The organism is Achromobacter aegrifaciens, from assembly GCF_902859965.1.
Classification (GTDB): Bacteria; Pseudomonadota; Gammaproteobacteria; order Burkholderiales; family Burkholderiaceae_B; genus Achromobacter; species Achromobacter aegrifaciens.
Window position 1 is genome coordinate 1,245,444 of sequence record NZ_CADIKO010000001.1, and the last position, 115,343, is coordinate 1,360,786.

The following is a 115,343-nucleotide window of genomic DNA, read 5'->3' on the forward strand; positions in this document are numbered from 1 at the left end:
GCGGCAGCGTTGCCTCGGGACCGATCCATTCGATACGGTTCTCGCGCGTGACGATGGCGGCCCGTTCGATCACGGAGTATTTGCCTTGCGCCATCGTGGCTGCGTGGCAATTGCGCCAGACCTGTTTCATGCGTAGGCTCCTGTTGCGCGCCGGCGTTAAAGACTGGGCAACAGGCCCGCCGGCACCAGCGCCGTCAGACCCTGGCCCGCGATGAGCAGACTCGCCGCCTCGATGTCGGGTGCGAAGAAGCGGTCCCGCTCATAATGCGCCACTTTCTCGCGCAACAGGCCGCGCGCACGCTCCAGCTTGGGCGCGGTCTTCAGGCCCTGGCGGAAATCCAGGCCCTGGCAGGCGCCGAGCCATTCGATCGCGAGGATGTCGCGCACGTTCTCGGCCATGGGCCAGAGCCGCTTGCCCGCATTCGGCGCCATGGACACGTGGTCCTCCTGGTTGGCCGAAGTCGGCAGGCTGTCCACGCTGGCCGGGTGCGCCAGCGCCTTGTTGTCGCTGGCCAGCGCCGCCGCGGTCACCTGGGCAATCATGAAGCCGGAGTTCACGCCGCCGTTGCTCACCAGGAACGGCGGCAGCTGCGACATGTGCTTGTCCATCATCAGCGAAATACGGCGCTCGGACAGCGCGCCGATCTCTGCCAGCGCCAACGCCAGGTTGTCCGCCGCCATGGCCACGGGCTCGGCATGGAAGTTGCCGCCCGACACCACGTCGCCCTGCTCGGCAAACACCAGCGGATTGTCCGAGACCGCGTTGGACTCGATCTCCAGCACCTGGGCCGCATGGCGTATCTGCGTCAGGCAGGCGCCCATGACCTGCGGCTGGCAGCGCAGCGAATAGGGGTCTTGCACCTTGTCGCAGTTTGCGTGTGAATGCCCGACCTCGCTGTCCTCGGTCAGCAGATCGCGGTACACGGCCGCCACGTCGATCTGGCCAGGCTGACCACGCGCGGCGTGGATGCGGGGATCGAACGGTGCGCGCGATGCCAGCATGGCTTCCACGCTGAGACTGCCGCAGACCAGCGCGGCAGCCAGCAGATCCTCGGCCTCGAACAGGCCGCGCAGCGCATAGGCCGTCGAAACCTGCGTACCGTTCAAGAGCGCCAGGCCTTCCTTGGCCGCCAGCGTCAGGGGTTCCAGCCCCGCCTGGGCCAGCGCTTCGCGCGCGGGCAGCCAGGCGCCGCGATGGCGCGCCTTGCTCTCGCCCAGCAGCAGCAGGGACATGTGCGCCAGCGGCGCAAGGTCGCCCGACGCGCCCACCGATCCCTTCAGCGGAATATGCGGATAGACCTCGGCGTTCACCAGCGCGATCAACGCGTCGATGACCTTGCGGCGGATGCCCGAATAACCCCGCGCCAGGCTGTTGATCTTCAACACCATGATCAGCCGCACCATCGCGTCGTCCAGCGCCTCGCCCACTCCGGCCGCGTGCGACAGCACCAGCGAACTCTGCAGGGCTTCCAGGTCCTCGCGCGCGATCCGCGTCGTGGCGAGCAGCCCGAATCCGGTGTTGATGCCGTAGGCCGTGCGGCCTTCATCGATGATGCGTTCGACGCAGGCCACGCTGGCCTCGATCGGCCCGGCGGCAGCCGGGTCCAGCGTCACGCGCGCCGGCTGCTGATAGACGCGCCGCAGGTCCGCCAAGGTCATGTGGCCGGGTGTCAGATGCAATTCCATTGTTGTTCTCCTAGGCGAGTGCCGGCGTCAAAGCGTATGGGTGGCGCGGGCGGCGCCACGATGTTGCGGTACGGCATCCCGGCGCGCGAACAGGTAATACAGGATGCTGGGCACGACCAGGCCGATGATCCACGAGATATCCACCCCGCCCAGGCGCTCGACCATCGGACCCGTGTAGAGCTTGGTCGAAATGAAGGGCATCTGCACCAGCACCCCGAACAGATATATCAGGATCCCTGGCCAGTTCCAACGGCCATAGCGCCCATTCGGATCCGACAGCGCTTCCACGTCGTATTGCTCGCGGCTCACGAAGTAGTAGTCGACCAGATTAACCGCGCTCCACGGCACGAAAAACGCCAGCAGGAACAGGATGAAGGACTTGAACGCGTTCAGGAAGGAATGCTGCCCGATCAGCGCCACCGCCGTGGCCGCTGCGACGATCACCAGCACCAGCAGCGCGCGCTGCCGGCGGGAAATCTCCACATGTCCGCGAAAGCCGCTGGCGATGGTCGCGATGCACATGAAGCTGCCGTAGGAGTTCAGCGTCGAAATCGTGACCTTGCCGAACGCGATGGTGAAGTACAGCAGCGCGGCCATGGCTCCCGTGCCGCCCAGCCCGACGATGTAGGCGACCTCGCGCCCGGCAAACTGGCCGGCCGCCATGGCCGCGGCCAGCACGCCCAGCACCATTGCAATCTGCGCGCCCAGCACCGAACCCAGCCCTACCGCCAGGAAGGTCTTGAACGACGAGGTCCGGCTCGGCAGATAGCGCGAGTAGTCCGCGACGTAAGGCCCATAGGCGATCTGCCACGATGCCGCCAGCGACACCGACAGCAGGAAGGAACTCCACGTGAAGTGGCGGATCTGCAGCAACTGGCCCACGTCGCCCAGCGCGATCACGCGGCTGAACAGGTAGAAGAAGGCAATGATGCCCAGCACCGTCGCGATCCGCCCGATGATGTGGATCATGCGGTAGCCGAACAACGTCACCCCGGCGATCACGGCGGCGAATATCAGGATGCCGGCCGTATCGCTCACGCCGAACAACTGGCCCAGGGCCTGCCCCGACAGCACCGTGCCCGTGGCCGTGAATCCCAGGTACATCAGGCACACCAGCACGATGGGGATCGCCGCGCCATAGACGCCGAACTGCACCCGGCTGGAGATCATTTGGGGCAATCCCAGCTTGGGTCCCTGGGCAGCATGCAGCGCCATCACCGCGCCGCCAAAAACCTGGCCGACGAACAGCCCGATCAGCGACCAGAAAACGTCTCCGCCCAGCACCACCGCCAAGGCTCCGGTGATGATGGCGGTGATCTGCAGATTGGCGCCCATCCACAGCGTGAACTGGCTGTAGAGCTTGCCGTGGCGCTCCGTTTCGGGAATGAAATCGATCGAGCGCCGCTCGATGAGCGGCCCCCTTGCTGCCTGGCTGTCCTGAGTCATTGCGTAGTCTCGGTCATGGCGTATGGACGGGCGCGGTCGCGGCCCGCAGGTATGGGCGGCGCGGTATCAGCGCTTGCCCGCAAGCATGGGCAGATTCAGGCCCTGCTCCTGCGCGCATTCAATGGCGGCTGCGTAGCCCGCGTCGGCATGCCGCATGACGCCCGTGCCCGGATCGTTGGTCAGCACGCGGGCGATGCGCTCGGCCGCCTCGTCCGTGCCGTCGCAGACGATGACCATGCCGGCATGCTGCGAAAAGCCCATGCCCACGCCGCCGCCATGGTGCAGCGACACCCAGGTCGCGCCGCTGGCCGTGTTCAGCAGTGCGTTCAGCAGCGGCCAATCGGATACCGCGTCCGAACCGTCGCGCATCGATTCCGTTTCACGGTTGGGGCTGGCGACAGAGCCGGAATCCAGATGGTCGCGGCCGATGACGATGGGCGCCGACAGCTCGCCCGTGCGGACCATTTCATTGAACGCCAGGCCCAGCTTGGCGCGCTGGCCCAGGCCCACCCAGCAGATGCGCGCCGGCAGGCCCTGGAAGCTGATGCGTTCGCGCGCCATGTCCAGCCAGCGGTGCAGGTGTGCGTCGTCCGGGATCAGTTCCTTGACCTTGGCGTCGGTCTTGTAGATGTCTTGCGGATCGCCCGACAGCGCGGCCCAGCGGAACGGGCCCACGCCGCGGCAGAACAATGGCCGGATGTAGGCGGGCACGAAACCCGGAAAATCGAACGCGTCCGCCACGCCTTCTTCCTTGGCCATCTGGCGGATGTTGTTGCCATAATCGAAGGTCGGAACGCCCTGGCGCTGGAAGGCCAGCATGGCCTGCACGTGCACCGCCATGGACTGCTTGGCCGCCTTGATGACCGCGGCCGGTTCGCGCTTGGCGCGCGCGCGATAGTCCTGCCAGGTCCAGCCGGCCGGCAGATAGCCGTTCAGCGGATCGTGCGCGCTGGTCTGGTCCGTCACCATGTCCGGGCGCACGCCGCGGCGCACCAGTTCCGGCAGGATCTCGGCGGCGTTGCCGCACAGGGCGATGGAAACGGCGCGGCCTTCCTGCGTGTACTTGGCGATGCGCGCCAACGCGTCATCCAGGTCGCGCGCCTGTTCGTCCACATAGCGGGTGCGCAGGCGGAAATCGATGCTGGTCTGCTGGCATTCGATGTTCAGCGAGCAGGCGCCAGCCAGCGTGGCCGCCAGCGGTTGCGCGCCGCCCATGCCGCCCAGGCCGGCGGTCAGCACCCAGCGCCCTTTGAGGTTGCCGCCATAGTGCTGGCGGCCCGCCTCGACGAAGGTCTCGTACGTACCCTGCACGATGCCCTGGCTGCCGATGTAGATCCAGCTGCCCGCCGTCATCTGACCGTACATGGCCAGGCCCTTGGCATCCAGTTCGTTGAAGTGTTCCCAGGTGGCCCAGTGCGGCACCAGGTTGGAGTTGGCGATCAGCACGCGCGGCGCGTTGGCATGGGTCTTGAAAACGCCTACCGGCTTGCCGGATTGCACCAGCAGGGTTTCGTCTTCGTTCAGGTTCTTGAGCGATTCGACGATCTTGTCATAGCAATCCCAGTCCCGGGCGGCGCGGCCGATGCCGCCGTAAACCACCAGTTCCTTCGGGTTCTCGGCCACGTCGGGATCCAGGTTGTTCATCAGCATGCGCAAGGGGGCTTCGGTCAGCCAGCTCTTGGCGTTCAGTTGCTTGCCGCGCGGTGCGCGGATGACCACGTCGCGGTATCGGTTCGAGTTGTCCAAGAGGCTCTCCTTGATCGGTTCGGTTGCGCGCCTGCGTGGCGCTGCGCTTGTCTGGATCATAGGATGCCTATGCTTGTATATACAAGTCAATATGAGTCGATTTTTCTCAGGGATTACCCGAATAAAAAAGCCGAGGCGACAGCACCCCGGCTTTCATCGGCAACAACGGAATACGGCCGCTCCAGGCGGCCGCGCAATCAGACGCTACGCGGCAACAGTTCGATCACGCAGGCGTCCAGCGGCGCCTCGGCCTCCAGCCGGTACTCGGCCAGGCAGTCCATGGACTCGGCATGCAGGCAGTCGTAACGCGACGGCAGCACTTGCGGCTTGCCGTCGATGCGCACCGTAAGCGGGCCGCCCGCCGTCAGCACCAGCACATCGCGCGCGGCGCTGTGGAATGTCCATGGCCCTGCGCCCGCCACCCACTGCAGCCGGGCATGCCAGCGCGCCGGCGCGTAGATCAGGTTGAAGTCGCGTATCGGCCCATCCAGCAGACGGCACTGCACTTGGGCCTCGCCTGCGAAGGCATAGGCCTGGCGCGGCGTGAGCGGCGTCTGCAGGCTGCCGTCCACCGTCAGCTGGATGCCCGAGCCCTCCAGTACCGTGATGATGCGCTGATAGCCCGTGAACGCGGAAAAGCCGCCGTCCTGTGCCACATCGGCGATGGACAGGCGCCAGTCGAACCCGGCCGCGCTGCCGCCGGGATTGCAGACGACTTCCTGCGTGGTGCCGCCGCCGTTGCGCCAGGGCATGCGCGGATAGTCGGCGGCGCGATACAGATGGACTTCGGGTTGCTTCATGAGGTGAACTTGCCTTCCAGGCGGTGCCGGGAACCAGGGTGAATCAAACGGGCCAGGGTGACGGCGCGATCGCCCGACCAGGTGCGGCGGCTGATCAACAGACAGGGCTCGTCGCGCTCGATCTGCAACAGCTGGCATTCGCGCGGCTTGGCGAGGATGGCCTCGACCACGTGCTCGCCTTCGCTCAGCGGCGCGACGCGCGTCAGGTATTCGTACGGCGTGCTATGCGTGAAGTCCTGCTTCAGGTAGTCCGGCGCCAGGCCCACATTGACGTAGCGGTCCTCCAGCTGGATCGGCAGGTCGTCTTCGTAGTGCACGATGATCGAGTGGTACACCGGCTGCCCGGCGCGGATATCCAGCGCCAGCGCCTGTTCGGCGCCTGCAGGCTCTTCGGCCAGACGCACCACGCGGCTGTGGTGGCGATGATTGCGCGCCGCGATCTCGTCGGCGATGTTATTGACGGCGAACAGCGCCGAGCGCGCCTTGGGCTGGGCCACGAAGGTGCCCACGCCCTGCATGCGCACCAGCAGTCCCTCGGCCGTCAACTCGCGCAAGGCGCGATTGATGGTCATGCGGCTGAACCCGAGCTCATCGACCAGTTCGCTTTCCGACGGCACCCGGTAGTGTTCCGGCCAAGCGCCGCTGCGGATCTGCTGCGCGATCATTTGCTTGACCTGCGCATAGAGTGGCGCAGGCGGCGCATTGGCCTGGATGGGCAATTTGGGGGGATTGGAAGCCATGGGAGATCCTGTAATGCGGCGCCAGGCGACGGATGGCGGTCAGCGCCTAGTATAGACAGGTACAGACGGCTCGCGGATCCGCAGACCCCGCGCGGCCCCGGCTTGTCGCCCGCGCCGCGCCTAGGCATGGTCCCCGGCGCGGGAGTACCGTAGTGGACGTGGGCAGCCAGATTTTCTATACTCCCCCCCTGTATTCATCGGAGCCTGCCGTGCCGCACTCCCCGGAAGAGAAAAAACGCGTCGTCACCCGCTTGCGCCGCATCCAGGGCCAGGCGCTGGCGCTGGAGCGGGCCGTGAACGAAGGCACGGAATGCGGCGCGCTGCTGCAGCAGCTGGCCGCCTTGCGCGGCGCCGCCACCGGCCTGATGGCCGAGGTGCTGGAAAGCCATCTGCGCGAAACCTTCCTCCAAACCGCCCAGGGCGGCCGCCAGGACGCCACGATCGAACCCGAAGCCGAGATCGATCTCTTGATGCGCCTGGTCCGTTCCTATCTGAAATAACGCCATCTGACATACGTGGAGCCCTAACTATGAAATCACGCGCAGCAGTCGCATTCGGACCCGGCAAGCCGCTGGAAATCGTTGAAATCGACGTCGCCCCGCCGCAGCACGGCGAAGTGCTGGTGAAGATCACCCACACCGGCGTCTGCCACACCGACGCCTTCACCCTCAGCGGCGACGATCCGGAAGGCCTGTTCCCCGCCGTGCTGGGCCACGAAGGCGCGGGCGTGGTGGTCGAAGTCGGCGAAGGCGTGACTTCGCTGAAGCCCGGCGACCACGTCATCCCGCTCTACACGGCCGAATGCCGCGAATGCAAGTTCTGCCTGTCCGGCAAGACCAACCTGTGCCAGAAAGTGCGCGCCACGCAGGGCAAGGGCGTCATGCCCGACGGCACCTCGCGCTTCAGCTATGAAGGCAAGCCGCTCTACCACTACATGGGCTGCTCGACCTTCAGCGAATACACCGTGGTCAACGAGATCTCGCTGGCCAAGATCAATCCTGCCGCTCCGCATGAAAAGGTCTGCCTGCTGGGTTGCGGCGTCACCACCGGCCTGGGCGCCGTGCACAACACCGCCAAGGTCAAGGAAGGCGACACCGTCGCCGTGTTCGGCCTGGGCGGCATCGGCCTGGCCGTGATCCAGGGCGCGGTGCAGGCCAAGGCCGGCCGCATCATCGCCGTGGACACCAACCCCAACAAGTTCGTGCTGGCCAGCGCCATGGGCGCCACCGACTGCGTCAACCCCAAGGACCACGACAAGCCTATCCAGGACGTGATCGTCGAAATGACCGACGGCGGCGTAGACTTCTCGTTCGAGTGCATCGGCAACGTTCACGTCATGCGCGCCGCGCTGGAATGCTGCCACAAGGGCTGGGGCGAGAGCATCATCATCGGCGTGGCTGGCGCCGGCCAGGAAATCAGCACGCGCCCGTTCCAGCTGGTCACGGGCCGCGTCTGGCGCGGTTCGGCCTTCGGCGGCGTCAAGGGCCGCACACAGCTGCCGGGCATGGTGGAAGACGCCATGAGCGGCAAGATCGACCTGGACCCGTTCGTGACCCACACGCTGCCGCTGGAACGCATCAACGAAGCCTTCGACCTGATGCATGAAGGCAAGTCGATCCGCACGGTGATCCACTACTAAACCCGCGTCTTGCGGCAACGACGGGCCCGGCGCGACATGCGCCGGGCCCGTTGCTTTTGCATGACAGGCTTGCGACATGTCGTCGCGCAACATGACAGCACTGTCATTCATTTCGGCGTCATCTTGACCCGCGACCATTCGCCCTCCGATGACAGAGGGGTACACGCGAATGAACACGTGGAAGAGGAACGCAGGCGCGGCCATGCTGAGCGCACTGGCGCTGCTGGCCGGCTGCGGCGGCGATGACGATGACGACAAGCCCGTCGAACAACCCGAGCAGCCGGCTCCCGGCCGGCCGATGGAACTGACGATCCTGCACATCAACGATCATCATTCCAACCTGGATAGCAAGAAGAAGGACCTCAAGCTCAAGAACGCTGCCGGCGCGCGCGTCGCCGTGAACGCCGATACGGGCGGCTTTCCGCGAGTGACGGGCGCGATCAACGCCCTGGCTGCGCAATCCGCCAACGTGCTCAAGCTGCACGCGGGCGACGCCACCACCGGCACGCTGTACTTCAACCGAGCGGGCGAACCGGGCGAGGCCGACGCGGCCATGATGAACACCGTCTGCTTCGACGCCATGACCCTGGGCAACCATGAGTTCGACAAGGGCGACAGCGGCCTGAAGCGCTTCATCGAACTGCTGCACGCGGGCGCCTGCCAGACGCCCGTGCTGAGCGCCAACGTCACGTTCGCCGCCGGCTCGGCGCTGAATCCCTCGCGCGCCCCCGGCATGGTCAAGCCCGCCGTGGTCCTCAAGCGCGACGGCCAGGATATCGGCCTGGTGGGCCTGACCATCGCCGCCAAGACCCAGCAGTCCTCCAGCCCGGACGCCGGCACCGTGTTCTCGGACGAGACCATCGCCGCGCAGCAGCAGATCGACGCGCTGCGCGCGCAGGGCGTCAACAAGATCGTGGTGATGAGCCACATCGGCTACAGCTATGACAAGCAGGTGATCGCGCAGCTGAGCGGCGTGGACGTGGTGGTGGGCGGCGACTCGCACACGTTGCTGGGTCCCGCCTCCATGGCGGACTATGGCGTGGGCTCGCCCGCGGGCGCCTATCCCACCGTGCTCCAGGACAAGGACGGCAAGCGCGTCTGCCTGGTGCAAGCGTGGGAATACTCGCAGGTGGTCGGCGAGCTGAAGGTGAGCTTCGACGCCAACGGCGACGTCACCGCCTGCGCCGGCACGCCGCATGTGCTGATGGACGGTCCGCTGAAGGTCGCCGGCGCCGCACCCTCGGCAGCCGACGAGGCGGCGATCCAGACCGACATCCAGGCCAGTGGCTTCCTGCGCATGCAGACGCCGGACGCGCAGGCCGCGGGCGTGCTGCAGCCGTTCAAGGCCAAGGTCGACCAGTTCAGCCGCAGCCTCGTCGCTTCGGTGCCGCAGGAACTATGCTCGCGGCGCGTGCCGGGCGGCCCCGGTTCGCGCGACTACAGCCGCTCCAGCGCCGCCTGCAACACGCTGGGCAGCGTCAGCCTGCGCGGCGGCGACATCCAGCAGCTGGTGGCCCAAGCCTACCTGGACGTGGCCAACGCCAGCTATGGCGGCGCCGACATCTCGCTGCAAAGCGGCGGCGGCGTGCGCGTGCCGCTACTGGGCAACGTAACGGCGGCCAACGTGATCGAAGTGGTGCCTTTCGGCAATATGCTCTGGCGCCTGGATGTGACCGGCGCCGAGGTCAAGAGCATGCTGGAAGACGGCATGCAGGCAGTCTACGGCGCGGGCGGCTCCACCGGCCCCTATCCTTATGCCGGTGGCCTGCGCTGGGACGTGAATGCGGCCCAGGCCCAGGGCAGCCGCGTGTCCAACATCGAAGTCCGGGATCAGGCCAGCGGCAACTGGCTGCCGCTGGACGCGGGCCGCAGCTACAAGCTGTTCGTGCTGAGCTTCAACGCCACCGGCGGCGACGGCTACAAGACCCTGGCCAACGTGCCGGCCTCGCGCCGGCAGGACATCGGCGTGCTGGATGCCGACGTGCTGCAGGCCTACATCGACAAGCAGGCCAAGGACCCGGTCAGCGGCCTGCCGGTGCTGAATCTGCTGCCCGTGAGCCTGTACAGCACCAAGACGTACAGCGAGTAGCGGCAGGCGCCGGGCGCGGCCATCAGGCCGGCTGCGCCCGGCTTTCGCGGTAGACGCGCTCGGTATTGCCGACGAACGTCGTCAACGAGAACTCCCGCAGCGCGGTGCTGCGGGCCTCGGCGCCCATCACGCCCAGGACCTCGCGGTTTTCCAGGATCTTCGACAGCGCTTCGACGATGCTGTCCACCGAGGCCGGCGGCACCACCCAGCCATCGCGGCCATCGGTGACGTTCTCGGGCAGCCCGCCCACGGCGCTGACGATCACGGGCTTGCCTGCGGCCATCATCTCGCGGCAGGCAAAGGAAATCGTCTCCAGCTTGGACGACAGCACAAAGCCCACGTCCAGCGCCGACAGGAAGGGGCTGACGTCCTCCATCAAGCCCGTAAACACCACCTGCTCCGACATGCCCAGTTCGGCCACGCGGCGCATCTGCTCCGCGTCGGGCAGCTTGCCCGCAATCAGCACCACCACCTGCCGCCGCTTGTTGTCGGGCAGCATGGACACGGCGGTCACCATGTCCAGCCAGTTCTTGTAGACCGCGGTGCCGGCATTGCTGCCGATGACCAGCCGACCCTGCATGCCGTCGGGCAACAGGCTGCCGCGCGCCTGCGCCGCCTCCCGGCGCGAGGCCGGACTGCACTTTTCCGTATCCACCCCGTTGTGCACCACCCGCAGGTCCTCGTTGCGGAAGACCGACTGCTTCATGCGGCGAAACGTATGGGTGCACACGCAGATGACGCGGTTGGTGCCCCATTTGGCGCGCACCCGCGCACCCAGGCTGTTGGCGCTGCGGTCGGTGTGCTGCGTGTAGACCATGAAGGGACGCCGCGCCCCCATGCCCACGGTCGCCAGCATGCACAGGCGGTGGTCGGCCGAGCCGTTGACGTGGACCACGTCGAACTGTTCGTCGCGCAGCAGGGCGCGCAGACGGCGCAGCGCGCGCAGCTGCTGCAGCGGACGGCCCTTGAATTCCAGGGCCAGCGTGCGCACGCCGGGCAGGGCCGCGGCCTCGGCCAGCAGGCGGCTGCTGGCGGGCGCGGCCACGGTCACCTGCGACTTCTCGCACAGGATGCGCGCCAGCGACATCACGTAGGTGGTGTGGCCGCCGCCATCGCCTTGGTGGAAATTGGTGTACAGAATCTTCATGGGGTCATACTCGAAAACGGCTGCTCGGGCAGCAGGCAGCTCCAGTCGCGCTTCTCGAACACGTCATCCCCCAGCCGGCTGGCGGGCGACAGGTTGTAGACCTTGATGCCGCGTTCGCCGAGCAGCCGGCTGGCTTGCCGGAAGGCGGGTTCGATGTGTCCGGAGAATTGCCGGTCCAGCGCGGTGGACAGCTGCGTTGCCGCGCTTTCATAGAATCGGGGTCCCGCCGCAGCCGTCAGGTCCAGGCCGTGCAGGTATATGGTTTTCGCGCCCAGCCACGCCAGCAGCTGCAAGCCCGTATAGGCCACGGTGCCGCCGCCGAACAGGCCGCGCGGCGGGTCCAGGCTGAAGCCGTGCGCATGCACCGGGTTGCGCGCGTCGAACAGCACCAGTCCGGGGTCGTCGGCCAAGCGCGCTTCCAGCTGCTCGGGGCGCGCGCGCGGCTGCAGCGCGCGCTGGTGCACTTCTTCGAACAGCGCGATGCGGCAGCGCACGTCCTTGCGGTCGAACAGGAAGCCTATCCAACGGTAGACCTCGGGCGTGACGAACAACGTTAGATCCTGCGCCAGCACTTGCGCCACCAGATCGCGCCTGCGGTTGACGAAACCGGCATCGAGCATGGCGTAGTAGTCAAAGCGCAGGGTAGGGTGCTGACGCCGCAGCGCGATCGAGCCGTTGACGCCCATCGTCACATCCAGCCGGCAACGCGCGTAGTCGATCTGAGCCACCGAGGGGCCGCTCAATATCAGATGGGCGTCGGCTGCGATGTCGCGCGGCAGTTGATCCAGCGGGGTGGTGGCAGGGCCTTGCACGCCGCGCAGTTCACATCCTGTCAGCCGCTCCTGCCCACCGCGCTGAACCGTCACAAAGGGCCACAAGGTTTCGTTGTGCCGGTATGCGGCGGGCCGGGTGTGGCGATAGAAGTAACGCAGGCCCTTGGTCAGCGGACGCGAACACAGCAAACGTGGAATGAGCCCGGGACTAGGCATGAGCAATGTTGCGCGGAAGCCGCGAAATAACCTTGTAAGCGGCGAATTCTACGCAGGCAGACCTGTCGAAAAAGCGAGTGAACCCTTGAAGATGTAACGCTTTTATGGAAACTCCAAAACGTCCCTAAATTTGTTGCCGACGCTTTCCACAGAGCACGGCATCGCGGCGCCCCAAAACTTTCGATTACGTTTTGCCGCAAAGATTAGCCTGCTGGGCACAGCCATGCGCTAGCTGCGGGGCCGCGCCTGCGGCCTTCCGCTACGATGCGGGTATCGCAATGTCCCGATTCAAGCAATCAACCCTGGATAGGAAGAATTTCGATGTCTACGACCGCCACCCTGAACACGGCTGCCGCCCACGCACCCCGCCTGAGCGTGCCCGCGTTCCGCGCGCGCAAGCACCAGGAGCCGCTGGTGATGCTGACGGCCTACACGGCGCGCATGGCCGAACTGCTGGACCCGCATTGCGACGCCCTGCTGGTGGGCGACAGCCTGGCCCAGACGATCTACGGACTGCCTTCCACCGTGCCCGTCACGCTGGACATGATGATTGCGCACGGCGCCGCCGTGGTGCGCGGCTCGCGCCGGGCGCTGATCGTCGTCGACATGCCTTTCGGCAGTTATGAGGAAAGCCCCGAGCAGGCCTTCCGCTCCGCCGCGCGCATCATGAAGGAAACCGGCGCGGGCGCGGTCAAGCTCGAAGGCGGCCAGAGCATGGCGCCGACCGTCGCCTATCTGTCCGCGCGCGGCATCCCGGTCATGGGCCATGTCGGCCTGACGCCGCAAGCCGTGAATATCCTGGGCGGCTACGGCGCGCGCGGCCGCGGCGAAGCCGAATACGCCCGCATCGCCGCCGACGCCGCCGCCGTCGCGGACGCCGGCGCCTTCTCGCTGGTGATCGAAGGCGTGGTCGAGCCGCTGGCGGCGTCGATCACCGAGGCCGTCGCCTGCCCGACCATCGGCATAGGCGCATCCGCGCGCTGCGACGGCCAGGTGCTGGTGGTGGACGACATGCTGGGCATGTTCGAGCGCACCGCGCGCTTCGTGAAGCGCTACGACGACCTGGCCGGCCGCATTCAGCAGGCGGCGCAGACCTATGCCACCGAAGTCCGCGCGCGGACCTTCCCCGAATCGGCCCATCTCTACGGCGTGGCGGGCCGCGCCTGATGGCGGCGCGCGTTTCTCGCTAGAATCTTCCCCATGCCTTTCTACGCACACACCTCATGAGCACGCCCCGCATGGACACGCCCCAATTGCAGGACGCCATCGCGGACGCCATCAGCACCGCCACGCGCGGTGCCGGGCGCGTGAACATCCTGGTCGCGGGCAAGACCGGCGTGGGCAAGAGCACGCTGATCAATGCCGTATTCCGCGGCGACCTGGCCAAGACCGGCGCGGGCAAGCCCGTCACCCAGTCGACCCAGGAATTCACCCGGGCCGGCCATCCGCTCACCATCATCGACACGCGCGGCCTGGAGGTCGGCGACTACGAGCGCTCGCGCCAGCAGCTGGCGGACCTGATCCAGGAACGCTCCGCCGCCGACGATCAGGACCGGCACCTGCACGTGGCCTGGCTCTGCATCCAGGACAGCAGCCACCGCGTCGAAGACGCGGAAATCGAACTGTGCAACATGCTGTCCGATGCCGGCATCCCCGTCATGGCGGTGCTGACCAAGGCGCGCAAGAACAGCCCCTTCGTCGACGAAGCGCGCAAGCTGCTGCCGCGCGCCAAGCAGGTGGTGGCGGTGCGCGCGCTGCCGGAATGGATCGAGGAGCTGGACGCGGAACTGCCGCCCATGGGCCTGGACAACCTGATCGAGGCCACCGCCCTGCACATCCCCGAGGCGCAGCAGCGGGCCTATGCCAACGCGCTGTCCACCCGCAACAAGAAGGCCCTGGAAGTAAAAAAAAAGCGGGCTGAGATAGAGGTCAACGTGGCCGCGGGGCTGGCCGCATCGGCCGCCGCCGCGCCCATCCCGTTCTCGGACGCCGTTGCGCTGGTGCCCATCCAGGTCGGCATGATCGCCAAGATCGGCATCACTTTCGGCATGGAACTGAATACCGCCGCCATCACCACGCTGGTCACCTCCACGCTGGGCGCGTCCGCAGCCACCCTGATCGGGCGCTCGGTGGTCTCCGGGCTGCTGAAATTCATCCCCGGCGCGGGCAGCGCAGTGGGCGGCACCATTGCCGCCACCACCGCCGGCGCCATCACCAAGCTGCTGGGCAATGCCTACGTGGCCGTGCTGTATGACTTCTGCCTGAAGCATCCGGGCAAGGACATCGACATCGCGATGATCGCCCAGGCCTTGAAGCAGCGCGTCAGCTTCTGAAGCCCGCTGCGGCCGCACTGGTATCCGTGCACTAGTGTGAAGCGGCACCTGGCGAATTGCGCCGCAGCTGTAGCGCCAGATCTATACTTTCCAGACCGCCCCCGCCGCTGCGACGCGCCAGCGGCCCGGACGTCCCGCGCCGCGCGCCGGATGCTCTTGCGCAGGCCCAGGCAGCCTGCGCGCAGGGAGACGTTCATGACTCGCAAATACATCGATTGCCGCGAATACCCCAGCGCAATGAACTGCACGGTGGCGCTGGCGGCGGATTCCGAAGGCGAATTGCTGGAAGCCGCCGTGCAGCATGCAACCACGGTGCACAAGCATGCCGACACCCCCGAGTTGCGTACGCAGCTGAAATCGCTGTTCCACGACGGCACGCCGCCAGTTGAAATACCCAGCCGCACATGAGGCGGCCGCCATTGGCGCCGGCGCGGTTCGCCACGCCGGCGCTTGCGCCCATCAAAGCGTCACGGAAGCGTCCCGGTTTGCGCGGACGGCTCCGCGCGCGCCGGCATCAGGCCCGGGCCGCAACAGGTTGAGCGGCCCGCACCGCTTCGAACAGATTCTTCGGATCGGGCAGTTGCGGCGCAACCTCGATGCGGGCGCCCACGCCATGGCGCACGGCGGCGTCGCGCAGCCAGCGCAAGGCCGAGAAGTCTTCCAGCGCAAAGCCCACCGAATCGAAGATGGTCACGTCGGCTGCGTTCTTGCGTCCGGCGGATTGGCCCGTCAGCACCCGCCACAATTCCGTCACCGCGAAGTCGGCAGGCATCTGCTGCAGGTCGCCCTCGATGCGTGTCTGCGGCTCGTATTCCACGAACACCGGGCCCGCGCGCAGCACGTCCGCATGCAGTTCCGTCTTGCCCGGGCAGTCGCCGCCGACAGCGTTGATGTGCATGCCAGGCTCGACCATGTCCGCGGTCAGGATGGTGGCGTAGGCCTTGTCCGCCGTCACCGTGGTGACGATGTCCGTGCCCTTGACCGCCTCTGCCGCACTATCGAAGCGCACCACGCGCAAGCCGGGCACTGAAGCCAGATTGCTTTCAAGCTTGCGTGTGGCGCCTGCGTCCACGTCATAGACGTGCAGCGTGTCGACGCCGAGGATGTAGTGGAAGGCCAATGCCTGGAACTCGCTCTGCGCGCCGTTGCCGATCAGCGCCATCCTGCGCGAGTCCGGCCGGGCCAGCGCGCGCGCCGCCAAGGCGGAGGTCACGGCCGTGCGCAGCGCGGTGGTCAAGGTCAGCTCGCTGATCAGCAGCGGCTCGCCCGTGCTGACCTGCGCCAGCGCGCCGAATGCCATCACGGTGGACAGGCCGGCCTGCGGATTGCCCGGGTGGCCGTTCACGTATTTGAAGGTGTAGTACTCGCTGTCGGCGGTGGGCATCAGTTCGATCACGCCGGTTGCCGAATGGCTGGCCACCCGCGCGCTCTTGTCGAATTCCTGCCATCGAAGAAAGTCCGACAGCAGGTAGTCCAGCAGACCGGAAAAGACCTGTTGCGGGCCTTGCAGGGCCACGATTTTGGCCACGTCGGAAGTTGAAAGCAGCGTCGTCAATTTGTTCTCCCCGAGTTATGGAACAGAAATTCTGGGGGATGGGCAAACCAATTAATAGTGACAACAATCAACACAAAACGCTAAGATTCTGCCACTCTGATAGCAATAATTAGCACTTTTCACAATGGACACGCTAGATCAGAACCTGCTCGGCCTGCTGCGCGCCGATGCCCGCATGTCGGTCGCCACGCTGGCGAAGAAGCTGGACGTCTCGCGCGGCACCATCGACAACCGCATCCGCAAGCTGGAAGAGCGCGGCATCATCCGCGGCTACACCGTGCGCCTGCGGCCAGAGGTTGAAACCGAAGACATCGTCGCCTGGATGAGCATTGCCGTCGAAGGCCACGAAACCCGCAAGATCGTGAGCCTGCTGATGGGCGAACCCGCCGTGGCGGGCCTGCACGACACCAACGGCCGCTGGGATCTGCTGGCCGAGCTGCGCGTGCCCACCATCGACCAGCTGTCCGAAGTGCTGGACCGCCTGCGCACGCTCAAGGGCATCGCCGCCACCGAAACCAGCATCCACCTCAAGACCTTCAAGGCGCTTTGAGCGCCGGCATACGGGGAAACCCGATATAAAAGTTTGCATGGGCCCCATGACGCCGCGTTATGCATAAGGTCGCGGCGGCTTGTGTCCGCCCGACCGAATTCCCCGCCAGATCATCGTCTTAGCGTAGCGCCCGGCGTAATTTCCCTGGCTCGCCGCCAGTCGCCACAGCGGTTCCGGATTTCCGCCCGTGCATGCATGCTTGCGCCTTCAGCCTGGAGATCCACATCGTGAGTAATGCATACCCCGCCCGCAAGATGGGCCTGGCGGTCGCCCAGATGGGCGCTGTGAACCTTGCCGATTCCCGCGCGGCCGTGGTCCACCGCCTGGTCGAAATGATGCGCGAGGCCGCCGCCCGCCGCGCGGAGTTTGTCGTTTTTCCCGAGCTGGCGCTGACCACGTTCTTTCCGCGCTACTGGATGGAAGACGCCGAGGCCGTCGAGCGCTACTTTGAAAAAAGCATGCCCAACGCCGACGTGCAGCCGCTGTTCGACACCGCGCGCGAGCTGGGCATAGGCTTCTACCTGGGCTACGCCGAACTGACGCCCGAAGGCCGCCAGTTCAACACCGCCATCCTGGTGGACCGCAGCGCCAGAATCATCGGCAAGTACCGCAAGATCCACCTGCCGGGCCACTCCGACCACAAGATCGGCGCGCCGTTCCAGCACCTGGAGAAGAAATTCTTCGAAGTCGGCGACCTGGGCTTCGGCGTCTGGGAAACCAACGACGTGAAGATCGGCATGTGCCTGTGCAACGACCGCCGCTGGCCCGAAACCTATCGCGTCATGTCGCTGCAAAGCGCCGAGCTGATCGTGCTGGGCTACAACACGCCGTCCCTCAACATCCACTGGAACGAGCCCGCGCACCTGCGCACCACCACGCATGAGATCGTGCTGCAGGCCAGCGCCTACCAGAACGCGGTGTGGGTCGGCGCGGCCGCCAAATGCGGCCATGAAGACGGCCACCACATGATAGGCAGCTCCATGATCGTTGCGCCTTCCGGCGAGATCGTGGCGCGTTCCAGCGGCGAAGAAGATGAGGTGATCACCGCCCGCATCGACCTGGCCATGGGCCAGGCCTTCCGCGACCATGTGTTCAACTTCGCCAAGCACCGCAATCCGCAGCATTACAAGCTGATCGTCGAGCGCACCGGCGCGGGCGATCCGCTGCCCACGGCGGCCATCGACTGAAGGCGACGCCTGCCCGCGGCGCGGGCGGGCGCCCTCCGCGCTGCTAGACTGCCTGCTGGCCCACAGACCGACCCGCAGCAGGCAACAACCATGCGCCTCATCGACACCGAACAAACCCGCAACGCCCTGTCCTTCGACGCCGTCATTCCCGCCTTGCGGGAGGCCTTCCGCGGCAGCGCCACCGTGCCGCCGCGGCATGTCCACGCCATCCAGTCGGGCAATGCGCACGGCACCTCGCTGATCATGCCCGCCTGGAGCGACCGCGGCTATTTCGGCGTGAAGATCATCAACATCTTCCCCGAGAACACCCACCAGGGCCTGCCCGGCCTGCACGCCACCTACAACCTGTACAGCGCCACCACCGGCGTGCCAATAGCCCAGGTCGACGGCGACATCGTCACCGTGTACCGCACGGCGGGCGCGGCCGCGTTGGGCGCGGATTACCTGGCGCGCGCCGACGCCAGCACGTTGCTCATCGTGGGCTCCGGCCGCATCGCCGGCCTGGTGGCGCAGGCCATGCGCACCGTGCGCCCGATCCAGCGCGTGCTGGTGTGGAACGTGCGTGCGGCCGGCGCCGAGAAGCTGGCGGGCGAGCTGCGCGCGCAGGGCTTCGATGCCGCGGCCGCCGCCGACCTGGAAAGCGCCGCACGCCAGGCCGACATCATCAGCTGCGCCACGCTGTCCACCGTACCGCTGATCCACGGCGCCTGGCTGCGTCCCGGCGTGCACCTGGACCTGATCGGCAGCTTCAAGCCCGAAATGCGCGAGACGGACGCGGCCTGCTTCGACGGCACCTCGGTCTACGTGGACACCGGCGAAGCGCCCACCAAGTCCGGCGACCTGCTGGCCGCCTTCGAGGCCGGCGCGCTCAAGCGCGAGGACATCCGCGGCGACCTGCACCAACTGGCTGCCGGTGAGCTGCCAGGCCGCCGCGACGACCAGGAAATCACCGTGTTCAAGGCCGTGGGCAGCGCGCTGGAAGACCTGACGCTGGCGACACTGGTGTACGAATCGGTCAGCGGCGAACGCGCCTGAACGCGGAGCGTCCGCGCCCCTATTCGAAGCCGCGCGGGCCCAGCGCCTGGACCATGTAGTCGATGAAGGATTTGATGCGCGAAGAGATCGCGGTGTTGCGGTAGTACACCGCGTTGATCGGCTGGCGCACGTCCTGCGTCTGCTTCACCAGCAGCTGCTGCAAGGCGCCGCTGGCGCGGTCTCCGCGCGTCATGAAATCCGACAGGCAGACGACGCCGCCGTCGTTCAAGGCCAGTTGCCGCAGGGTTTCGCCGCTGAACGCGCGCACGTGCGGCTTGATGTGCAGGGCCTGGCCGTCGGCCTCCAGCAGGGGCCATTCGTTCAGCGCTTCCAGCTGGCTGAAGCCCAGCAAAATGTGCGAAGCCAGATCGGCCACGCGCCGCGGCGTGCCATGCGCGTCCAGATAACCGGGACTGGCCAGCACGCGCACGCGGCTGTGGCCCAGTGGCACCGCATGCAGCGATGAATCCTTCAGGCGTCCGATGCGGATGGCCAGGTCGGTGCGGCGCTCCAGCAGGTCGATGTTGCCTTCGTTGCTGTTCAGTTCCAGCTCCACCTGCGGATAGCGCTTGCGATAGCCCGGAACCAGCGGCGCGATCACATGCAGCATGAATGGCGAGGCTGCGTCCACCCGCAAGCGCCCGGCCGGCTGGTTGCGGCGCAGGCTCATCAGTTCCTCGCTTTCTTCCACCGCGGCCACGATCTTGCGCGCCTGCTCCAGATAGGCGCGGCCTTCCTCGGTCAATTCCAGCCGCCGCGTGGTCCGGCGCATCAGCGTGGTCTGCAACTTCTCTTCCAGCCGGCTCATGGTCCGGCTGGCGGCGGAAACGGTCTGTCCCAGCACGTCTGCGGCAGCGGTGATGGAGCCGCTGTCCACGATGGCGATAAAGACCTGCATTTCATCGAGGGTCGTCTTCATTCTTGCATTTATATCAAAAGTCTTTCGTGCATACCGGACTTTTTCCGCAAGTATCCGACGGGCACACTGCAGGCATTCCCGGGTATCTGCGCCCGGATCCGCGAACCCATCAGGAGTTACCCATGAACATTCCCGCCTTTGGCGTCGGCACCTTCCGCTTGCAAGGTCAAGCCGTCATCGATTCCGTGCGCAACGCGCTGGATCTTGGCTACCGCGCCATCGACACCGCGCAAATCTACGAAAACGAAGCCGAGGTCGGCCAGGCCATCGCCGAATCCGGCGTGCCGCGCGAGGCACTATTCGTCACGACCAAGATCTGGGTGCCCAACTACGCCCGCGACAAGCTCATCCCCAGCCTGAAGGACAGCCTGGCCAAGCTGCGCAGCGACTACGCGGACCTGACCCTGATCCATTGGCCCGCGCCTGGCAACGGCGTGTCCATCGAGGAATTCATGAGCGCGCTGGCCGAGGCCAAGACGCAAGGGCTGACCCGCCAGATCGGCATCTCCAACTTCCCCATCGCCGAAACCCGCGCCGCCATCGCCGCCGTGGGCCGCGAGCAGATTGCCACCAACCAGATCGAACTCAGCCCCTACCTGCAAAACCGCAAGCTCGCCGCCTTCCTGCAGGAACAAGGCATCCCGGTCACGTCGTACATGACGCTGGCCTATGGCAAGGTGCTGAAGGATCCGGTCATCGGCCAGATCGCCCAGCGCCACGACGCGACGACCGCGCAGGTCGCGCTGGCCTGGGCGCTGCAATTGGGCTATGCCGTCATTCCTTCGTCGACCAAGCGCGAGAACCTGGCCAGCAACCTGCTCGCCCAGGACCTGCGGCTGACGGACGAGGAGATGGCGCAAATCGCGGCGCTGGAGCGCAATGGGCGCGAAGTCAGTCCCGAGGGCCTGGCGGCGCGGTGGGATTAAGCCGCAACTAGTGAAAATGCACCATTGCAAATCCAGGGACTAATACTTTCAGATACTAGCGAACCGGCTTAGGCGCGCCTATATATCGCACCTACGGGCGCAATCTTCACTGTCGTCATGTCGTCTTGCCTCAAAACGCCGCCCTCGCGCTGAAAGCCTGTCTCCACTGGAGTACGCCATGGCTGCAAAGAAGCAAGCGGGGCGCGCCGCCCCGGCACGCAAGACGGCGGACAAAAAACGGCAGGCCGCCACAGTCAGCACGGCGGCGGCCAAGACGCCCCGGCCCGCAGCGAAGCGCAAAAGCCGCAAGCCGCCGCCAGCGCTGCCGTTTCGCCGCACCGCCAAGCCCGACGCCTTCGACGTCCGCGACCTGCCGTTCCGCCCCAACATCTCGGTCACGCCCAAGACCGAGATGATTCCCGCAATGGGGTTGACGGTGAAGCACCAGGAAGACACCTCGGCCTGCACCGGCTTCGCCTTGTCCACCGTGGTCGAATACCTGCTGCGCAAGTCGGAGCGCGAACCGCGCCCGGCCATTTCGCCATTCATGCTGTACTCCATGGCCAGGCGCTATGACGAGTTCCCGGGTTCGGTCGACGATACGGGATCGAGCCTGCGCGGCGCACTCAAGGGCTGGTTCAAGCACGGCGCGTGTTCCCAGGAATTGTTTCCGGCCCTGGCCATGCCAGCGGCGGCCAACGAGACCGCCGACGACTGGTGGCTGGACGCCGTCAAGCGCCCGCTGGGCGCCTACTACCGCATTGACACCCGCAACATCGTCGAAATGCACGCGGCGCTCAACGAGGTCGGCATCCTGTACGCCAGCGCGGGCTGCCACGCCGGCTGGGACGATGGCCATGGCGTCACCCCGCAGAAGGCGCCGTCCACGCCGGGAACCCAGCCGTTCTGGATCATCCCGCCCGACAAGCAGGACGCCGCCACCGACGGCCATGCCTTCGTCATTGTTGGCTATACCCAGGACGGCTTCCTGATCCAGAACTCCTGGGGCGAGGAATGGGGAACCCATGGCATGGCGGTGCTGACCTACGACGACTGGATGCGCAACGCCATGGATTGCTGGGTGGTGCAACTGGGCGTGGTCACGCACGAGCACACCAAGATATCGAACAGCATCACGCTGCGCACCGACGGCAAGAAGGTCACGCTGGCGGCGGGAACCGTGTTGCGCAACCGCGAGATCTCGCCCTTCATCGTCAACGTGGGCAACAACGGCAAGCTCAGCAACAGCGGCACGTTCCGCACCACACCCGACGATCTGCGCGCCATTGTCGACGTCCATATGAACGCCGCGCGCGAGAAGTGGGGCTTGAAGGACAGGCCCATGGACGTCTGCGTCTATGCGCATGGCGGCCTGGTGGGTGAAGAAGATGCGGCGGAAGCCGCCGCCGAATGGATACCGCTGCTTTACGAGAAGCAGATTTTTCCAGTCTTCCTGATGTGGGAAACGGACTTCATCACCACCGTGAAGAACATCATCCAGGACGCCGCCCACAGCGTGCCGCGCACCACGGGCGGCCTGGGCGAGCGGCTGGAGCGCTGGTGGAACCAGCGCCTGGAACGCTGGCTGGCCAGGCCTGGCACCGTGATCTGGGGCGAGATGAAGCAGAATGCCCAGGCCATGAGCGAACCGGCGCCCAAGGGCATGACGCAGGAAGAAGCCGCGATGACCATGCTGTACAAGCACTTCAAATCGCATGTCAGCGAGGGCCGTGTGCGCCTGCACATCGTCGGCCATTCGGCCGGCGCCATCGTCGCCAGCCACTTCGTGCACCGCTTGACGGCGGACGGCGGCAAACTGGAGTCGCTCAACCTGATGGCCCCGGCAGTCACGCTGGACACCTTCCAGAAACTGGTCGTGCCGCACCTGAAGACGCGGGTAAAGCGCTATCAGCAGTTCCATCTTTCCGACCGTGCCGAGGAAGACGATCCCACCTGCGGCCCGTACCGCCGTTCGCTGCTCTATCTGGTGAGCGAATCCTTCGAAGGCGGCACCACCACGCCGCTGCTGGGCATGGAGCGTTATTTCAGCAATGCCGGCATTCCTTGCGACGCCGTGCATATATCACCCGCGGGCAGCCCCGCGCCCGGCTCGGCCAATCCGCCCGTGGCGGCCAGCACGCACGGGGGCTTTGACAATGACAAGGGCACTCAGCAGCAGATCATTGCGTTCATCAAGCGTTGAGGGCAGGGACCAGCCGGTCGCTATCTCAACTCCAGCGTCGCACCTATGACCTTCATCGTCGGCATCAGCTGGCGCCACGCATCCTTGGACATGGACGATGGCCGTCTGAGTTCGGCCGCGGCGGGATCGTCCAGCAGGTCGCCCTTACAGGCGAACACGATGCTGTTGGTCATGTCGTCATCCACCACCTCGAACATGGACGAACCGAACGAGGCCCGCACCCGGTCCATGTAGTCATGATGGTCCGGGTGATTGACGTGGAAATTGATCACCAGGATGCCGTCCTCGCGCAAAGCGCGGAAACAATCGGCGTAGAACTCCGCCGAGCACAGCGGGCCCGGAATCCCGCCGATGCCGAACCCGTCCAGCAGGATCACGTCGGCATGGTCCGACAGGCCGCGCATATGGTCGGCCGCGTCGGCCTGCAGCACGCGGAAGCGGTCGTCGTCGCGCGGCACCATGAAGGCTTCGCGCAGGGCAATGACTGCCGGATCGATTTCCACCACGTCGATAGCGCTGTCCGCCAGATAGCGATGGCAGAACTTGGGCAGCGAGCCGCCGCCCAGCCCCACCATCAGGATGCGGGCGGGAGCCGGATTGAAAAGCACGAAGCCCATCATCATCCGCGTGTACTCCAGTTCGAGCGCATCGGGGTTGAGGGTGGACATGCTGCTCTGGATTTCCTGCTGCGTGAAATGCAGGGTGCGGCGGGTGCCCGAGTTCTGGATAAAGGGCCGGGGAGCGGCCGCTTGCGGCTCTGCAGGCGGGAAATCTGAGGAGGTTTGGGCGTCGTCGGGCATGAAACGGAGTGGCGTGCAGGAAAATGGGAAAAGATACCACTGCGCCGCGCACCCACCCAGCGATGTAGTCTCTTTGGCTGATACCGACGTCCATGATTGCAGCGTAAGCTCGCCGTGCAGGAAGCTGAGCGCCCGGCTTCGGAACGCGGACCCATGGCAATGGCTGGCATACATACCCATTACGACACGCTCCAAGTTTCGGAAAATGCCAGCGATGAAGTCATCCGCGGCGCATACCGCTATCTCTCGCAGAAATGGCATCCGGACAAGAATCCTGACAATCCCGAGGAAGCCAAGCGCGTCATGGCGCGCCTGAACGAGGCCTACGCGGTGCTTTCCGATCCGAAACGCCGCCAAGAGCATGACGCGTGGATCGCCGAGCAACGCGCCGCCGGCGCGCCCGGCGGCAACGGTGGCGGGACGAACGGGAAAGCGCCGCCGGATTCCGGATCCACCGATACGCTGCGCGACTATTACGCCACCGAAATCGCCAAGGGACGCAATTTCTGGATATGGCCGCTGGCCTTCATCGGTTGCGCCATGGCGTTGGGCCTGGCCGCCAACCTCGTTCCATCGCTGGCCAGCCTGCTGATGAAATACCGCTACCTCACCCTGCTGCTGCTGCTGGCCGGGGCATCCGCGGTGACGACCTCGGCCAGGAAAAAACACCGCGATCAACTGCTGCAACAGCACGAGACCCGGATTCTGGAGCAACGGTACACGGAACACATGCGGCAAAAGACCGTACGGCAGGTGGTCATCGGCGTCTCGGCCGTATTGGCAATCGGCGGCCTGCTAGCCTATTACGGCATGGGCTGGAATGAACGGCAAGACCAGCTCCAGGCCGCCAAGCCGGACAGCAAGAAGCCTGCGCCGGCCAAGCCTGCGTCCCTCCAGATCGAGAACGCCTGCGGCCGGGACTTGAGATTCGCAGTGCACTATCTGCCCGACGGAGGCGAATGGCGCACCGAAGGCTGGTGGAACGTGGAAGCCAACAGTTCCACCGGCCTGCGCGGCGACCTGGGATTGATCGAATCCACCAACGCCATCTTCTACTACTACGCCGAATCGCTGGATCGGAAAATAGTCTGGCAAGGCCGCGACGACGACGAGACTGACGCGACCTATGCGTTCAAGGGGCGCAACTATCGCTTCGACCGGGTTCGCCTGGCCCGCGACGCCGATGGCAGCTATCAGCTCAAGCTCACCTGCTAGCGCATCAGCCGCGGACGTTCAGATCAGCAGCACCGGACAAGGCGCGTGGGCAATGACCCGCGAACACACCGACCCCAACAATGCGTCCAGGAACGGCGCCCGATGGTGCGACCCCATCACGATGGCCGTGGCCCCCACCTTGACCGCATGCGCCACGATCTTGTCCGGCGTGTGGCCCGTAAGCTCGTGGCACTCGAAGCCGACCTGGCCCGCGCGCAGGATCTCGACCACGGACTTCATTGCCTTGTCGCTCTCTTCGTGGTGCCAGGCGTCGATGTCGGCCTGGCCGATGAAGGCTTTGACGTCGCCCGTCACGTCGGGCTCGCAATGCAGTACATGCACCGTGAATTCCCGGTTCAGCAAAGGGCCGTCAACCAGATAGCGCGCCGCGGCATCGCTGTGGCTGGACCCATCGGTGGCAAGAATGATCGTGTTCATGACAGATCTCCGGTTCGTGGGACTCATCCCTTATGGCGCGCAGCCCTGGCCGCGGCCCGTCTGGGCAGGATCAGGCTGGCGCCCACGGATGCCAGCAGGATAAGGCCTACCGCCCCTAGCGACCACTGCACCGGCACATGGAACCATGGCGCGGCCAGCATCTTGCCGCCGATGATGATGAGCACCGCGGCAAGTCCATGCTTGAGGTAGCGGAAACGTTCGCGCATGTCGGCCAGCAGGAAGTACAGCGCCCGCAGGCCCATGATGGCGAAGATGTTGGAAGTAAAGACCAGGAACGGGTCGGTGGTGACGGCGAAGATGGCGGGAATGCTGTCGACCGCGAACACCACGTCGCTCGCCTCTATCATCAGCAGCACGACGAACATGGGCGTGGCATGCCGCAGGCCGCCGATGCGCACAAAGAACGACTCGCCGTGATAATCCTTGGTGATGCGCATCGACGAGCGCAACAGGCGCACCAGCGGATTGCGGGCAATGTCAGGCTGATGGTCCGCCCGGGCCAGCATCTTCGCTCCCGTCGCCACCAGCAGCACGCCGAACACATAGAACAGCCAGTCGAATTTCGACAGCAGCCAGACGCCCGCCAGGATCATGCCGACCCGCATCACGATGGCGCCCAGCACGCCGTACAGCAGTACCCGGCGCTGCAATTCCAGCGGCACCACGAAATAGCCGAAGATCAGCGAGAACACGAACATGTTGTCCACGGACAGGGACAGTTCGATCAGGTAGCCGGTATAGAACTCCAGCGTTTTCCGGTGCGCAATGTCGCGCCCCAGGGTGGCATCCAGATACCACCACATCAGGGCGCCGAACAACGCGGCCAGCGCCATCCATACGCCCACCCAGAACAACGCTTCGCGGGGCCGCACGCGGTGCGCATGGCGGCCTCCGAGCACGTAGAGATCCAGCGCCAGCACGACCAGCACAAAGCCTACGAACCCCGCCCACATCGGCAGGGTGGCAAAGGTCTCGACCCGATTCATCAGGACCTCCCGCCGTCGCTGCAAAACCGCTATGCGACAGCCAGCGGTACACAATGCATGTACGAATCCAGTCTAGAACTTCGGGAGGCGTCGAACAATTCGCCTGGATCGAACTGACGCTCAGGTTTTTCGGAACCTTCGCGGCACGCGGGGCGCCGACATCGGCAACTCAGCCCAGGTATTCCACGTTGCCGCAGACGGAAATGCTTTGGCCGCTGATGATGGCGCCTTCGTCTGAACACAGATACGCCACCTGATTGGCCACGTCCCGCGGGCTGGTCATGCGGCGCAACGACACCTTGTCCACAAGCTGCTCGCGCATGGCGTCATTGCTCACGCCGCCGGCCGCGGCGCGGGCCGCGATGACCCGCTCAACCCGGTCGCCCGACACCACGCCCGGCAGCACGGAATTGACGCGGATGTTCGACGGCCCCAGCTCCATGGCCCAGGTCTGCGTCAGGCCAGCCAACCCGAACTTGCTGGCGCTATAAGGCGTGCGCAGCGAAAAGCCCAGGCGGCCCGCGACGGACGAGATGTTGACGATGGACCCGCCGCCTGCCGCCCGCAGCAGCGGCACGGCGCTGCGCGCGCACAGGAAGGTTCCGGTCAGGTTGACATCCAGCGTGCGCTGCCACGCGTCCAGCGCGGTTTCCTCCAGCCGGTTGGTCGGGCCGGCCACGCCAGCATTGTTGACCAAGGCATCGAGCTTGCCCCATTTCCGGGCCAGTTCGCCGAACATGGCTTGGACCTGCGCTTCGCTGGATACGTCCGTCACGCTGACGCCCAGGCTTGGATGCGCTGCGGCAGCGGCCTTGCAAGCCGCTTCGTCCACGTCGCAGACGTGCACCTCGGCGCCCGCCTCCAGAAACTTGCGTGCGATCGCCAAGCCTATGCCTTGCGCGCCTGCAGTGATGAGGACACGCTTTCCTTGCAGTGAATTGCTCATGGCTTTTCCTGGTCAGAGCGCGAACTCGGGCCGGATTCCGCTCTTGAGCGGCAGTCCCAGGATCTCGCGCGCTTCGGCTGGCGTGGCGGGTTCCATGTCCATTTCACGGATGATGCGCACGATGCGCTCGGTCAATTGGACGTTGGTGGCCAGTTCGCCGTGGCGGTAGTACAGGTTGTCTTCCAGGCCGACCCGCGCGTGGCCGCCCAGCAGCAGGGCGGCCATGTTGGCCTCCAGCTGCGCGGGGCCGATGCCGCTGACGCAGAAGATGCTGTTCCTGGGTAGCAGATCCACCATCATCTGCAAATGCCGCACCGAGAACGGCATGGCGTTCTGGAAGTTGCGGTGCACGTTCATGACCAGGTTGATGAAGTGCGGCCCTTCGTCCAGTCCCTCTTCGATCAGCGTTGTGGCGTCCTGCAGGATATGCGTGGGGCTGAAGACTTCCCATTCGGGCTTGATCCCGCGCGCCTGCATGCCGGCGGCCAGTTCGCGGGCCTTGGTGAGCGGCGTGTTCATCAGGTATTCGCGGTCGCCGAACGCAAGGTTCAAGGTCGTGGCGTCCAGCGTGCACATCTCGGCGCCGGCGTCCATGCCCTTGAGCCGCTCTTCCCACAGGATCTCCCACGTGCCCGGAGAGGTTTCCCTGACCATGTCGCCATGCACGCCGCCGCCGGTGGAGTTGTTCAGCACGATGTCGCAGCGGTCGCGGATGAGCCGGTTCATTTCCCGGTACACCGAAGCGTCGCAGGTCGCCTGGTCGTCGGGACGGCGCGCATGCAGCGCCACCACGCTGGCGCCCGCGTTATAGCAGCGGTACACGTCCTCCGCGATTTCCAGCGGCTGCGTGGGCAGGTGCGGATTCTGGCTTTTGAATGCCATGCCCCCGGTCGGGGCGATGGTCACGATGACTTTACGTTTGCTCATGAGGGTCACTTCCAGAGCGCGCAGCGGCTCTCTTCCTTGGTGGTGAATGCCTGGTTGCCGTCGATGGTCTGCACGACGTTGAAGTAGTCCCAGGGCTCCTTGGACTGTTCCGGCGTCTTGACCTGCAGCAGGTACATGTCGTGCACGACGCGACCATCCGGCCGCACCACGCCGTTCTTGATGTAAACGTCGTTCAGCTTGTTTTCGCGCAGATAGGCCAGCACGCGGTCGGCATCATCCGTACCCGTGGCCTTGACCGCGCGCAGGTATTGCAGCGCCGCCGAGTAGTCGGCCGCCTGCAACGAGGAGGGCATGGCCTTGCGCTTTTCAAAGAAGGCGCGCGCCCAGGCGCGGGTCTCGTCCGACGCATTCCAGTACCAGCTATCGGTCAGGTACATGCCTTGCGAGGCGGGCAGCCCCATGGCGTGGATATCGTTGATGAACATGATCAGGCCGGCCAGGCGCATGGTCTTGGTGATGCCGAATTCGTTGGCGGCCTTGATCGAGTTGGTCGCATCCGCGCCGGCGTTCGCCAGGGCCAGGATCTCCGCCTTGCTGCTTTGCGCCTGCAGCAGGAACGAAGAAAAGTCGCTGGCCGACAGCGGATGCTTGACCGATCCCACCACCGTGCCGCCGCCGGCCTGGACCACCTTGATCGTGTCCGCCTGCAATGCGTGGCCAAAGGCGTAATCGGCAGTCAGGAAGTACCAGCTCTTGCCGCCTGCCTTGACCACGGCCGCGCCCGTACCGCGCGCCTGCGCCACGGTGTCGTAGGCGTAGTTCAGCGTGTAGGGCGTGCATTGTTCATTGGTCAGCGCCGGCGCGCCCGCGCCCACCACGATGATGGGCCGCTTCTTGTCAGCGGCGACCTTGGACATGGCCAGCGCCGTACTGGAATTGGTGCCGCCGATCAGCATGTCCAGACCTGCCTGGTCAAACCATTCACGCGCCTTGGCTGAGGCGATGTCCGCCTTGTTCTGATGGTCGGCCGTCAGCAGCTCGATCTTCTTGCCGTTGATCTCGCCGCCCATCTCCTGGATCGCCATCTTGATGGCCTCGGCGCCGCCGGGGCCATCCGGCCCCGAGTACACGCCCGACATGTCGGTGATGAAGCCGATTCGAATAACATCGTCTGAAATCTGCGCCTGGACCGCAGGGGCGTGCAGCAGCGTCACGGCCAGGCCGCAGGCCAGGGCGCTGCGGGACATCATGCCTTGCATGGGCAACATGCTTGTCTCCTCTTGTGGGTTTTGGCGTCTGGCACCTCGGCTATTCTGGTGCCGGCCCCAGACCGCGGACAGTCATCATGGTGACAAAGCGCCCTAGGGTTTACCTGAGCGGCGCCACAACGGCTACGAAGGAGGCACACATGGGCGAACGGCTTGCCGACGCCGGCGACGAACCCTTGAGCGCACGGCGGCGGCGCGCGCAAGGCGCGGTGGACAAGATGCTCGACGTCGTCCCTTGGTACAAGGGCCTGCCGGAACTCGAACGCGACCTGATCCGCGCCGAATTGCGCGTGGTGACCCTGGCCGCTGGCGAGTTCCTGTTCCGCGCGGGCAGCCGTTCGCCAGGATGGTACGGCGTGGTGCAAGGCCTGGTGAAATGGTCCTCGCCCGGCGCGGACGGCAAGTCCCTGTCCCTGGCCGGCTTCAGCACCGGCAGCTGGTTCGGCGAAGCCACCATGATCCGTCGCGAGCGGTTCGAGTACGAGGTGGTTGCGCTGCGGCCCAGCCAGATCGTGATATTGCCGCGCGAGACCTGTGAACGGCTCTGGAACAACAACATCGAATTCACCAAGGCGCTGATGATGCATCTAGCGCAGCGCGTGGACTGGCTGATGAGCAGCTTCACGTCCAACGTGCTGCTCGACGTCGACACGACGGTGGCGCGCGCAGTCGCCGCGCAGTTCAACGCGGAAAGACATTCCGGCACGAATGGACGACTGAAGGTCTCCCAGGAAGAAATCGCCGGCTTGTGCGGCATTTCGCGGCAACGCTGCAATGCAGCGCTTGCGCGACTCGCCCGCGCGGGCGTGCTGGAAACCTACTATGGCGGGCTGGCCATCCTTGATGTGGACGAGTTGCACCGGCTTGCCAATGTCAAGAAGAGCGCCTAGGAAGCTGGCGTCGACGGTACAAGAAAAGATGCCAGTCAGAACAGAAATTCTGTCTTTGCGCCTGTTGGGGACAACTCTATAGTTGCCGCGGAAAAAAACCAACCGCTTATCCGCACTTGAGGAGTTCCCATGAAAGCCCCGTCCGCGCCCTCTGTTTCGCTCCTGGAGCCCTATGCCGGCGCAGAGGACCTGCCCCTGTACACGACCACCGTCTCCGTAACCGGCGGCGCCTCCGGACACGGCAGATCGTCCGGCAGAGCGGTCTCCAACGACGGCGAACTGGAACTCGAACTCAGGCTACCCAAGGAGTTGGGCGGCAATGGCGGCGGCACCAATCCCGAGCAATTATTCGCAGCCGGCTTTGCCGCATGCTTTCATGGCGCCATGAAGCTGGTCGCCACGAAGAACCGCGTCCCGCTGCCGGCGGATTTCGCCATCCACTGCACCACGACTTTCGCGCGCGAAGCCTTCGACGGCCTGTTCTGCATCAAGGCCAGGCTGGAGATTTCCTTGCCCGGGCTGCCCAAGGACGTCGCCCTGGCGCTGGTCCACGAGACGGAATCGATCTGCCCGTACTCGAAGATGGCGGACCAGGGGATCGCGTCGTCGGTGCATCTCAGCTGAAAGCCAGGCACCCTCGCTCGAACGGGACCGGATGCATCAATGGCAGCGGTCCTGTCACCGACCTTCGACTTGCCGCGTCTTCGTCACATACGCGATCGCTGCAAGCGCCGCACACCCGCCCAGCAACACATCCAGCCTTTGCCCTCGTCCGGCAAGGACCAGCCCAACTCCAAGCAGGTTGTAATAGACCAGGCTCAGGATCGCGCCAGCAGTCCCCGCGACATGCACATAGGCGCATAGTGCATGCGCCAAGACGTTGGGAATCGCGATCGCGTAGGCCGCCGCGATCAAGGCCATTCCGATGAGAAACGCGGAACTCCCGATAAGCGCGGCGACCAGCGCCGCACCTAGCGCCATCAGACCGATACCCAGCAGGACGAGGCGTTCGGACGCTACCCCCCGCCGCAGCAACGCCGTGTTGAGGGCTGCGCCGCACAGCGATGCCGCGGCCAGCGCCAGGCCGCTTTCACCGAAACCCAACCAGGCCTCCTGCGAGCGGGCGAAAAGAAAAGGACCCAGCTGGTAATAGCCGAAGATCGCCAGGTTGAAAATGGCGATCAGCGTCGCGCTGCGCCAGATCGCCCGGTCTTGCAGCATGGCGCGCAGCGTCGGCCAGAAGGGCGCCGCCGTGTGCGGCAGAGGCCGAGTTTCCGGCCAGCGCAACGCGCTGGCCCCCAGCAGCGCCACCGCGAGCAGGACAAGCGCGAGGAAAACGCCCTGGACCCCGCCGGCCGCCGCGATCTCTTGACCGGCATACATGCCGACGGCAGGGCTCGCGGCCAACGCCATTCCCAGAATCGAGAAGACGCGGGCCAACGCCGGACCCTGATAGCTATCCCGCAGCGCCGTCTGCGTTACGATTGAGCCCGCGGCCGCGCCGAAGGCGCAGATCAATCTGGCCGCGAGCAACTGCGTGAAATCACCCGCCGCCATGGCCCAGCCCGCACCCAGCGCGTATAGCGCCAGTCCTGCCAGCAGCGCCGGTCGGCGGCCCCGGAAATCGCACAGACGCCCCCAGACCACCACGCCAAAGGCAAAGGCCACGAACCACAGCGACAGCGTCTGCGCCGCGTCCTCGGGCGTGGCTTGATAGGTGGCGGCGATCAGCGGCAAGGCGGGGCTGTACATCGTCTCGACGATCTGCGGAAAACTCAGCAGCAGGATAACGAGCACAAGAGGCGGACGGCGGAACATGGCGGTATCGGTAAACGTAGAGCCCGTTTTTTAGCCGGGCGCTGCCGTCGCCGTTGTAGCCAGGAAGACAAAAAACATCGGAACCCGGACAAATGGCCAGGCTTGCACCCACCGACGCATTCAACCCCGACGCCATGGCCCAGCCGGTGACGGGCATCGCGTCGCGCCTGATACGGCACGATTCCGGCCCGCATAGCCACGGCCGGGGCCAGCTGCTGTTTGCCCATGCGGGCTCCATACGCCTCGCAATGCCGGGGTTGATCGCGGTGTTGCCTCCCATCCGCGTGGCGTGGATACCGCCAGGAACCGAGCACCGCGTCCTGATCCGCGGCGAAGTCGAGTACCGCTCGATCTATCTGGACCTGGCGCGTGTCGCGGCGCCGGCGGCCGCCGCCGCCATACTCTCGATGACGCCGCTATTGCGCGAGGTCTTCGAGCGCATCAGCCTGGAACCCTTCGACACCGACTGGTCCCAGGGCGCGCCGCGCAACCTGCTGGCCGTCTGCATGGACGAATTGCGCGCGGCAAGACGGGAACCCATGCTGCTGCCCGTACCCACGGACCGCCGCCTGGCCGGTCTGGACCTGGAGGAACTGCCGCCCGAACTGGAAGCCCTGTCGCAACGCGTCGGCGCGAGCGCGCGCACCATTACACGCATCTTCCAGCGCGAGACCGGCATGAGCTATCAGGCCTGGCGGCAGCTCTGGCGCCTGCTGCGCGCGGTGGATCTGCTGGTTGCGGGCCAGAGCGTGACCGCAGTGGCGTTCGATCTGGGCTTTTCCAGCGACAGCGCCTTCATCGCGTACTTCCGCCAGATGACGGGGGAAACGCCGGGGCGGTATGTACTCAACGAGCGATGAATTGCAGTAGCCGCTACGCACGCGGCAAAGCTACGCGGCGAGCCTGTCCGCCGCCGCCTGCAAGCCGCCGAGTATGCCGTCTGCCACCGCCTGCGGAAATCCGGGCGGCAATCTGGCGCGGACCATGCGCACCGCCTCGGGCGTGCGCGCGATCAGATCGTCCACGACGAACTGGACTCCCTGGCCGTCCGGCGTCACGACGCCATGTCGCGCGCCCACCGTCAGCCAGTGGCGCCGCTGGATGTCGCGCATGCGCCAATGCGGGTTCTTCGAACGCACCGCCATCGCCATCTTGGCGCGGACGGGCGACAGTTTGCCTGGCCCTTCGCCCAGGATCGGATAAGCGGACAGCACGTCGTATAGCGGGGTAAGTTCATATGCCCCGCCGGGCCGCAAGAACAGGCTGAAGTTCTTCGCGTGGCCGTCCGTTGCGCACAGCATCCAGAACAGGACCTGGGCCTGGAAAAACGTCCGCCGGTCTTGCTCTGCGTGGCGCGAGGTTTCGAGCAGACTCATGATGCGATCGATGCCGGGTCCGCCGTCCGCCTCGTACTTCAGGTGCGGCGGGGTGCCGGTGGCCTGGCACATGTCTTCCTGCGGCAGGCGGATGAGACTACGCTTTCCGTTTTCGGCGTCCTGCCAGCGGCGGTCGAAACGTTCGACGGCGAGCACCTTCACGTCTTCGAAGCTGAGTACTTCCGTGCGCGCCACGGGCATGCCGTAGGCAGCCAGGATCTCCGAGCACAGCCATTCGTTTTCCACCGATTCGCTCAGGTCGAACTTCATATTGCCGACCAGCCCCAACGGCAACTTGAGGATGTGAGTCGTCGGCGTGGCGCCTTGGGGCAAGCACCATTGCCCGTCCATCCGCAGCAAGGCGGTCTTCTCTTGCGCACCTGCGATGGAAATGCGGAAATCATCCTCAGCGATGGCCAGGCCGCCGAGAGGCGCCGGCGCCAGAACGCTGCGCAACAGCTGCGCAACCTGGGCATCGTTCAAGGGCGAGGCTTGCACCGACGTCACGTCGGCAGGCGCTGTTCCCGCAGGCAGGATCTGCAAGGCGCCCGCGCAATCGCGGCCGATCTCGGCAAGCAGGCGAACGCGTCGGTCGAGCCTGCCCGAAACCGGCGCGCAACCCGTTCGCGGATTTCCTTGCTGTCGGGCAGCAGGTTTTCGAAGTATGCGCGGACGACGTCGCCCCGATGCGGGCCATTGCCCGGCGTGAAGGGCAGGGACAGCGACAAGGGCCTGCCCGGCGCGGAGGCGACCCAGTCCTTGTCGTACTGCAGGACCTCGCCGGCGTGGGGTCGATTGCTCCACTCTCCGACATAGGTGCCATTCATCCATAGGCCCAGGACCTGCGTGTGTGAGCGTCGCCCCATGGCTTTACCAGCTGGGTTCGGATGTTGTTTCGGGTCCCGGCTGCGCCCCTTGCTGGCGCAATACCATTTCGACCCCCAGGATGCTCAACAGCTGCAGCAGCCGGTCTGCGCTTACCTTGTCGGCATTGCGCTCCAGGGCGGACAAGGTCTGTTGTGTGACCCCAAGGCGCAAGGCCGTGGCCGCCTGGGTCAAGCCGGCCTCTTTGCGGAACCCCTGGAGCAGGGCCGGCAATTGTGTCGCGGTGCGTACGGTGAAATCCATAATACAAATCCCAAGCTGTATTTCAGATATACAAAGTCTAGGCTGTAAACCTGAAATACACAATGTGATTTGTGGTTCTTTTACAGCCTATGATTTGTATTTCTTAAAAACAAATCATAGGCTGTATTTCACCGATAACGCCAGGCTTCAACTCGCATGGTCCGGCTCCGCTTCTGCGAACCGTGCGACTACCGGCCTGCAGATCCCCCGCAACCCGTCCCGATCCTGGACACCGGCAACGGCGTATCGCCGCCCGTATTCCCCGCGTACTTGCGGATCTTCTCCGCCAGCTCCGTCGTAGGCTTTTCGTAGCCGTAGCAATAGGGCGGCGTCGGCGCAGCCTCGGGCCTGTAGTCCTGCAACACCGGCTTCGCATCGCCCAGGTACAGATTGTCCTTCAGGCGCAGGAAGGCCTTGTAGTCCCGCGTATAGCCGTGTTCGTCCTTCCGCGTTTCATAGGCTCCGCGGTCCGATTCGCCGTTTTCCAGCGCGCTGCGCTTGGCGGCGATGGGAATGTAGTGGCAGTAGTTCACGTTGATGCCTTCCACCGTCGGGAAGAACTCGGGCTCCACGCATTTGCGTTGCGTGGAGTTCTTGAAGATGTTGCCTTCGACCAGCGCCTTGGCCTCCAGGCTGAAACTCATGCCGTAGAAATCCCAGTCTTCCAACAGATTGTTGAAGAGATGGAAGGTGCCGAATTGCCCGCGCGGATTACGCTGCACGGTGTTGAGGAAGTAGTTATGGTGCAGCGTCACGCGCGCGATCGAATCGCGGTCGTAGTTTGCGTAAAGGTTCTTCGAGGTGATGTTGTTGAGCAACATGACCTTGTTGGAATTGTGGAACTTGGTCCATGAGATCGTCACATCAGTCGAACCGTTCTTCACGTTCAGCAGCCGGTCCGACATCCGCGACAGATCCATGTGGTCCACCCATACGTCGCGGCTGTTGTTGGCCACGTTCACGGCTTGCGTCAGCCGCGACAAGCGTCCGTCTATGGTCAGGTGCGTGAGGATGACGTTCTTGCTGCCATATACGCCCAATCCGTCGTCGATCAGGGTCACGCGCTTGCCGCGCCCGTCGATGGTCGTGTTGGACGGCACGCGCAGCTGCTTATCCAGGACGATGGTCATGTCGGAGGCGAAGCGTATCCAGGTGGGTCCCTTCTTTGCCTGCGCGAGCGCGGCGCGCAGCGTTCCGGGACCCGAGTCCTGATCGGACGTAACGTCGATGAACTTTCCGCCCAGGCCGCCCGTGGCCTGGGCGCCGTAGCCCTCGCGCTGCTGCAGCAGCGCGGCGACGGACGGACAATGCTCGTCCGGACTTTTGCATGCGTCGGCGGCGGCCGCAGCCCCGCCGTACGACATGGCCAGGACAAGCAGCCAGCGCGCGGTCTTGATTGCAGCCTTCATCGGCATTCGCTCCTATTGCTGCGCGGACTTGTCCGCGGCCGTGACGTGGCGCCAGATGCCGCCGCTCAGGCGCAGGTTTTCCGGAGGACCGGCAAGATGCTCCCTGAGCCGTTCGAAATAGGCCTGCTGCCAACGCAGGGAATACGCCTCGGCGTCCTCGCCAGGCTTGGGCGCGGGCAACATCTCCAGCGTATAGGCGACGCGACCGTTCTCCCAGCGCGGTGCGTAGAACACCGAGGGCACGCCCATGCGATGCGCGAGGTGGGCCGCGAAGCCGGAGTACGTCACGTCCTGTCCTTCGAAGGTGGTCCGTGGCGCCGCCGGATTGGCCGCCCCGTCTATCGCCAGGCATAGCACATAGCCCGAAGTCAACGCGCGCATGCAGGCCTTGGCGACCTGCGCCTCGGTCTGGTCGGCAGTGGAGATCAGGGCTGCGGAGTAGCTGCTCTGCGCGATGCTGGGCGCGGTCGCCAGCCAACGCGACGGAATGCCCACCAGTTCCAGCGCCATCAACCCGGCGTACATGGGACCGACGTGCGCGGTGGCGACCACCACGCCCTTGCCCCCCGCCAGCAGCGGCGCAAAGAAGCGCTCGCCGGTATCCAGCTCTCCCAACACCTGCATGGCTTCTTCGACGCTCTCCTCGCGGCATTCGAGCCAGTCGAACAGCAGATGGTCCACCAGGTGGCCCCAGCGCGCTCGGCGCTCCCATTGCGCGCGGTCGATACTGGTGTCGCCGCGCATCGACCAGGCCCAGTCCAGGCGCGCCTGCGGGATCGGGGCGGTGTGCAGCCGTTCCTCCAGCTGCGCCATGGCCTCGTCGAAGGTCGCCGGCAGCCGCTGGCCGCGTTGCGCCACGTACTGTCCAAAGAGCGCCTCGGCCTCCTGCTTGCGCCCCGCCTGCGACAGCGCGCTGATGGCCGCACGCTGCCAAAGCTGCTTTTCGGGCGACTTCTCCAGCAGATGCATCATCTGGTCGGCCGCCGCGTCGTACTGCAGCGTGTAGCGCAGCGCGCGTGCGTAGAAAGCCCGCGTCTGTTCCAGGTCTGGCGCCAGGTCGATGGCCTGCTTCAACGGCGTCAGGGCTTCCTTGTAGCGTCCGGCGCGCAGCAGGGTCTCGCCATGCAACGTCAGCAGCCTGACATCCGCGGGCGCCGCGCTCAGGCCGGCCTCGAAGTGCGCCAGCGCATGCACCTTGCGGTCATTCTCGTTGCCGCGCCGCAGATGCGCCAGGCCCAGGGACGAGCGCAGGACCGCGCAGTCGTGGCCCGCGTCCAGGGCTGCGCCGCCAAAGCGGATCGCCGCCTCCACCCTGCCGTCATCCAGCAAGGCGCGCACCGCCATCGTCGCCACGCGCTCGTTGGGCAGTTCTCGCGGGTCCAAGGCGGCAGCCATGCCGGCCGCCTCGACCGTATCGCCGTTGCGCACGAAAGCCATCAGCCAAGGGTAGGCTTCGCCGGGTTCGTTTTCCGCCAGGTTCCGGGTCGCGCGTGCGACCTCGGCAGCCTCGGCCACACGGCCGGCCTGCACCCGCAACTGGATGCGCGCCGCATGCAGCGCCGCCGCGCCGGGTTCGATGCCGGCGGCGGCGTCCGCCTCGGCGATGGCGCGGTCCCATTGCTCGGTGCGTCCGAACAGGCTGGCGAGCAGGCGGCGCTCGTCGGCGCGCGCGGGATAGACCGCGACCATGATCTCCAGCGCGGCGATCGCGGCGCCTAGCTTGCCTTCCCGCACCAGGGGCGAAACCAGCAAGCGGCGGGCGTCGCGCCAACCGTCCGCGGCCTCGCGCAGCGCCGGCTCCAGCATGGGCATATCGTTCAGCGGCTCGGCCGCGGAATGAATCTGCTTGATCACGTCACGCAAGCGTGCCGTGGCATCAGTGCCGGCGGGACGATCCGCAATTGCCGTATCAACCATGACGCAATCCCCTCAACAACGCCAACGCCACCCGAGCGATGAACATCAGCACAAAGCCCAGCGCCAGCGCCTGCAGCAGCAGGATTCCGGTACGCGGACTGCTCGGGCGGTCCGTGGGTACTGGCTGCGCGATGATGGACAGGTAGCGTTGCAGCCGCAGCGTGTCCGTCATGGCCTGCTGGTAGGTCTGCTGCGCCAGGGTCAGGTTCGAATCCGCGAACGCCTGGGCGTTGCGCAGCGCTTCATAGGACTTGAGCTGCTTCGCTTCCGTGTTGCCCGCGCCGCTCAGGCGCTGGCGCACGGCCGCGATCCGCTTCTTCAGAGAAGCCACCTGCATCTCGGCGGGCCGCAGCATGAAATGGTCCTTGTTGCCCAACGCGCGGATCTTGTCGAGATTGATCTGCGCGGTGTTGAGCTCCCCTTCGAGCTGGCTGGACAGGTTCAGCAGCATCGTCACCGTGGCGGTGGGATCGATATTGCCGTGCGTGGTCCGCCACGCTGTCAGCGTTTCCCGGGCGGCCAGCGCCTTCTGCTCCGCGAGCTTGACCGCCTCCTCGCTCACTTTCAGCTTGTCGGCGACGCCTTTCTCGTTCATCGAGCTGACGAAGCTCTCGGCCAGCTCGATCAACGCCCGGGACAGCAGCGCGGCATCCTCCGAGGAAAACGCGCTCACGCGCAGCACGTCGATCTGTTCCAGCGCGTTGAAGGAGACCTTTACCGAGGCCTGGTAGGCGCGATAGAGATCGTCCTCGCTTGAGTCCTCTGCAAGATGATTCACAGGGTCCATGCCCGCGCGGATCAGGTACTGGCGCAGGCCGACCTTCTTGTCGAGCTGCTGCATGGCATCGCGCGACTTGAGGAAATCGGCGACCGCCCAGCCATCCACGAAGCCGCCGAGCATGCCGCCCGCGTTGCCCGTGGTCAGCAGGCTGGCCGCAGCCCCCCCGCCGCCTTGCTGCCCGGAGGCCGACTGCACGAAAAAGCGCGATTCCGCCTCGTAGCGGGGCGTGGCGAAGAGCAGCAGATACGCCAGGGCGCACGCGACCGGCGCCAGCACGATGAGCGTGTTGATCCAGCGGTGACGGCGCCGCTCTCGCAGCGCCGATTGCCGCTCGCGGCGGCGGCGTTCGATTTCGGACCTGCCCTCAGAGGCCGATTCCGCCCTCATCGAAGCCGCCTCCGAGGACGTCGTCGCCTGTGCCGGATTCGCTCCTTGATCGTCGCGGGGGGAACCTGCGGATGCACTGGTCGAGGTCGTCTTCGATGCTGAGTGCGCTTCGTTCATAAATCAAACCCTTGAAGCAATAGTCCGCCAACTGATTCTGGCGGTAACTGGAAAGAATGAGTGTCCGGCCGACCAGGCGCTCTTCGAACAGAGCCAGCCACAGGCGGGTGAAACGGCAAGGCTCGAAAGGGATGGCCCCTTCGATCACGTAGACATCGAACGCCGGCGCCAGCGCCAGCGCGAAGGAAAACTCCTGCCGCGCGTAGAGCGGCCAATGCTCCATGGGCTTGGCCAGGGTCCTGGGATCGCTGACCAGGTCCGCGACCAGTTCATGCGTGGCATCCGCGTCGATCTCGTACATCTCGCTGACGAAGTCGATCATGCTCAGGCCGTTGGCCTTGCCGCGGATGAATCCCTGGCGGCCTATCGCCCAGGACACGTTGCCATCGTGCTTGACGAAGCCCTGGCGCGGCGGCCGCAGGCCGCACAGCACATCGACGATCTGGCGATGCAATTCCGGCGCGGGCGACAGCAGCGCATAGCGCCCGACCGGAATATCGAGATCAACATTGGAAAGCAGCGCTTGCCTGCTTCCGAATGCATAGGGCTCGTCAGTGACGCCATTGAAATGGATCATCCACTTCCCTCACATCGGCTGGACGTTGGGACGGGCCAGCCGCTCGGCCGCCAACGCAAGCACCATCAAGAAAACCAACGAGGTCAGGAAGTATCCCAAGCTCGCATCGTGCGAGGCGTAAGCCTCGAAATACGCGGAGCGCAGCAGCTGCATGCCGTGCGCCAAAGGCAGCCACAGCATCCAGGGCCGCAGGTTCTCTGGCAACTGTTCCGAAACAAAGAACACGGCCGCGAAGATCTGCAGAAACCGTTCGATGATCGGCGCGAGCCTGAGAAAGAAATGCCAGTAGGTCGCGATCGATCCGAACAACACGCCCAGCGCAGCCCCGAAGCATCCCATCAATACGACGAAAAGCAGAAAACCGGACCAGCTTTTCGGCAGCGTCACGAGTTCCAGCGCATGGCCCGCGCTGATCAGCACCAGGAACACCACCAGATATACCGACACATAGATGAACGCCTGCACCAGCGCGCACATCAGGGGCGTAACGCCCTGGAAGTTCAGCAAACCGCGGGCAGATACGTAGGCCGTACTGCTCCGGAAGGCGATCTGCCGGAACATGATCCAGGTCGTCGCGCCCAGCAGCGAGAACGTCTGCACGTCCATGCCCATGATGTAGTGCGTGCCCATCAGGATGTACAGCGACGAAATCAGCGTCAACAGCACGACCGGGCCCACCAGCGCCCATACCAGGGCGATCCGGCTCTCGCCATGCATCACGCGCAGCTGGTAGATGAACATCGCCAGCAGCGTGCGGCCGACCGGCCGGACCTTCACGGAATGGCTCGGATCATGTCCTTCATGCAGGTCCTGCAAGCGGGCCCGCAGTATCGCGAGATCGCCGGCCTCGTCCTGCGGCACTTCGACTTCCAGCGCAATGTCGTTGCGCGAGGCGTGGCGGCGCGCTTCGCGCGCCTCGTCCTGCTTGCGGCGATCCACGCGGCGCGCATGCGCCGCGGCCAGCCGCTCGTCTTCCGCCACCAGCTTGGCTGGCATGTAGCCGGGCGCGAACACTTCGACGCCGTCGCGGATATCCATTTCCAGCAGGCGCACGATGACGCGCAGGCGCCGGCGCGAAAAATCCGCCAGCGTCTCATCGACGTTGCTGCGCGCGATCTCCGCGTCCAGCTCCGCCTGCACCGCCTCGTACACCGCCCGCCGGGCAGCCACGGAGTCGTGCGGCTCGCCCTGCAGGCGCGCGACCAGGGGCTTGAGCAGGACGGCCGGCGTGGCCTTTGCTTCAAACAATGCCGCCGGATCCAGGCGCCATGCCGCGACGCCGGATCCCACTGCGTAGCTACTGTCCTTACGGCGCGAACGCCAGCCCTTGATCCTGTCCTCGTTACTCATCGACACGCTATTGGCTTATGCCGGACGAGCCGCCCGAGTCGCTGTCAATGGCGCGCGTGGCGCTGAAGCCGGCGCTCATCGTGACGCGGAACGCGGACAACACCTTCTGCACCTGCGTGAACGGCGCATCCGAGATATAGATGGCCTGGCCTTCCTGCACGGTGAATTCGCGCGCCAGCGCCACTTGCTCCGGACGCGTTAGATCGAACTGATAGACCACAGGCAGCAGATCCGGCTTGCCCTCGGCGCCGGCCTTCGCAGGCGTGAACAGGAACACGGAACGCGGGTCCGCCAGCTTGTCGTCCAGGCCGCGGGAATCCGCCAGCGCATCCAGCACGCTGTAGTTGCGCTTGCTGATGGCCACGCGCCCCTGGGTGCCGGCCGCGCCCAGCACGGTCAGGTACTCCTTCGAGTCATAGGCGGTGATGACATCGCCCGCGCGCAGCAGGATGTCGTTGTTCTGGTTGCGGTAGATATCCGACAGCCGCACCGACGCCACCTGGTTGTCGCGGCGCAGGCTGATGACGAGCTGTTCAGGGTTCGTCTGCACCGGCGCGGCCTGGGCCAGCGCGCTGCTCAGGCGCTGCGAGGTCTGGGTGATGGGATACATGCCGGGCTTGGTCAGGTTGCCCTGCACCGTCACCATCTGGCCGCGCGCGTCCGCGGCGCGCGTCACGCTGACGTCGGCGCCGACAACCAGCCTGGCCAGACGAGCGACGACGGCATCATGCAGCTGCGCCAGGGTCATGTTGGCGGCGTGGAACTTGCCGAGGATGGGAAACGTCACGTTCCCTGCCGGGTCGATCTCCTGGTTGCCCAGGTCGCTCACGCCGGAGGGGTCCGCCGCGAACACGCCCAGCCCGCCGCGCTCCCAAACCTTCACATTGATGCCGTCGCCGGGAACCAGGCGGTCGAATCCGGCCTGCGTGAGATCGCGGTAGCGCACGGGAAAATCGGCCACATCGGGCACCCGGCTGGCCTGCACCAGTTCGCGAGAGACGGGCATCACGATGACGTCCTTGTCATCGTGCGCGCCCGTCATTTCGCTCAGCATCGGGCCGGAACGGGGCAGCTGACACCCCGCGAGAGTCAGCGTGGCAAGAACCACCATGGCCAGGGCTGCCTTGCGTCGCAGCCCTGAACCCGGGACGTACATATGCATAAGATCCTTTCGTTTCCGCAGCTTGATCGGTTGGACGCCAATCAGGCTTGCATCAGGCGCATGGGTTCGATATCCATGCGTTCGTCGTTCTCGGACACCACGGGCATGCACAGGCCCATGAACTTGGTCAGCATGGCGTCAAGCGAGAACAGCTTCTGCGCGCGGTGACGGCTGTGCTGCCTGAGCTGCTCGTTGCTGCGCACCTGGTCGACCATGGATGCGACTTTCTCGCAGGCCTCGTGCAGATCCGGGTGATCCACGCAACTGAGCAGATGGCCGGTTTCGTTCTCCACAAAGCACTCGCCAGCGCCGCCAGCCGGAGTCGAGATCACCGGCACTCCCACCAACTGGGCTTCGATCAGCACGTTGGGCAAGCCTTCGTAGCGCGACAGCAGGACGCTGGCATCCATTTGCGAATACCAATAGCCCACGTGGTTGGAAAGACCGACCAGCAAGAGCCTGTCCGTCACGCTCAGCTCTTCGGCCAGGGCCTCGATGTTCTCGCGCAGCCGTCCGTCTCCAACGATGACGAAGCGCGCCTGCGGCCTGTCCTTCAGGTACATCGCCGCCAGCTTGATCCACAGCTGCGGCCGCTTGTCCGGCTCCAGGCGGAACACGCCGCCTATCGTCTCGGTGGCGTCGTTCGTGCTTTCCTGAAAGGCCTTCCACTTTTCCTCATCCACGGCCGAAGCGTCCGTCGACAGATCGGGCACGCCGTTGTAAAGGATGTGAAAGCGCGTGATCGGGATGCCCAGCCATTCCGAGTAGGCTTCCGCGGCCTTGCAGCTGTTGCTGACGAAAACCACCCCCGGCACCTGGGCCAGGGCCTGGTACAGCTCGGGATATTCTTCGCGGAAGCGGTCCTTGCGGATGTTCGGCGGCAGTCCGCGGAAGACCAGGTGTATGGTCGGGGCGCCAGCCAAAAGCGCCGCCAGCGCGCCGAACAGGCAGGTTCCGTCCTGCCACAGGCTCACCACGTCGAACGGGTTCTCGCGCAGCACAGGCGTAAGCCGGGTCACGCCGTAGTGCACCGGAGGCGGCAACTGCTCCAGCAGACGGCTCAGGCTGCCCTCGGGCATGGATTGATGGGACACCGACACGGCCGGCAGCTTGTTGATCTCCGTGACCGGAATCTGCGCCTTCACCAGCACCGGCAGGAAGAAATCCAGCCCTTGCTTCTTGGTGGAACCCGCCGGCTCGGTGTGCTGCTTGACCATAACTTCGACTTTCTTCGGCATCATGATCACGTCTGCCGGCCGGCGCTCGGGCGACTCCGCCAGGCGGGTCAGTTCGCCCGCAAGCCGCGTCAGCTGGCGCTCGGCGCCGCCGGGGCCAAGACTGCCCGTGACCAGCGCCACCGACACCGGCTTCTCCGCCGACTGCTCGACGATCTTGCGGTCGCGGAAGTGCAGGATCGCATGCTTCATGGACACGATCCTGACATCCTTGCCCACCAGCCCCTCTTCCGACTCGAAGCGTTGGTAGAAGGCGTAGTCGCTGGCCAGGTCGTTGGCCAGCTCCGCCGCCTTGCTGCCGGGCGTCAGGTGCTTCATGACGGGCGCGATCGCGTCGAACGCGTCGGCCAGCAGTCCGCGCTTGCGCAGGCGCTTGGCGAACTCGACGCGCATGTTGCGGTCGGTGTTCTCGGAAATCAGCCGGCGAAAGAGTTCGTCGGACTGCTCGTGCGCACGGATGTCGCTAAGCAGCTTGGCCCGCGCGAACAAGCGGTTTGGATTCTGCGTCGAAGGCGGAAGGTGATGGTCGACCAGGGCCAGGGCCTCATCGATCTTGCGTTCCTTCACCAAGCGCGTCGCGCAGTAGCGGACGATCAGGAAATCGTCCGGGCACTCCTGCAACAGCGTGGCCCACTGCTCGGCCATGCCTTCGTTCAGGCCCGCCGCTTCCTTCAGCCTGAGCAGCAGGAAGCGGACCTTGGAGTCTGCCATGTGCTCGCGCGCCAGTTCCTGGGCGCGGGGCAGGTTTTCCTGGGCGACTTGAACCCGCACCGACGCCGTGACGATCTCTTCCAACCGGGCTTGCACCGCTTGCAGATCGGATGCAGCCTCCGCTCGCTCGGTAGTCAATGGGGGATTCATGCTGCCTTCCTCCGGTTGATCTTCTCGATCCACACGAGGCAGCGTTCGATGTAGTGATCGAACTGCGCCGGATTCTCGGAACGTTCCTGCAGCTTGCGCCAGTACGGCAATGCCTGTTCGAATCGATGCAGGCGCATGGCGCCCACGGCAGCCAGGCGCAGGCCGATGGGGTCTTCCGGAACCAGCTTCAGGATGCGCTCGCCCAGGGCCAGGCGTTCCGTGGTGCTGGCCGAATCCAGCGCACGCGCTTCGGCGTACAGCACGGCGATGATGCGCCGCTTTTCATGGTCGACTTCCGACATGCCGGGCCACGACTGCGCAACACGCTCCAGCAGGTTCCAGGCCGCCTGATGATCGCCGGAGGAAAGGATCTCGCGCGCGCCGCGGATGGCGCGGGGCCCAAGCCTGCCCAGCTGGCGCTGCGCTTCGTCCTTGGCGCCCTGGTCCGCGCCGGCATGGTCGAGCACGGTCTTGTAGGCATCGATGGCCTCGCCGTACCAGCCGCCGTGGAACGCCACCCGCGCAAAATGCAGCTGCGTGCTGAACGAAGCGGAGTCGCCGGCGGCCGCCTGCTCGAGGTGCCGCATGGCGGTCTTCTTGTCGCCCAGCGCGTCGGCCGCGCGGCCGCGCATGGCATGCAGCTCCGGGAAATCGATCTGGCTGTCCAGCGCGATGTCGGTAAGGTCGATGACTTCCTTGTGATTGCCCGCCACCAGCGCGGCCCGCACGCCCAGGCGCATCGCACGCTCGAAGGCGCGCTGGGCGCGCACGCCGGCCAGCGCATCCGGAGTCAGCAGGCGGTGCGCGCAGATGCGCTCCGCGGCATCGCGCAGGCGTCCTTCCTCCAGCGCGCGGTTGCCTTCCTCGGCCCAGGCCTGCGACTGCGAATTCAGCCAGGCGACGATATCCTCATGCTCGCTGCTTGCCAGCTTGCACGAGACCGCCAGCGTGGCCGCGGCCATGATGCTGCCGCGCCACGAGGCTTCCTTGACCAGCTCCAACGCGTCGACATCATTGAGCACGGGCGACTCGGACGCCAGGTTGCGCAGTCCGGCGCGATCGCCGGCCAGCAGCCGGTCGCGCCACAGCATGGCGAAACCGCGGCCATACGCGGGCATGGCCGCACGGACCTCGTGGACCCAGCGTATGGCGGATTCCATGTCGCCGCTGGCCTGCAGCAGCGCGAGCACGGTGTCGGCGGCTTCCACCGCGACCGCGTCTTCCGGAGAAGAGATGCGGAACAACTGCTTCCAGTTGCCCAGGGTCTCGTCCACATATCCCAATTGGCCCGCGGAAATCGCCGCGATGCGCACGATTTCGGGGGTTTCGATCTCATCGCCCAGCAAGCCTGCGGCTAGCGAGTACGCAACGTCATGGCGTCCCAGCTTGAACTGGTTGCGCATCAGGATCTGCTCAGCCTTGCTGCCGGACGCCACCGCGCCGTCGGCGCTGCCCAGAAGCGCCAGCGAACCTTCGTAGTCGCCCAGCTCTTCCTGGATGCGCGCAAACAACAGCGTGTGGTCGGGCAAGCCGGGATGGCGGCGCAGCACCTCGCGCACGCGGCGCGAGGCTTCGCGCAGTTCGCCCGAATCCCAGAGCTTCTCGATGCGGTCGGCGCTTTCATCGGCGGAGAGCTTGGGCGCGGAGGGCTGCGTCGTCGACGCATCCAGGCGCGGACGCATGAAGGTCTTGAACCACTCTGCGCACAGGCGTTCGGCGAAAGCCGGCGTGTAGTGGGTCAGGTCCAGTCCGCCATTTTCCATGGCCTCGGCCTGGCCGATCTTGTTCATCAGCGGCGTCGGGTCGTAGCAAGGCACGCCGATGCGCTGCGCGCTGGCGAGCACCGCGGCGATCAGTTGCTGGCGTTGCTCGATGGGCGCGTTGTCCGGCGTCATGGCATTGACGTGCGTGACGAACACCACTTTGTCGCGGCCCAGCAGGTCGACCAGCTGGTTCATTTCCTGCTCGATCTCCTCATCCGTCTGGTCACGCTTGACGATGCGGGCGAGCAGGTTACGGTCGTCCGGCGTGAGCGCCTTGAAGACCGGGTCCTGGTCCAGCAGCGCGCGGCGCTCGGCCAGGCGGTCGGCGTGGGCCATGGACCAGAACATCCGGGTGCGCGTGCGGTCGGCGAAGAACTCGCTGAAGTAGCGCACCAGGTAGTTGGACTGTATCGGGTAGCCGTCTATGGTCAGCAGCTTGCGCGAAGACAGTTCGACCACATAGAGGTCAGCCGGCTTGTGGGCGCCTTTGCGCGCCTGCTCGCCATTCGAAGGCCGGAAGATCACGCGCTGGACGTCGGCAGGGATGTCGCCCTGGCCGAACATGAATCGCGCCTGCTGCAGCGCCTCGGCGCTGGTGTGCACGAAACCGTAGTTGCGCCCGAGTTGCAGCTTGATCGGGTAGCGGCCCACGGCATCGCGCAGCGGCGTATGGATGCGGCAGGTTCCAATCGGAGCGGTGGTAAAAGCAGCCATTCGGAGGCTCTCCTCTAGTGATCGATAGTGAGCCTGAACTTAAAGAGTCCAGTACAGGAGGTCGGACTGAAGCCGTTTGCTGTCGAGCACGGACTTCAGGTCGCACACCATGCCGTCGCTCTTGACCAGCGTCGGCAGGTCGTCCCAAAAGGTGTTCATGGTTTCACGGTGCGGCACCGCCAGGATCAGCACATCCATGTCGCGGAACTGGTCGCGCTCGACGAGCTTGATGCCGTACTCGTGCTCCATCTGTTCCCGATCGGCCATCGGGTCGCACGCGACCGGGGTGATGCCGTAGGCGCCCAGGGCGTTGTAAAGATCGACCACCTTGGAGTTGCGGATGTCGGGCACGTTTTCCTTGAACGTCATGCCCAGGATGCCGACGCGGGTCGTGGCATTGAGGCGGCCGTTGCGGGCCAGGGTCTGGACCACTCGCGAAGCGACGTGGCTGGCCATGCCGTCATTGATGCGACGGCCCGACAGGATGACCTCGGGGTGATAGCCAAGCTCCTGCGCCTTGGACGTCAGGTAGTACGGATCGACGCCGATGCAGTGACCGCCCACGAGACCAGGCGAAAACTTCAGGAAGTTCCACTTGGTGCCGGCGGCTGCCAGCACTTCCGAGGTGCGGATGCCGACCAGATCGCAGATCTTCGACATTTCGTTCATCAGCGCGATGTTGATGTCGCGCTGCGTGTTCTCCAGCACCTTCGCCGCCTCGGCGACCTTGATGGAGGAGGCGCGGTGCACGCCGGCGTCGATGATCTTCTCGTACACGCCGGCAATGACTTCCAGCGATTCCTCGTCCTGGCCGGACACGATCTTGACGATCTTCTCCAGCGGATGCTCGCGGTCGCCCGGATTGATCCGCTCGGGGCTGTAGCCCAGCTTGAAATCGACGCCGCAACGCAGGCCGGACACCTTCTCCAGCTCCGGTCCGCAGATTTCCTCGGTGGCGCCGGGATGGACGGTGGATTCAAAAACCACGATGCAGCCGGGGCGCAGCACGGGGCCGATTGAGCGGCAGGCGCGCACCAGCAGCGAAAAATCCGGGTTGTTCTTTTCGTCGACGGGGGTCGGTACGGCCACGACGAAGAAATCGCAGCCTTCCAGTTCCGAGATCTGGTCGGTGAACTGCATCGGGGAGGCAAGCAACACGTCGCGTTCGATCTCGCCGGTCCAGTCATCACCCTCTTTCAGCCGTGCGATTCTCCGCTTGTCCACGTCAAAGCCGATGACATCAAAGCGCTTGGAAAATGCGACGGCTACGGGCAGGCCGACATATCCAAGGCCACACACTGCGATTCTCTTTACCACGGGGGACCTCACTGTTTTCGTCGTGTCGAAGACACTAGAAATTGACACCCGGGGGCACGAAATCGATGCAGAATCGAATATGTTTGCCCCGGTTCGGGCGGGCGTATTGCTTAAGAATATTTACAGCTCGATACTTGATTAGGCGTACCAAGCGGCGAGCCAACGAATCGTATAGGTGGCAAACAGCAAAATTCTTTCTAAATATTTTTATTGCTGTGCAAGTAAGTCGGATTCGTCGCAATAAACCCCGGGAAATCCCTCAAACAATTACATTCATTACATAAACCGCAACATGGCCGGCCAACGAGATTGTTAGCAAATATATAAAAGGGTTTTTGTTGGTCCGGTTTAACCAAAATGAAAAAACATAATGGCGGCGCGGGGTTATTTATTAATAGCTCGGCGCAATGTCATATTCAAAAACAGCCTGGCTACAGTCATTATTCAGAAATAACAAAGCCTGACTCCCGTTTCCCGGACAAGTAAGTATTCGCACACGCGCCGCCCAAAGAGCAAAAAGCCCACCGGGCGGGTGGGCTTTTTGCTCAAGCAAGGCATCCTCAGCGTCCCCCAGCCGGGGATCGCGGTCACGAGGCGCTTGGGGCTGCTGCCGGAGAAAAGTCCGGCGCTGCGTCATTGACTTCATCCGCAATCGTGCGCAGGAGCGGATCGCCGTCGTCATCCGGCACATGAATGACCGAGCCATGGAGTTGCGCCCGCAGCGCATCCCAGCGCGCTTTCAAGACCATCCAATTATGCTCGTCGTATGTGCCCTGGAACACAATCGGCAGGATGTCGATGCGAGGCAGTTCGCTGCCGCGGACACCTTTCGCCACCGCCTCCTCGAGCAGTTGCTCCCAGCGGCTGCCCAGGCGGTCCACGCGTCCGATCTGCTGCTCGACCACGGCGGGATTCCACTCAGGGTGCAGGAGCAGCACGGTCCGGCATGCTTTATGCAGATTCAGTCCTTCGCGGCCAACCACGGACTGCGCCACCAGCACCCGGGGATAGCTGTCCTGACGGTTGAACGCCATTTGCAGCAGCCGCCGCGTGACGTGTTTGGTTTCCCCATACATCAGGCGCGCGAAACCGCCCTGCGGATGGCTGTACTCCTCGTCAAAGCGTTCCGCCAGTTTGGGCCACAACGCAGCCGCGCCGGCTTCGTTCAAGCCGGCCTCGCCGCGTTCGTCGACATCCTCGCGGTCCCTTGCCGCATCGACAAGATGCACAAATGCGTCGGCCCAATCCTTTGGCCGCGCTTCGTCGAGCTTCAGCAATTCCACCACCGCGCGCGTGACGGAGGCGTGACCAACCGGATTGCGCTCGAACGCGTGGAACAGGCGCTTGGCGGCGCTGTCATCGGGATATGTTGCCAAACCGGCCTTCAGCATATGGAACAACTGATCGCGTGCCGATTGGCGACGGTTTTCGAGATCCTCGTATTGACGCTTCAACTGCGCATTGATGCTGTCGATCGATTCATCCCGCAGGATGCCCAGCTGCCTTTGCGCAGCCTTGACTGCGTCGTGTTCGCTTTCGCGCACGCCGCTCTGCGGCCAGGGCGTGTTGTCGCGCAGGGCGCGGAGCATCTGACGCGCATTCAGCAGCTCCACCAGCTTTTTCATCGGCGCGGTGTAGCGGCCGAAAACCAGGACTTTCTCCCCTTTGTCGTGAACAGTTTCGATCTCCCGGACTGCTCTGCAGATGGCCGGATGGTCGAGCAGCACATTCTCATTCCTCAGCGCCTGGCGCATCACGTCCAGCCACCAATCCACGCGCCGAGACCGGGCGGAGTCCGAATTCGGCTCGTCCTCCAGCAGACGGTCCAGCGCCAATTGGTCGCGGTCCTCGATTTCGTCCTGCTGAAGCTGATCGATAATCTTGGCGATGCCGTGGCCGTTGCCCATGGTCAAGCGCAGCCGTTGCGCCTGGGGCGCGGTGCCCTGCGCGGCGGCGAGCGACAAGGCCTCCGCCGCGCACACCACCTGCCGCCAGGCCGGTGACAGCTCCGCCGGATCGATGATAAGTGGTCGTTCCCGACGATAGGCGTGAGGCGGCAGCCCGGCGTGGCGTGCGAACGCCTGTACCGATTGCGCTTCGCGCTTGTCGCGTCGCAAGAGATATGGCGACAAGGTCCGCTCGAACGCGCGGGCCGCGATTCGATAGTTTTGTCTTTTTCCCCCATCGCTCGGTTGTGTCTTGACCTCGTCGACCGCCTTTACGTAGTCGCCTATCGCACGCGTTGTTTGCCCGTGATCCGGCAAACACCGGCCGTTGGCCGTCTTGACCGCGATACGGTCCAGCACGTCCTGCCATTGTTCGGCGTCCAGTTCCACCGGGGTGGCCGTCATGGCCAGCTTGCGTCCGTCGGGAGGGGCCAGGGCGACGTTGTTCAACAGGCGAGACAGTCCCGTCGCGTCTCCCCGGCTCTTGTGCGCTTCGTCGATGATGATGAGATCGAAAAAGCCCAAGCCGATACCCACGGCGCGTTCCAGCGCGACACGCAAGGTGCTGCCGGAACTGTACTGGCCGGGTTGCGTCGCCGCCGGCCAGGGCGCCTCGTCGACCAATGTGTTCAAGAAATCGACGGGGGTGCCCCCGGTGCGTTTTGCCCACGCCGAGATATCGGCGGCCGCGGCTCGAATCCGCGGGTCCGACAATTCCGGCGTCGCGTGGAAATGTCTGGGATATCGGCCATCGCAGACTTTGCGCCATGTGGCGTACAACAACGGCAGCAATGACCAATAGGGTGCGCGCGTGCCTCCGCCGATGCGCCAGTTGGCGATTTGATGCGATAGCAACACCACGCTTTGGGTCGACCAGAGCGGCGCACCGCCCTCCCGGGGATCCCAAGGCTTGAAGTATTGGTTCAGGCTTCTGAGCAGCGGCGGGCACTCCACACCGCCGTCATGCATTTCCTGCTCCCATTGGAAACCCAGACCGGGCGGCACCAGCACGGCGACCCGGCCCCCGTGGCGTACGACGGCGGAGGCTAGCGCAACGGCAATACGGGTCTTGCCCATGCCGACCTCGTCGGCGATGACGACCCCGTTTTGCGGAATGCGCCTGGCCAATGCCGTCAGGCTGCGGCGCTGGCCTTCGTTCAACGACCACCCCTCTTTCCGGGATCCATCGGTTTCATCGAACGAAGCGATCAGTGTCTTCGCGACTGCGTTCCAATCCATTATTTCTCTTCTCCAAAAGCCACATACGCTTCTTGCGTCAGAGCCCAGGATTCAGCGACGCGCTGCAGCGCTTCCTCGTAGCGTCGGCCGTGTGGGTTACGGGCATCGCAGGCATAGTTGGGGCGGAATGCCGCCTGCCGCAGACAACTGAGCGGATTGATCTTCAACTTCCTGAAATCGGCCAGCACGGCGCTGCCGCTCGCCTGGCACAGTGTCTGCTCAAGGCGGTGGCACCAGACCGCCCAGTCGGGGTCCGCGACCTGCACCTGTTTCTGGGCGATCAGTTCCAGCTGTGTCATCATCGTCCGGATCGCGGCCGTCTGCGACGCGCTGCCCGCGCTGCGCACCTGGCTTTTCCTGCCAGATGCATCCGTTTCGTCGTCGTCCCCGCCATCGCCGTCGCCGGTGTCTATCGCGGGAAAGCCCAACAGTTGGGCAGCCAATTCCTGGAGTTCCAGTTCAGGCAGTTCAGTGGCGGCGATGCGGCCGTATTCGTCGATCACCGGAACCAACCGCTCCTGGTGATCCGACGTGCCCCAGCGCAGCCTGACCTGGCGTGGAGCCTCACCCGGCCACAACCAGTCCAGCCCCAGCCGGACGCAGGCTGCCCCATCCGAGCCCAGCACCTTGACATCTACGGTATTGCGCCCCGGCGCACGCAGCAGTCCACCGTCAGGCGTTGGCAGCCATTGCAAATACGCTACCGGCGCGGCAAGGAAGACGTCGTCGTGCTCCGGCATCGGATCTCCGGCCTGAAGCTGTGGAGGGATCGTGCAGGCGTCGCCGTTGGGTTGAATCGGCAGCAAGACAGTCAGAGCCGGAACTGACGGATCCTTGGATGGGAACCATTGAGTTCTTGGCAAGGAAAAGACCACACCCGCTTCAAGATTGCCGCGGGAGGGTCCCGCGCGCTCGATAAAGCCCGGGTTGGTGAGGTTTCCCGAGCCCAGGTAGAGCCAGCCGCTGGTGCAGGCCTCGTTGCCGCTTCTGCCTCCGAGCAGAAATTTCGCGTGCAGGGTACGGCGCGAGTCCTGACCAAAGACGCGTTCGGGCTGGCCCGGCGCCGCGACGTGCCAACGACGCTGCGCCATCGCATCCCGGCACACGGCCACCGCTTGGCAGCTTTCCGGGTTGACGTAGACCTCCACCCGAGCTGTGTGCGTCAGCATGTCATGGGCGCGCAGCGTGTCTTCAATTCGGGCCAGTACGGTAGGCACCTGATCGGGCGCTCTGTCCGTCTCCGCCTGAGGCACATCCTCGAAAAAGCCCGATGCCATGGCCAGATAGTTGCGGCGCCCCTTGCCAGCGTGCCGCGCTATCAGTTCGGGCAATTGCTCGAGCAAGCCGCGCGAGCGGTTATCGAAGAATCGGGACTCCTGCCCGTGCGCACGCGAAACGCATTGACCGATCCAGCCGTTGAATTGGCCAACACGGTCTGCCGCGCAGGGATTTTCCAGCATGGCGTCGAAGATGCGGAGATCGAAATGGGACGCCAGCCAGTTCAGCATTTCCGATGCAGCCTTGATGTCCGCGCAGCGCAGCGACAAATCGTGCGCATCCCCTTCCAGGTCTTCGGAAGACAGTTCAATCGACCACGCAAGGTCCAGGCTTTCCTCGACTGTCTGCGTGGTCCAGTTGCCGGTCGAGACAATCAGGCGAAGCCGCCACGAATCAGCCCCTGCCTTGCGGAAACCCAGCAGGGCGACTTTGGCGTGCATCAGCTTGAATGGCTGCCCATTGGTTAGGCGCAAGGGCAGGTGGGCCACACCCGGCACATCCAGCAGCGACAGGGCTTCATGCTGGGGGTCCAGGATCAGGCCCAGGGAAATCTCTCCCGCCTTGGCCCGCTGGGCGTGGGTGCGGCGGACGAATCGCTCGGCCGCCTCGTCGAGGAACAAGGCATCAGCGGAATAGCCGCATACCCAGCCGAACAGACCGTCATAGTCGTCGGGCGCGTCGAAAAGATGCAATAGGGACGGCGTCATGCTGCGGCCTCCTCCAGATCCCGGTTCACGGCGCCGTTGGGCAAGACCTCTTGCTCTTCCAGCAAGTCGCGATTGAGTGCGTGGAGGTTGCGCACCCGGTAGGACAGACCGGCAGGCCAAGCGATCACGCCCTCGGCCTGGCCCGCAACGTCTGGATCATCCGGCGCGGCGAATGGATCCGGTGTTTCCGCATTCCGCACGACGCGGCGAAACGCCGAGCCGGGCTTGACCTGGCGGCCGACCAAGCGCAGGACGCGACCGTCACGGCGCAGCAAGTGTTCGAGTTGTTCGGGGTTCGACGCGAGGGCGCACTCGCGGCAAAACACCATGGCATCGGGGTCCGCATGTGAAAACGCCAAATACCGTTCCGCGGAACGCCGCAGTTCCGCCAGTTCGTTCGTCAGCATCCCAGCAGCCTCTTCGACGCGCATAGTCTCCTTGGACGCCAATGCGAGCGCCCGTTCCAGCTCGTCGAGCACGAACAAGGCCTGATCGCGGCAGGCCATGAGTTGCGCGCCTGCCCGCAGGTCCAGCCAATGTGCGTCATCTGCAATCGCGGCCGGCCGGTCTTCCCAGCGCATCGACGTCGCGGGCGGGTTGTTGCGCACATCCTCGACCCATTGCAGCGCAGCGCGGCGCCGTGTCTTGTGCGCAGTGCTTTCGTTCCCGGCGCCGAGTATCAATTGCGCATGGAGCAGGCCGCGGGCCGCGGCCGACAGCGGCATGCAGGGGGATAGCAGTTTGACGAAGCGCGGGGGCCAGTTGACGGTCTTTCCCAGTACCCAGTTCAGCAGTTGCGCCGCGATATCGTGACGGCCGCCGTCGCCGCATGCCAGGGCAATCAGCTTCTGGCCGATCTCGTTGGTCGACAGGGCATTGAATCGCCGGCTTTGTCCCTCCACGAGTCCCAGCGGCATCAGGCTTTGGCCGACCGCCATGCGCATGGGCTGCGAAACATAAAAGCCGGGGCGACGCAGGGTACGGAAATCCAGGGTATGCTGCCGGGGAAACTTGTTGATGCCCCGCAAGCGCGGGTGCTGCGCCCATTTGTTGTCTTGGTAGCCGAGCCAGCAGGCTAACGCCTCGATCGCGTTGGCGCATTCGATATTGCTGACCACCATTCTCTCGTTGCGCGCCAGTTCAGCGACGCGAATGCCGAGGATGGCGAGGAATACCTGCTTGCCAAACCAGACACCGCCTGTGCCCGGCACGGCCAGTTCATTAAAGCGCCGCACGGCGCGTCCTATTTCCAAGGTTCGCGTACGCCGCTCTCCGCTCAGCACTGCCGGACCTAACAAGCCCCATTGCATAGTCACCTGCCCTGTTTGTGGATTCAACACACCGGTGCGCGCGGGCACTCGGCACAACTCTGATCAAGCTCGCCGCGCAAGCCCACCCATGCTTATGCCGGTGCGATTCGCACCGCGCGGGCGGCGACCGGCAAGAACAGCCAGCGCTCCCGCACCGGCTCGCCCGACATGGACTCCACGGCATGCGCATAGGCCTGAAGCTGGGCACCATGCGTCTGGGCCAGGCGCTCGCCGTCGTCGACCGCCCGCGGGTCGGCCTTGTGGTCGATGAGCACGTGGCCGGCACCGACGCGGATCAGCATGTCGATCTGCCCTCGGACCACCGTGCCGTCCTGACCCAGCACCTGGATCGGGAGCTCCGCGCGGGCGATGCCGTCGGGCCACTTCGTGCGCCACCAGACCAGGAAGGCCTCGACCTGGTGGCGGGCAGCCGAGGCGCTGACGGCCGCCGCGACACCCCAGCGAAGCAGTATCTCGCGGACCTGGTCGTCGTCGATGGCCGTGTCGGGGTCGGCCAGCGCGCAGGCGATGCAAGCATGCAGCGCCGATCCCAGAGCAGTCATGTCCGTGGCGGAATGCACCACGAGGCGCCTGCCCACTTCCTCCACCTGTTCCACCCGATACTGCCCCCCGCTGGATGCACTGGGCGCAAACCAGAGACGCGGAAATGCTTGGGACCGGCCCGCCGGAAAGTAGTGGATGGCTTGGGCCGCGGGCGCCGGCGGCGCCGCGAGAGTCTCGTCGAATTCCCAGGTTTTGGCCTCGCAGTCCACGATCTGGCCGTCCATCACGCGCTGTCCGGACGGTCCCCAGAGAGTTCCCGTTGCGGCGATCGCGTCGAGCCACTGGCAAGGCGGATCTGCCTCGGCACTCTTGGTGCCGCCCACCAGCACGAGCAAATCCCGGGCACGGGTGACGGCCACGTAGAGCAGGCGCGTGTTTTCTTCCAGCGCTTGCTGCTCCATCAGCTTGCCGGTGACCGACGCTTGCGCGTCCTCGATGACCTGCACGGCGGAACCGAAAGGATTGACCCAGTGATGTATGTGACGGTTGGCGAGGGGAGCGGCCGCGTCGAATGCGCCTTGGGTATGCGAGCGCACGCTCCAGAGGTCGGTACGATGCGCATGGTCCATGCCGATCATGATCACCACCGGCCATTCCAGCCCCTTTGAGGCGTGGAAGGTCATCACCCCCACCGCGCCATCGGCCGCCTCGGCGCGGCCGTCCGCAGCGCTTTCAGCCAACCCCTGCAGCCAAAGCAGCAGGCCGTTGACCGTGGCGGGCTGACGCGAACCATGGCAGGAGGTTTCATACTGTTCCGCGAGCGCCAGCAACGCTTCGACGTTGGCGATGCGCACACGCGCCTCGCGCTCGTGCCCAGACCATCCGTGAATCCGCTGCGCCACGCCGGATTCGGCTTTTGCCAAGCGCAGCGCTTCGCGGGGTGTCAGCGACATCAGGCGTGAGCGCAGGCTTTCCAACCGAGTTATCAACGGATGCGCGTCCGTACCCGACACCTTCCACGCCGACGCCTGGATCTCGGCCTGCTCCTGCGCCAGGAAGGACAGGCGATCCTCCAGCCACGCCTCCGGCCGCAGCGACCCAGTCAGGCCGACAATCATGGCCGTGCTGACGGTATCACCGGCATCCTGCAGCCGCCGCAAGCAGGCCAGCACCAATTGAACCTCGGGCGTGCCCATCAACCCTGGGCGTTGTGCCGCCGCTGGCACGCCCCATCGGCTGAGTGCATCGACAGCGGCGGTGACGTGGTCATGCTTGCGACACAGCACGGCAATATCACTCGCCCGCAGTCCCCGCGGCTCGCCGGTTTGCTTGTCGATGATCTGGATGCCGCGCGCCAGCAGCTCGGACACGGCCGTGCCCAGCGCATCCAGCGAGATCGTGCGCTTTCTGGGCCCCATCACGAATGACCAGTTCAATAGCTGCGGCTGTCCTGGCAGGGGCACACGCACCGCCGTGAGCGCGGTGTCGGAGCGCGGTGCGGGCTGAAAGGCCGGCACGAAGACCTCGTTGGCCAGTCCCACCAACGCCGGCGTCGACCGGTAAGAGGCCGACAGTGGTGTTCCCATGGTGCCGCCCCAACTTTCGACGGACGCGAGGATCTGCTGAATCAAGGTCGAATCGGTGCCGCGAAAACCGTAGATTGCCTGCTTGGGATCGCCGACCCAGACCGAGCTTTTGGCGAGCTTGGCCAATTCGACGAAGATCGCCAGTTGCAACGGGTTGGTATCCTGGAATTCATCCACCAACACCAGGTCCAGTTCCGCGGCCAGCGCATCGCGAACCAGGGAACTGTCTTGCAGCGCACGCAGAAGCAAGACTTCCTGATCCGTGAAATCGACGACACCCAGTTCACGCTTGGCCTCAGCGAATGCCTGCAAGGCACGGCCCGCCAGGTCAAAGGCGCTTTCCAGGTAGCGGCGCACATCGTCATGGAACTGACTGTGGGTGGGATGGCGCGCCGCAAGCTCATGCAGCGCAGTCAGCAGGGAGGCCTGGCCGGCGCCCGCTTTCAGCTTGGAAAGCTGATGCCAGACATCCCAGGCAAGCCCGCCGCGAGCCAGCGCGCTCCGGGTACCCCGGATTTTCTCGATCGCATCGTTCAGAACCTTGGTTTTCTCGCCGGCTTGCTGCACTTGCTTGAGGGCATGCTCTGTGGCGGCGAGCGTCTCTTTCAATTCGGCATCGTAGTGACCTAGCGGACGGGGCCAGCAGGCCAGCATGGCGTCCGCATTGCGCCTACCCATTGCCACCAGGTCGGCTGGGTCGATATTGTTGGCGCGCGCGGCATTCATCACTGCGTGCAGGGTCGCCGTCAGGGCGGCCTCATCCTGCCCCAGGCGCTCGGCCAGTTGCACCAGGCTTGCCGCGGCGCCCGCTTCCTGCACGCTTTCAACGGCGACGCTAACCAGCCGGCGACCCTCGTCTTCGGTCAGCACGGTCTGGTCGGGAGAAATGCCCAGCTCGAAGCAGAAGCGCTGGATCAGGCGCCCGCACACACTGTTGACCGTACCGATGCTGGCCTGCCCCAGAGCCGCCGCAAGGTCAAGGCGGCGCTGTTTCAAGAGCGTGGCGCGCGCGCGCTCGCGCAGCTCGGAGGCCGCCTTGACCGTAAAGGTGGTGGCCATGATGGCGGCCGGCCTGGCCGCGCCGCTGCTCAGACGCTCGGCCAGCAGGCGGGTCAGATAGTAGGTCTTGCCGCTGCCCGCGCCCGCGCGCACGAATTCGACGTTCATGGGTTGCTGTGCCATGATTTACTCCCGATTGCCAAACAAGGCCGTGAATTCGCCATGCCATGGCGCGGTCTCGCCCAGGGGCAGGCAGTCCTGCGGCGGAGGGGCGGGCTCGGGGTCCAATCCCCGCGCTATGACGTCGACCCGGCCTTCCTGCCATTGCCCCACCCGCCAGGCCCAGGACGCGCGGGCTTGCATGACCAAATGCGCCGAATTGACCTCGTTTTGGGGCTGGATGACGCGAGCGTCCGGTCCGAACAGATCTGGCGTTGTTGTTAGTAGCGTGGCCTCGCGGAATGTGAAATAACCGATTGCCACGGGCGGCTGGCCCAACTCCTGCCGGATCATGTCCGCATACAGCGCGAGCTGAAGGAAGCGGCCCTCGGCCAAGGCCTTGCGGTAGCGCGTTGCCCCCGACCACTTGAGATCCAGTGCGGCGGTCCGCCCATCGGCCAAATGCAGCAGCAAGTCCGCGGAGCCATTGAGGTGCAGGGCACCAACCTGTCCTTGCAACGGTCGCTCCGGCTCGACGCGGGTCACCCCGGCATAGGACAGATGGCGCAGCAGGGCGCGGAGCGCGTGACGCACCGTATCCTTGAACTGCAACAGGCGGATGCTGTTGCCCGGCGCCAGCAAGGGCATGCCTTCCTGCTCGAGTACGCTATCAAGTTCAGGCTCCAGCCATTCCCCCAATTCCCGCTCGCTCCAGCCCAGGGCGTCACCATTGCCAAATAACCGCTCGACCAATTGGTGGGCAAGATTGCCGAACAGGCGATTGTCCTTCGCGACGCTCATGGTCCGGCCGGCCCGCAAGCGTGCCGCGTATTTCAGCACGGCAATCGCCGGATTGTTGAAGTGCAGGTCCAGCGAGGTGTATGACTGCGACGACAGGCGCGTCGGCACCGGATAGGCCGCGCGCCAGGCGGCCGCCGTGTCCAACTCCCAGAGCCCGCTCGCGCGCGGCAACGGCGCGCTGGCCACGGGCTGGAGCTTATCGCGCATCATCGGGTGAGCTTCCAGCGGCCAGACCGGCAAGCTCGGCGCCAGCATGGTGACGAGTTGCCAGGCGGGGTGGTCCTCGGCAGGGGCAGGGGGAAGCATTAGGATCAGGCGTTCGGCCGCGGTCAACAAGGGGCGCATCCATAGCGACGCCAGGCTGCCCATGACCCGCGCGGTATCGACCAGCTCCACGCCGGCCTGGGCCAGCGCATCGAGTTCGGCACGGCTCCACGGGTGCGGCGCGGGCAGGCGCGGCGCCGCCGGCATCCACCACACCACCTCGCGCGCCGGACCCAGGGCGCAGGCTTCCGGCGCGACAGCGCTAACCATGCAGCCGGCTTCCGCCACGGCCAGATTGTTGCCGCCGTTGGCGGTGGCCTGCGCGCACAGCTGTTCCAGCAAGCGGGGGCGGACCGCGCCGACGCCATCGCGTTGCAGCGATTTGAGGCTGCCGAGTACGGCCGCACACTGGCTGACCGCTGCGCCGAGGTCACGTGCCACGGCCTCCTTCGCGTCCAGATGCCGTAGGCGATTGCGCAGCGCCTCGCCCAACGCATCGACGCGCTCGATGGCGTAGGCGATCGGCACGCCAGCTGCGCGCGCGTGGCGGGGCGATTCCAGCCAGAACTGAATGCGCTGCGCAAGTGCGGGACGGACGTCGTCAGGCGCAGCAGCGAGCACCTGTTCGCGTACCCGCAGCCATTCGGGACCACCTATCCCGGGCTGTTCGGCGAACGCCGTGGCAAATGCTCGCCGCGCCGACGCAGCGAAGGGGCCGATAGGGTGCATGAGGAAATCGAGCAGCCGCGCCGGCTCCAGCGGCGCCCAGAAGGTCTCGAAACAGAGCGGCAGGGCCTGCAATGCCGGGCGCAGGGCGCTGGACTCGTCAAAGCCGCAAGCGGGCACGCCATGGACGCGCAAGGTGTCATCCAGCGACGGACCGTGCTGCTCGCTAACCAGCAGCGGCCTGACCGGGCTGGCATGGTAGTGATGTGCGAGCCAGTGCTCCGCGGTTTCGCAGGATTGGGGCCGTACAACCGTGATCGTGCCATCGTCGCCGTTCAAGTCGATCAAGGAGGGAAACGCGTCCGGTGTCGATACGGCGCTCAACACAGCGCGTTGCAGCCGTCCCAATTGCGTCGAGGGTGCGGCGGACGGGAGCGGCTCGCTGCCGTCTCGCAACGCGAAGCGCGCCAATACACGGCGCCACAGGGCGGGAAACAGTCGCTGATCCTCGAGCAGGTTGATCTCGCTCAAGGGAATGCGACGCTCATCCAAGCGGTGCAGCACGGCGTTCAGACGCTCGCCTTCGCCCGCCGGCAGCAGCCCGACCGCGACCTGCTCGACGGCGGCCATGTCCGCCAGGCGGGATGGCCCGCCGGCCGGCGCCGTGCCCGTCCATCCGCCCAGTACCCACTCGTCGCGCCATTGCAGCAGACGGGCGGCGGTGCCGATTTCGTCAGCCGCCAGGCTGTCATGAAAAAAACGTCCAGGTCCTTCCACTTTGCGCAATGCCAGCAGAAAGGCGGCCGTGCGCTCCGCGATGCTTACGGGCAGGCCGGACAAGCCCAGCCAGGTTTCCAGCATGGCCAGGAAGGCGGCCCGACCCAGCGTCACGCGGCCGAGGCCAGTATCCGGATGCGGGCCTAGCCATTTGTCCACATGGAGACCGAGGGTAACGCTCAACCCCGTGCCTGCAATCTGCGGTTCTTGTTTCACGCTCACTCTCCAATCGTATCGGTCATGGCCGGCCGCGTCAGGGCGACTGCGCGCATCAGACGCGCGCCAACAATTGGGCTGCCGCGCCTTCGGACAAAACCAGCACCAGTTTCATGGCGGCGCGGGTTGCGCCGACGAACAGACGGCGGACCTCTTCGTCGCCCAGCGATTCAAAGTCAATCTCCGACAACACCACCGCTGGCGCCGACTGGCCCTTGAAGCGGTGCACGGTTTCGGCCACCAGCACGCCCTCTGAATGCTGTGGCTGTCCCTCGGCATCGTAGGTGCCGAGAAATTTCTTCAATGCGTACGGACCCAACTGGTCGTAGACAAGGATGCGAGAGCTGTCGCGGCCTCGAAAACTCAGCAAGGCGATATCGGAAACGGCAAACCCGGCCGACAGGCACAGGCTCACGCCTTCCTTGACTCGGTCCAGCAGTTCCGCGTTGTCGCGGTAGACCAGGAACTCCAGTTCGTGGCCGGGGAGGGGCGATGCCGACACCAGGTTCGTGTCATCCGGGACCAGGGCCTGTAGCAGTTGCACCACCGCGCGCGGACTGCGGAAGTTCTTGTCTGCGCGCAAGCGCGTCCATGCCGGCAGCACGGCGCCAGCATGGCGATACAGCTTCTGCATCGGGTCTTCAAGCCACAGAATACGGGCGTCATCGTGGGCGTGCCGCAAGATCAGATCCAGCCAGTCGGCCTTGATGTCCTGGCCTTCGTCCACGATGACCGTATCGAAGACCATGTCTGGCGGCACGGGCAGGGCCGCGCAGGCGGTGACAAGCTGTTCGAACGCCCGTGCGCCGTCCAGGTCCGGCCGCGCGCCCGACTGCCAGACCAGCCGCGCGCACAGCATGTGGAATGTGCTCACCATGCCGCCCGCCGGCACGATGCGGGAAATATGGTCTGCCAGTGGCCTGTTGAAGCACAGATACAGCGGCCGCAGGCCGGCGTCGATCGCCGCGCGGAATTCCGCCATGGCCAACTGCGTCTTGCCGGATCCGGCCGTGCCGATCACCCGCAAGCGGAAGGGCGTCATGTCGATCTGGCGCGCCCAGTACGCCAGGCCGCTGGAAACCCGCGTCATCAAGGCTTGCGCCTGACCCACCAGGACACTGGCATCGGCCTCCAGTTGAATGACGTCGCACAGAAAGCGGTCGATCCGCATATACCCAGGACCATCCAGACCCACGGGAAGAATTTGCTGGATCACCGCGCAAAGATTCTCGCGGCGGCTGGCGTCGACGATACGCTCCGCCACCACGCCGGCGGTGTGCGGCGATTGACAGAAGTAATCCGGACAATAGAGCAGATGCTCGATCGTCAAATATTCATCCGGAATCGCCTGCGCCACCTTGTGGCGAAAGCTGTTCACCGTCCGTCCCATCTGCGCGGGCACGGATTTCAGCTTTCCGCCATAGTTCTTGGCCAAACCGTCCGGGGTTTCCTCCAGCGGGCCGCACTTCTGCTCGACCAGCATCATGTAGCCGGCGCGGTTCACGATGACGAAATCGACTTCGCCATGGATGGCATGAGCGCGTTCGATATTGGTCCAGTGCACCGCGTGATAGACCGTGTATCCCTCCGGCAAGCCCTTGGCCAATAGCTCCAGGGTCTCGAATTCCCGGCGCATGCCGCCTATGGCATCCATGGCCTGCCAACCATCCGGCACCAGACGCGCCATCGTGCTGTACTCCCTTTGCGAAAAGCATCACCGGCGTTGCCGCCGCGATCGCATCCACACGGCGGCCGTCGGTGTTCTCAACTTCAATGCTCGAGATTGCGCGTCCAGGACGCCAGGCGTTCCTGCAGCACCCGTTGCGTCTCGCTCTGCGATTGCAGCTCTGTCGTGCGCCGATCCAGCGCCTCCAAAATGGGCGTCAGCGCGTCCCTGGCGATCCGGTTGGTCTTCAATTCGTACTCCATCGCCGCATCGTCGAAAGCCCGACGCACGACCGTCATGACCTGTTCGACGAACTTGCGATGCCGCTCCCGCTGCGCGGCTTCCTCCTGGCTCGCCTGATACAACTCCCAGGCACCCTGACCGATGGCCAACAGCGGGCCGACGGCCTTGCCGGCCTTGCCCGCCCATTTGCCCATCGTTTTGGGGCCGATGCCCTTGAACAGGCCAGGGAACCACTCCTTGCCGTATTTCAGCAGCTCTTTGACGCCTGATTCAGTCCATGATTTCGTGTCGACCCCCTTGATGGTGTCGAACCATGCCGAACTCCTGCGGCCAGCAGCTTCCTCCGATTCATCATAAGAAGGCGCGGTAGCCTGCAGTTGTACCTGGTCCAGCTCCGCGTTTCCCTTCGCGACGAACTGGGACAAGAGCTTGGCTGCGTCGCGCACCACGATGTCGGTGCGTTCTAACTCTATCTGCAACTGTCTTGCGAGCCCATTCTGGAGCCGCAGCTGCGATTGGTCCAGGATATCGGTGAGCAGCTGGCTCACTTGCTCGCCATTGCGCAACTCCAGCCGGGCCACGTCGTCCTGGGCCTTACTGACTTCGCGAGCGGCCAGCTCGCGCACGGCCTCCACAAGCGCCCGGTCGAGCCGGGTGCGCTCTTGTTCGACTTTGTGGCGGCATGCCGTCAACGCGAAGTGGGCCTCGTCGCCGGATTGCTGTGCCAGCCGATCGAGCGCTTCGTTGGCCTGTTTGCGGGCGCGTTCGCTGTCCGAGCGCAGGATCTTCTCGGTGGCCGTGCTGAAAAAGCGCCGCAATACTTCTTCGGCCTCCTGAATGCCGGTGCGCGCCAGAAGTGTCGGCTTATCCTCCAGCCGGGCTTTGAGCGCGGTCTGGGACTTGACGTGGATCACATCGATGTCCTGCACGGGATCTTTCATGCCTAGCCTAGCGGCCGCCAACTGCATGTTCTGATAAACCGTTGTGCGTATCCGCACGAACTCGGTTCCATTGAGGTCCAGACCGGCCTTGTCGTTGATGACGATGAGCACCGCCTTCTTGTCGCGGACGAAGCTACACAGGCGATCCCAGGTCGACGCTTCTTCCACGGCGCCTCCCGTAGAGATCACGAAGATGATGGCATTGCAGTCGTTCCGCAGGAAATCGTCCGTGACCGCTTCATGTTCGATCGGCGCATCAATGCCAGGCGAGTCAAAGAGCACATGCCCGCGCCAGTCGTAGGGCTTGACATCCGCGGTCAGCGGAACATCTCCCATGGCTGCCGCTTCACGGCCGAGCAACGCGTTGATGAACGTCGATTTGCCGGCGTTGTAATGTCCGAACACCAGGGTACTGAGCTTCCCCTCACGTGCGTCTTTGGCAAGCTTTTCCGCGGTCAGCGCCACTTGCGCCAGCGCGTCGGCATCGCCCTGGAAGACGGCTTCCAGCGTAGGGCGGATTTCGATAAAGTTCTCGTGCAAACGAATCAGCGGGTTTTCAGTCGTCATGGCGGTGTCATCGATAAAGTAGTTGGGGCGGCGGCCATGGCCGCATCGCCCGTGCAAGAAGTTCAAGCGGCGGGAATCTGCGCGTCGAGTTCGGACAGCAATGCGCGGGTCGTCGCGGCGACCTGGTTCACTTCCTGGTTCAGGTTGGACAGCCATGCTTCCAGTTCCACATAGCAGGCCAGAATCAGGGCAGTGAGCGTATTCTCCGTATCGCGACCGAACTTCTCGCGTATCGTCTTGCGTGCCTGCGCGCCCACTGCCTGCGCGTTATTGCCGATCACCATATCGATGATTTCGGTGTCATCCAGGGTCGAGCCAATCTTGTTGCCCGCCAGCCCGCCGAGGGTTGAGGATATGAATGCCGCACCCAAGGCAACCACCACGCCGCCCGGAACCAGCGTCGCAGCCAATCCGGACAGGATCCCGCCCAACGCAGCGCCGCGCTTGGCATTGACGGTGCTGCGGCGGGGAATTTTCTTGATCACATCTTGGAAGTCGGGAATCAAGTCAATCGCCGAATCCATCGCACGCGTCAGGCGCGTGCCCAGAGATGCAGCATAGGCGGCGGCAATGGCGTCGCGGGCTTCACCCAGCCAGCTCGAGTATGCGCGAGCCAGATCAGTCTTGAACGCGCGGCTGTCATTGGACTTGGCATGCCGCTCGATCAGTTCGTCGACAGCCGGAGCTATCCGCAGCGCTATCTCCTGGATTCGCTGGCGAGCCTCGACCTCGGTTTGGCTCTTCGTCATTGCAATGGACGCGCTCAGGTCGTTCAGGCGGGTCTGTATTGTGGGTAGATGCTCCGCCTCCATGTCATGCAGAAAGGACCGCATGTTCTTCAGCGGGCGGACCAGCTTGTCGCGCACCCCTGCGCCCTGGGCCAGCATGGCCACATCATGGAGCATGCCGCCCATGCCGCTGCGTTTCATGCCAGCCGCGTCGGGATGCTTTTGTGCATAGGCGACCGACACGGAATGCACCTGCGCACGCTGCATGGTTCTGTTCATGACGGCATCCGATTGGCTCGGCTCGCCGTCCGGCAGTTGCCGCAACGAAGCGCGTACGTAGTTGAGTTGCAGATCGCGGTCCGCCGGCGTCTTCATTGCCAGCTCTTTGACCAGTTCGTCGTTTTCGTCGATGTCTTCGATCCACCGATCGCTGCCCGTGATCAGGACTGCCAGATTGTGCTCCTTGCGGCCCAACGCCTGTAATTCAATCAGATCACTGCGCTTGCAGGGCGCGATGGAGCTGGTGAGATACAGGATCATGTCGGCGGCATCTACGTACTTCTGCGCCAATTCGCCGTTCTCGCCATGTTTTGAATGTAGGCCAGGCGAATCCACCCAGGTCAGCCCGGGCAATTGGAAACCCTGGATGGCGCTGGTCGTCTCGGCTTCGCCGACCTTGAAGGCGCCGGATCGGCGGATTGAGTCGTCGCTGACCTTTTCAGTCAGTCCACTGCCTTCCTGTACAAAAAAAGCGGGCGCGCCGGCCTGCCCGGCCTGCAGGGCTGGGGGAGTGGTGCACCCCCGCGCAACGTAGTTGCCGAGCGAGGATTTTCCGGCCTTGACCTTACCGTACACGAAGATCAGCAGCGAATCTCCAAGCCGCTCCTTGAATCGCGCGTGCGTCTCAAGCGCCTTGATCCCCTTGTCCCACGAGTTGAAGACCTGCTTGACCCGCTCAATCGCGTCACGCTGGAGTATCCGCAGAGGATGGTCGGCCTTGAGGCTGTCCGACGGAAACGGATCACCGTTGGCCAACAAGCGGCACTTGTTCAGTCGTGCAAAAAAAACTTCCTCGGTCGTCGAGGCCTTACGCTTGTTTTCATCGAACTTTCCCGCAAGTTCCTGAAACACCTGCAGAAACTCGTCGCGAGTCAGCGTGGCGTGTCCATCATTGAAAGGTGTGGCGGTGTCATACGTCATGGCGTCGTTCATCACAAGGTCTCGGCAAGAGTTCTGAGCGCGTTCCGCTGCTTGCGCATTTGCGCGATGGTCTTGCGTTCTTCCAGGTAGTCCTGCGTGTAAGCCAATTCGGCTGTCAAGGGTTTCAGGGCATCAAATCCCCTCTTCGTGTCCAGGTTTTCGCACAACTCACGCAGGGTTTCGATGGACAAGGCGGCGTCGCCGGCATTGCTGGCCTGGGTCTCACGGGACTGCCCCGTGCGTCCTGTCGGAAATGACCAGCTGCCGGCGGGATTGGCGGCGAGCACAAGTTCTTCCACCGGTTCGGCCGGGGCGGGCTTCGTCCGTCCCGTTACTAGGACGGCGTGCTTGTCCAGCAGAAACGCTACCGCGGTCTCGGTGTCGGCAAGCAGTTGCCGGCTGACCTTGCGGCGGATCTCCTTATTTCGCTGCGCTTGCGCCGCCTTGGCCTGCGCGTCCGCGGAATCGTCACTGGACGACGTACTGCCGTCGTCGCTCAAAGCGTCGTAGATCAGTTTTCCGAGGCCTGCCACGAGGCCACCGGCAAGAAGAAAGGGCAACATGGGGATTTACCTTCTGGGAAGGGCAAGAGCCGCACGAGCGTTGCACGCGCGGCGGATCATGCGAGGGAATCGATGCGTTTGAGACCGGCCTTGATGGTGCCCAGCAGACCGGCCGTGTCCTTTTCCAGCGACCGCAACCGCGACTGCCGCTCCGCCATGGCCGTCTGGATGTCCGAGTCCACGTCCTCGGCAAGCGCAAGGAACTGCTGCGCCAAGGCTTCTTTCTCGGCATCGAGGCGGTCGGCGCGCAGGCGCTGCCACCGGGCCTGCGCTGGCGGGCTGCTGATCAGATCGATCCATTGCTTCAACGCGGGAATACCGCTGCGGGCGACCAATACCGGCTTTGCTTCCTGTGTTCCCTTTATGTAACGGACCACCGATACGGGAAAGACCTGTTCGGGTTCGAATCCCACGGCATCGGCAAATGTCTTGCGGATGGTGGTGTCGTAACGCGACACATCGGCGTCGCTGCCGACGCCGTCGATCTGACTGATCACGAGCGCCAGCCGTGATTCGAGACCGTGCGTGTGTTCTTTCAGCCGTTTCAGGAACTGAAGTTCGCGCTGCTCGAATTCCACTGCGCTCAGGCGGTGGACATAAAGAAAATAATCGCTGCGGAGCACGCCTTGCCAAGCCGCTTCATCATCTTCATCGGCGCCATCCACGCCGGGAGTGTCGACGAACGTAAGTTGGTTGACCTTCCATTCGGCGACCGTGGTGGTAATGCGCACATCACCGGTCTTGAATGCCTCGGCACCGTCCCCGACCTTGTCTACCAGCGTATTGAGCAGAGAACTCTTACCCGCGTTATAAATGCCGCAGGCTGCCACCCTCATGTCCGCTTCGTTCAGCGCGTTCTTGTTTGACTGGTACGCCAAATAGGCATCCGCAATGGCGGGATGATGTCGTAGACAATACGGGACTTCAGGGTTCATGGCGTTCTGCTACTGGGCGTCCAATAAATTGAAATATCTATTTGAATTTATTTGATACATTATCATACATGAGTTGAATGACGCATTTATATCCACATGGAACCGCACCTGATTGGGACATTTGGCGGATGGTAGTGCCATCGCTTCGCACCCGAATCGAGAAACACCGTGAGTTCCTCGCACTTTATTCCGCGTTCAGCAGCTGTTTCAGCCGACTCGAAATCAGTGCGAGCGTGGAAGGTACGACGCATCGCAGTTGCTTTGATTGGCATTTTGGGCAATGCGCCGCAATATCCCGCCCGACGACAAGCGCGTCACTGGCGGGCGCAAATGTCCGTATCCAGTTGCATTGGGTGCATATTTGAGTGAATGGCCGGGGACGGACAGGCATGCTGCGACTCCAGGGTAAGCAGAACGAGATATGGGGAACGCTATCAGTTGGCGCCTGGCTCAGTCATTTTTCCGCAGGCGTCTTCTACCCCATCTCGCCTGACTGCATCGATATATCGGCCCAGGATTGCAGTGCTCAATACACCTGTCACGAACACAATGGCGAATGCGGCCAGGTGTTCCAGGGGCGTGGCGTTGTTGTTGATCATGTGTACTCCGGGATAGGCAAGATCGGCGGCAAGATGACTGCCGCATCCCGGACAGAATAGGAGGGGATCGGGACATTACATGTCCCGATCCCCTACGCATTCATGCGTGCGTCGCATATAGCGCCGAAAGTGCGCGCACTTCGGCGGCCATTTCCTCGCGCAATGCCTCAGGTCCCAAGACTTCTACGTTGGGGCCGAACGACCGCAGCCACCAGCGCAAACGTTTGCTGAGCAAGACCGTGCCCGTGACCCGCAGTTCGGATCCGATGTACTGCACCACTTGATCATCGGATAACGGCGATTCAATCAGATGATTGCCTGCGCCATTGAGAAAGCGCAATTCCACTTCCACCGCGCCCTCAACCATGAAATCGAACTGCCGCTGCTGCTTCACATACTCGGCCAGGCTGAATTCCCGTGGATAGGCGAATATCTCCGGCAACATGCTGGCGCTGACCACCCTGTCAAGCCGGTACATTGCGGGCTTGGCATAGCCCGCAATGGCCGCAACGAGATAGATCACCCCGCCCACCTCGACCAATCCCAACGGGTCGATTATCTTCGTCGTTTCCTGATCCGCTTTGGAGCGAACGCGATAAACCACTTCCAGTTTCTGCTCGAAAAACAGAGCGCGCGACACGGTGGAAAAGGTGTTTGAGTCTATAGCTGGATGCTGCAAGGCAAAAGCGCCGCTTTCTACTTCTACTTTATCCACCCATTTCCGATAGCGGCGTTCGCTGTCGCTGTGAGAAACGCCCAGCCGTTTCTCGGCGGTGTCGAACAGGGAAGACAGCGATTCGGAAACCAGCGACGGAATCTGACGGGATGAAAAGCGCTTCAAGGTCTGAAGCGCCAGCGCCTGTTCATGCGTCATCAGGCCTGCGGCCCTGGCGGGCACGCCGCCAGCGCCGGCGCACCTGCGCCAAACGAGTGCCGTCCCGCGCCTTTCGCATTCCACCAGTTGCTGGTCAAGCAGCTTCTGCAATGTGCGCAGAACCGTCTTGACGACGGGAGGATCGGGATCTGACCTGCACAACGCCCGGTGTATTTCCGGCGTACTCATGAAGTGCCCGCCTTGTTCGGCGTCCTTCAAAACATGAAATATATTGGCAACCAGCGGGGGCATGCAGGGACTCGCTCGCTTCGATTAGGAATTATTACGATGGTTAACTGGAATTTACCAGAGCGAACATAACCCGCGTAGTCAGGCGCCAGTGCAAGGGAATAATCCCTCATGAAGCGGAACCGCTGGGCATCGCGCGCCCCTCCTGCATCCGCAACGCGTGACGACAACCGGAGGCGCAAAATCCCGATAAAAATAATCGGCTGGATTTACTCGAGCACAGGCCACTCAAAACCCAGCAACGCATCCACGCGCATCGCACCATCCAAAGTCATGGGCGCGGCGGTCAAAGGCTGCAATTCATGCAAACCCGCTTCGATGATCGTGCGCTGCAACTCCCGTTCGGGGACGCCGGCAACCGCTAGCGCGGCCGGCTGCATCAGCAATGCGGTCAGCGCCTCACGCAGCACCTCCGAAAATCCGACGGCGGTTTCATCAAAACCAAGAACGGAAAGAAGATTGGCGTCGGCGAACCTGCGCGCGGCGCGCCATGCATGCACGGCCTTGTAGCCTTCCGTACGGTTCCATTCCAGAGCCGACAGCGCTCGCACCAGTGTTTGCACGGCGGACGCCCAAGGCTTGTCCGCCGCCATGACCCAGACGCCCTTGCGAACGGCGGGCAACTGGCTGACCCGGCCGCGGCACAGAGCCAATGCGGCCACGCCCTGCTCACGAGCCTGACGCATGGCCTCGATCGGGCCAAAGGTATTCCATACGGCGCGCCCTTTTCCTGTCAGCGCGGCAAAGTCGACAAGATGCAGCGATAGCGCGCCCTGCGGCGCGTCCGTATCCGCGTGCCAATCAAAGACCGGCATTTCCCGTGCAAGCTGCCGCACAAGCAAGACGATATCCTCCGCAGGCATGCCCCAGCCGTGCAGGGAAACCGCGGGGCGATTGGATGCGGTATGAATTCCACGGATTGCTATCGAGTCCGACACTGCGTCTCCACTTGAATTGGGAATACGCAGTTTGGATCGCGGTCCGGACATTAGCTGTCCCGAAGGCCGCATTGCTTGTATTTATTCTCTTGCCCGCAGGAGTCGTCCGGGATATTGTGAAAAAAAATGCCGCTACTGGAGCGGCATTTTTCTTGAGGCGACCGGGTTTACTCCACCGTCACGCTCTTGGCCAGATTACGCGGCTTGTCCACGTCCGTGCCTCGCGCGCACGCCGTGTGGTACGACAGCAGCTGCAGCGGGATGGTGTGCAGGATGGGCGAAAGCTTGCCGTAGTGCTCGGGCATGCGGATCACGTGCATGCCTTCGGCGCTCTGGATCTTGCTGTCGGCATCGGCGAAGACATACAGCTCGCCGCCGCGCGCGCGCACTTCCTGCATGTTGGACTTCAGCTTTTCCAGCAGTTCGTCCTTGGGCGCGATGGTGACCACGGGCATGTGCTCGGTCACCAGGGCCAGCGGGCCGTGCTTGAGTTCGCCGGCCGGGTAGGCTTCGGCGTGGATGTAGCTGATTTCCTTGAGCTTGAGCGCGCCTTCCAGGGCGATCGGGTAGTGCATGCCGCGGCCCAGGAACAGGGCGTTTTCCTTGGAGGCGAAGCGGTCGGCCCAGGCCATGATCTGGGGCTCCAGGGCCAGCACCGAGCCGATGGCCACGGGCAGGTGGCGCAGCGCCTTCAGGTGTTCGGCTTCCTGCTCTTCGGTCAGGTGGCCGCGTACCTGGGCCAATGCCAGGGTCAGCAGGAACAGCGCGGTGAGCTGGGTGGTGAAGGCCTTGGTGGAAGCCACGCCGATCTCGACGCCGGCACGCGTGATGTACGACAGCTTGCACTCGCGCACCATGGCGCTGGTGGACACGTTGCAGATGGTCAGCGTGTTTTCCATGCCCAGCGAGCGCGCATGCTTGAGCGCGGCCAGGGTGTCGGCGGTTTCGCCGGACTGCGAGATCGTGACCACCAACGAGCGTGGGTTGGGCACGCTGTCGCGATAGCGGTATTCGCTGGCGATTTCCACCGCCACGGGGATCTTGGCGATGGACTCGATCCAGTACTTGGCGGTCAAGCCGGCGTAGTAGCTGGTGCCGCAGGCCAGGATCAGCAGGGAATCGACGTCCTTGAAGATCTTGTAGGCCTGGTCGCCGAAGAGTTCGGGCGTGATGGCTTCGATGTCCTGCAGCGTGTCGCCCACGGCGCGCGGCTGCTCGAAGATTTCCTTCTGCATGTAGTGGCGGTAAGGGCCGAGTTCGGCCGCGCCGGTATGCACGTGCACGGTGTGGACTTCGCGGTCCACGTTCTTGCCGTTGGCGTCCACGATCCAGACGCGCGAGAGCTGCAGGTCGACGACGTCGCCGTCTTCCAGGTAGATGATCTGGTCGGTGGTGCCGGCCAGGGCCAGCGCGTCGGAAGCCAGGAAGTTCTCGTTCTGGCCCACGCCCACGACCAGCGGCGAGCCTTGGCGCGCGCCGACCACGCGGTGCGGCTCGTCGCGGCAGAACACGGCGATGGCGTAGGCGCCATGCAGGCGGCGCACGGCGTTCTGCACGGCTTCGAACAGGTCGCCGGCATACAGGTGGTTGACCAGGTGCGCGATCACTTCGGTATCGGTCTGGCTTTCGAAGACATAGCCCACGGCCTGCAGCTCGGCGCGCAGTTCGTCGTGGTTCTCGATGATGCCGTTGTGGACCAGCGCGATGCGCGGCTCGTCGTTGCCCAGGCGCGAGAAGTGCGGGTGGGCATTGTGCGTGGCCGGCACGCCGTGGGTAGCCCAGCGGGTGTGGGCGATGCCGGTGAAGCCGCTGACCTTGTCCTGCGCAACCTGTTCGGCCAATTCGGCCACGCGTTGCGTGCTGCGCGTGCGGCGCAGATGGCCGTCGGCGTAGACGGCGACGCCGCAGGAGTCGTAGCCGCGGTACTCAAGGCGCTTGAGGCCTTCAACGAGGATCGGGGTGATGTCGCGCTGGGCGACGGCGCCAACAATGCCGCACATAGGAGAGTGCTCCGGTAAGTTCGTGTACCGACGCATTGTGCCCGTCCCCGCAAGAAATTTGATTTCTTTATGCAGTAAAAAATGGAAGTTAATTCCCTTACATGATTGTGATTAAATAATATTTCTTCTAGATCATTTTTTTGAAATTAATCATGCAAAACGCACAGATTTCCCTGCCAGAGCTGGATGATCTGGACCGGCGCATTCTTGAACAGTTACAAGAAGACAGCTCGCTGACCAACCAAGAGCTGGCGCAACGCGTGCATGCCTCGCCTCCGACCTGCCTGCGGCGGGTGCGGCGGCTGGTGGATGAAAGGGTGATAGACAGGCAGGTGGCCATCCTGGCGGCGGAAAAGCTGGGCAGCACGCTGACCGCCATCGTCGAGATCACGCTGGACGTGCAGGCGGCTGAGAGCCTGGACGCGTTCGAGCAAAGCATGCTGGTCGAGTCCGCGGTGCTGCAGTGCTACCGGGTATCGCCCGGGCCGGATTTCGTGGTGATCGCGCAGGTGAAGGACATGCCGGCCTATCACGCGCTGGTGCACCGCGCTTTCACCGCGCAGGCCAACGTGCGCAATGTGCGCACGTTCTTCTCGGTGCATCGCGCCAAGTTCGAGACCCGGATAGACCTGCGGACCTGAGGCAGGTCGGATCAGCGGCGGGCGATCAGGCGCTCGAACTGCGCCAGGTAGCGGTTGCCCATCTTCTGCACGTCGTGCTCGTCTCGCACGTAGGCATAGGCGCGCTCGGTGACTTCCTGGCGGAAGGCCGCGTCGTCCAGGCAGCGCGCCATGCCCTGCGCCATGGCCTGGAAATCACCCACGGCGCACAGCACGCCGCGTCCGTCGGCCAGGCTTTCCTTCAGGCCGCCAGCATCGGTGGACACCACCGGCACGCGTTGCAGGAAAGCATCCAGCACGCTGCTGCCCAGGGCCTCTTCCTCGGAGCTCATGACGAACACGTCGAGGATGCTGTAGAAATCTTCCACGCCCTTGCGAAAGCCGGCGAAGCGATAGACATCCTCGATGCCGAGCTTGCGCGCCTCATCCTTGGCCTGCTGCTCGCGGTCGCCGCCGGCGCCGAAGTGCAGGAACACGAAGTCGCGGCGCGTCTTGGCCAATTCGGCCACGGCGCGCACCAGCGTGACCGGGTCCTTGTCGCGGATCAGCGCGGCCGACGTGGCCATGACCTTCTTGCCGGCCAGATCGAATTCCCGCACCAGCCGGGCGACATTCTCGGTGTCGATCTGGTGCGGCTCGACGGCGCTGCGGATGATGACGGGCTCGATCCCCAGGCGGCGCGGCTCGCCGGCGGCCATCTCGCTGATCGCCACGAACAGGTCGGCGTGGCGCCACTTGAAGCCGGTCTTCCATTCGTCGCCGGGTTTGACCACGAAGGACGTGCGGCGGGAAAACGCCACCGGCCGGCGGTGCAGCCATTTGGTGAGGACCGCCCAGGTGATGGTGTTGGCGGTCTGGGCATGAACTATGTCGTAGCGGCCGGCGCCGGCCAGGAAGGCCAGCTGCCCCGGCACGTTGCGGCAGGTATGGGCCACGAAGCCCTCCTGGCGCGCGCGCTCGGCCAAGGGCGCGCCTTCGCGGCACATCACTTCGACGTCGTGGCCAGCCTTGCGGAATGCGCGCATGCAGTACAGCGTCTGCCGTTCGCCGCCGCGCCAGCCCTTCTCGAAGTTCAGTTGCAGGATCTTCATGCGCGGCCGATGCCCGAGTACTCGAATCCCAGGCCGCGCACGTCCGCGGGCGTGTAGAGATTGCGGCCGTCGATGATGAGCGGAGTCTTGAGCAGGGCTTTGACGCGATCGAAGTCGGGCGCGCGGAAGACCTTCCATTCGGTCGCGATCAGGAGCGCGTCGGCGCCGTCCAGCGCGTCGTACATGTCGGTGGCGAAGCTGATGCCGGGCTTGCCGGCCAGCGCGCGCGCGGCCTCGTGCATGGCGACGGGGTCATAGGCGCGCACCTCGGCGCCGCGGCGCGTCAGTTCGGCGATGACTGTCAGGCTGGGCGCTTCGCGCATGTCATCGGTGTTGGGCTTGAAGGACAGGCCCCACAGCGCGATCTTGCGGCCCTTGAGGTCTTCGCCGAAACGCGCCACCAGTTTTTCGGACAAGCGGAATTTCTGCGCGTGGTTGGCAGCCTCGGCGGCCTCGATGACGCGCATGGGCAAGGCGTTCTCGGCGGCTGTGTTGACCAGCGCCTGCACGTCCTTGGGGAAGCAGGAGCCGCCGTAGCCCGCGCCGGGATACAGGAAGTGATAGCCGATGCGCGGGTCGGCGCCGATGCCGCGGCGCACTTGTTCGATATCCGCGCCCAGGGCTTCAGCCAGGTTCGCCATTTCGTTCATGAAGGAAATGCGCGTGGCCAGCATGGCGTTGGCGGCGTACTTGGTCAGCTCGGCCGAACGCACGTCCATCACCATCAGGCGGTCGTGGGTGCGTTGGAAGGGCTCGTAGATGCGACGCATGACGCCGATGGTGTAGTCGTCGTCCGCGCCGACCACGACCCGGTCCGGGCTCATGAAGTCGTTGATGGCGGCGCCTTCCTTCAGGAACTCGGGGTTGGACGCCACGCTGAAGGGGATGTCCACGCCGCGTGCGGCCAATTCACGCGCCACGACATCGCGCACCTTGTCGGCCGTGCCCACCGGCACGGTGGACTTGTCCACGATGAGCTTGCGCGACGTCATGTGGCGAGCGATGTTCTGGGCGGCGGCCAGCACGTATTTCAGGTCGGCCGAACCGTCCTCGCCGGGCGGGGTGCCGACGGCGATGAACTGCACGTCGCCGAAAGCCACGCTCTGCGCGACGTCGTCGGTGAAATGCAGGCGGCCCGCCTGCACGTTGCGGCGCACCAGGTCTTCGAGGCCCGGCTCATAGATGGGAATGCCGCCCTGGCGCAAGAGGGCGATCTTCGCCGCGTCCACGTCCAGACACATGACGTCGTTGCCCATGTCGGCCAGGCACGCCCCCGACACCAACCCCACGTAACCGGTACCCACGACCGTGATCTTCATGCCTGAACGCCTTCAAAATAGGTAATCGTTGCGCCAGATGACTCAATCCGGCGCCGGCCGTCATTATAGAAGCGGCCGGGGGCCCAAGCCCGCCGGCGCCACAATGGCGGCCTCGCGGGACCGCCCTAGGGCCGCAACTTGCTGAAGCGAACCGTATTGACCACCACCGCCAGCCCGGCGCAGATGGTCCCCAGCACCAGCGCCAGGCCAGGGCCATGGGCCAGGCTGATGCTGAACGCGATCGCGACCAGCGCCGTGCCGAAGCTCTGGCCGAAGACCCGGGTGGTGGCCTGCAGGCCGCCCGCCGCGCCGCTACGCGAACGGGGCGCGGCCGACAGCATGGCGCGGTTGTTGGGCGTCTGGAAGAAGCCGAAGCCCATCCCCGCCACGAACATGCCCGCGATGATGGGCCAGTTCGACACCGTGGCCGGCAGCGCCGCCAGCCACAGCATGCCGACCACCATCGCCGCCGCGCCCATGCCGCTGAGCGTGGCGGCCGAATAGCGGTCGGACAGCCGCCCCGCGAGCGGGGCGATGATGGCGGTGCCCACGGGCCAGGCGCCCATCAGCATGCCCACTTCCAGATACGGCCGCCCCAGCACCTGCTGGAAATAGAACGGCAGGGACACGTAGGACGCCATCTGCGCGGCGAAGGTGCAGGCCGAGGCGCCTACCGCAAAGGCCAGCGGACGGATGCGCAGCAGATCCACCGGCACCAGCGGCGCTGGCTGCTTGCCCACGCGCCGCACCAGAACCAGGCCGATGACCGTGGCGATCGCCACCAGGCCGATACCGCGCAGCAGGTCCATGCCCATCATGTCCACGCCCGAAATGAAGACGCCCAGGGTCAGCATGCACAGCAGCGCGCTGATCCAGTCCAGCTTCACGTTGTTGCGCGGCACTTCCGGCAGATGCCGCAGGCCCAGCATCGTCAGCGCGCAGATCGGCAGGTTGACGGCGAAGATCCAGGGCCAGGGCGCCACCGACAGGATGGCCGAACCGATGGTCGGTCCCAGCACCGACATGATGGCCACGGTGGTGGCGTTGATGCTGATGCCGCGTCCCAACAGCTTCAACGGGTAGATGTTGCGCACCAGTCCGCCGAACATGCACATGAGCGACGCCGCGCCTATGCCCTGGAACACCCGCGCCGCGGTCAGCTGCCACAGCGTGCCGGCCAGGGCGCAGCCCAGCGAGGCCAGGGTGAACAGCATCAGGCCGAAGGTGAACATGCGGCGAAAGCCGATGCGCTCGGCCAGCGCCGACAAGGGCAGCAGCATCATCACCACCGCCAGGTTGTAGGCGTTCACGATCCAGACCGCCTGGGCCGGCGACGCGTTGAGGTCGACGGCGATCGTGGGCAGCGCCACGTTGGCGATGGTGGTGTCCAGGACCGACAGGCTGATGCCTGTCATCACGGTGGCCGCCGCCCAGTAACGGCGCGGCGTCGGCAGGCCGTCGGGCGGCGCGGGCTTGGCGCCGTTGGCCGGCGCCTCTCCGCTCTGCCCCGTCACGATTTCTTGACCGGGCGCTGCCATCCGTCGACGGTGACCTGCTTGGCGCGCGACACCGTCAGTTTCTCGGCCGGCGCGTCGCGGGTCAGGGTGGTGCCTGCGCCCAGCGTGGCGCCGCGGCCGACGCGCACCGGCGCCACCAGTTGCGTGTCCGAGCCGATGAAGGCGTCGTCCTCGATGACGGTGCGGTGCTTGTTCACGCCGTCATAGTTGCAGGTGATGGTGCCCGCGCCCACGTTCACGCGCGCGCCGATGTCGGCGTCGCCGATGTAGGCCAGGTGGTTGGCCTTGCTGTCCTCGCCCAGCACGCTCTTCTTGATCTCGACGAAGTTGCCGACGTGGCTGCGGTCGCCGAGTTCGGCGCCCGGACGCAGACGGGCGTAGGGGCCGACGCGCGCATCGCGGCCGACCTGCGCCTGCTGCAGATGGCTATAGGCCTCGATGTGCGTGCCCGGGCCAACGCTGACGTCGCGCAGCACGCAGTGCGGGCCCACGCGCACGCCGTCGGCCAGCGACACTTGGCCTTCGAACACGCAACCCACGTCGATGAACACGTCGCGTCCGCAGGTGAGCGAGCCGCGCACGTCAAAGCGCGCGGGGTCGGCCAGCGTGACGCCGGCTTCCAGCTGGCGGCGAGCCTGCTCGGCCTGCCAGCGGCGTTCCAGTTCGGCCTGCTGCACGCGGCTGTTCACGCCCAGCGTTTCCCAGGACGCACCGGGCTGGGCCGCGCCCACCGGCACGCCGTCGACCACCGCCAGGCCGACCACGTCGGTCAGGTAGTACTCGCCCTGGGCGTTGTTGTTGTCGATGCGGGACAGCCAGTCCTTCAGCTTCGCGGTCGGCGCGCTGAGGATGCCGGTGTTCACTTCCTTGATCTCGCGCTCGGCGTCCGAGGCGTCCTTGTGTTCAACGATGCGGCACACGTTGCCGCTGGCGTCGCGCACGATGCGGCCGTAGCCGGTGGAATCCGCCAGCACCTCGGTCAGCACGGCGGCGCCAGTGCCGCGCGCGTCCAACAGGCGCTGCAGGGTCTCGGGCTGCACCAGCGGCACGTCGCCGTACAGCACCAGGGTCACGTCGTCCTTGCCATCGCCTTCAAGCAGCAGCGGCACGGCCTGCTGCACGGCGTGGCCGGTGCCTTGCTGCGGCTGCTGCAACACGAAGTGCAGGTCCGCCTGGCCTTCGTAGGCTTGTTTGACGCGGTCCGCACCGTGGCCGACCACAACGATGATGCGCGCCGGTTTCAGTTGGCGCGCGCTGTCCAGCACGTGGCCCAGCATCGGCTTGCCAGCCAGCGTGTGCAGAACTTTGGGGAGATCGGACTGCATGCGTTTACCCAGTCCGGCGGCAAGAATTACTACGTTAAGCATAGGTTCCAGTATGTTGAGTGGCGGTCGAGAGGCCTTGCGGCCGTCTCGCCCGACGATTTAAAGAGAGGACCGACGCTAGTTGGCGTCCGGTCCGGTTTTCTTGGCGGCCTTGCGGGGCGCGGCGGACTTGCGGGCCGCCGGTTTGGACGCCTTGGCTGCGGGCGCGGCCGCGGCCTTGGATTCGCCCGGCTTGGGCTTGGCCGCGGCATCGGCGCCAGGAGCTGCAGGTGCCGCCGGCATGGAAGCCGCAGTGGCAGCGGCGATCTGGTTGAACTGCTGCTGCAGCAGGTCCCACCAGGCCTTGGAAGCGGATTGCGCCGCGGCGCCCATTTGTTCGCTCATGCCCGGCGCGGCGGATTGCTGCTGCCCTGCGGGCTCTTCGCCCTTGGCCTTGCCGCTTTCGGCGGCAGGGCTGGAGGCCGTCGCCTTGGCCGCGGACTTGGGGCCGGGCTTCAAGCCCAGCACGACTTCCAGCGGCGAAGCCGCGCCGCTGTCCTGGAAGGCCCCCATGTCCAGATTGGCGGCGCTGTCCACGAAGGCGCGCAGCGTGCTGATGGTGGAGCGTTGGACCTCCATGCCCTGGATCGTGCTGGACAGCATGGACAGGTTCATGCGCAGCCAGTTTTCCACGGAGCGGAGTTCCGCGATGCGGCGGTCCAGGTCTTCCAGGTTCATCGGGGGAGCCATGGGCAGGCTGCTGGCCAGGCCTCCAGGTCCGGTCAGGCCCGCCCAGGCCTGGCGCATCATTTCCATGCTGGCCAGGAGCGGGTTGCCCGACAGGTCGGAATGCTGGCCCATGCCGGGCAGAACGAACGGGTTCGTGTGTTGGTCGCTCATTCCTGGTCTCCCCTAAGACAGATGTCGCCGGCAGGCGGGATCATCCGCGCAGCAGCTGATTGTTCTCCACGCGCACATGATCGCCCGACGCAAAAGCGAACGGCTGCGCGCTGCGGAATTGGCGCGTGCTGCCGTCATTCATGCGCACCGTGAGTTCATAGTGCGTCACCGTTTGTTGCTGTCTGATATTACGCTCAACTTCACGGCCTGCCAAAGCGCCGCCCACCGCGCCCAGCACGGTCAGGGCCGTCTTGCCGCTGCCGCCGCCGAACTGGTTGCCCACGACGCCGCCGACCACGCCGCCGCCGATGGTGCCGATGAGGTGGTCGCTATTGTCCTTGACGGGTACCTGCACTTGTCGGACCGATTCCACCACGCCGCAGGTGGCGCAGGCTTGCGGCGCTGGCGATTGGGGCGCGGGGCGCTGGGCGGGAGCCGGCGCCTGGGCCTGAGCCTGGGGACGTGGCGCAGCGGACGCCTGCGCCCCTTGCGCGGGCGCGGGCGGCACGGCGGCCTGCGGCGCGGGCGCCAGGTTGGCGTCTTCGGGACCGGCCTCGGCCACGGGTTCGTCGGCATGCGGGTTGGCCGAAGGCGAGGGCAGCCAGCCCATCACGGCGGCCACGCCCACCGTACACATGACGATGACGGCGATCGCCGCGGCAGCGACCAGGGGATGGATGGCGCGGCGCGCAGATTCAATTTTGGCGGATGTATTCATGACGATGCTCCATCGTTACTAACCGGCAGTGGTATAGCACCCAGGCACGGTTTCGGCGTGTTGCGATGGTGACGCTTCTTTGCAGGACGCGGGCCGGTGGACAGCCATTCCCATTCGTGGACAATAGGCGGATGGATCCCATTACCCTGCCCCAGCTCGAACAGGCCATCAACTACTGGCGCAATATTTCGCCGTCGGTGGGCGACGAATCCCGCCTGTGTCCCGAGGCTGCCGCGCTGGCCACCCCTTACGCGCTCATGATCATGGCGCACCGGCGCGAGATCCCTGCCGCAGAACTGAGCGAGCCGGCCCGCGCCGCGCTTGCCGGCTGGGCCGCCGCCGGCAAGTAAGCCAGCACGGCCGCCTGATCAGCCCTTGAGCAGGGCCTTGATATCCTGCGTCAGGGCTTCCACCCCGATGTTGTTGTTGGCCAGCACGCGCGATTCGCCCTTGCCGTCCAGCAGGTAGAACGCGGCCGTGTGGTCCATGGTGTAGCTGCCGTCCTTGGTCGGCGCCTTGGCGTAATAGGCCTTGAAGGATGCGGCGGCCTTCTTTACCTGGTCCGGCGTGCCGGTCAGCCCCAGGAAGCGCGGATCGAAGGCGGTGACGTACTGCTTGAGGACCTCGGGCGTATCGCGCTCGGGATCCACCGAAATCAGCAGCACCTGGACGCGGTCGGCGTCCGGCCCCAGCTTCTTCATGACTTCGGTCAGCTCGGCCAGCGAGGTCGGGCACACGTCCGGACACTGCGTGAAGCCAAAGAACACGACCACCACCTTGCCGGCGAAATCGGACAGCTGGCGCGTCTTGCCGTTGTAATCGACCAGCTCCATGCCGCGACCCAATTGGGTGCCGCTGATGTCGCTGCCCTTGAATACGGGCGCGCTGTCGCCGCAGGCGGCCAGGGCGGCGGTGAAAGCAGCAGCTGCGCCCAGGCGCAGGACCAGCCGGCGGCTGGTGGAAAACACGGACATCGACAACCTCCAGGGGATCAGCGCAGCAGGCCGACCCAGTGGTCCACCAGCAGGGCGCCGAACAGCAGCGCCAGGTAGAGAATGGAAAAACGGAACATGCTGCGCGCCAGCTCGTCGCTGTAGGCGCGATAGAGCCGCCATGCATAGGAAACGAACATGCCGCCCAGCACCAGCGCGGAAACCAGGTAGAGTTCGCCGCTCATGCGGATGGCATAGGGCAACAGCGTGGTGGCGACCAGCGCCACGCTGTACAAGAGGATGTGCAGGCGCGTGAACTGGTTGCCGTGTGTGACCGGCAGCATCGGCAGCCCGGCCTTGGCGTAATCGTGGTTGCGGTAAAGCGCCAGCGCCCAGAAGTGCGGCGGCGTCCAGATGAAGATGATCAGCACCAGGATCCAGGCCTCGGCCGGCACCGAATCCGCCACGGTCGCCCAACCGAGCGCGGGCGGCATGGCGCCCGACAGGCCGCCGATGACGATGTTCTGCGGCGTACGCGGCTTCAGGATGACGGTATAGATGACGGCGTAACCCACGAAGGTGGCGAAGGTCAGCCACATGGTCAGCGGGTTGACCAGGTGATACAGCACGAACATGCCGGCGCCGCCCAGCAGGCCGGACATGCTCAGCACCTGGAAAGCCGAAATCGTGCCGCGCGCCGTGCCGCGGCGCGCGGTACGCAGCATGCGGGCGTCGATTTCCTGTTCGATCAGGCAATTGATGGCGAAAGCGGCCGCGGCCAGCAGCCAGATGCCCAGGGTGCCGAACAGCACGCGGCGCATGTCCGGAATGCCGGGCGCCGCCAGGAACATGCCGATCACGGCACAAAACACCGCCAACTGCGTCACACGCGGCTTGGTGAGGACGAAATACTGGCGGAACAATCCGGGCTGGGGAGCGGCAATACTGGTCATAGTGGGCCCTATTTTAAACGCGCACCGAATTGGGGCCGTAGCCCCCGGCGGGCGCACGTCCAGCTGTGGACAAACGCACCATCAACACCACCGCGGCCAGGGTCAGGCCGGCGGCGCCTCCATTGTGCAGCACCGCGATCAACAGCGGCCACTGGAAAAAGATCGTGGTCAAGCCGGTCAGCAGCTGCGCGCCCAGCAGCGCCAGCATCAGCGTGGCCGGTCCGCGCAGGCCGGGCTCGGCGCGCAGGCGCCAGGCCAGTATGCCCAGGTACAGGAACACCACGAAGGCAAAATTGCGGTGGACCCAGTGGATCGCGGTCAGCGCCGGCTGGGAAATCATCTCGCCCGATGGCAATTCGCCCAAGGCCCGGATGATCGAATAGCCGCCATGGAAATCCATTTCCGGCACCCAGGTTCCGTGGCACATGGGGAAATCCATGCAGGCCAGCGCGGCGTAATTGGTGCTGACCCAACCGCCCAGGGTCACCTGCACCAGCAGCAGCGCAAACCCCCCGGCCACCCAGGGTTTCCAGCGTGCGGCCGCAGCCGCCACGGCCAGGTGCGGACGCTCGCGCGCCGACAGCCAGGTCATCAGCGCCAGCACCGACAGGCCGAACACCAGGTGCGCGGTCACGACGACGGGCATCAGCTTGTGGGTCACGGTCCAGGCGCCGAACGCGCCCTGCACGCAAACCGCAATCAGCGTCACGACGGCCAACTTGGGCGAACGGCCCAGCTGGCCGCGGTAACGCCACGCCATGTAGACGATGCCGATGATCAGCATGCCCAGGATGGTGCCGACATAGCGGTGGATCATTTCGATCCAGGCCTTGGACAAGGTGACCGGGCCGAAAGGCATGGCCTGCGATGCCTCGTGGATGTCGCCCATCGCGCCCAGCGGCGTCACGCTGCCGTAGCAGCCGGGCCAATCGGGGCAACCCAGGCCGGAATCCGTCAACCGCACGAAAGCGCCGAACATGATGAGGTCCAGCGTCAGGAACCAGGTAAAGAAAACAAGCTTGCGATAACGCGCTTTGATGCGTTCGATTTCCATAAACATCCAATCTGCAACGCCGCGCGCGATGCGCGCGACGCATTGAAACCATGCCAGCCCGAGGCTCAGCCTATTCTCGAGCTGTAGACCAGCTTGCTGATGTCCTTGCGCACCTTCACGCCATCGGCCTCGGCAGGGTACTGCATCATCAGGTTGCCCAGCGGGTCGATCACCCAGATCGGCGCCTCCAGCCCGGGCTGGCCCGCCGCAGTATCGCGCGCCAGCAGGAACCGCGCCAATTGGTCTGGATTGGCGCGCACCATGACCGTGCCCTTGTAGGCTTCCAGCACCTTGTCCGGCACGGGCGCATCGTCGGTGATGAACCAGACGCGCGCCAGCCGGTCGACGTTCTTGCCCTGGCTGGCATGGCTGTTGCGCGCGATGAAGAGCTTGCGGGCGCAGCTTTCCGGGCAGGCCCCGCCATCGGCGGCCACCAGCAACCATTTGCCCTTCAGGCTCTGCAGGTCGAAGGGCTGGCCGTCCAGCGTGGTCAGGCGCAACTCCGCGGCCGCGGGCATGGGCCGCTGCGGATTCAGGAGCGCGCCGTAATTGCTGGACTCATCGGGCCACCATTGCGGATTCATGTAGACCACGACCGCCGCGACGATGGGTGCGAGCGAGCACAGGAACACCAGCAGCATCGGCATCAGGGAGCGCTTGCGTGCGGGCTTGGTAGAGGAAAGGTCGCGAGCCACTTTGTATCCTGTCGTCTTGCGGGTTAAGAGTCGGCGTCCCGGTCAGGCGCCCGGCGCGTTCTGCGCGCGCCGCATGCGCCGGATGGCGCCCCCCAGCACCACCAGCCATGCGACGGCGGCAATCGAGGCAAAAGCAAACCACTGTACGGCATAGGACGTGTTCTGCTGAAAGTCCACGGACGGCTGCGGCCAGTCGCGCACCAAGCCATCGTCCGCGTTGCCCGCGGCCTGCGACAGCACCGTGGGCAGCAGGGCCAGGCCGGTGGATTTGGCGTATGCGTCCAGCGGCAGGTTCTGCACCTGCGGCAAGACGCCGCCCGCCACGGGCAGCGAGGCCGGCAAGGCGGACTGCTCCGACCCTCCCAGCGACCAGATCTCGAACAGACGCGGCACGCGAGGCGACAGCTCGCCCATCACCGTCTGCGGCCCTTCGGGCGTGACGGGCAGCGGCGGCTGCGAGGGGCCCTGGCCCTGAACCCCCATGACGCGCGGAATCCAGCCGCGCAGCACCAGCACGGCGCGGCGCGCATCGGCGTCCAGCAGCAGCGGCGTGGCCAGCCAATAGCCGGGCTTGCCGTCATGGTTGCGGTTGTCCAGCAGTACACTGAATTGCGGCAGCCAGACCCCGGTAGCCTGGGCCGAACGCCAGGCAGTCATATCGGCGGGGTCGGTAGCCGGGCTCAAGGGCAGCGGCGCTTGCTTGCGGCCCGCTTCGATAGCGGCCAGAATGGCGCGTCGCTCATCGCCGCGGCGCAATTGCCATTGCCCCAGCGATGCCAGGATGACCACGGCGGCACCCAGCAACAGCAAGGCGGCTACCGTGTATCGGGTTGAATGCGGTCGGGCCATATTTCTACAATAACTACTCTGATTCGTCCGGAGACCACCATGCGCGTTTTCGTCGTCCTGGCCTTTATCGGGATTCTGGCCAGCCTGGCATCGGCCCTGGTCTACCTGATGCGGGACAAGGGAACCACCAGCCGAACGGTCACCGCGCTGACGGTGCGCATCGGATTATCGGTGGCCCTGTTCCTGTTCGTGCTGTTCGCCCATCACATGGGCTGGATCGAAAGCACAGGCCTTAGATAGGCATACGGGCCGCGGGTTCCCGCAAGTGCACGATCGTAGATGAGTAAAACGCGCCAGTTCTCGCACAAGAACTGGCGCGCTTCATTGGTTCCGCGTAACGATCAGAACCAGTACACGAACAGGTACAGGCCCAGCCACACCACGTCCACGAAGTGCCAGTACCAGGCGGCGCCTTCGAAACCGAAGTGATGGTCGGCCGTGAAATGCCCGCGGATCAGGCGGATCAGAATGACCGTCAGCATGGTGGCGCCCAGCAGCACGTGGAAGCCGTGGAAGCCCGTCAGCATGTAGAACAGCGACCCGTAGGCGCCCGAATTGAACTTCAGGTTCAGCTCGGTATAGGCGTGGTGGTATTCGTAAGCCTGACAGGCCACGAAGACGAAGCCCAGGACCACGGTGGCCAGCAGCCAGAAGATGGTCTTGCCGCGATGGTTTTCGCGCAGCGCATGGTGGGCAATGGTCAGCGTGACGCCGGAGCTCAGCAGCAGCGCCGTGTTGATGGTGGGCAGCCAGAACGGACCGACGGTCTGGAAGTGCTCGACCACGCCCGCAGGACCGAAGTTCGGCCACACGGCCTGGAAGTCGGGCCACAGCATCAGGCGGTGGTCCATGTCGCCCAGCCACGGCGTGGTGATGGTGCGCGTGTACCAGAGGGCGCCGAAGAACGCCGCGAAGAACATGACTTCCGAGAAGATGAACCAGCTCATGCCCCAACGGTAGGAACCGTCGATGCGCTTGCTGTTCAGGCCGATCTCGGATTCGTGGATGGCGTCGCCAAACCAGTAGTACAACACCACGATCAAACCGATGAAGCCCGCCAGCAGGGTCCACTTGGCCCAGCTGACGCCGTTGATCCAGGCCGCGGCGCTCAGGCCCATGAACAGCAGCGCCACAGCCGTACGCACGGGATGACCCGAGTCGGCGGGCACGAAGTAATACGGTGCCTCTTTACCTTGAACCGAGTGGCTTGCACTCATGGCTTTCTCCCTGGTACAGATTTATAGAATTAAGTGATTCAAGTCAGGCTGGAAACGGCCCAACGCACAATTAATACCAGCACAGTAACGAAGATAGCCGCTGCCAGCAGCCCCGCCACGATCACATGGACCGGGTTGAGCTTGGCGACGTCTTCCCGATGGCCCGCCCCCTTGCGCACGCCGAAGAACCCCCACGCCACCGCCTTCATCGTCTGAAGGAAACTCAGCTTGCGCTGGGAGGTTTCGCGCAGGTCGTCGCTCATGGCCCGCGCCTAACTGACAGCGACGCCCGACAGCAGGGCCGAGCCGCGCAGCACGGTCCAGGCAAACACGGCAATGACGAATGCCAGCAGGACCAGACCTGCGATCTTGTTGCGGCGGCGCTGCTCGGGTGTCATTGCTGTGCTACCTGAAACATGAAAGGCTGCCTTACTTCACTTCGGGCGGAGTTTCGAACGTATGGAACGGCGCCGGCGACGGCACGGTCCATTCCAGGCCTTCGGCGCCTTCCCACGGCTTGGCCGCGGCGGGTTCGCCCTTGCCCATGTAGCAACGCACCATCGCCCACAGGAAGATCAGCTGCGACAGGCCGAACCAGAATGCGCCGATGGTGGCCATCTGGTGGAACGTCGTGAACTGGCCGGCGTAGTCGGCGTAGCGGCGCGGCATGCCCGCCAGGCCCAGGAAGTGCATCGGGAAGAAAGTGACGTTGAACGAGATCAGCGTCGACCAGAAGTGCAGCTTGCCCAGCTTTTCGCTGTACATGCGGCCCGTCCACTTGGGCACCCAGTAGTAGGCGCCGGCGAAGAGAGCAAACAACGAGCCCGCCACCAGCACGTAGTGGAAGTGCGCGACCACGTAGTAGGTGTCGTGGACCTGGATGTCGATCGGGGCCACCGACAGGATCAGGCCGGTGAAACCGCCCATGGTGAACACGAAGATGAAGCCGATCGAGAACAGCATGGGGGTCTCGAACGTCATGGAGCCGCGCCACATGGTGGCGACCCAGTTGAACACCTTCACCCCGGTCGGGATGGAGATGAGCATGGTGGCGTACATGAAGTAGAGCTGACCCGTGACCGGCATGCCGGTGGTGAACATGTGGTGCGCCCACACGATGAAGGACAGCACGGCGATGGAAGCCGTCGCGTAAACCATCGAGGCGTAGCCGAACAGCTTCTTGCGGGCGAACGCGGGCACGATGGCCGACACGATACCGAACGCCGGCAAGATCATGATGTAGACCTCGGGGTGCCCGAAGAACCAGAACACGTGCTGGTACAGCACCGGGTCGCCGCCGGCGGCCGCGTTGAAAAAGCCCGTGCCGAAATGACGGTCGGTCAGCACCATGGTGATGGCAGCGGCCAGCACCGGCATCACGGCCAGCAGCAGGAAGGCGGTGATCAGCCAGGTCCAGCAGAACAGCGGCATCTTCATCAGCGTCAGGCCGGGCGCGCGCATGTTCAGGATCGTGACGATGATGTTGATCGCGCCCATGATGGACGAGGCGCCCATGATGTGCAGCGCGAAGATCGCCAGGTCCATGCCGGGGCCCATCTGCAGCGACAGCGGCGCGTACAGCGTCCAGCCGGCCGCGGTGGCGCCGCCGGGCACGAAGAACGAGGCGGTCAGCATGATCGCGGCCACCGGCAGCAGCCAGAAGCTGAAGTTGTTCATGCGGGCGAACGCCATGTCGGAGGCGCCGATCTGCATCGGGATCATCCAGTTGGCGAAGCCCACGAAGGCCGGCATGACCGCGCCGAACACCATGACGAGGCCGTGCATGGTGGTGAACTGGTTGAAGAGTTCGGGGCGGAAGAACTGCAGGCCCGGCTCGAAGAGCTCGGTGCGCAGCAGCAGTGCCAGCGTGCCGCCTTCCAGCAGCATGACGAACGAGAAGATGAGATACATCGTCCCGATGTCTTTGTGGTTCGTGGCGAAAAGCCAGCGGCGCCAGCCGGTGGGGATGGCGTGGTGGTGGTCATCGTGACCGTGGCCGTGGCCCGGCGACACGTGGTCTACAGTGACGCTGCTCATGATGGACTCCTTCCTGCTGAGTGCCGGGCCCGATCGACGGGGCCGGCAGGGTATCTCTAACTAAACGGAACCGGTTCTGCGAGGGTGTGCCGAGGCGCGCGCAATCAGCGCGCAGCCTGCACGTCCTTCGGTAGAACCGTCGGGTCCTGCCCCTTGCCTGCATTGCTCCAGGCATGGCGCGTATAGCTGATGACCGCTGCGATTTCGACATCGTTGAGCTGCCCGCCGAATGCCGCCATCGCGGTGCCGGGCTTGCCCTTCAGCACGGTGTTGATCTGTTCGGCCTTCGGGCCCAGAACAACCTTGTCTCCGTCGAGCGGGGGGAAACTGCCCGGGATGCCCTTGCCGTTGGCCTGGTGACAGGCAACGCAATTCGCCGCGAAAACCTTTTCGCCGCGGGCAACCAGTTCGGCTTCCGTCCACTCTTTATTGGGATCGTCGGCGTTTGCCGCCATCTTCTTCTTTTGGTCTTCAACCCACTTGTCGTAGTCGGCCTGCGCCATGACCTCCACGACGATGGGCATGAACGCGTGATCCTTGCCGCACAGTTCCGCGCACTGGCCGCGGTAGATACCGGGCTTGTCGGCGTTGAACCAGGTGTCGCGCAGGAAGCCGGGGATGGCGTCCTGCTTCACGCCGAAGTCCGGAATCATCCACGAGTGGATGACGTCGGCTGCGGTCAGCACGATGCGGACCTTCTTGTTCGCCGGGACGACCAGATGGTTGTCCACTTCCATCAGGTAGAACTCGCCCTTGGGTTCGCGGTTCTCGATCTGAGCGCGCGGGGTCGAGAGCGTGGAGAGGAACTTGATGCCGGTGGCCGAGCCGTCGAGGTACTCGTAGCCCCACTTCCATTGGTAGCCGGTGACCTTCACGGTGAGGTCGGCGCTGGAAGTGTCTTTCATCGCAACCACCGTCTTGGTGGCCGGCAGCGCCATGGCGATGACGATGATGAACGGGATGACGGTCCAGGCGACTTCCACGCCCAGATGTTCATGGAAGGTCGCGGCCTTGTGGCCACGCGATTTGCGGTGCGCCCAGATGGAGTAGAACATCACTCCGAAGACGCCGATGAAGATCACGATACAGATCGTGAGCAGCATCCAATGCAACCACATGATGTCACGAGAAATTGCCGTGACGCCTTCATGCAGGTTGAGCTGATTGACCTTCGGGCCGCCGGGCATGTCTTGCACCTGAGCACCTGCCACGCTGCCAATCAGCATCGCACAAGCCCCCAGTATCCCTCTCCACTTCTTCATGCTTACCTCGAAACACGGCGCGAAGGTCCGTTCGCTAGTGGCGGAAGTCGCCGGAACCGGGCAACGCGCAATTATTAGATGGTAGGGCGTGACGGGGAGATAGAGCGGCCCCTGTCGTTCCCACTCGAAATCACAAAGAAACTGGCGGATTATAGCGGACGCGCAAACAGATGTAAGTTAGTGCCCTTGAATTCATCCGGCCCGCCCCCATCTGGCCGCGCCCCTTGACCACGCGCCGTAAACAGGGTGGCATAAAATCGTCGGCAACATCATCACCACGGTTTCACGATGCCCAAGCAGTTGTCCGACTTGTACGCCGACCTGCGCGCCCGCGCGCAAGAGCCCGCCCCGGAAGGCGCGCGCGCTTTATATATAGCGGGGCGTCGCTGCGGCTGGGCCACGCATGCGGCGTGCGATGCATTGCGCGATGCGCCCGGCATCGCAACGGACGGCGCGAGCCTGCGCATCGGCGCGGACCTGCAGCCCGGCGCAAACCTGAACGGCGTGCTTGAACAGGCCGCGCAACTGTTGCGCCAAGCCAACTGCCTACGCGGCTGGCGCGACGAATTGCTGGATGTTCTGGACGGCGACGAGCCGCTGGGCGTGATCGAACGCGCGGCGGTGCGGCCGCTGGGCCTGCTCACCAAGGCCGTGCATCTGAATGCGTGGACGCCGGACGGCCGCCTGTGGGTCGCGCGCCGCGCGCTCAGCAAATCCACCGATCCCGGTATGTGGGACACCTTGGTCGGCGGCCTGGCCGGCAGCCGCGAGGACCTGGAACTGGCGCTGGTGCGCGAATGCGGCGAAGAGGCGGGGCTGGACGCGCCCGACCTGACGCAGCGTTCGCCCCTGCGCACCATTCTGCGTATCCATCGCCGCCTGCCCGAGGGCTATCAGGTCGAGGATGTCCTGACCAGCACCTGCGTGCTTGCGGCTGACGTGCGCCCCGCCAACCGGGACGGCGAGGTGATGGAGATCGCCACCATCGACGCGGCCACGGCCGTGCGCCAGGTGGCGGAAGGCGAATTCACGCTTGAAGCAGCGCTGGTGATCGTCGAAGACATCATGCAGCGCCGCGCGGCCGGCGAGATCCCGGCCTGAGCCTCGCGGTCCGGGGCTGCGCAGGCAGCCCCGACCCCTGAATCAACGTGGAACGATGCCCGGCTCGCCCAACGCCGGGTTGTCAGTGACGTTGCCGGCGAGATTCCCGGGGAGGTCGCTTGCAGGCGGCGCATCCGCCCCCGCGGCCTCGCGCGCCGCTTGGGTATCAGTGCCGGACGCCGCGCCCGCCGCTTCCGCGGCTTCGGCGGCCTGTGCCGGGCTGGGCGCCGACGCCGGCGCGGGGACCGGAGCGGGCGCGGCATTGGCCTGCGAAAACTGCTTCCACACTTCAATCGCGCGCAGGCGTTGCTTGGCCACGACCTGGATGCGTTCGCGCAGATGCTCGTCGCGCGCCAGCAGGGCGTGGAAATCGCGCGAGGACAGCATCAGCAGCTTGCTGTAGCCCAGCGACGTCACCTCGGGCATCAGCTGCTCTTCACCGAGCAGGCCAAGTTCGCCGAAGAATTCGCCGCTGCCCAGTTCGATCATGGTGTTGTCCGGCAGATGCACTGCCACGGCGCCCGAGGCCACGAAACACATCTCTTCGCCATGGCGGCCCTTGGTCAGCACGCGCTGGTCCGGCAACGCCAGTCGCGGCTTGAGCAGCTTGCTGATGGCCCGCAAGGAATCGGCGGACAGGCCTTCGAACAGCGGCACGCGTTTGATCAGGTCGGCCGCGCTCATTTCGATGTCCAGCGGCGGGTGCTTGTCGATGTGGGCCCAGCGGCTCTTCAACTGCGCCATCAGGTCGGCGTAGACCTCGCCGCTGATCAGGAACTGCTCAAGCATGTCGCGGTAACGGATGCGCTCCATTTCGCGGGCCACGCGGCCCAGGTAGCTTTCCTGCAGCCACTGGGCGTAGGACGGATATTGCAGGTTCAGGGCCTGCATGGCGTTTTCGATCAGGTCCAGGCGGCGCTGGTGCAGGGACACGATGCGCTGCGTGGCTTCCTCGCCCAGCAGGGGGGTGATCTGTTCGCGCGCGAAGGCAATCAGGCGCTGCGCGACCGACCGCTTGCTCATCAGGTTGGCGAAGCGCTGGCCCAGTTCGCGCGCCAGCCAGCCCTGGAAGCCGAACAGGTAATGCAGGCGCAAGGCCAGCCGGAAACCGGTGGAATAGCGCACGTCGGCGACGATGGCGCGCTCAAAGCCCGGAATGCCCCCCAGCCGGATCGCGTCCTCCAGCCGTTCGGCCCGCGCCAGCAAGGTTTCGGCCATGCGCCAGTCCACGATCTGCGCCTTCAGGATGTCGAAGAACATTTCCTCTTCGCGCTGCGCCACGATGGCCAGTCCCACCGCCACGCGCTGGTCGTCCGTCATCTGGCTGACCTGACCGTCGTGCACGCTGGTCAGGCTGGCGTCGAACACGGCGCGGATGCGGTCGCGGACCTCGGTGCCGATATGCTCGGTCTTGGCGACCTCTTCGGTCTTGCCCTGCAGATCTTCCAGCGCCACGGCCAGGGCCTGGTTGCGGATGGTGCGCTCCACCGGGGACAACTGGTTCAGGCCCAGCATGCGGATCAGCGGCCGCAGGCTGATGCCGTTGATGAACAAGGTCAGCAGCACGTAGCTGGTGGTGGCCACCGCGATGAACTGGCGCGCCTCTTCGGCCACCCCGGTCTGCTCCGTCACGGCCAGCGCCAGCGCCAGCGAGACGGCGCCGCGCAGGCCGCCCCACAGCATGACGACCTTATAAGGATTGCTGACCTTGGTCCCCAGCCGGGTCAGCCCCAGCAAGGGCAGCAGGCCGAAGACCACAATCGCGCGCGCGACCAGCGTGGCAACGAACACCACCGCCACCAGCGCCAGTTCCTGCCAGTCGGCGGCCGCCATCAGCTTGGGAATCAGCATGGCCGCGAACAGGAAGATCAGCGAGTTGGCCCAGAAGCCGAACTGCTCCCAGGCGCTGGACAAGTATTCGAACGTGGTGGGCGACATGCGCGTGCGGCCGGTGGAGCCCACCACCAGGCCGGCGATCACGGTGGCGACCACGCCCGACACGTTCAGGTAGTGCTCGGAAATGAAGAAGGATAGATAGGCCAGCGTCAGTGTCAGCGTGATTTCCGCGGTGGGAAAGCCGCGCAGCCAGGCGAACAGGAAGCAAGCCAGCCGGCCCATGGCGAAACCCGCCACGCCGCCGCCGATGAAGTGCACGATGAAGTCGTTGAAGATGCCGCTGGCGGTAAGTTCGCCATGGCCGCCCAGCACGGCCAACAGCACGGAGTACAAGGCAATGGAGGCCGCGTCGTTGAAGAGGCTTTCGCCTTCGACCAGCGTGGTCAGGCGCTTGGGCGCGCCCACTTCGCGGAAGATGCCCACCACAGCCACGGGGTCGGTGGTGGCGACGATGGCGCCCAGCAGCAGGCAGACCACCAACCCGTAGGGCGAAATGGCATCCAGCGTGACCCCGACCACCACGGTGCAGACGACCACGGCCACGATCGCCATCATGAGGATAGGGCCGATGTCGTCCATCAGGCGCCGCACGTTCATGGACAACGCGGTCTCGAACAGGAGCACCGGCAGGAACACCATCAGGAAGGTTTCGGACGAAATCTCGAAGCGTTCCAGCGAATCCAGGAAGTCACCGATCCAGCTGGGCGCCCAGCCGTGAACGTGCACGATGATGCCGAGCAGACAGCCGACAATGGCCAGCAGCACCGAATAGGGCAGTTTGAGGCGGCCGGCCAGGGGCGGCATGAAGCAGACCAGCGTCAGCAGACCTGCCAGGCCGAATACGAGAAAACCTACATCCATGTTCTGTGGGCGGAGCTTATGTGAAGTTCCACAAGAATAGCGGCTTTTTCCTCCGGGACCGGCGCAGGAACTGCCAGGAATCGAGGAGAATGCACGTTTCGTTACCCCAATGCGGACAAGCGATACGCGTCGCGCCATGTTTTTTGGGTAATGTGGAATCGCACAAACTTTGCAGGAGCGGCACTTGGCCCGGATCCATTCCCTGACCCGGCGCGACGATGCGCCCGCCATGCTGGTCCAGCTGACCGACAGCCATCTGTTTGGCGAACCTGAAACCTCGATGCTGGGCGTCAACACGGACGCCAGCCTGCGCGCGGTGCTGCGCCAGATCGAGGCGGACGGCAAGCACCCCGATCTGCTGCTGGCGACCGGCGACATGTCCCAGGACGGCGAGGCCGCGGCCTATCGCCGGCTGGCGCGCGTCCTGTCCGAGGCGCCCGCCCTGGCGCAGGCCAGCATCCGCTGCCTGCCAGGCAACCATGACCTGCCGGCCGTGATGCGCCAGGAACTGCCGCAATGGTCGGTTCCGGTGACGGACGTGGGCGCCTGGCGCGTGGTCGCGCTGGACACCACCGTGCCCGGTTCCAACGCCGGCCATCTGCCCGCGAGCCAGCTCGATCTGCTGGAGGCCGCGCTGGCCGAAGCTCCGGGCCGCCACACGCTGATCGCCATGCATCACAACCCCATGCAGATCGACAGCCACTGGCATGATTCGATGATGATCGACAACCCCCAGGCCCTGTTCAAGCTGTTGACGCGCTGGCCGCAGGTCCGCGTGCTGCTGTGGGGCCATGTGCACCACGAGTTCGACCGCCGCCGCCACAATCTGCGCATGCTGGCCACGCCCTCGACCTGCTTCCAGTTCAGCATCCGCGACGGCAAGCATGTGGTGGACAACATGGCGCCCGGCTACCGCTGGATCAAGCTGTACCAGGACGGTTCGATGGCAACGGGCGTGCGGCGCGTGCAGGACGCGCTGTGGCATGGCGCCAGGACGGCCGCGGACAACGCCCAGGCGGCCTAGCCAGGCCGCGCCTCTTGCTCCGTCAGCGCACGGCGTTTGCCGCTTGAGTCGGCTGCATGCGCGAACCGGACGCGCATAAAAAACGGGGCACCAGATATGCATGGTGCCCCGCAAGCATCCGTCTCATAGGGGAGGGGAAAGAGGAGAAGCCGAGACGGATGACAAGACTGCTAACCGAAGTTCGCGGTCTACATGAAGTTAGGCGGTGCGATCCTCATTAAGTTTCTCGCGCCGCGCAAAATTTCAGCCCAAATTTGTATCAATTTATTCATGTGCGGCCGCGGCCCACCAGAAAAGCAAAAGGGCCGCTGATCGCGGCCCTTCGCATGGTTCGGCAACCGTCTCAAGAGGCAAGATTGCCGCGCATCTTCTTCAGGGCGGCCGCTTCGATCTGGCGGATGCGTTCGGCCGACACGCCGAACTCCTGGGCCAGTTCGTGCAGCGTGGCGCCGCCGTCGTCCTGCAGCCAGCGGGCTTCGACGATGCGGCGCGAACGCGGATCCAGCGCTTGCAGCGCGTCGGTCAGGCCGGCGCTTTGCAACTGGTCGCGGGCGGCGCGTTCCAGCACCCGGGTGGGTTCCTGGCGGCCCTCGTCGGACAGGTAGGCGATGGGCGCGTAGCTGTCGTCGTCATCGTCCTGGTTTTCAAGCGACATGTCGCGGCCGGACAGGCGCACTTCCATTTCGCTCACGTCTTCGCGGCGCACGTTCAGTTCGCGCGCGATGTGGTCGACCTGTTCCGGATCCAGCGTCTGGCCGTCGGGGCGCATGCTGCGCAGGTTGAAGAACAGCTTGCGCTGGGCCTTGGTGGTCGCGACCTTCACCAGGCGCCAGTTGCGGATGATGTATTCGTGGATTTCAGCCTTGATCCAGTGCACGGCGAATGACACCAGGCGCACGCCGCGCTCGGGGTCGAAACGCTTGACGGCCTTCATCAGGCCGACGTTGCCTTCCTGGATGAGGTCGGCATGCGGCAATCCATAGCCCAGGTACTGGCGCGCCACCGACACCACCAGGCGCAGGTGCGACAGAATCAGTTCGCGCGCGGCGCCCAGGTCTTCCTGGTCGCGCAGGCGGCGGCCGAGCTCGGTTTCACGTTCCGCGGACAGGACCGGCAGGCGGTTGACCGAGGAGATATAAGCGTCGATCGTGCCAAGTGCGCCCGGATTGGCAATGGCCAACGCCAGGGCGTTGCCGGAAGCGGCCAACGAGGTACTGGGTTGCTTCATAGCGGGGGTCTCCGGATGGCGAAGGGATAACGACATGGATTCGATGTTAGCACTCTAGTATTGGGAGTGCTAATTCGACTATTGCGGCGCGTCAAAGTTTCATTCGTCGCATTATGTCCCCGTTTATTTTTTAGAGTGGGGCGCCGCCGTGGGCAACCGAGCGCTGGCGGCAGATGGCCAGCCCCTGAATCCGGGCGCGGCCGCGGCTTGTCCTACCAACCCAGGCGCTTCAAGCCTTCGGCCGTAGCCTCGCCGTCGGGCCGCACGAACAGCGCCCCGCGCGGATCCATCAGCACCTGGTAGCGGGCGCCGTCGAACAGCGGCATGTACGCAGCGCTGCCAAATTGGACATCGACGAACGGGAACCAGTTCGGGAAATTCTTCTTCAACGATGCCAGGTCCGGCGCCGGCCAGTCATCCAGCGCGTGGACCGAGCGCGTGGCGGAGGCCTCGCGCGCGGCATCGCTATAACGGCCCGACAGGCGCTCCAGCCGGTATAGCGGCGGCACGCCGGCCATCAGCGCCGGCAGCCGCCAGCGCACGACCCGGGCATCGATCTGCCACTGGTCCCCATAGAGGACATACTGCCTGGTGCCCGTGCCAGGCGCGCTGGCGCTGACCTGGAACTGGCCGTCGGCCACCTGGCGTACTTCAACATGCGCCACCGGCTCGTCGGCCGTCAGGCGGAAGAATTGCACCAGCGAAAGGGCCAGCAGGCCCGACACGCATCCCAGCAGCACCAGCATCAGGCCGAACAGGCGGCGCACCGGCCGGAACTGGAACACCCTGCGGCCGCGCTCGTCGCGCGGGCCGCCGCGGCCCAGCAGCATGACGATGCCCGGCAGCAGGACGACGACGGCGCCCAGCAGTATCCAGACGAAGGGAGCGATTCCGTTGATCAAATCAGGCGTTCCTATTGAGCACAGACCGCAGGGGGCGCGCCGGGGCGCGCAAGCAGCCTGCCGCGGCAGGCCCGCCAGTATAGAAGCGCGCCCTCAGGGCGCCGGTTTTCCAAGCCGCTCGACGTGAAACCGGATGTGATCCTCGATGAACGTCGAGATGAAGTAGTAGCCGTGGTCATAGCCCGGGTGGCGCCGCAGGTCCAGCGGCTGGCCCGCAGCGGCGCAGGCGGCCTCGAATACCTCGGGATACAACTGTTCGGCCAGGAATTGGTCCGACTCGCCCTGGTCGATCAGGATGCCGGCGGGAAACGGGTTGGTGGCGCCGCGCATCAGTGCGGACGCGTCGTAAGCGGCCCAGTCCTCTGTCTTGTCGCCCAGATAGGCGCCGAACGCCTTCTTGCCCCAGGGGCATTGGCTGGGCGCGGCGATGGGCGCAAATGCCGACACCGAGCGGAACTTGCCGGGGTTGCGCAGCGCGAGCACCAGCGCGCCATGGCCGCCCATGGAATGGCCGAAGATGCCGGTGCGCGACGCGTCGCCGGGCAGGGCCTCGCCCGTGACGATGCCGTGCAGTTCCTGCGTCACGTAGCTGTACATGCGATAGTGGTCCCGCCAGGCCGGGGTGGAGGCGTCCAGGTAGAAGCCCGCGCCCGAGCCCAGGTCCCAGCTTTCGTCCTCGCCAGCCACGTTGGCGCCGCGCGGGCTGGTATCCGGGGCGACCAGCATGAGACCGAGTTCCGCAGCCAGCCGCTGGGCGCCCGCCTTGATCATGAAGGTCTCTTCCGTGCAGGTCAGGCCGGCCAGATAAAACAGCACCGGGACCGGACCGTCTTCGGCCTGCGGCGGAATGTAGACGGAGAAGCGCATGGGCAGGCCGATCTCCGCGGACTCGTGGCGGTAATAGCGCTGCCAGCCGCCGAAGCAGCGATGCTGCGAAATGAGTTCCAGGGCGACTGCCATTGCTTTCCTCCGATCGGAATGATGCGAAAAAAACGTCTCGCGGATTAGGGGATATCCACGGTACGACGTTCCGTCGCCGAATGTTAACCTGGGCTTTATAGGGTACGAACGACAGAAAAAAAGCGATTTCCTGCCCTGACCATGATCACGGGACTTGACCAGCGCCCACCGTGGCACTATTTATATACCGTGAGCGAAGACAACCCGTTCTTCCAAATACGCAAGTCCTGACACTATGGCCCGTCTGCCCCGTCTGTACGCCCCTGGGCTGCCCCAACTGGTGCAGGCCAACTTCATCCAGCCGCTGGCGGCGCCGTCGCAACCCGCGCCGGCCGACATACTGAATCAACTGGCCACGTGGCTGGGCGAATCCGCCCAACGCCACCGAGTCTCGGTTCACGGCTGGCTGCTTGCCAACGACCGCATCCTGCTGCTGGCCACGCCCGCCGACGAGGAAGGCCTGCCGCGCCTGATGCAGACGCTGGGCCGCAACCTGGCGGCGCGCTTGCGCGGCGGCCGGGTCTTCGCCGGTCGCTACCGATCCGCCTTGCTGGAACCGGGCGCCTGGGTGCTGCCATCGCTGGTCTGGCTCGAAACCTATCCGGTGCGCAGCGGCGCCTCGCAGGATCCCGATTCCTGGCCGTGGTCCTCCGCTTCCAGCCATACCGGCAACACCACCGCCGCGCCAGCGCAGTGGCAATCGGACCACGCGGACTACTGGGCCTGTGGCAATACCCCGTTCGACCGCCAGGCCAATTACCGCAAGCGCTTGCAGGACGGCCTGTCGCGCGAGGAAACCCAGCGCATCGACCAGGCGGTCTCCGGACAATGGGCGCTGGGCGGTCCCGCTTTCATTGCCAGTCTGGCCCATACTGCCAGCCGCCGGGTTGCTCCCGGCCAGCGCGGACGTCCGCGCAAGAAGCCAGCCGCAGCGTCGTCCGATGCCGAACCCAGTTCTGCGCCGCCCACCACGACGCCCACGTCGACCTCTTCCTGATTACGAACCCGCCTGAACGGCGGGTTCTTCACTTTTGCGGGCCACGCCGTTCGGGCCGGCCTGCGCATTTGCGTTTCCGCAACGTCGACTCAGGCTCAGGCTGCTGAAAATCGCCAAATAATTAGGGACATATAATAAGAAAAACCGCGTTTTATCGGGCGCGCACGCACCCTGCTGGTGCATACCCCCCTGGGGAGGCCCATTTCGTGCGGCTCTTGATGCGTCACCGAATTAAAGATCGATGACGGGTAACATCAAAAATAAGGGACACACCCTATTTATTCCTATTGCACCCTACTCATGTCGGGGGTATTGTCCGTCTCCTGCACTGCAACATTACGACGCAGGCCCACTGCGGAGCGCGCCATGCCCCAAATCACCCCGATCGACTCCTGTCCCCCGCCCAAGGCGACCCCCATCGATGCCAGCCGCATCGGACTGCCGTCTGCCCAGGGCCTGTACAACCCGAAGAACGAGCATGACGCCTGCGGCGTCGGTTTCGTCGCCCACATCAAGGGCAAGAAAAGCCACGCCATCATCCAGCAGGGTCTGAAGATCCTGGAAAACCTGGACCACCGCGGCGCGGTCGGCGCGGACAAGCTGATGGGCGACGGCGCCGGCATCCTGATCCAGATCCCCGACACGCTCTACCGCGACGAGCTCGGCCATCAAGGCATCACGCTGCCGCCTCCCGGCGAGTACGGCGTGGCCATGGTGTTCCTGCCGAAGGAAACGGCCTCGCGTCTGGCCTGCGAACAGGAACTGGAACGCTCCGTGCGCGCCGAAGGCCAGGTCGTCCTGGGCTGGCGCGACGTGCCGGTGGACGTCGACATGCCCATGTCGCCTGCCGTGCGCGCCTGCGAACCCGTGATCCGCCAGCTGTTCATCGGCCGCGGCGCCGACGTGATGGTGCCGGACGCGCTGGAGCGCAAGCTGTACGTGATCCGCAAGACCGCCAGCCACGCCATCCAGAACATGCATCTGGCGCACGGCAAGGAATACTTCGTGCCCTCGGCCTCGGTGCGCACCGTGGTCTACAAGGGCCTGCTGCTGGCCGACCAGGTCGGCCGCTACTACCGCGACCTGGCCGATCCGCGCACGGTGTCGGCCCTGGCGCTGGTGCACCAACGCTTCTCGACCAACACGTTCCCCGCCTGGCCGCTGGCCCACCCGTACCGCATGATTGCCCACAACGGCGAAATCAACACGGTCAAGGGCAACTTCAACTGGCTGCGCGCCCGCGAAGGCATGATGCAGTCGGCCGTGCTGGGCGAGGACCTGAAGAAGCTGTACCCCATCGTCTACGAAGGCCAGTCGGACACCGCCACGTTCGACAACTGCCTGGAACTGCTGGTGAACTCGGGCTACTCGCTGGCCCACGCCATGATGATGATGATCCCGGAGGCCTGGGAACAGCACACGCAGATGGACGAAAGCCGCCGCGCTTTCTACGAGTACCACGCGGCCATGATGGAACCGTGGGACGGCCCCGCCGCGGTCGCGTTCACCGATGGCCGCCAGATCGGCGCCACGCTGGACCGCAACGGCCTGCGCCCGGCCCGCTACCTGGTCACCGATGACGACATGGTCATCCTGGCTTCGGAAGCCGGCACGCTGTCCATCCCCGAAAACCGCATCGTCAAGAAGTGGCGCCTGCAACCGGGCAAGATGTTCCTGATCGACCTGGAACAGGGCCGCATCATCGACGACGCCGAGATCAAGCTGCAGCTGGCCAACAGCCGGCCGTACCGCCAGTGGATTGAACGCCTGCAGATCAAGCTGGAATCGCTGCCGGCGCCGCGCCAGGCCGCCGTCGCCACGCAGTCGTCCGTGTCGCTGCTGGATCGCCAGCAGGCTTTCGGCTGGACCCAGGAAGACTACAAGTTCATCCTGGAACCCATGGCCACGACCGGCGAAGAAGTCATCGGCTCGATGGGCAACGACGCCCCGCTGGCCGTGCTGTCCGACCGCGCCAAGCCGTTCTACAACTACTTCCGCCAATTGTTCGCGCAGGTCACGAACCCGCCGATCGACCCCATCCGCGAACAGCTGGTGATGTCGCTGGTGTCCTTCATCGGCCCCAAGCCGAACCTGCTGGACATCAACAACGTCAACCCGCCGCTGCGCCTGGAAGTGTCGCAGCCGGTGCTGGATTTCGCCGCCATGGCGCAGATCCGCGACATCGAGCAGGTCACGGGCAAGAAGTTCCGCAGCTTTGAGCTGGACATCACCTATCCCGCCGCCTGGGGTCCCGAAGGCATCGAAGCCCGCGTGGCCGCGCTGTGCGCGCGCGCCGTGGACGCGGTGCGCAGCGGCTACAACATCCTGATCGTGTCCGACCGCCTGGTCGACAGCGAGCGCGTGGCCATCCCCGCGCTGCTGGCGACCTCCGCGGTCCACCAGCACCTGATCCGCGCCGGCCTGCGCACCAACACCGGTCTGGTCGTGGAAACCGGCTCGGCGCGCGAGGTGCACCACTTCGCGCTGCTGGGCGGCTACGGCGCCGAAGCCATCCACCCCTACCTGGCGCTGGAATCGCTGGGCAAGATGAACGACCCCGAAAAGGCGGTCAAGAACTTCATCAAGGCGATCGGCAAGGGCCTGAACAAGGTCATGTCCAAGATGGGCATTTCCACGTACATGTCCTACACCGGCGCGCAGATCTTCGAAGCCGTGGGCCTGCAGACCGCGCTGGTGAACAAGTACTTCACCGGCACCGCCTCCAACATCGAAGGCATCGGCATCTTCCAGGTGGCCGAGGAAGCGCTGCGCCAGCACCGCGCCGCCTTCAGCACCGATCCGGTGCTGGCCAACGACCTGGACGCGGGCGGCGAATACGCCTATCGCGTGCGCGGCGAAGAACACATGTGGACGCCGGATTCCATCGCCAAGCTGCAGCACGCTTCGCGCGCCAACAACTACCGCACGTACAAGGAGTACGCGCAGATCATCAACGACCAGAGCCGCCGCCACATGACGCTGCGCGGGCTGTTCGAGTTCCGCTTCGATCCGTCGCGCGCGATTCCGCTGGACGACGTCGAATCCGCCAAGGAAATCGTCAAGCGCTTCGCCACCGGCGCCATGTCGCTGGGCTCGATCTCCACCGAGGCACACTCGGTGCTGGCCGTGGCCATGAACCGCATCGGCGGCAAGTCCAACACCGGCGAAGGCGGCGAGGACGAACTGCGCTACCGCGCCGAAATGCGCGAAGGCAAGAGCACCATCAAGGACGGCGATACGCTGGCCTCGGTGCTGGGCTCGGACCGCATCGAAGCGGACGTCGAACTGAAGAAGGGCGACTCGCTGCGCTCCAAGATCAAGCAGGTGGCCTCGGGCCGTTTCGGCGTGACCGCCGAATACCTGTCGTCGGCCGACCAGATCCAGATCAAGATGGCCCAAGGCGCCAAGCCCGGCGAAGGCGGCCAGCTGCCCGGCCACAAGGTGTCGGAATACATCGCCAAGCTGCGCTACTCGGTGCCGGGCGTGGGCCTGATCTCGCCCCCGCCGCACCACGACATCTACTCGATCGAAGACCTGGCCCAGCTGATCCACGACCTGAAGAACGTGAATTCCAAGGCTTCGGTGTCGGTCAAGCTGGTGTCCGAAGTGGGCGTGGGCACGGTGGCCGCGGGCGTCGCCAAGGCCAAGGCCGATCACGTCGTGATCGCCGGCCATGACGGCGGCACGGGCGCATCCCCGGTGTCGTCCATCAAGCACGTGGGCACGCCCTGGGAACTGGGCCTGGCCGAAACGCAGCAGACGCTGGTGCTCAACCGCCTGCGCAGCCGCATCCGCGTGCAGGCCGACGGCCAGATGAAGACCGGCCGCGACGTCGTCATCGGCGCGCTGCTGGGCGCCGACGAATTCGGCTTCGCGACCGCGCCGCTGGTCGTGGAAGGCTGCATCATGATGCGCAAGTGCCACCTGAACACCTGCCCGGTGGGCGTGGCCACGCAAGACCCGGTCCTGCGCAAGAAATTCCAGGGCAAGCCCGAACACGTCGTGAACTTCTTCTTCTTCATCGCCGAGGAAGTCCGCGAAATCATGGCCCAGCTGGGCATCCGCAAGTTCGACGACCTGATCGGCCGCGCCGACCTGCTGGACATGCGTTCGGGCGTGGAGCACTGGAAGGCCCAGGGCCTGGACTTCGCCCGCGTGTTCCACCAAACGCAATCCGACGCCGACGTGCGCCAGACCGAAGAGCAGGACCACGGCCTGGCCGGCGCGCTGGACCACCAGCTGATCGAGCGCAGCAAGCCCGCGCTGGAACGCGGCGAGAAGGTGTCCTTCATCGTCCCCGTGCGCAACCGCAACCGCACCATCGGCGCCATGCTGTCGGGCGCGGTGGCCGCGCGCTACGGCCATGAGGGCCTGCCGGACGACACCATCCACATCCAGTGCAACGGCACGGCCGGCCAAAGCTTCGGCGCGTTCCTGGCCCACGGCATCACGATGGACCTGGTGGGCGAAGGCAACGACTATGTCGGCAAGGGCCTGTCGGGCGGCCGCATCATCGTGCGCTCGCCCAACGACTTCCGCGGCTTCGGCCCGGACCACATCATCGCCGGCAACACCGTGCTGTACGGCGCGCTGGCGGGCGAGGCGTTCTTCAACGGCGTGGCCGGCGAACGCTTCGCGGTGCGCAACTCGGGCGCGGCCACCGTCGTGGAAGGCACCGGCGACCACGGCTGCGAATACATGACCGGCGGCACCGTCGTGGTGCTGGGCACGACCGGCCGCAACTTCGCGGCAGGCATGTCGGGCGGCGTGGCCTACGTGTGGGATCCGGAACGCACGCTCAAGCAGCGCGCCAACCTGTCCATGGTCGAACTGGAAAGCATCGTGCCGCACGCGGAACAGCTCGCCCAGAACAACATCGACGTCTGGCACAGCGCGCAGCGCGGCGGTGAACGCGAAACGGACGAAACCATCCTGCGCCGCCTGGTGGAAGATCACTTCCGCTACACCGGCAGCTTCCGCGCCCGCGAGATCCTGGGCGACTGGGAAGCCTCGCGCGGCAAATTCGTGAAAATCATGCCGACGGACTACCGCCGCGCATTGGGTGAAATGTGGCGTGCAGCCAACCCGCAACAACTGGCTGCGTGAGGGATACCATGGGAAAGATTACCGGCTTTATGGAATTTCAGCGTCTGCAGGAGGCCTCCGAGGCCCCGCAGAAGCGGCTGAAGAACTGGCGCGAATTCGTGCTGCACCTGAGCGACGATCAGGCCAAGCAGCAGGCGGCGCGCTGCATGGACTGCGGCATCCCGTTCTGCAACAACGGCTGCCCGGTCAACAACATCATCCCGGACTGGAATGACCTGGTGTACCGGCAGGACTGGAAGCGCGCGCTGGACGTCCTGCACTCCACCAACAACTTCCCCGAGTTCACCGGCCGCATCTGCCCGGCGCCGTGCGAAGCTGCCTGTACCTTGAACATCAACAGCGACGCTGTCGGCATCAAGTCCATCGAACACGCCATCATCGACAAGGGCTGGGCCGAAGGCTGGGTGTCGCCGCAGGTGCCGGCGCGCAAGACCGGCAAGAAGGTTGCCGTGGTGGGCTCCGGCCCCGCGGGCATGGCATGCGCGCAGCAGCTGGCCCGCGCCGGCCACTCGGTGACGCTGTTCGAAAAGAGCGACCGCATCGGCGGCCTGCTGCGCTACGGCATCCCCGACTTCAAGCTGGAAAAGCACCAGATCGACCGCCGCATCTCGCAGATGGAAGCCGAGGGCGTGGAATTCGCGCCGTCGACCTACATCGGCAATCCCAGCGACCCCGTGGCCGACGGCCTGACGGTGCGCACGCCGGAATCGCTGCTGGCCGAGTTCGACGCGGTGGTGATGAGCGGCGGTTCGGAAACCCCGCGCGACCTGCCGGTGCCTGGCCGCGAACTGTCGGGCGTGTACTTCGCCATGGACTTCCTGCGCCAGCAGAACAAGGCGGTGGCGGGCGACCGGCTCACCAACCAGACGCTGGCCAAGGGCAAGCACGTGGTGGTGATCGGCGGCGGCGACACGGGTTCGGACTGCGTCGGCACCAGCAACCGCCACGGCGCGGCCTCGGTCACGCAATTCGAGCTGATGCCCCAGCCACCGGAAAGCGAGAACAAGACCATGACCTGGCCGTACTGGCCGCTCAAGATGCGCACCTCGTCCTCGCACGAAGAAGGCTGCGAGCGCGACTGGTCCGTGACCACCAAGCTGCTCCAGGGCAGCAACGGCAAGGTCGAGAAGCTGGTCGGCGCGCGCGTCGAATGGTTCAAGGACGAAGCCACTGGCCAGATGAAGATGCGCGAGGTCGAGGGCTCGGAATTCGAGATCAAGGCCGACCTGGTGCTGCTGGCCATGGGCTTCGTGTCGCCTGTGCAGACGGTGCTGGATGCCTTCGGCGTGGACCGCGATGCGCGCGGCAACGTGCGCGCCAATACCGACGACTATCGCACCAACGTCGAGAAGGTCTTCACGGCCGGCGACATGCGCCGCGGCCAGTCCCTGGTGGTCTGGGCCATCCGCGAAGGCCGCCAGTGCGCGCGCTCGGTGGACGCCTACCTCATGGGCAGCAGCGAACTGCCGCGCTGATCGCCACGATCAGGCCGGGCCGGATCGCCGCCGAGCGCATTGCGCCGGCGGCGATTTTTTTTCCCGCACCCCCGCCTGTTGCAACATAACCACTTTTCGATTGCGGTCTTTTCACGATTTGACACACATCAAGCGGGCCGGACGCCAGGTTTGAGAACCTGTCGTCTCACCCAATGGAAAGATCGGAGAAGAGAATGTTTTCGCTGAACGGCCGTATCCGCGCCACCGCCATCGCCGGCCTGATCGCCGCTGGCACGCTCGCCGCCCCCGCGCATGCCCACGAAGCGGGCGACGTGCTGTTCAAGGTCGGCGTGACGCAGGTCCGCCCCTCGTCCAACAACGGCACCGTGCTCAACGGCAGCGTCGGACTCGACGTCAACAACAACGTACGCCCGAGCTTCACGCTGACCTACATGGCCACGCGCAACATCGGTATCGAACTGCTGGGCGCCTGGCCCTTCCAGCATGACGTCAGCGGCAGCGGCCTGGGCAAGATCGGCTCGACCAAGCAATTGCCGCCGACGCTCAGCCTGCAATGGCACATCCTGCCCGACAGCATGATCCAGCCGTACATCGGCGTGGGCATCAACTACACCCACTTCTTCGACACCAAGGCGGAAGGCGCGCTGAAGGGTTCGGACCTGAAGCTGGGCGATTCCTGGGGCGTGGCCGCTCAACTGGGCGCGGACTTCAAGATCAACGAGCGCTGGTTCATGAACGCAGACATCCGCTACATCGACATCCGTTCCAAGGTGAAGCTGGACGGCCAGCACATCGGCACCGCGCGCATCGATCCGTGGGTCGCGACGATCGGCGTCGGCTACCGCTTCTAAAGGCAAAAGGGCCGCGCACCAGGCGCGGCCTTCCTCAGCCTTGCGGCGCCTCCAGCTTGTGCCGCAGGGCCTGCAACGCCGGCGTGTCGTCGTCGGCGCGCCAGACCAGCTGGGTCAGGGCCCGGCCATGCGAGCCGGACAGGGCGCCGATGCGCACCGTGTGCTCCGCCCCCAGCACCGCCAGCACCGAACGCGGCACAATCGCCACGCCCGAACCCGCCGCCACGCAGGCGACGATGGCGTGGTACGAGGCGAACTCCATCACCTTGCCTGGCGCAATGCCTTCCTGGTTGAGCCAGGATTCCAGGATGCGCCGGTATGAGCATCCCGACGCGAAGGCAATCACGCTGCGGTCGCCCAGGTCCTTGGGACTGTCGATCGGATCCCAGGCCAGCGGCGAGATCAGCGCCAGTTCTTCCTTGAAGGCATCCATGGCCGCCAGCCCTTCGCCCGGAAAGGGCTGCGCCACGAACGCGGCCTCGATTTCGTAGTTGCGCACCTTGGCCGCCAGCGCGGCCGACGTGCCGGTCACCAGTTCGATCCGCACCTGCGGCCAGGCCGCGTGATAGGCCGCCAGGATCGGCGGCAGGCGCGCGGCCGCCGTGCTTTCCATGGTGCCGATGCGCAGCACACCCTGCGGCGAGCCGTCGCGTACCGCGGCCTGGGCTTCGTCCGCCAAGCGCAGCAGCCGGTCGGCGTAGGACAGCAGCACCCGCCCCTGGTCAGACAACACCAGCCGGCGATTCTGGCGGCGGAACAGCGGCGCCTCCAGCGAGGCCTCCAGCTGCTTCAGGCGCGTCGACACGTTGGACTGCACGCGGTTCAGATGGGCAGCGGCGCGCGCCACGCCGCCCTGGTCGGCAACCGCCTTGAAGATCTGCAGCGCATCCAGGTCCAAGTTTCTCATTTTGAGAACTCGCTATCTTAATAATTCACTATTAATGATATTAGTACAGCCGTAGAGTAAGGGCCATGTCAACGCCCAATTACCCTTCCTCGTCACGCAGCGCTGCCGCCCTGGCATGGCCGGCGGCGCTGGCCCTGGCCGCCGCCATGGGGATAGGCCGGTTCGCCTTCACGCCGGTCTGGCCCCTGATGGCCCAGGAAGCCGGCCTGTCGCTATCCCAGGGCAGCTGGCTGGCTTCGGCCAACTACGCGGGGTATCTGCTGGGCGCGCTGGCTGCGGTCGCCTGGCCCATCCGCCGGCTGCGGGGCACGCTGGCGGCCAGCCTGCTGGCAGTGGCCCTGCTGACGCTGGCCATGCCTGTCTGGCATGGCATGGCGGTCTGGTGCGCGCTGCGACTGGCCGCCGGCTACGCCAGCGCCAGCGCCTTCATCTGCGTGGCGGCGTGGCGGGCAGTGGCCGCGGGCGATCCGCGCGAGGCGGGCGCGTCCGCAGTGACCTACGCCGGCGTGGGCGCGGGCATTGCGCTGACGGGGCTGGCCTGCCTGGCGCTGGCAGCCTGGGACCCGCGCGCCGACACGGTGTGGTTCGCGCTTGGGGCGCTGGCGCTGGCCCTGTCCGCGATCGCCTGGCCAGGGTTGCGCCGCCAGGCGGCGCCAATGCCAGCGCAATCGGCCAGCGCCGCCGCACCCGCCGCCCGGCTGCCACGCGACATCCCCGCGCTGGCGCTGCACTATGGCGCGTTCGGCGTGGGCTACATCATTCCGGCCACTTTCCTGCCGGCGATGGCGAAGGAAATCATTCCCGACCCGGCCATCTTCGGCTGGGCCTGGCCCCTGTTCGGCATGGCCGCAGCGGTGTCCTGCCTGCTGGTGCCCCGCCTGGCACGGGGCCGCGACAGCGTGCAAGTCTGGCGCGCCGCCCAGGCGCTCATGGCGCTGGGCATGCTGGCCGTGGCGCTATGGCACCACATCGCCGCCGTGATCGTGGCCGCGGTGCTGGTGGGCGGCACCTTCATGGTGATTACGCAGGCGGGAATGCTGGCCTCCAGGCGTTCGGCCGGCGCCGCCGCGCCACGCGCGGCGGCCCTCATGACCGCGGCTTTCGCCGCCGGCCAGATCCTGGGACCGCTGTTGGCGTCCTGGGCGGCGCATTGGGGCGCCGGGCTGCCGCAAGTGCTGGCGGCCAGCGCGGCACTGTTGGCGTTGTCCGCATGGCGTTTGGGAAAGATCACGACAGATGACGTGGCCGCTGGGCATAATGCGATCGGCCCGCGGGCCCGTTCACATTAAAAAAACAAAACCAGGAGTCATCTGTATGAAAGCATTGCGTCCCCTTATTGCCGCCCTGGCAGCCACCGCCGCCTTCGGCGGCGCCGCCCAGGCCCAGACCGCCGACTGGCCGGCCAAGCCCATCACCATGATCGTGCCCTACGCGCCGGGCGGCTTCGCCGACACCCGCGTACGCCTTTTGGCGCGCAAGCTGGGCGACACGCTGGGCCAGCCCATCGTGGTCGAGAACAAGGCAGGCGCCGGCGGCGTGGTCGGCACCAACCTGATCGCGCGCGCGGCGCCGGACGGCTACACCATCGGCACCGGCAATCTGGCGCCCATGGCGGTCAACCCGACGCTGATGAAGGACATGCCCTACGATCCGCAAAAGGATCTGGCCCCGATCATCCTGATCGAAAACAGCCCGCTGGTGCTGAGCGTGAACAACGAACTGCCGGTGAAGACGCTGGCGGACCTGATCGCGCTGGCCAAGAAGCAGCCCGGCAAGCTGTCCTTCGGCTCGTCCGGCGTAGGCGGCGCACACCACCTGTCCGGCGAAATGTTCCGCGAACAGGCCAAGATCGACATCGTCCACGTCCCGTACAAGGGCGGCAGCCTGGCCGCGACGGACCTCATGGGCGGCCATATCTCGATGATGTTCGAAATGGGCTATTCCGCGTTGCCCGCGATCCAGGGCGCCAAGATCCACCCCATCGCGGTCACGTCCGCCAAGCGCCTGGCCGTGCTGCCCGACGTGCCCACCATGGCCGAATCCGGCCTGCCGGGCTTCGAGTCCTACAACTGGCAGGGCATCGTCGCCCCCGCCGGCACGCCCGCGCCCATCATCGCCAAGCTCAACGCCGAGTTCAACCGCATCCTGAAGGAACCGGACGTGCAGAAGGCCATCGCCGACACCGGCAGCCAGGCGGGCGGCGGCACGCCCGAGGAATTCGGCGCCTTCATCAAGAGCGAAACCGAGAAGTGGGCCCACGTCATCAAGGCTGGGAACATCCAGCTTCAGTAACCTTCCAGGAGTAATTCCATGGCTACCCGTCTGATTGATCTGCTCAAGCTGCACCATCCCATCGTCCAGGCCCCCATGGCCGGCGGCGCCACGACGGTGGAGCTGGTTTCCGAAGCATCGAAGGCGGGAGTCCTGGGTTCGCTCGGGGCGGCCTATATGAGTCCCGAGCAGATCGAGGCGGCGGCGCGCGACATCCGTGCGCGCACGCCGCTCCCGTTCGCCATCAATCTGTTCGCGTCGGTGCCGGAAGAACCCATGCGCGGCGACGCCAGTCGCATGCTGGCGCTGATGGCGCGCTACCACCAGCAGCTGGGCCTGCCGGCGCCCGCCGCGCCCGGCCCGCAAGCCGATCCGCTGCCGCAGCAGATCGAAGCCATCCTGCGGGTGCGTCCGGCCGTCTTCAGCTTCACCTTCGGCCGCATGCCGGCCGCGGCCATCGCGCGCTGCCGCGAACTGGGCATTCTGACCGTGGGCACCGCGACCACCGTGCGCGAAGCGGTGGCCCTTGAAGCGGACGGCGTGGACGCCATCGTGGCGCAAGGCGCCGAGGCCGGCGGCCACCGCGGCACCTTCCTGGACGGTTTCGAGGAATCGCTGATCGGCACCATGGCGCTGGTGCCCCAGGTGGTCGACGCAGTCTCTGTCCCTGTTATTGCATCTGGCGGCATCATGGACGGCCGCGGTATCGCCGCCGCCTTGGCCCTGGGCGCCGATCTGGCACAAATGGGGACGGCCTTCTTGACGACCGAGGAATCCGGCATCAATGAAGCCTACAAGGCGCTGCTGCCCGCCTCCCGGGCGGAACAGTCGCGGGTGACCCGTGCGTTTTCGGGCCGGCCTGCCCGCGGCATCGAAAACGCCTTCATGCGCGAGGCCGACGCGATTGCGGCCGACATCCTGCCTTACCCCCTGCAGAACGCGTTGACGCGCCCCATGCGCACGGCGGGCGGCAAGGCCGGCAACACCGACATGCTGTCCCTGTGGGCCGGCCAGGGCGCGCCGCTCGCGCGGCGCGAGACCACCGCCGACCTGGTCGCGCGGCTGGCCCGGGAGACCGCGGCGGCGCAGGCGCGCCGCTGAGCATATTGTTCCCTGAACCGAAAACACTGTTCCACGCGCGGGCTCTCGCGTTGTGATTACAAAGCGTCGGGCTACAATGGCGCCTCGCCGCCGGGAGCCCAGGCCCGACCTCGCCCCCGGCATATGAGTAACAGGGCGCTTCCCGACGCCGCCTGTCTTCGCCGCGCCGGCCATGAATTTTGCCGGTCGCATCGACCGGACAGCAGGGCAAGCTCCGCCGCCGAAACACCCTTTCGTTGCCCATGCCCGCTCAAACCAGCAAGACCCCGGAATTCGCCCTGCGCCTGGAAGGTGTAGCGCTAGGCTATGGTGATTTCACCGTCTTGCGCGACATTTCCATGGACGTGCGCGCCGGCCAGGTGGTCGCCATCATGGGCGGCTCGGGTTCGGGCAAGACCACGCTGTTGCGCGCGGCCACCGGCCAGCTCACCGCGCAGCGGGGCCGGGTGCTGGCCTTCGGCCAGGACATGGCCCACGTCAGCCGCACCGAACTGCAATCGCTGCGCACGCGCATGGGCGTCCTATTTCAGCAGGGCGCGCTTTTCACTGACCTGAACGTTTTCGAGAACGTGGCCTTCCCGCTGCGCGAACACACCAAGCTGGCGGAGCCCGAAGTCACCGAGCGCGTGCTGGACAAGCTCGACGCCGTCGGCCTGCGCGCAGCCGCGCACCTGAAAGTGGCGGAAATCTCCGGCGGCATGGCCCGGCGCGTGGCGCTGGCCCGCGCCGTCGTGCTGGAACCCGAACTCATTCTGTATGACGAGCCGTTTGCGGGGCTGGACCCGATCTCGCTGGGCATTACCGCCCGCCTGATCCGCAACCTGGCCGACCGCCTCGGCTGCGCCTCGGTGCTGATCACGCACGACGTGCATGAATCGTTTGCCATCGCGGACCAGGTGTACCTGGTCGGCCAGGGCAAGCTTGCCGCGGCCGGCACCCCCGAAATGCTGTCGGCCTCGCAAGACCCCTACGTGCAACAGTTCCTCAAAGGGGAGCCCGACGGCCCCGTCGCGTTCCAATATCCCGAGACGCCCGCTTTCAAGAAGTGGCTTTCGCAACAGGAGGGCCGCCGCGCATGAGCGGATCCAACAACGCCATCGGCGCGCTGGGCGGCTGGGTGCGCAACCGCGTTTCCGGCATCGGCTACTTCACCCGGTTCTTCGGCGCCATGCTCGCTCGCAGCGGCATTGCGCTGTCGCGTCCGCGGCTGGTGTCGCAGCAGGTCCATTTCATCGGCAACTACTCGCTGCTCATCATTGCCGTTTCCGGCATGTTCGTGGGCTTCGTGCTGGGGCTGCAAGGCTATTACACGCTGAACCGCTACGGCTCTGAAGAAGCGCTGGGCTTGCTGGTGGCCCTGTCGCTGGTGCGGGAACTCGGGCCCGTGGTCACGGCGCTGCTGTTCGCGGGCCGTGCGGGCACCTCTCTCACGGCCGAAATCGGCCTGATGAAGGCCGGCGAGCAACTCGCAGCCATGGAAGTCATGGCCGTCGACCCCATCCGCCGCGTGCTGGTGCCGCGTCTGTGGGGCGGCATCATCGCCATGCCCATCCTGGCGGCGGTGTTCTCCATGGTGGGCATCCTGGGCGGCTGGGTCGTGGGCGTGCTGCTGATCGGCGTGGACGCCGGCGCGTTCTGGTCGCAGATGCAAAACGGCGTCGACGTCTGGAAAGACGTGGCCAATGGCGTCATCAAGAGCCTGGTCTTCGGCGTCACCGTGACGCTGGTCGCGCTCTATGAGGGCTGGCAAGCCAAGCCCACCCCCGAAGGCGTTGCCCGCGCGACCACGCGCACCGTGGTGGTGGGCTCCCTGGCGGTACTTGGGCTGGACTTCCTGCTCACCGCCTTGATGTTTGGAAATTGATACGGATCGATCATGTCTCGCGAAAAAACCGACTTCTGGGTAGGCCTGTTTGTATTGCTGGGCGCGGTCGCGCTGGCGTTCCTGGCGTTGCGCGCCGGCAACTTGAGCACCTTTTCTTTCGCCCCGACCTATACGCTGACGGCCAACTTCGATAACGTAGGCGGCCTCAAGGTGCGCGCGCCCGTCAAGAGCGCGGGGGTCGTCGTGGGCCGGGTCGCCGGCATCTCGTTCGATGACAAGACCTTCCAGGCGATCGTCTCGGTCAACCTGGAAACGGCCTATCAGTTCCCCAAGGACACTTCGGCGTCCATCCTGACGTCGGGCCTGCTGGGTGAACAATACCTGGGCCTGACCGCGGGCAGCGAAGAGGAAAACTTTGTCGACGGCGGCAAGATCCGCTACACGCAAAGCGCCGTGGTGCTTGAACAACTGATCAGCCAGTTCCTGTACGGGTCGGCCGAGAAGCAAGGCTCGAGCGCGCCGGAACCCGCCGCGAAAACGCCAAATTAAAGACAATGCGACAGACGCGGTAACAGCAGCGCGTCCAAGGTACGCAATATCATAAGAATCGTTGATAGGGATGCCCTGATCATGAATAAGAAAACCATTTGCAGGATTGCCACCGTTGCCGCCGCGGGCGCGCTGATGGCAGGCTGCGCCGCGCCGCAGAACCCGGATCCCCGCGATCCCTGGGAAGGCTTCAACCGGGGCGTCTACAAATTCAACGACACCGTCGACCGTGCCGTCTTCAAGCCGGTGGCGCAGGCCTACACCTTCGTCACGCCGCAGCCGGTGCGCAGCTGCGTGCACAACATCTTCAGCAACGTCGGTGACCTCTGGTCCGGCGCCAACAGCTTCCTGCAGGGCCGCGGCCACGACTTCGTCAACACGCTGGGCCGCTTCCTGTTCAACACCACCATGGGCGTGGGCGGCTGCTTCGACGTCGCCTCGGCCAACGGCGCGCGCCGCATCCCGAACGACTTCGGCACCACGCTGGGCGTGTGGGGCTTCAGCCAGGGTCCGTACCTGGTGCTGCCGTTCTTCGGCTCGTCGTCGGTACGCGACGGCGCTGGCCTGATCGGCGACTACGCGGGCACCACCTACGGCTACATGGGCGTCGATTCCATCGACAACGTGCGCCTGCGCAACTCGCTGTGGGGCCTGCGCGTGGTGGACACGCGCGCCAGCCTGCTGAGCGCCACCGACACCATCGACCGCGTCGCGCTCGATCCCTACAGCTTCGTGCGCGACGCCTATCTGCAGCGCCGCGCCGCCATGGTGCTGGGCCAGAAGGTGGACGACGAGTCCTCGCTGCCCAACTACGAAGACGACGAGGACGACGCCGCCCCCGCCGCGCAGCCGGCGGCTCAACCCGCGGCGCAACCTGCGGCCAAGTAAGCCGCGGGGTGCGCCCCAGTACAAGTAAGGAGTTTTGATGCGAGTTTCCTTTGTTTCCCTGCTGCAGCGTCTGGTTTTCACGGGCCTCGTGGCCCTGGGCCTGAGCGCCGGCGCGCAGGCCAAACCCGACCCCAACGGTTCTCCCGACCAGTTCGTGCTCGCCGCGGCCAACGAGGCCCTGGACGTGCTGAAGGCCGATGGCGCCGTCAAGGCGGGCAACACCGCCCGCATCAACCAGGTCGTCAACGAGCACATCCTGCCCTACGTCAACTTCCAGAAGACCACGCGCCTGGCCGCCGGCCGCTACTGGCGCCAGGCCAACGATGTGCAGAAAAAGGAACTGGCCGAGGCCTTCCGCGGCACGCTGGTGCGCACCTACAGCGGCGCGCTGACCCGCGTCACGTCCAGCACCACGGTGCGCGCACTGCCGTTCCGCGGCGACCCCAAAGCCGACGACGTGGTCGTGCGCACCCTGATCTCCCAGGGCAACGACCAGCCGGTGGGCGTCGACTACCGCCTGGAAAAGACGGGCCAAGGCTGGAAGATCTATGACATGAACGTCGAAGGCATCTGGCTCATCGAGAACTACCGCAACCAGTTCGCGCAGCAGATCAACCGCGACGGCATCGACGGCCTGATCAAGGCGTTGAACCAACGCAACCAATGATCGGCCTTGCGGCTGTCGCGGCCCGGCGCGCCCCAGTGGCCCGCCGGGCCGATTCTTTTAGGGACAGACCAGCCGGATACCCGGGGGAATGCCAGGGCTACCGGCCGGAACGGCAGCGACGCGCTTATATAATGATCAATTCGCTCTTTTCGGGCCATCTCCCGCCGTCATGTCCGCCGTCAGTCTAGAAAACGTCTCCAAGGTCTACTCCCCGCGCCAGCGCGGCTGGCAGAAGCTGCTCGGGCGCGCGCCCGCCGCCGGCTTCCAGGCGCTGGACAATGTCAGCCTGAATATCGAGCACGGCGAGTTCTTCGGCCTGCTCGGCCCCAATGGCGCCGGCAAGACCACGCTGATCTCGATCCTGGCCGGCTTGGCGCACGCCAGTTCGGGCCGCGCCACGGTCTGTGGATACGACGTCGTGGCCGACTACAAGTCGGCGCGGCGGGCTTTGGGCGTGGTGCCGCAAGAGCTGGTCTACGACCCGTTCTTCACGGTGCGCGAGACCCTGCGCATCCAGTCCGGCTATTTCGGCCTGCGCAAGAACGACGACTGGATCGACGAAATCCTGTTCAACCTGGGGCTGGCCGACAAGGCCAACTCCAATATGCGGGCGCTGTCCGGCGGCATGAAGCGCCGCGTGCTGGTGGCCCAGGCGCTGGTGCACCGCCCGCCCGTGATCGTGCTGGACGAACCCACCGCCGGCGTCGACGTGGACCTCCGGCGCACGCTGTGGGAATTCATTTCGCGCCTGAACAAGGCCGGCCACACCATCATGCTGACCACCCACTACCTGGAAGAAGCGGAAGCCCTGTGCGGCCGCATCGCCATGCTCAAGCGCGGCCGCATCGTGGCGCTGGACACCACCCAGGCCTTGATGGCCCGCGTCGGCGGCGTCGACCTGGAAGACGCCTTCGTGCGCATCATGCACGAAGGCGACGAGCAACCCGCGCCCGCCCTGCAACCCGAAGAGATCTCGTCATGACCCAGCCCGCCGCGACCGCCAGCCAGCCGCTGGTGCAGCCCCGCCTGGATGCGGGCTCCGGCTTCCCGACCTTGCTGCGCAAGGAATTGCTGCGCTTCTGGAAAGTCAGCTTCCAGACCATCGCCGCGCCCGTCATCACCGCGCTGCTGTACCTGCTGGTCTTCGCCCACGTGCTGGAAGGGCGCGTCATGGTGTATGGCAGCGTGCCCTACACGGCGTTCCTGATTCCCGGGCTCATGATGATGAGCATGCTGCAGAACGCCTTCGCCAATCCCTCGTCGTCGCTGATCCAGAGCCGCATCACGGGCAACCTGGTCTTCATGCTGCTGCCGCCGCTGTCGCACCGCGACATCTTCGCCGCCTATGTGCTGGCGGCGATCGTGCGCGGCCTCGCGGTCGGGCTGTGCGTGTGGGTGGTGGCGCTGTTCTTCGTGTCGCTGATTCCCACCCACCCGCTGTGGCTGGCCGTCTTCGCCGTGCTGGCCTGCGGCATCATGGGCGTGCTGGGCCTGATCGCGGGCCTCTGGTCCGAAAAATTCGACCAGCTCGCGGCCTTCCAGAACTTCCTCATCATGCCGGCCACCTTCCTGTCCGGCGTGTTCTATTCCATCCACACGCTCCCCGCCTTCTGGCAGGGCGTGTCCCATTGGAACCCCATCTTCTACACCATCGACGGCTTCCGCTACGGATTCTTCTCGGTGTCGGACGTCTCCCCCTGGCGCAGCCTGGCGGTGGTGACGGGGGTGTTCCTCGCGCTATCGCTCTATGCGCTGCGGCTACTGGCCAGCGGCTACAAACTCAGGAACTGACGTCCATGCTTCCCACTCCCGCGCAAGTCCGCCAATACATCGCGGACGGCCTGCCCTGTGAACATCTCGACGTGCAAGGCGACGGCTCGCATTTCGACGCGGTCATCGTCAGCACTGCATTCGAAGGCAAGCGCCTGATCCAGCGCCACCAGCTGGTCTATGCCGCGCTCGGCGACCGCATGAA

97 protein-coding genes and 1 pseudogene (2 of these 98 cut by a window edge) are annotated in these 115,343 nt (G+C 65.1%); 35 read left to right on the forward strand and 63 right to left on the reverse strand.

What is annotated here, in order from left to right; genetic code table 11:
- The 6 genes from hutI to hutC form a co-directional block, all read right to left on the reverse strand.
- A protein-coding gene (gene hutI / locus HV793_RS05810; protein WP_175212814.1) for an imidazolonepropionase crosses the window boundary here: on the reverse strand, positions 1–130 show its 5' portion. The gene continues 1,088 nt to the left of window position 1, outside the view; the window shows 130 of its 1,218 coding nt (coding positions 1–130); the start codon lies at positions 128–130; the stop codon falls past the left edge of the window.
- 26 nt (positions 131–156) lie between these two features.
- Positions 157–1,686 (reverse strand): histidine ammonia-lyase, encoded by a 1,530-nt coding sequence (gene hutH / locus HV793_RS05815; RefSeq protein WP_054455350.1) that lies wholly within the window; start codon positions 1,684–1,686, stop codon positions 157–159.
- 27 nt (positions 1,687–1,713) lie between these two features.
- Positions 1,714–3,132: a purine-cytosine permease family protein gene (locus HV793_RS05820; RefSeq protein WP_175212815.1), complete on the reverse strand. Its 1,419-nt coding sequence runs from the start codon at positions 3,130–3,132 to the stop codon at positions 1,714–1,716.
- A 66-nt stretch (positions 3,133–3,198) separates the two neighbouring features.
- Positions 3,199–4,878, reverse strand: coding sequence for a urocanate hydratase (gene hutU, locus HV793_RS05825; RefSeq protein WP_054455354.1), 1,680 nt, complete (start codon positions 4,876–4,878; stop codon positions 3,199–3,201).
- A 197-nt stretch (positions 4,879–5,075) separates the two neighbouring features.
- The gene (locus HV793_RS05830) at positions 5,076–5,678 is read right to left on the reverse strand and encodes a HutD/Ves family protein (RefSeq protein WP_175212816.1); all 603 of its coding nucleotides are present in this window, start codon (positions 5,676–5,678) and stop codon (positions 5,076–5,078) included.
- Complete coding sequence (gene hutC, locus HV793_RS05835; protein ID WP_054455358.1) at positions 5,675–6,418, reverse strand: histidine utilization transcriptional repressor HutC; 744 nt, start codon at positions 6,416–6,418, stop codon at positions 5,675–5,677. The genes HV793_RS05830 and hutC overlap by 4 nt, the downstream gene beginning before the upstream one ends.
- Positions 6,419–6,627: 209 nt before the next feature.
- Here hutC and HV793_RS05840 point away from each other — a divergent pair, with 209 nt between their 5' ends.
- The 3 genes from HV793_RS05840 to HV793_RS05850 all read left to right on the forward strand — a co-directional run bounded on the left by HV793_RS05840 (position 6,628) and on the right by HV793_RS05850 (position 10,146).
- Positions 6,628–6,918: a metal-sensing transcriptional repressor gene (locus HV793_RS05840; protein WP_054455908.1), complete on the forward strand. Its 291-nt coding sequence runs from the start codon at positions 6,628–6,630 to the stop codon at positions 6,916–6,918.
- A gap of 29 nt (positions 6,919–6,947) precedes the next feature.
- Positions 6,948–8,057, forward strand: a complete 1,110-nt coding sequence (locus HV793_RS05845) for an S-(hydroxymethyl)glutathione dehydrogenase/class III alcohol dehydrogenase (RefSeq protein WP_054455360.1) — start codon at positions 6,948–6,950, stop codon at positions 8,055–8,057.
- A 169-nt stretch (positions 8,058–8,226) separates the two neighbouring features.
- Positions 8,227–10,146 carry a bifunctional metallophosphatase/5'-nucleotidase gene (locus HV793_RS05850; protein WP_175212817.1) on the forward strand — a complete coding sequence of 640 codons (1,920 nt, stop codon included), beginning with the start codon at positions 8,227–8,229 and terminating at the stop codon, positions 10,144–10,146.
- A gap of 22 nt (positions 10,147–10,168) precedes the next feature.
- Here the strand turns inward: HV793_RS05850 and HV793_RS05855 are convergent, their stop codons facing one another.
- Entirely contained in the window at positions 10,169–11,293 is a 1,125-nt protein-coding gene (locus tag HV793_RS05855) for a glycosyltransferase family 4 protein (RefSeq protein WP_054455364.1), read from the reverse strand.
- Positions 11,290–12,282, reverse strand: a complete 993-nt coding sequence (locus HV793_RS05860) for a WaaZ-like lipopolysaccharide core biosynthesis protein (protein ID WP_119449895.1) — start codon at positions 12,280–12,282, stop codon at positions 11,290–11,292. The genes HV793_RS05855 and HV793_RS05860 overlap by 4 nt, the downstream gene beginning before the upstream one ends.
- Before the next feature lie 321 nt (positions 12,283–12,603).
- Here HV793_RS05860 and panB point away from each other — a divergent pair, with 321 nt between their 5' ends.
- The 3 genes from panB (at position 12,604) to HV793_RS05875 (ending at position 15,023) form a co-directional block, all read left to right on the forward strand.
- The gene (gene panB / locus HV793_RS05865) at positions 12,604–13,449 is read left to right on the forward strand and encodes a 3-methyl-2-oxobutanoate hydroxymethyltransferase (protein WP_175212818.1); all 846 of its coding nucleotides are present in this window, start codon (positions 12,604–12,606) and stop codon (positions 13,447–13,449) included.
- 56 nt (positions 13,450–13,505) lie between these two features.
- The gene (locus HV793_RS05870; protein WP_054455371.1) at positions 13,506–14,615 is read left to right on the forward strand and encodes a YcjF family protein; all 1,110 of its coding nucleotides are present in this window, start codon (positions 13,506–13,508) and stop codon (positions 14,613–14,615) included.
- A gap of 195 nt (positions 14,616–14,810) precedes the next feature.
- Positions 14,811–15,023, forward strand: a complete 213-nt coding sequence (locus HV793_RS05875; protein ID WP_054455373.1) for a DUF1059 domain-containing protein — start codon at positions 14,811–14,813, stop codon at positions 15,021–15,023.
- Positions 15,024–15,129: 106 nt separating this feature from the next.
- Here HV793_RS05875 and HV793_RS05880 read toward each other — a convergent pair whose 3' ends face one another.
- Positions 15,130–16,170 (reverse strand): ornithine cyclodeaminase, encoded by a 1,041-nt coding sequence (locus HV793_RS05880; RefSeq protein ID WP_125470603.1) that lies wholly within the window; start codon positions 16,168–16,170, stop codon positions 15,130–15,132.
- Positions 16,171–16,294: 124 nt separating this feature from the next.
- On the opposite strand from HV793_RS05880, the gene HV793_RS05885 reads away from it, so the two are divergent.
- From HV793_RS05885 to lhpI, 3 genes are all read left to right on the forward strand, one after another.
- Positions 16,295–16,720 (forward strand): Lrp/AsnC family transcriptional regulator, encoded by a 426-nt coding sequence (locus HV793_RS05885; RefSeq protein ID WP_119449891.1) that lies wholly within the window; start codon positions 16,295–16,297, stop codon positions 16,718–16,720.
- A 254-nt stretch (positions 16,721–16,974) separates the two neighbouring features.
- Complete coding sequence (locus HV793_RS05890; RefSeq protein WP_175213156.1) at positions 16,975–17,907, forward strand: N-carbamoyl-D-amino-acid hydrolase; 933 nt, start codon at positions 16,975–16,977, stop codon at positions 17,905–17,907.
- A 90-nt stretch (positions 17,908–17,997) separates the two neighbouring features.
- Positions 17,998–18,942: a bifunctional Delta(1)-pyrroline-2-carboxylate/Delta(1)-piperideine-2-carboxylate reductase gene (gene lhpI / locus HV793_RS05895; protein ID WP_175212819.1), complete on the forward strand. Its 945-nt coding sequence runs from the start codon at positions 17,998–18,000 to the stop codon at positions 18,940–18,942.
- Positions 18,943–18,961: 19 nt separating this feature from the next.
- On the opposite strand, the gene HV793_RS05900 is transcribed toward lhpI, so the two are convergent.
- On the reverse strand, positions 18,962–19,861 hold the full coding sequence (locus HV793_RS05900) for a LysR substrate-binding domain-containing protein (RefSeq protein ID WP_119449889.1): 900 nt from the start codon (positions 19,859–19,861) through the stop codon (positions 18,962–18,964).
- Positions 19,862–19,983: 122 nt separating this feature from the next.
- Here HV793_RS05900 and dkgB point away from each other — a divergent pair, with 122 nt between their 5' ends.
- Positions 19,984–20,787: a 2,5-didehydrogluconate reductase DkgB gene (gene dkgB, locus HV793_RS05905; RefSeq protein WP_175212820.1), complete on the forward strand. Its 804-nt coding sequence runs from the start codon at positions 19,984–19,986 to the stop codon at positions 20,785–20,787.
- Positions 20,788–20,965: 178 nt separating this feature from the next.
- The gene (locus HV793_RS05910) at positions 20,966–22,990 is read left to right on the forward strand and encodes a C1 family peptidase (RefSeq protein WP_175212821.1); all 2,025 of its coding nucleotides are present in this window, start codon (positions 20,966–20,968) and stop codon (positions 22,988–22,990) included.
- 20 nt (positions 22,991–23,010) lie between these two features.
- Here the strand turns inward: HV793_RS05910 and HV793_RS05915 are convergent, their stop codons facing one another.
- Complete coding sequence (locus tag HV793_RS05915) at positions 23,011–23,790, reverse strand: fused MFS/spermidine synthase (protein WP_119449885.1); 780 nt, start codon at positions 23,788–23,790, stop codon at positions 23,011–23,013.
- 159 nt (positions 23,791–23,949) lie between these two features.
- Between HV793_RS05915 and HV793_RS31035 the strand changes: the two genes are divergently transcribed.
- On the forward strand, positions 23,950–25,005 hold the full coding sequence (locus HV793_RS31035; protein ID WP_192330585.1) for a DnaJ domain-containing protein: 1,056 nt from the start codon (positions 23,950–23,952) through the stop codon (positions 25,003–25,005).
- A gap of 18 nt (positions 25,006–25,023) precedes the next feature.
- Here the strand turns inward: HV793_RS31035 and HV793_RS05930 are convergent, their stop codons facing one another.
- The 5 genes from HV793_RS05930 to HV793_RS05950 form a co-directional block, all read right to left on the reverse strand.
- A complete protein-coding gene (locus HV793_RS05930) occupies positions 25,024–25,443 on the reverse strand; it encodes a universal stress protein (protein ID WP_175212822.1) in 420 nt (139 codons plus the stop codon).
- 23 nt (positions 25,444–25,466) lie between these two features.
- Positions 25,467–26,450: a TerC family protein gene (locus HV793_RS05935; protein ID WP_054455394.1), complete on the reverse strand. Its 984-nt coding sequence runs from the start codon at positions 26,448–26,450 to the stop codon at positions 25,467–25,469.
- 169 nt (positions 26,451–26,619) lie between these two features.
- Positions 26,620–27,396, reverse strand: a complete 777-nt coding sequence (locus HV793_RS05940; RefSeq protein ID WP_175212823.1) for an SDR family oxidoreductase — start codon at positions 27,394–27,396, stop codon at positions 26,620–26,622.
- Positions 27,397–27,408: 12 nt separating this feature from the next.
- Positions 27,409–28,323 carry a beta-keto acid cleavage family enzyme gene (locus HV793_RS05945; RefSeq protein ID WP_175212824.1) on the reverse strand — a complete coding sequence of 305 codons (915 nt, stop codon included), beginning with the start codon at positions 28,321–28,323 and terminating at the stop codon, positions 27,409–27,411.
- Positions 28,324–28,328: 5 nt separating this feature from the next.
- The gene (locus HV793_RS05950; RefSeq protein ID WP_425321798.1) at positions 28,329–29,552 is read right to left on the reverse strand and encodes an ABC transporter substrate-binding protein; all 1,224 of its coding nucleotides are present in this window, start codon (positions 29,550–29,552) and stop codon (positions 28,329–28,331) included.
- A gap of 140 nt (positions 29,553–29,692) precedes the next feature.
- Between HV793_RS05950 and HV793_RS05955 the strand changes: the two genes are divergently transcribed.
- Together HV793_RS05955 and HV793_RS05960 are read left to right on the forward strand one after the other, a co-directional pair.
- Positions 29,693–30,442 (forward strand): Crp/Fnr family transcriptional regulator, encoded by a 750-nt coding sequence (locus tag HV793_RS05955; protein ID WP_225588860.1) that lies wholly within the window; start codon positions 29,693–29,695, stop codon positions 30,440–30,442.
- A gap of 129 nt (positions 30,443–30,571) precedes the next feature.
- Entirely contained in the window at positions 30,572–31,066 is a 495-nt protein-coding gene (locus tag HV793_RS05960) for an Ohr family peroxiredoxin (protein WP_054455400.1), read from the forward strand.
- A 54-nt stretch (positions 31,067–31,120) separates the two neighbouring features.
- Here HV793_RS05960 and HV793_RS05965 read toward each other — a convergent pair whose 3' ends face one another.
- Positions 31,121–32,260 carry an MFS transporter gene (locus tag HV793_RS05965; RefSeq protein ID WP_175212825.1) on the reverse strand — a complete coding sequence of 380 codons (1,140 nt, stop codon included), beginning with the start codon at positions 32,258–32,260 and terminating at the stop codon, positions 31,121–31,123.
- A gap of 92 nt (positions 32,261–32,352) precedes the next feature.
- Between HV793_RS05965 and HV793_RS05970 the strand changes: the two genes are divergently transcribed.
- The gene (locus HV793_RS05970; RefSeq protein WP_119449881.1) at positions 32,353–33,120 is read left to right on the forward strand and encodes an AraC family transcriptional regulator; all 768 of its coding nucleotides are present in this window, start codon (positions 32,353–32,355) and stop codon (positions 33,118–33,120) included.
- A gap of 30 nt (positions 33,121–33,150) precedes the next feature.
- Here HV793_RS05970 and HV793_RS05975 read toward each other — a convergent pair.
- From HV793_RS05975 to glmS, 25 genes and pseudogenes are all read right to left on the reverse strand, one after another.
- A pseudogene (locus HV793_RS05975) lies at positions 33,151–34,502 on the reverse strand (type II toxin-antitoxin system HipA family toxin).
- Between the two features lie 4 nt (positions 34,503–34,506).
- On the reverse strand, positions 34,507–34,767 hold the full coding sequence (locus HV793_RS05980; protein WP_054455917.1) for a helix-turn-helix domain-containing protein: 261 nt from the start codon (positions 34,765–34,767) through the stop codon (positions 34,507–34,509).
- A 185-nt stretch (positions 34,768–34,952) separates the two neighbouring features.
- Complete coding sequence (locus HV793_RS05985) at positions 34,953–36,173, reverse strand: pectate lyase family protein (protein WP_054455409.1); 1,221 nt, start codon at positions 36,171–36,173, stop codon at positions 34,953–34,955.
- A gap of 12 nt (positions 36,174–36,185) precedes the next feature.
- Positions 36,186–38,090 (reverse strand): Vi polysaccharide transport protein VexE, encoded by a 1,905-nt coding sequence (locus HV793_RS05990; protein WP_175161984.1) that lies wholly within the window; start codon positions 38,088–38,090, stop codon positions 36,186–36,188.
- A complete protein-coding gene (locus HV793_RS05995) occupies positions 38,083–39,258 on the reverse strand; it encodes a KpsE/RkpR family capsule polysaccharide export protein (protein WP_119449878.1) in 1,176 nt (391 codons plus the stop codon). The genes HV793_RS05990 and HV793_RS05995 overlap by 8 nt, the downstream gene beginning before the upstream one ends.
- A complete protein-coding gene (locus HV793_RS06000; protein WP_054455412.1) occupies positions 39,236–39,952 on the reverse strand; it encodes a P-loop NTPase family protein in 717 nt (238 codons plus the stop codon). Before HV793_RS06000 ends, HV793_RS05995 begins: the two co-directional genes overlap by 23 nt.
- 9 nt (positions 39,953–39,961) lie before the next feature.
- On the reverse strand, positions 39,962–41,302 hold the full coding sequence (locus tag HV793_RS06005) for an ABC transporter permease (RefSeq protein ID WP_054455414.1): 1,341 nt from the start codon (positions 41,300–41,302) through the stop codon (positions 39,962–39,964).
- A 7-nt stretch (positions 41,303–41,309) separates the two neighbouring features.
- Positions 41,310–42,464: a polysaccharide biosynthesis/export family protein gene (locus tag HV793_RS06010; protein WP_175212826.1), complete on the reverse strand. Its 1,155-nt coding sequence runs from the start codon at positions 42,462–42,464 to the stop codon at positions 41,310–41,312.
- 41 nt (positions 42,465–42,505) lie between these two features.
- Entirely contained in the window at positions 42,506–44,560 is a 2,055-nt protein-coding gene (locus tag HV793_RS06015) for a glycosyltransferase (RefSeq protein ID WP_054455418.1), read from the reverse strand.
- A complete protein-coding gene (locus tag HV793_RS06020) occupies positions 44,557–47,037 on the reverse strand; it encodes a hypothetical protein (RefSeq protein WP_054455420.1) in 2,481 nt (826 codons plus the stop codon). Before HV793_RS06020 ends, HV793_RS06015 begins: the two co-directional genes overlap by 4 nt.
- 39 nt (positions 47,038–47,076) lie before the next feature.
- Positions 47,077–48,336, reverse strand: a complete 1,260-nt coding sequence (locus tag HV793_RS06025; protein WP_119449874.1) for a nucleotide sugar dehydrogenase — start codon at positions 48,334–48,336, stop codon at positions 47,077–47,079.
- A gap of 605 nt (positions 48,337–48,941) precedes the next feature.
- Positions 48,942–51,539 carry a helicase-related protein gene (locus tag HV793_RS06030; protein ID WP_175212827.1) on the reverse strand — a complete coding sequence of 866 codons (2,598 nt, stop codon included), beginning with the start codon at positions 51,537–51,539 and terminating at the stop codon, positions 48,942–48,944.
- A complete protein-coding gene (locus HV793_RS06035) occupies positions 51,539–53,524 on the reverse strand; it encodes a phospholipase D-like domain-containing protein (protein ID WP_175212828.1) in 1,986 nt (661 codons plus the stop codon). Before HV793_RS06035 ends, HV793_RS06030 begins: the two co-directional genes overlap by 1 nt.
- The gene (locus tag HV793_RS06040) at positions 53,521–54,759 is read right to left on the reverse strand and encodes a hypothetical protein (protein WP_175212829.1); all 1,239 of its coding nucleotides are present in this window, start codon (positions 54,757–54,759) and stop codon (positions 53,521–53,523) included. The genes HV793_RS06035 and HV793_RS06040 overlap by 4 nt, the downstream gene beginning before the upstream one ends.
- 167 nt (positions 54,760–54,926) lie before the next feature.
- Positions 54,927–58,106, reverse strand: coding sequence for a UvrD-helicase domain-containing protein (locus HV793_RS06045; protein WP_175212830.1), 3,180 nt, complete (start codon positions 58,104–58,106; stop codon positions 54,927–54,929).
- Positions 58,107–58,109: 3 nt separating this feature from the next.
- Positions 58,110–60,806, reverse strand: a complete 2,697-nt coding sequence (locus HV793_RS06050; protein ID WP_175212831.1) for a PD-(D/E)XK nuclease family protein — start codon at positions 60,804–60,806, stop codon at positions 58,110–58,112.
- Between the two features lie 55 nt (positions 60,807–60,861).
- Positions 60,862–62,493 carry an ATP-binding domain-containing protein gene (locus tag HV793_RS06055; protein ID WP_175212832.1) on the reverse strand — a complete coding sequence of 544 codons (1,632 nt, stop codon included), beginning with the start codon at positions 62,491–62,493 and terminating at the stop codon, positions 60,862–60,864.
- A gap of 83 nt (positions 62,494–62,576) precedes the next feature.
- Positions 62,577–64,223, reverse strand: coding sequence for a dynamin family protein (locus tag HV793_RS06060; RefSeq protein ID WP_175212833.1), 1,647 nt, complete (start codon positions 64,221–64,223; stop codon positions 62,577–62,579).
- A 62-nt stretch (positions 64,224–64,285) separates the two neighbouring features.
- On the reverse strand, positions 64,286–66,163 hold the full coding sequence (locus HV793_RS06065) for a dynamin family protein (RefSeq protein WP_175212834.1): 1,878 nt from the start codon (positions 66,161–66,163) through the stop codon (positions 64,286–64,288).
- On the reverse strand, positions 66,163–66,714 hold the full coding sequence (locus HV793_RS06070) for a hypothetical protein (RefSeq protein WP_175212835.1): 552 nt from the start codon (positions 66,712–66,714) through the stop codon (positions 66,163–66,165). The genes HV793_RS06065 and HV793_RS06070 overlap by 1 nt, the downstream gene beginning before the upstream one ends.
- Before the next feature lie 56 nt (positions 66,715–66,770).
- Complete coding sequence (locus HV793_RS06075) at positions 66,771–67,649, reverse strand: GTPase (RefSeq protein WP_175212836.1); 879 nt, start codon at positions 67,647–67,649, stop codon at positions 66,771–66,773.
- A gap of 434 nt (positions 67,650–68,083) precedes the next feature.
- Positions 68,084–68,248 (reverse strand): hypothetical protein, encoded by a 165-nt coding sequence (locus HV793_RS06080; protein WP_175180361.1) that lies wholly within the window; start codon positions 68,246–68,248, stop codon positions 68,084–68,086.
- A gap of 100 nt (positions 68,249–68,348) precedes the next feature.
- Entirely contained in the window at positions 68,349–69,374 is a 1,026-nt protein-coding gene (locus HV793_RS06085; protein ID WP_175212837.1) for a helix-turn-helix transcriptional regulator, read from the reverse strand.
- A gap of 206 nt (positions 69,375–69,580) precedes the next feature.
- Complete coding sequence (locus HV793_RS06090) at positions 69,581–70,309, reverse strand: hypothetical protein (protein WP_175212838.1); 729 nt, start codon at positions 70,307–70,309, stop codon at positions 69,581–69,583.
- 167 nt (positions 70,310–70,476) lie between these two features.
- On the reverse strand, positions 70,477–72,309 hold the full coding sequence (glmS, locus tag HV793_RS06095) for a glutamine--fructose-6-phosphate transaminase (isomerizing) (protein WP_054455423.1): 1,833 nt from the start codon (positions 72,307–72,309) through the stop codon (positions 70,477–70,479).
- Between the two features lie 152 nt (positions 72,310–72,461).
- On the opposite strand from glmS, the gene HV793_RS06100 reads away from it, so the two are divergent.
- Complete coding sequence (locus HV793_RS06100) at positions 72,462–72,950, forward strand: Lrp/AsnC family transcriptional regulator (RefSeq protein ID WP_175212839.1); 489 nt, start codon at positions 72,462–72,464, stop codon at positions 72,948–72,950.
- Between the two features lie 11 nt (positions 72,951–72,961).
- Here the strand turns inward: HV793_RS06100 and HV793_RS06105 are convergent, their stop codons facing one another.
- The 6 genes from HV793_RS06105 to HV793_RS06130 all read right to left on the reverse strand — a co-directional run bounded on the left by HV793_RS06105 (position 72,962) and on the right by HV793_RS06130 (position 79,778).
- Positions 72,962–74,020: a glycosyltransferase family 4 protein gene (locus tag HV793_RS06105; RefSeq protein ID WP_175212840.1), complete on the reverse strand. Its 1,059-nt coding sequence runs from the start codon at positions 74,018–74,020 to the stop codon at positions 72,962–72,964.
- The gene (locus HV793_RS06110) at positions 74,017–75,339 is read right to left on the reverse strand and encodes a UDP-glucose dehydrogenase family protein (protein WP_054455429.1); all 1,323 of its coding nucleotides are present in this window, start codon (positions 75,337–75,339) and stop codon (positions 74,017–74,019) included. Before HV793_RS06110 ends, HV793_RS06105 begins: the two co-directional genes overlap by 4 nt.
- Before the next feature lie 125 nt (positions 75,340–75,464).
- A complete protein-coding gene (locus HV793_RS06115) occupies positions 75,465–76,877 on the reverse strand; it encodes an MFS transporter (RefSeq protein ID WP_119449872.1) in 1,413 nt (470 codons plus the stop codon).
- Positions 76,850–78,223 carry a bifunctional UDP-N-acetylglucosamine diphosphorylase/glucosamine-1-phosphate N-acetyltransferase GlmU gene (gene glmU / locus HV793_RS06120; RefSeq protein ID WP_054455432.1) on the reverse strand — a complete coding sequence of 458 codons (1,374 nt, stop codon included), beginning with the start codon at positions 78,221–78,223 and terminating at the stop codon, positions 76,850–76,852. The genes HV793_RS06115 and glmU overlap by 28 nt, the downstream gene beginning before the upstream one ends.
- Before the next feature lie 75 nt (positions 78,224–78,298).
- Complete coding sequence (locus HV793_RS06125; protein ID WP_175212841.1) at positions 78,299–79,060, reverse strand: PhaM family polyhydroxyalkanoate granule multifunctional regulatory protein; 762 nt, start codon at positions 79,058–79,060, stop codon at positions 78,299–78,301.
- Positions 79,061–79,100: 40 nt separating this feature from the next.
- Positions 79,101–79,778 (reverse strand): glycine zipper 2TM domain-containing protein, encoded by a 678-nt coding sequence (locus tag HV793_RS06130; RefSeq protein WP_119449870.1) that lies wholly within the window; start codon positions 79,776–79,778, stop codon positions 79,101–79,103.
- 131 nt (positions 79,779–79,909) lie between these two features.
- On the opposite strand from HV793_RS06130, the gene HV793_RS06135 reads away from it, so the two are divergent.
- Positions 79,910–80,128, forward strand: coding sequence for a DUF3717 domain-containing protein (locus HV793_RS06135; protein WP_054455439.1), 219 nt, complete (start codon positions 79,910–79,912; stop codon positions 80,126–80,128).
- A gap of 18 nt (positions 80,129–80,146) precedes the next feature.
- Here the strand turns inward: HV793_RS06135 and HV793_RS06140 are convergent, their stop codons facing one another.
- The 5 genes from HV793_RS06140 to HV793_RS06160 all read right to left on the reverse strand — a co-directional run bounded on the left by HV793_RS06140 (position 80,147) and on the right by HV793_RS06160 (position 84,261).
- Positions 80,147–80,752 (reverse strand): SCO family protein, encoded by a 606-nt coding sequence (locus HV793_RS06140; RefSeq protein ID WP_119449869.1) that lies wholly within the window; start codon positions 80,750–80,752, stop codon positions 80,147–80,149.
- Between the two features lie 17 nt (positions 80,753–80,769).
- Positions 80,770–81,663 (reverse strand): heme o synthase, encoded by an 894-nt coding sequence (cyoE, locus tag HV793_RS06145; protein WP_054455442.1) that lies wholly within the window; start codon positions 81,661–81,663, stop codon positions 80,770–80,772.
- A gap of 13 nt (positions 81,664–81,676) precedes the next feature.
- Entirely contained in the window at positions 81,677–82,711 is a 1,035-nt protein-coding gene (locus HV793_RS06150; protein ID WP_175213158.1) for a COX15/CtaA family protein, read from the reverse strand.
- Between the two features lie 71 nt (positions 82,712–82,782).
- Complete coding sequence (locus HV793_RS06155) at positions 82,783–83,364, reverse strand: SCO family protein (protein ID WP_054455444.1); 582 nt, start codon at positions 83,362–83,364, stop codon at positions 82,783–82,785.
- A gap of 90 nt (positions 83,365–83,454) precedes the next feature.
- Positions 83,455–84,261, reverse strand: coding sequence for an SURF1 family protein (locus tag HV793_RS06160; RefSeq protein ID WP_175212842.1), 807 nt, complete (start codon positions 84,259–84,261; stop codon positions 83,455–83,457).
- Positions 84,262–84,300: 39 nt separating this feature from the next.
- On the opposite strand from HV793_RS06160, the gene HV793_RS06165 reads away from it, so the two are divergent.
- Positions 84,301–84,501 carry a twin transmembrane helix small protein gene (locus HV793_RS06165; RefSeq protein ID WP_175212843.1) on the forward strand — a complete coding sequence of 67 codons (201 nt, stop codon included), beginning with the start codon at positions 84,301–84,303 and terminating at the stop codon, positions 84,499–84,501.
- Between the two features lie 101 nt (positions 84,502–84,602).
- On the opposite strand, the gene HV793_RS06170 is transcribed toward HV793_RS06165, so the two are convergent.
- The 5 genes from HV793_RS06170 to coxB all read right to left on the reverse strand — a co-directional run bounded on the left by HV793_RS06170 (position 84,603) and on the right by coxB (position 88,777).
- Positions 84,603–85,478 (reverse strand): cytochrome c oxidase subunit 3, encoded by an 876-nt coding sequence (locus HV793_RS06170; protein WP_042795688.1) that lies wholly within the window; start codon positions 85,476–85,478, stop codon positions 84,603–84,605.
- Positions 85,479–85,516: 38 nt separating this feature from the next.
- A complete protein-coding gene (locus HV793_RS06175; RefSeq protein ID WP_013390978.1) occupies positions 85,517–85,741 on the reverse strand; it encodes a DUF2970 domain-containing protein in 225 nt (74 codons plus the stop codon).
- Between the two features lie 9 nt (positions 85,742–85,750).
- The gene (locus HV793_RS31040; RefSeq protein ID WP_013390977.1) at positions 85,751–85,876 is read right to left on the reverse strand and encodes a cytochrome oxidase small assembly protein; all 126 of its coding nucleotides are present in this window, start codon (positions 85,874–85,876) and stop codon (positions 85,751–85,753) included.
- A 31-nt stretch (positions 85,877–85,907) separates the two neighbouring features.
- Complete coding sequence (ctaD, locus tag HV793_RS06180; RefSeq protein WP_054455447.1) at positions 85,908–87,515, reverse strand: cytochrome c oxidase subunit I; 1,608 nt, start codon at positions 87,513–87,515, stop codon at positions 85,908–85,910.
- 104 nt (positions 87,516–87,619) lie between these two features.
- Positions 87,620–88,777, reverse strand: a complete 1,158-nt coding sequence (gene coxB, locus HV793_RS06185) for a cytochrome c oxidase subunit II (protein ID WP_054455449.1) — start codon at positions 88,775–88,777, stop codon at positions 87,620–87,622.
- Positions 88,778–89,065: 288 nt separating this feature from the next.
- Between coxB and HV793_RS06190 the strand changes: the two genes are divergently transcribed.
- Positions 89,066–89,878 (forward strand): NUDIX hydrolase, encoded by an 813-nt coding sequence (locus tag HV793_RS06190; RefSeq protein WP_054455451.1) that lies wholly within the window; start codon positions 89,066–89,068, stop codon positions 89,876–89,878.
- A gap of 42 nt (positions 89,879–89,920) precedes the next feature.
- Here HV793_RS06190 and HV793_RS06195 read toward each other — a convergent pair whose 3' ends face one another.
- Positions 89,921–92,635: a cation:proton antiporter gene (locus HV793_RS06195; RefSeq protein WP_054455453.1), complete on the reverse strand. Its 2,715-nt coding sequence runs from the start codon at positions 92,633–92,635 to the stop codon at positions 89,921–89,923.
- 184 nt (positions 92,636–92,819) lie between these two features.
- On the opposite strand from HV793_RS06195, the gene cpdA reads away from it, so the two are divergent.
- Positions 92,820–93,659, forward strand: a complete 840-nt coding sequence (gene cpdA / locus HV793_RS06200; protein ID WP_054455455.1) for a 3',5'-cyclic-AMP phosphodiesterase — start codon at positions 92,820–92,822, stop codon at positions 93,657–93,659.
- 343 nt (positions 93,660–94,002) lie between these two features.
- Here cpdA and rpoH read toward each other — a convergent pair whose 3' ends face one another.
- The 3 genes from rpoH to fghA all read right to left on the reverse strand — a co-directional run bounded on the left by rpoH (position 94,003) and on the right by fghA (position 96,749).
- Positions 94,003–94,887 carry an RNA polymerase sigma factor RpoH gene (gene rpoH, locus HV793_RS06205; RefSeq protein ID WP_054455457.1) on the reverse strand — a complete coding sequence of 295 codons (885 nt, stop codon included), beginning with the start codon at positions 94,885–94,887 and terminating at the stop codon, positions 94,003–94,005.
- 212 nt (positions 94,888–95,099) lie between these two features.
- Positions 95,100–95,789 carry a hypothetical protein gene (locus HV793_RS06210; protein WP_175180352.1) on the reverse strand — a complete coding sequence of 230 codons (690 nt, stop codon included), beginning with the start codon at positions 95,787–95,789 and terminating at the stop codon, positions 95,100–95,102.
- A 93-nt stretch (positions 95,790–95,882) separates the two neighbouring features.
- Positions 95,883–96,749 carry an S-formylglutathione hydrolase gene (gene fghA / locus HV793_RS06215; RefSeq protein ID WP_175212844.1) on the reverse strand — a complete coding sequence of 289 codons (867 nt, stop codon included), beginning with the start codon at positions 96,747–96,749 and terminating at the stop codon, positions 95,883–95,885.
- Between the two features lie 235 nt (positions 96,750–96,984).
- On the opposite strand from fghA, the gene HV793_RS06220 reads away from it, so the two are divergent.
- From HV793_RS06220 to HV793_RS06235, 4 genes are all read left to right on the forward strand, one after another.
- Positions 96,985–97,746, forward strand: coding sequence for a hypothetical protein (locus HV793_RS06220; protein WP_119449865.1), 762 nt, complete (start codon positions 96,985–96,987; stop codon positions 97,744–97,746).
- A gap of 366 nt (positions 97,747–98,112) precedes the next feature.
- A complete protein-coding gene (locus HV793_RS06225) occupies positions 98,113–102,852 on the forward strand; it encodes a glutamate synthase-related protein (RefSeq protein WP_054455466.1) in 4,740 nt (1,579 codons plus the stop codon).
- A gap of 8 nt (positions 102,853–102,860) precedes the next feature.
- Positions 102,861–104,327 (forward strand): glutamate synthase subunit beta, encoded by a 1,467-nt coding sequence (locus HV793_RS06230; protein ID WP_175212845.1) that lies wholly within the window; start codon positions 102,861–102,863, stop codon positions 104,325–104,327.
- Between the two features lie 194 nt (positions 104,328–104,521).
- Positions 104,522–105,160, forward strand: coding sequence for an OmpW/AlkL family protein (locus tag HV793_RS06235; RefSeq protein ID WP_054455471.1), 639 nt, complete (start codon positions 104,522–104,524; stop codon positions 105,158–105,160).
- Positions 105,161–105,194: 34 nt separating this feature from the next.
- On the opposite strand, the gene HV793_RS06240 is transcribed toward HV793_RS06235, so the two are convergent.
- Positions 105,195–106,067 (reverse strand): LysR family transcriptional regulator, encoded by an 873-nt coding sequence (locus HV793_RS06240; protein WP_175212846.1) that lies wholly within the window; start codon positions 106,065–106,067, stop codon positions 105,195–105,197.
- Positions 106,068–106,132: 65 nt separating this feature from the next.
- Between HV793_RS06240 and HV793_RS06245 the strand changes: the two genes are divergently transcribed.
- The 11 genes from HV793_RS06245 to HV793_RS06295 all read left to right on the forward strand — a co-directional run.
- The gene (locus tag HV793_RS06245) at positions 106,133–107,356 is read left to right on the forward strand and encodes a YbfB/YjiJ family MFS transporter (protein WP_175212847.1); all 1,224 of its coding nucleotides are present in this window, start codon (positions 106,133–106,135) and stop codon (positions 107,354–107,356) included.
- A gap of 25 nt (positions 107,357–107,381) precedes the next feature.
- Positions 107,382–108,359: a Bug family tripartite tricarboxylate transporter substrate binding protein gene (locus HV793_RS06250; RefSeq protein ID WP_175212848.1), complete on the forward strand. Its 978-nt coding sequence runs from the start codon at positions 107,382–107,384 to the stop codon at positions 108,357–108,359.
- 18 nt (positions 108,360–108,377) lie between these two features.
- A complete protein-coding gene (locus HV793_RS06255; RefSeq protein ID WP_054455479.1) occupies positions 108,378–109,439 on the forward strand; it encodes an NAD(P)H-dependent flavin oxidoreductase in 1,062 nt (353 codons plus the stop codon).
- A 242-nt stretch (positions 109,440–109,681) separates the two neighbouring features.
- The gene (locus tag HV793_RS06260) at positions 109,682–110,518 is read left to right on the forward strand and encodes an ABC transporter ATP-binding protein (protein ID WP_054455481.1); all 837 of its coding nucleotides are present in this window, start codon (positions 109,682–109,684) and stop codon (positions 110,516–110,518) included.
- Positions 110,515–111,303, forward strand: coding sequence for a lipid asymmetry maintenance ABC transporter permease subunit MlaE (gene mlaE, locus HV793_RS06265; protein WP_054455483.1), 789 nt, complete (start codon positions 110,515–110,517; stop codon positions 111,301–111,303). The genes HV793_RS06260 and mlaE overlap by 4 nt, the downstream gene beginning before the upstream one ends.
- 12 nt (positions 111,304–111,315) lie before the next feature.
- A complete protein-coding gene (mlaD, locus tag HV793_RS06270) occupies positions 111,316–111,813 on the forward strand; it encodes an outer membrane lipid asymmetry maintenance protein MlaD (protein ID WP_054455485.1) in 498 nt (165 codons plus the stop codon).
- Between the two features lie 81 nt (positions 111,814–111,894).
- Entirely contained in the window at positions 111,895–112,701 is an 807-nt protein-coding gene (locus HV793_RS06275; protein WP_054455487.1) for an MlaA family lipoprotein, read from the forward strand.
- 37 nt (positions 112,702–112,738) lie between these two features.
- Positions 112,739–113,368 (forward strand): MlaC/ttg2D family ABC transporter substrate-binding protein, encoded by a 630-nt coding sequence (locus HV793_RS06280; protein ID WP_175180349.1) that lies wholly within the window; start codon positions 112,739–112,741, stop codon positions 113,366–113,368.
- Between the two features lie 169 nt (positions 113,369–113,537).
- The gene (locus HV793_RS06285; RefSeq protein ID WP_054455490.1) at positions 113,538–114,350 is read left to right on the forward strand and encodes an ABC transporter ATP-binding protein; all 813 of its coding nucleotides are present in this window, start codon (positions 113,538–113,540) and stop codon (positions 114,348–114,350) included.
- Positions 114,347–115,159 (forward strand): ABC transporter permease, encoded by an 813-nt coding sequence (locus HV793_RS06290; RefSeq protein WP_054455492.1) that lies wholly within the window; start codon positions 114,347–114,349, stop codon positions 115,157–115,159. The genes HV793_RS06285 and HV793_RS06290 overlap by 4 nt, the downstream gene beginning before the upstream one ends.
- Positions 115,160–115,164: 5 nt before the next feature.
- Positions 115,165–115,343, forward strand: the 5' portion of a protein-coding gene (locus HV793_RS06295; RefSeq protein ID WP_013390953.1) for a BolA family protein. It continues 67 nt past the right edge of the window; only the first 179 of its 246 coding nucleotides appear in the window; its start codon is at positions 115,165–115,167; its stop codon lies off the right edge, out of view.

Coding starts and splice junctions, on each gene's coding strand:
- hutH (WP_054455350.1), bottom strand. CDS start 1,686: ATGGAATTGCATCTGACACCCGGCCACATGACCTTGGCGGACCTGCGG.
- HV793_RS05820 (WP_175212815.1), bottom strand. CDS start 3,132: ATGACTCAGGACAGCCAGGCAGCAAGGGGGCCGCTCATCGAGCGGCGC.
- HV793_RS05830 (WP_175212816.1), bottom strand. CDS start 5,678: ATGAAGCAACCCGAAGTCCATCTGTATCGCGCCGCCGACTATCCGCGC.
- hutC (WP_054455358.1), bottom strand. CDS start 6,418: ATGGCTTCCAATCCCCCCAAATTGCCCATCCAGGCCAATGCGCCGCCT.
- HV793_RS05845 (WP_054455360.1), top strand. CDS start 6,948: ATGAAATCACGCGCAGCAGTCGCATTCGGACCCGGCAAGCCGCTGGAA.
- HV793_RS05850 (WP_175212817.1), top strand. CDS start 8,227: ATGAACACGTGGAAGAGGAACGCAGGCGCGGCCATGCTGAGCGCACTG.
- HV793_RS05855 (WP_054455364.1), bottom strand. CDS start 11,293: ATGAAGATTCTGTACACCAATTTCCACCAAGGCGATGGCGGCGGCCAC.
- HV793_RS05860 (WP_119449895.1), bottom strand. CDS start 12,282: ATGCCTAGTCCCGGGCTCATTCCACGTTTGCTGTGTTCGCGTCCGCTG.
- panB (WP_175212818.1), top strand. CDS start 12,604: ATGTCTACGACCGCCACCCTGAACACGGCTGCCGCCCACGCACCCCGC.
- HV793_RS05870 (WP_054455371.1), top strand. CDS start 13,506: ATGAGCACGCCCCGCATGGACACGCCCCAATTGCAGGACGCCATCGCG.
- HV793_RS05875 (WP_054455373.1), top strand. CDS start 14,811: ATGACTCGCAAATACATCGATTGCCGCGAATACCCCAGCGCAATGAAC.
- HV793_RS05885 (WP_119449891.1), top strand. CDS start 16,295: ATGGACACGCTAGATCAGAACCTGCTCGGCCTGCTGCGCGCCGATGCC.
- HV793_RS05890 (WP_175213156.1), top strand. CDS start 16,975: ATGGGCCTGGCGGTCGCCCAGATGGGCGCTGTGAACCTTGCCGATTCC.
- lhpI (WP_175212819.1), top strand. CDS start 17,998: ATGCGCCTCATCGACACCGAACAAACCCGCAACGCCCTGTCCTTCGAC.
- HV793_RS05900 (WP_119449889.1), bottom strand. CDS start 19,861: ATGAAGACGACCCTCGATGAAATGCAGGTCTTTATCGCCATCGTGGAC.
- dkgB (WP_175212820.1), top strand. CDS start 19,984: ATGAACATTCCCGCCTTTGGCGTCGGCACCTTCCGCTTGCAAGGTCAA.
- HV793_RS05910 (WP_175212821.1), top strand. CDS start 20,966: ATGGCTGCAAAGAAGCAAGCGGGGCGCGCCGCCCCGGCACGCAAGACG.
- HV793_RS05915 (WP_119449885.1), bottom strand. CDS start 23,790: ATGCCCGACGACGCCCAAACCTCCTCAGATTTCCCGCCTGCAGAGCCG.
- HV793_RS31035 (WP_192330585.1), top strand. CDS start 23,950: ATGGCTGGCATACATACCCATTACGACACGCTCCAAGTTTCGGAAAAT.
- HV793_RS05930 (WP_175212822.1), bottom strand. CDS start 25,443: ATGAACACGATCATTCTTGCCACCGATGGGTCCAGCCACAGCGATGCC.
- HV793_RS05935 (WP_054455394.1), bottom strand. CDS start 26,450: ATGAATCGGGTCGAGACCTTTGCCACCCTGCCGATGTGGGCGGGGTTC.
- HV793_RS05940 (WP_175212823.1), bottom strand. CDS start 27,396: ATGAGCAATTCACTGCAAGGAAAGCGTGTCCTCATCACTGCAGGCGCG.
- HV793_RS05945 (WP_175212824.1), bottom strand. CDS start 28,323: ATGAGCAAACGTAAAGTCATCGTGACCATCGCCCCGACCGGGGGCATG.
- HV793_RS05950 (WP_425321798.1), bottom strand. CDS start 29,552: ATGTTGCCCATGCAAGGCATGATGTCCCGCAGCGCCCTGGCCTGCGGC.
- HV793_RS05955 (WP_225588860.1), top strand. CDS start 29,693: ATGGGCGAACGGCTTGCCGACGCCGGCGACGAACCCTTGAGCGCACGG.
- HV793_RS05960 (WP_054455400.1), top strand. CDS start 30,572: ATGAAAGCCCCGTCCGCGCCCTCTGTTTCGCTCCTGGAGCCCTATGCC.
- HV793_RS05965 (WP_175212825.1), bottom strand. CDS start 32,260: ATGTTCCGCCGTCCGCCTCTTGTGCTCGTTATCCTGCTGCTGAGTTTT.
- HV793_RS05970 (WP_119449881.1), top strand. CDS start 32,353: ATGGCCAGGCTTGCACCCACCGACGCATTCAACCCCGACGCCATGGCC.
- HV793_RS05985 (WP_054455409.1), bottom strand. CDS start 36,173: ATGAAGGCTGCAATCAAGACCGCGCGCTGGCTGCTTGTCCTGGCCATG.
- HV793_RS05990 (WP_175161984.1), bottom strand. CDS start 38,090: ATGGTTGATACGGCAATTGCGGATCGTCCCGCCGGCACTGATGCCACG.
- HV793_RS05995 (WP_119449878.1), bottom strand. CDS start 39,258: ATGAGGGCGGAATCGGCCTCTGAGGGCAGGTCCGAAATCGAACGCCGC.
- HV793_RS06000 (WP_054455412.1), bottom strand. CDS start 39,952: ATGATCCATTTCAATGGCGTCACTGACGAGCCCTATGCATTCGGAAGC.
- HV793_RS06005 (WP_054455414.1), bottom strand. CDS start 41,302: ATGAGTAACGAGGACAGGATCAAGGGCTGGCGTTCGCGCCGTAAGGAC.
- HV793_RS06010 (WP_175212826.1), bottom strand. CDS start 42,464: ATGCATATGTACGTCCCGGGTTCAGGGCTGCGACGCAAGGCAGCCCTG.
- HV793_RS06015 (WP_054455418.1), bottom strand. CDS start 44,560: ATGAATCCCCCATTGACTACCGAGCGAGCGGAGGCTGCATCCGATCTG.
- HV793_RS06020 (WP_054455420.1), bottom strand. CDS start 47,037: ATGGCTGCTTTTACCACCGCTCCGATTGGAACCTGCCGCATCCATACG.
- HV793_RS06030 (WP_175212827.1), bottom strand. CDS start 51,539: ATGGATTGGAACGCAGTCGCGAAGACACTGATCGCTTCGTTCGATGAA.
- HV793_RS06035 (WP_175212828.1), bottom strand. CDS start 53,524: ATGACGCCGTCCCTATTGCATCTTTTCGACGCGCCCGACGACTATGAC.
- HV793_RS06045 (WP_175212830.1), bottom strand. CDS start 58,106: ATGGCACAGCAACCCATGAACGTCGAATTCGTGCGCGCGGGCGCGGGC.
- HV793_RS06055 (WP_175212832.1), bottom strand. CDS start 62,493: ATGGCGCGTCTGGTGCCGGATGGTTGGCAGGCCATGGATGCCATAGGC.
- HV793_RS06060 (WP_175212833.1), bottom strand. CDS start 64,223: ATGACGACTGAAAACCCGCTGATTCGTTTGCACGAGAACTTTATCGAA.
- HV793_RS06065 (WP_175212834.1), bottom strand. CDS start 66,163: ATGAACGACGCCATGACGTATGACACCGCCACACCTTTCAATGATGGA.
- HV793_RS06070 (WP_175212835.1), bottom strand. CDS start 66,714: ATGTTGCCCTTTCTTCTTGCCGGTGGCCTCGTGGCAGGCCTCGGAAAA.
- HV793_RS06075 (WP_175212836.1), bottom strand. CDS start 67,649: ATGAACCCTGAAGTCCCGTATTGTCTACGACATCATCCCGCCATTGCG.
- HV793_RS06080 (WP_175180361.1), bottom strand. CDS start 68,248: ATGATCAACAACAACGCCACGCCCCTGGAACACCTGGCCGCATTCGCC.
- HV793_RS06085 (WP_175212837.1), bottom strand. CDS start 69,374: ATGCCCCCGCTGGTTGCCAATATATTTCATGTTTTGAAGGACGCCGAA.
- glmS (WP_054455423.1), bottom strand. CDS start 72,309: ATGTGCGGCATTGTTGGCGCCGTCGCCCAGCGCGACATCACCCCGATC.
- HV793_RS06100 (WP_175212839.1), top strand. CDS start 72,462: ATGCAAAACGCACAGATTTCCCTGCCAGAGCTGGATGATCTGGACCGG.
- HV793_RS06105 (WP_175212840.1), bottom strand. CDS start 74,020: ATGAAGATCCTGCAACTGAACTTCGAGAAGGGCTGGCGCGGCGGCGAA.
- HV793_RS06110 (WP_054455429.1), bottom strand. CDS start 75,339: ATGAAGATCACGGTCGTGGGTACCGGTTACGTGGGGTTGGTGTCGGGG.
- HV793_RS06115 (WP_119449872.1), bottom strand. CDS start 76,877: ATGGCAGCGCCCGGTCAAGAAATCGTGACGGGGCAGAGCGGAGAGGCG.
- glmU (WP_054455432.1), bottom strand. CDS start 78,223: ATGCTTAACGTAGTAATTCTTGCCGCCGGACTGGGTAAACGCATGCAG.
- HV793_RS06125 (WP_175212841.1), bottom strand. CDS start 79,060: ATGAGCGACCAACACACGAACCCGTTCGTTCTGCCCGGCATGGGCCAG.
- HV793_RS06130 (WP_119449870.1), bottom strand. CDS start 79,778: ATGAATACATCCGCCAAAATTGAATCTGCGCGCCGCGCCATCCATCCC.
- HV793_RS06135 (WP_054455439.1), top strand. CDS start 79,910: ATGGATCCCATTACCCTGCCCCAGCTCGAACAGGCCATCAACTACTGG.
- HV793_RS06140 (WP_119449869.1), bottom strand. CDS start 80,752: ATGTCCGTGTTTTCCACCAGCCGCCGGCTGGTCCTGCGCCTGGGCGCA.
- cyoE (WP_054455442.1), bottom strand. CDS start 81,663: ATGACCAGTATTGCCGCTCCCCAGCCCGGATTGTTCCGCCAGTATTTC.
- HV793_RS06155 (WP_054455444.1), bottom strand. CDS start 83,364: ATGCCGATGCTGCTGGTGTTCCTGTGCTCGCTCGCACCCATCGTCGCG.
- HV793_RS06160 (WP_175212842.1), bottom strand. CDS start 84,261: ATGGCCCGACCGCATTCAACCCGATACACGGTAGCCGCCTTGCTGTTG.
- HV793_RS06165 (WP_175212843.1), top strand. CDS start 84,301: ATGCGCGTTTTCGTCGTCCTGGCCTTTATCGGGATTCTGGCCAGCCTG.
- HV793_RS06170 (WP_042795688.1), bottom strand. CDS start 85,478: ATGAGTGCAAGCCACTCGGTTCAAGGTAAAGAGGCACCGTATTACTTC.
- HV793_RS06175 (WP_013390978.1), bottom strand. CDS start 85,741: ATGAGCGACGACCTGCGCGAAACCTCCCAGCGCAAGCTGAGTTTCCTT.
- HV793_RS31040 (WP_013390977.1), bottom strand. CDS start 85,876: ATGACACCCGAGCAGCGCCGCCGCAACAAGATCGCAGGTCTGGTCCTG.
- ctaD (WP_054455447.1), bottom strand. CDS start 87,515: ATGAGCAGCGTCACTGTAGACCACGTGTCGCCGGGCCACGGCCACGGT.
- coxB (WP_054455449.1), bottom strand. CDS start 88,777: ATGAAGAAGTGGAGAGGGATACTGGGGGCTTGTGCGATGCTGATTGGC.
- HV793_RS06190 (WP_054455451.1), top strand. CDS start 89,066: ATGCCCAAGCAGTTGTCCGACTTGTACGCCGACCTGCGCGCCCGCGCG.
- HV793_RS06195 (WP_054455453.1), bottom strand. CDS start 92,635: ATGGATGTAGGTTTTCTCGTATTCGGCCTGGCAGGTCTGCTGACGCTG.
- rpoH (WP_054455457.1), bottom strand. CDS start 94,887: ATGAAGCAACCCAGTACCTCGTTGGCCGCTTCCGGCAACGCCCTGGCG.
- fghA (WP_175212844.1), bottom strand. CDS start 96,749: ATGGCAGTCGCCCTGGAACTCATTTCGCAGCATCGCTGCTTCGGCGGC.
- HV793_RS06220 (WP_119449865.1), top strand. CDS start 96,985: ATGGCCCGTCTGCCCCGTCTGTACGCCCCTGGGCTGCCCCAACTGGTG.
- HV793_RS06225 (WP_054455466.1), top strand. CDS start 98,113: ATGCCCCAAATCACCCCGATCGACTCCTGTCCCCCGCCCAAGGCGACC.
- HV793_RS06230 (WP_175212845.1), top strand. CDS start 102,861: ATGGGAAAGATTACCGGCTTTATGGAATTTCAGCGTCTGCAGGAGGCC.
- HV793_RS06235 (WP_054455471.1), top strand. CDS start 104,522: ATGTTTTCGCTGAACGGCCGTATCCGCGCCACCGCCATCGCCGGCCTG.
- HV793_RS06240 (WP_175212846.1), bottom strand. CDS start 106,067: ATGAGAAACTTGGACCTGGATGCGCTGCAGATCTTCAAGGCGGTTGCC.
- HV793_RS06245 (WP_175212847.1), top strand. CDS start 106,133: ATGTCAACGCCCAATTACCCTTCCTCGTCACGCAGCGCTGCCGCCCTG.
- HV793_RS06250 (WP_175212848.1), top strand. CDS start 107,382: ATGAAAGCATTGCGTCCCCTTATTGCCGCCCTGGCAGCCACCGCCGCC.
- HV793_RS06255 (WP_054455479.1), top strand. CDS start 108,378: ATGGCTACCCGTCTGATTGATCTGCTCAAGCTGCACCATCCCATCGTC.
- HV793_RS06260 (WP_054455481.1), top strand. CDS start 109,682: ATGCCCGCTCAAACCAGCAAGACCCCGGAATTCGCCCTGCGCCTGGAA.
- mlaE (WP_054455483.1), top strand. CDS start 110,515: ATGAGCGGATCCAACAACGCCATCGGCGCGCTGGGCGGCTGGGTGCGC.
- mlaD (WP_054455485.1), top strand. CDS start 111,316: ATGTCTCGCGAAAAAACCGACTTCTGGGTAGGCCTGTTTGTATTGCTG.
- HV793_RS06275 (WP_054455487.1), top strand. CDS start 111,895: ATGAATAAGAAAACCATTTGCAGGATTGCCACCGTTGCCGCCGCGGGC.
- HV793_RS06280 (WP_175180349.1), top strand. CDS start 112,739: ATGCGAGTTTCCTTTGTTTCCCTGCTGCAGCGTCTGGTTTTCACGGGC.
- HV793_RS06285 (WP_054455490.1), top strand. CDS start 113,538: ATGTCCGCCGTCAGTCTAGAAAACGTCTCCAAGGTCTACTCCCCGCGC.
- HV793_RS06290 (WP_054455492.1), top strand. CDS start 114,347: ATGACCCAGCCCGCCGCGACCGCCAGCCAGCCGCTGGTGCAGCCCCGC.